Annotated in this window: 86 protein-coding genes, 3 tRNA genes, 3 rRNA genes and 7 pseudogenes (1 of these 99 running past the window's edge); 57 read left to right on the top strand and 42 right to left on the bottom strand. The window is 62.0% G+C overall.

The features are described from left to right. From DR039_RS09765 to topA, 5 genes are all read left to right on the top strand, one after another. On the top strand, positions 1-77 hold the 3' portion of the coding sequence (locus DR039_RS09765; RefSeq protein ID WP_111837247.1) for an MDR family MFS transporter. 1,516 nt of this gene lie to the left of the window's left edge; the window shows 77 of its 1,593 coding nt (coding positions 1,517-1,593); its start codon lies beyond the left edge, outside the window; the stop codon is at positions 75-77. A gap of 97 nt (positions 78-174) precedes the next feature. After that, the gene (locus DR039_RS09760; RefSeq protein WP_111837169.1) at positions 175-1,425 is read left to right on the top strand and encodes an ATP-binding protein; all 1,251 of its coding nucleotides are present in this window, start codon (positions 175-177) and stop codon (positions 1,423-1,425) included. A 49-nt stretch (positions 1,426-1,474) separates the two neighbouring features. After that, complete coding sequence (locus DR039_RS09755) at positions 1,475-3,121, top strand: DUF7059 domain-containing protein (protein ID WP_111837168.1); 1,647 nt, start codon at positions 1,475-1,477, stop codon at positions 3,119-3,121. A gap of 132 nt (positions 3,122-3,253) precedes the next feature. Further along, the gene (locus DR039_RS09750; protein WP_229116931.1) at positions 3,254-4,342 is read left to right on the top strand and encodes a phosphatase PAP2 family protein; all 1,089 of its coding nucleotides are present in this window, start codon (positions 3,254-3,256) and stop codon (positions 4,340-4,342) included. Between the two features lie 141 nt (positions 4,343-4,483). Next, complete coding sequence (topA, locus tag DR039_RS09745; protein ID WP_111837167.1) at positions 4,484-7,375, top strand: type I DNA topoisomerase; 2,892 nt, start codon at positions 4,484-4,486, stop codon at positions 7,373-7,375. A 112-nt stretch (positions 7,376-7,487) separates the two neighbouring features. Here topA and DR039_RS09740 read toward each other — a convergent pair whose 3' ends face one another. The 11 genes from DR039_RS09740 to DR039_RS09690 all read right to left on the bottom strand — a co-directional run bounded on the left by DR039_RS09740 (position 7,488) and on the right by DR039_RS09690 (position 20,270). Continuing rightward, positions 7,488-8,171, bottom strand: coding sequence for a TetR/AcrR family transcriptional regulator (locus tag DR039_RS09740; protein WP_174887830.1), 684 nt, complete (start codon positions 8,169-8,171; stop codon positions 7,488-7,490). 67 nt (positions 8,172-8,238) lie between these two features. After that, positions 8,239-9,609 carry an MFS transporter gene (locus DR039_RS09735; RefSeq protein WP_111837166.1) on the bottom strand — a complete coding sequence of 457 codons (1,371 nt, stop codon included), beginning with the start codon at positions 9,607-9,609 and terminating at the stop codon, positions 8,239-8,241. 131 nt (positions 9,610-9,740) lie between these two features. Continuing rightward, complete coding sequence (locus DR039_RS09730) at positions 9,741-10,784, bottom strand: DMT family transporter (protein ID WP_111837165.1); 1,044 nt, start codon at positions 10,782-10,784, stop codon at positions 9,741-9,743. Positions 10,785-10,914: 130 nt separating this feature from the next. Next, complete coding sequence (locus DR039_RS09725) at positions 10,915-12,042, bottom strand: serine/threonine protein kinase (RefSeq protein WP_111837164.1); 1,128 nt, start codon at positions 12,040-12,042, stop codon at positions 10,915-10,917. 60 nt (positions 12,043-12,102) lie between these two features. Further along, complete coding sequence (locus tag DR039_RS09720) at positions 12,103-13,767, bottom strand: BCCT family transporter (RefSeq protein ID WP_267489836.1); 1,665 nt, start codon at positions 13,765-13,767, stop codon at positions 12,103-12,105. Between the two features lie 122 nt (positions 13,768-13,889). Further along, positions 13,890-14,675, bottom strand: coding sequence for a creatininase (locus DR039_RS09715; RefSeq protein ID WP_111837162.1), 786 nt, complete (start codon positions 14,673-14,675; stop codon positions 13,890-13,892). Between the two features lie 30 nt (positions 14,676-14,705). Further along, on the bottom strand, positions 14,706-15,665 hold the full coding sequence (locus DR039_RS09710) for a DMT family transporter (RefSeq protein ID WP_229116929.1): 960 nt from the start codon (positions 15,663-15,665) through the stop codon (positions 14,706-14,708). 82 nt (positions 15,666-15,747) lie between these two features. Beyond that, on the bottom strand, positions 15,748-16,875 hold the full coding sequence (locus DR039_RS09705; RefSeq protein ID WP_111837161.1) for a serine/threonine protein kinase: 1,128 nt from the start codon (positions 16,873-16,875) through the stop codon (positions 15,748-15,750). A gap of 139 nt (positions 16,876-17,014) precedes the next feature. Then, on the bottom strand, positions 17,015-17,995 hold the full coding sequence (arcC, locus tag DR039_RS09700; protein WP_111837160.1) for a carbamate kinase: 981 nt from the start codon (positions 17,993-17,995) through the stop codon (positions 17,015-17,017). Positions 17,996-17,997: 2 nt separating this feature from the next. After that, positions 17,998-19,005 carry an ornithine carbamoyltransferase gene (gene argF, locus DR039_RS09695; protein WP_111837159.1) on the bottom strand — a complete coding sequence of 336 codons (1,008 nt, stop codon included), beginning with the start codon at positions 19,003-19,005 and terminating at the stop codon, positions 17,998-18,000. 44 nt (positions 19,006-19,049) lie between these two features. Next, positions 19,050-20,270, bottom strand: a complete 1,221-nt coding sequence (locus DR039_RS09690) for an arginine deiminase (protein ID WP_111837243.1) — start codon at positions 20,268-20,270, stop codon at positions 19,050-19,052. Positions 20,271-20,633: 363 nt separating this feature from the next. On the opposite strand from DR039_RS09690, the gene tmk reads away from it, so the two are divergent. The 3 genes from tmk (at position 20,634) to DR039_RS09675 (ending at position 24,471) form a co-directional block, all read left to right on the top strand. Next, positions 20,634-21,422 (top strand): dTMP kinase, encoded by a 789-nt coding sequence (tmk, locus tag DR039_RS09685; protein WP_111837158.1) that lies wholly within the window; start codon positions 20,634-20,636, stop codon positions 21,420-21,422. Continuing rightward, positions 21,419-22,702 (top strand): DNA polymerase III subunit delta', encoded by a 1,284-nt coding sequence (locus DR039_RS09680; protein WP_111837157.1) that lies wholly within the window; start codon positions 21,419-21,421, stop codon positions 22,700-22,702. The genes tmk and DR039_RS09680 overlap by 4 nt, the downstream gene beginning before the upstream one ends. 83 nt (positions 22,703-22,785) lie before the next feature. After that, a complete protein-coding gene (locus DR039_RS09675; protein ID WP_229116928.1) occupies positions 22,786-24,471 on the top strand; it encodes an alpha/beta hydrolase in 1,686 nt (561 codons plus the stop codon). A gap of 131 nt (positions 24,472-24,602) precedes the next feature. On the opposite strand, the gene DR039_RS09670 is transcribed toward DR039_RS09675, so the two are convergent. Together DR039_RS09670 and DR039_RS09665 are read right to left on the bottom strand one after the other, a co-directional pair. Beyond that, on the bottom strand, positions 24,603-25,661 hold the full coding sequence (locus DR039_RS09670) for an asparaginase (RefSeq protein WP_111837156.1): 1,059 nt from the start codon (positions 25,659-25,661) through the stop codon (positions 24,603-24,605). Between the two features lie 25 nt (positions 25,662-25,686). Further along, on the bottom strand, positions 25,687-27,135 hold the full coding sequence (locus tag DR039_RS09665; protein ID WP_111837155.1) for an amino acid permease: 1,449 nt from the start codon (positions 27,133-27,135) through the stop codon (positions 25,687-25,689). A 220-nt stretch (positions 27,136-27,355) separates the two neighbouring features. On the opposite strand from DR039_RS09665, the gene DR039_RS09660 reads away from it, so the two are divergent. From DR039_RS09660 to groL, 9 genes are all read left to right on the top strand, one after another. Continuing rightward, a tRNA-Thr gene (locus tag DR039_RS09660) sits at positions 27,356-27,428 on the top strand. A 557-nt stretch (positions 27,429-27,985) separates the two neighbouring features. Further along, the gene (locus tag DR039_RS09655) at positions 27,986-28,321 is read left to right on the top strand and encodes a histone-like nucleoid-structuring protein Lsr2 (RefSeq protein ID WP_111837154.1); all 336 of its coding nucleotides are present in this window, start codon (positions 27,986-27,988) and stop codon (positions 28,319-28,321) included. Positions 28,322-28,413: 92 nt separating this feature from the next. Continuing rightward, entirely contained in the window at positions 28,414-29,151 is a 738-nt protein-coding gene (locus tag DR039_RS09650) for a phosphoglyceromutase (RefSeq protein WP_111837153.1), read from the top strand. A gap of 213 nt (positions 29,152-29,364) precedes the next feature. Beyond that, complete coding sequence (locus DR039_RS09645; protein ID WP_111837241.1) at positions 29,365-30,585, top strand: sensor histidine kinase; 1,221 nt, start codon at positions 29,365-29,367, stop codon at positions 30,583-30,585. Continuing rightward, entirely contained in the window at positions 30,563-31,261 is a 699-nt protein-coding gene (locus DR039_RS09640; protein ID WP_111837152.1) for a response regulator transcription factor, read from the top strand. The genes DR039_RS09645 and DR039_RS09640 overlap by 23 nt, the downstream gene beginning before the upstream one ends. A 94-nt stretch (positions 31,262-31,355) precedes the next feature. After that, positions 31,356-31,850 (top strand): CarD family transcriptional regulator, encoded by a 495-nt coding sequence (locus DR039_RS09635; RefSeq protein WP_111837151.1) that lies wholly within the window; start codon positions 31,356-31,358, stop codon positions 31,848-31,850. A gap of 37 nt (positions 31,851-31,887) precedes the next feature. Beyond that, positions 31,888-32,730: a 2-C-methyl-D-erythritol 4-phosphate cytidylyltransferase gene (ispD, locus tag DR039_RS09630; RefSeq protein WP_229116927.1), complete on the top strand. Its 843-nt coding sequence runs from the start codon at positions 31,888-31,890 to the stop codon at positions 32,728-32,730. Positions 32,731-32,792: 62 nt separating this feature from the next. Continuing rightward, positions 32,793-34,283, top strand: a complete 1,491-nt coding sequence (locus DR039_RS09625; RefSeq protein ID WP_111837150.1) for an MFS transporter — start codon at positions 32,793-32,795, stop codon at positions 34,281-34,283. 411 nt (positions 34,284-34,694) lie between these two features. Further along, entirely contained in the window at positions 34,695-36,317 is a 1,623-nt protein-coding gene (gene groL, locus DR039_RS09620) for a chaperonin GroEL (protein WP_111837149.1), read from the top strand. Between the two features lie 135 nt (positions 36,318-36,452). Here groL and DR039_RS09615 read toward each other — a convergent pair whose 3' ends face one another. The 8 genes from DR039_RS09615 to DR039_RS09580 form a co-directional block, all read right to left on the bottom strand. After that, positions 36,453-36,746 (bottom strand): WXG100 family type VII secretion target, encoded by a 294-nt coding sequence (locus DR039_RS09615; RefSeq protein ID WP_111837148.1) that lies wholly within the window; start codon positions 36,744-36,746, stop codon positions 36,453-36,455. A gap of 297 nt (positions 36,747-37,043) precedes the next feature. Beyond that, positions 37,044-38,498 carry a hypothetical protein gene (locus tag DR039_RS09610; RefSeq protein WP_111837147.1) on the bottom strand — a complete coding sequence of 485 codons (1,455 nt, stop codon included), beginning with the start codon at positions 38,496-38,498 and terminating at the stop codon, positions 37,044-37,046. A gap of 172 nt (positions 38,499-38,670) precedes the next feature. Next, the gene (locus DR039_RS09605) at positions 38,671-40,245 is read right to left on the bottom strand and encodes a sensor histidine kinase (protein ID WP_407641293.1); all 1,575 of its coding nucleotides are present in this window, start codon (positions 40,243-40,245) and stop codon (positions 38,671-38,673) included. A 65-nt stretch (positions 40,246-40,310) separates the two neighbouring features. After that, complete coding sequence (locus DR039_RS09600; RefSeq protein ID WP_111837146.1) at positions 40,311-41,039, bottom strand: response regulator transcription factor; 729 nt, start codon at positions 41,037-41,039, stop codon at positions 40,311-40,313. An 88-nt stretch (positions 41,040-41,127) separates the two neighbouring features. Next, positions 41,128-41,706 (bottom strand): NYN domain-containing protein, encoded by a 579-nt coding sequence (locus DR039_RS09595; protein ID WP_111837238.1) that lies wholly within the window; start codon positions 41,704-41,706, stop codon positions 41,128-41,130. A gap of 182 nt (positions 41,707-41,888) precedes the next feature. Further along, positions 41,889-42,665, bottom strand: coding sequence for a PspA/IM30 family protein (locus DR039_RS09590; protein ID WP_111837145.1), 777 nt, complete (start codon positions 42,663-42,665; stop codon positions 41,889-41,891). Between the two features lie 193 nt (positions 42,666-42,858). Then, entirely contained in the window at positions 42,859-44,973 is a 2,115-nt protein-coding gene (locus DR039_RS09585; protein ID WP_229116926.1) for a TPM domain-containing protein, read from the bottom strand. Between the two features lie 88 nt (positions 44,974-45,061). Continuing rightward, on the bottom strand, positions 45,062-46,759 hold the full coding sequence (locus tag DR039_RS09580; protein ID WP_111837143.1) for a DNA repair helicase XPB: 1,698 nt from the start codon (positions 46,757-46,759) through the stop codon (positions 45,062-45,064). 244 nt (positions 46,760-47,003) lie between these two features. On the opposite strand from DR039_RS09580, the gene DR039_RS09575 reads away from it, so the two are divergent. The 11 genes from DR039_RS09575 (at position 47,004) to DR039_RS09525 (ending at position 62,540) form a co-directional block, all read left to right on the top strand. Continuing rightward, positions 47,004-47,855, top strand: coding sequence for an NYN domain-containing protein (locus DR039_RS09575; RefSeq protein WP_197719044.1), 852 nt, complete (start codon positions 47,004-47,006; stop codon positions 47,853-47,855). 88 nt (positions 47,856-47,943) lie between these two features. Next, positions 47,944-50,127, top strand: a complete 2,184-nt coding sequence (locus tag DR039_RS09570; RefSeq protein ID WP_111837236.1) for a helicase-associated domain-containing protein — start codon at positions 47,944-47,946, stop codon at positions 50,125-50,127. Between the two features lie 43 nt (positions 50,128-50,170). Then, a complete protein-coding gene (locus DR039_RS09565) occupies positions 50,171-51,505 on the top strand; it encodes a DUF3027 domain-containing protein (protein WP_229116925.1) in 1,335 nt (444 codons plus the stop codon). Positions 51,506-51,555: 50 nt separating this feature from the next. After that, positions 51,556-53,031: an NCS2 family permease gene (locus DR039_RS09560; RefSeq protein ID WP_111837142.1), complete on the top strand. Its 1,476-nt coding sequence runs from the start codon at positions 51,556-51,558 to the stop codon at positions 53,029-53,031. A 150-nt stretch (positions 53,032-53,181) separates the two neighbouring features. Next, on the top strand, positions 53,182-54,423 hold the full coding sequence (locus tag DR039_RS09555; protein WP_111837141.1) for an MFS transporter: 1,242 nt from the start codon (positions 53,182-53,184) through the stop codon (positions 54,421-54,423). A 144-nt stretch (positions 54,424-54,567) separates the two neighbouring features. Further along, complete coding sequence (locus DR039_RS09550) at positions 54,568-55,239, top strand: metal-dependent transcriptional regulator (protein WP_111837140.1); 672 nt, start codon at positions 54,568-54,570, stop codon at positions 55,237-55,239. 319 nt (positions 55,240-55,558) lie between these two features. Next, positions 55,559-56,392 (top strand): C40 family peptidase, encoded by an 834-nt coding sequence (locus DR039_RS09545; protein WP_111837139.1) that lies wholly within the window; start codon positions 55,559-55,561, stop codon positions 56,390-56,392. A gap of 178 nt (positions 56,393-56,570) precedes the next feature. Then, on the top strand, positions 56,571-57,506 hold the full coding sequence (locus DR039_RS09540; RefSeq protein ID WP_111837138.1) for a universal stress protein: 936 nt from the start codon (positions 56,571-56,573) through the stop codon (positions 57,504-57,506). A gap of 73 nt (positions 57,507-57,579) precedes the next feature. Further along, positions 57,580-57,655, top strand: a tRNA-Arg gene (locus DR039_RS09535). 176 nt (positions 57,656-57,831) lie between these two features. Continuing rightward, positions 57,832-62,250: a DNA helicase gene (locus DR039_RS09530; RefSeq protein ID WP_111837137.1), complete on the top strand. Its 4,419-nt coding sequence runs from the start codon at positions 57,832-57,834 to the stop codon at positions 62,248-62,250. Positions 62,251-62,255: 5 nt separating this feature from the next. Next, on the top strand, positions 62,256-62,540 hold the full coding sequence (locus tag DR039_RS09525) for a transcriptional regulator (protein ID WP_229116924.1): 285 nt from the start codon (positions 62,256-62,258) through the stop codon (positions 62,538-62,540). Positions 62,541-62,682: 142 nt separating this feature from the next. On the opposite strand, the gene mscL is transcribed toward DR039_RS09525, so the two are convergent. The 3 genes from mscL to DR039_RS09510 form a co-directional block, all read right to left on the bottom strand. Further along, positions 62,683-63,063, bottom strand: a complete 381-nt coding sequence (gene mscL, locus DR039_RS09520; protein WP_111837136.1) for a large conductance mechanosensitive channel protein MscL — start codon at positions 63,061-63,063, stop codon at positions 62,683-62,685. Between the two features lie 90 nt (positions 63,064-63,153). Continuing rightward, entirely contained in the window at positions 63,154-63,846 is a 693-nt protein-coding gene (locus tag DR039_RS09515) for an SAF domain-containing protein (protein WP_111837135.1), read from the bottom strand. Between the two features lie 112 nt (positions 63,847-63,958). Next, positions 63,959-64,618 carry a 5-formyltetrahydrofolate cyclo-ligase gene (locus DR039_RS09510; protein WP_111837134.1) on the bottom strand — a complete coding sequence of 220 codons (660 nt, stop codon included), beginning with the start codon at positions 64,616-64,618 and terminating at the stop codon, positions 63,959-63,961. Positions 64,619-64,793: 175 nt separating this feature from the next. On the opposite strand from DR039_RS09510, the gene DR039_RS09505 reads away from it, so the two are divergent. From DR039_RS09505 to DR039_RS09490, 4 genes are all read left to right on the top strand, one after another. After that, entirely contained in the window at positions 64,794-65,990 is a 1,197-nt protein-coding gene (locus DR039_RS09505) for a molybdopterin molybdotransferase MoeA (RefSeq protein WP_111837133.1), read from the top strand. Between the two features lie 4 nt (positions 65,991-65,994). Continuing rightward, entirely contained in the window at positions 65,995-66,693 is a 699-nt protein-coding gene (locus tag DR039_RS09500) for a GNAT family N-acetyltransferase (RefSeq protein ID WP_111837132.1), read from the top strand. A gap of 137 nt (positions 66,694-66,830) precedes the next feature. Further along, on the top strand, positions 66,831-68,000 hold the full coding sequence (locus DR039_RS09495; protein ID WP_229116923.1) for a hypothetical protein: 1,170 nt from the start codon (positions 66,831-66,833) through the stop codon (positions 67,998-68,000). Positions 68,001-68,084: 84 nt separating this feature from the next. Next, positions 68,085-68,160, top strand: a tRNA-Ala gene (locus DR039_RS09490). A 252-nt stretch (positions 68,161-68,412) separates the two neighbouring features. Here the strand turns inward: DR039_RS09490 and DR039_RS09485 are convergent. Continuing rightward, positions 68,413-69,759 (bottom strand): annotated as a pseudogene (locus DR039_RS09485) (ISL3 family transposase). A 548-nt stretch (positions 69,760-70,307) separates the two neighbouring features. Here DR039_RS09485 and lanM point away from each other — a divergent pair. From lanM to DR039_RS09465, 4 genes and pseudogenes are all read left to right on the top strand, one after another. Then, positions 70,308-73,241: pseudogene (gene lanM / locus DR039_RS09480) on the top strand (type 2 lanthipeptide synthetase LanM). Beyond that, a complete protein-coding gene (locus tag DR039_RS09475) occupies positions 73,229-75,361 on the top strand; it encodes a peptidase domain-containing ABC transporter (protein WP_111837233.1) in 2,133 nt (710 codons plus the stop codon). The pseudogene lanM and the gene DR039_RS09475 overlap by 13 nt, the downstream one beginning before the upstream one ends. Continuing rightward, positions 75,361-76,239, top strand: coding sequence for an ABC transporter ATP-binding protein (locus tag DR039_RS09470; RefSeq protein ID WP_111837232.1), 879 nt, complete (start codon positions 75,361-75,363; stop codon positions 76,237-76,239). Before DR039_RS09475 ends, DR039_RS09470 begins: the two co-directional genes overlap by 1 nt. After that, positions 76,239-77,036 carry a lantibiotic ABC transporter permease gene (locus DR039_RS09465; RefSeq protein WP_111837130.1) on the top strand — a complete coding sequence of 266 codons (798 nt, stop codon included), beginning with the start codon at positions 76,239-76,241 and terminating at the stop codon, positions 77,034-77,036. The genes DR039_RS09470 and DR039_RS09465 overlap by 1 nt, the downstream gene beginning before the upstream one ends. A gap of 74 nt (positions 77,037-77,110) precedes the next feature. On the opposite strand, the gene DR039_RS09460 is transcribed toward DR039_RS09465, so the two are convergent. Both DR039_RS09460 and DR039_RS11830 read right to left on the bottom strand, forming a co-directional pair. Beyond that, positions 77,111-77,581: an integrase core domain-containing protein gene (locus tag DR039_RS09460; protein WP_111837129.1), complete on the bottom strand. Its 471-nt coding sequence runs from the start codon at positions 77,579-77,581 to the stop codon at positions 77,111-77,113. Between the two features lie 101 nt (positions 77,582-77,682). Beyond that, positions 77,683-78,105, bottom strand: coding sequence for an IS3 family transposase (locus DR039_RS11830; protein WP_407641292.1), 423 nt, complete (start codon positions 78,103-78,105; stop codon positions 77,683-77,685). A 134-nt stretch (positions 78,106-78,239) separates the two neighbouring features. On the opposite strand from DR039_RS11830, the gene DR039_RS09450 reads away from it, so the two are divergent. Next, positions 78,240-79,484 carry an IS256 family transposase gene (locus DR039_RS09450; RefSeq protein ID WP_111837127.1) on the top strand — a complete coding sequence of 415 codons (1,245 nt, stop codon included), beginning with the start codon at positions 78,240-78,242 and terminating at the stop codon, positions 79,482-79,484. A gap of 25 nt (positions 79,485-79,509) precedes the next feature. Here DR039_RS09450 and DR039_RS11825 read toward each other — a convergent pair whose 3' ends face one another. Then, complete coding sequence (locus DR039_RS11825; protein WP_111837126.1) at positions 79,510-79,755, bottom strand: transposase; 246 nt, start codon at positions 79,753-79,755, stop codon at positions 79,510-79,512. Between the two features lie 624 nt (positions 79,756-80,379). Continuing rightward, positions 80,380-80,955: a hypothetical protein gene (locus tag DR039_RS09440; protein WP_111837125.1), complete on the bottom strand. Its 576-nt coding sequence runs from the start codon at positions 80,953-80,955 to the stop codon at positions 80,380-80,382. On the opposite strand from DR039_RS09440, the gene DR039_RS09435 reads away from it, so the two are divergent. From DR039_RS09435 to DR039_RS11575, 8 genes and pseudogenes are all read left to right on the top strand, one after another. Then, positions 80,929-81,393 (top strand): phage holin family protein, encoded by a 465-nt coding sequence (locus DR039_RS09435; protein WP_111837124.1) that lies wholly within the window; start codon positions 80,929-80,931, stop codon positions 81,391-81,393. The two genes, DR039_RS09440 and DR039_RS09435, sit on opposite strands and share 27 nt — an antisense overlap. After that, positions 81,390-82,073: pseudogene (locus tag DR039_RS09430) on the top strand (N-acetylmuramoyl-L-alanine amidase); the annotation flags it as partial. The gene DR039_RS09435 and the pseudogene DR039_RS09430, both read left to right, overlap by 4 nt. 169 nt (positions 82,074-82,242) lie before the next feature. Continuing rightward, positions 82,243-82,650 carry a helix-turn-helix domain-containing protein gene (locus DR039_RS09425; protein WP_111837123.1) on the top strand — a complete coding sequence of 136 codons (408 nt, stop codon included), beginning with the start codon at positions 82,243-82,245 and terminating at the stop codon, positions 82,648-82,650. Continuing rightward, positions 82,647-82,835 (top strand): AsnC family transcriptional regulator, encoded by a 189-nt coding sequence (locus tag DR039_RS09420; RefSeq protein ID WP_197719049.1) that lies wholly within the window; start codon positions 82,647-82,649, stop codon positions 82,833-82,835. The genes DR039_RS09425 and DR039_RS09420 overlap by 4 nt, the downstream gene beginning before the upstream one ends. Positions 82,836-82,903: 68 nt before the next feature. Then, the gene (locus tag DR039_RS09415; RefSeq protein ID WP_111837122.1) at positions 82,904-84,430 is read left to right on the top strand and encodes a recombinase family protein; all 1,527 of its coding nucleotides are present in this window, start codon (positions 82,904-82,906) and stop codon (positions 84,428-84,430) included. A gap of 879 nt (positions 84,431-85,309) precedes the next feature. Beyond that, a complete protein-coding gene (locus DR039_RS11820) occupies positions 85,310-85,687 on the top strand; it encodes a transposase (protein WP_407641291.1) in 378 nt (125 codons plus the stop codon). A 348-nt stretch (positions 85,688-86,035) separates the two neighbouring features. Next, complete coding sequence (locus tag DR039_RS09405; RefSeq protein ID WP_111837120.1) at positions 86,036-86,914, top strand: ABC transporter ATP-binding protein; 879 nt, start codon at positions 86,036-86,038, stop codon at positions 86,912-86,914. Beyond that, positions 86,911-87,711 carry a hypothetical protein gene (locus tag DR039_RS11575; protein WP_229116920.1) on the top strand — a complete coding sequence of 267 codons (801 nt, stop codon included), beginning with the start codon at positions 86,911-86,913 and terminating at the stop codon, positions 87,709-87,711. The genes DR039_RS09405 and DR039_RS11575 overlap by 4 nt, the downstream gene beginning before the upstream one ends. Positions 87,712-87,996: 285 nt before the next feature. Here DR039_RS11575 and DR039_RS09390 read toward each other — a convergent pair. Together DR039_RS09390 and DR039_RS11815 are read right to left on the bottom strand one after the other, a co-directional pair. Continuing rightward, positions 87,997-89,310, bottom strand: a pseudogene (locus DR039_RS09390) (ISL3 family transposase). Positions 89,311-89,788: 478 nt separating this feature from the next. Continuing rightward, positions 89,789-91,375, bottom strand: a pseudogene (locus DR039_RS11815) (ABC transporter ATP-binding protein). A 996-nt stretch (positions 91,376-92,371) separates the two neighbouring features. On the opposite strand from DR039_RS11815, the gene DR039_RS11325 reads away from it, so the two are divergent. After that, the gene (locus DR039_RS11325) at positions 92,372-92,548 is read left to right on the top strand and encodes a hypothetical protein (protein ID WP_170166945.1); all 177 of its coding nucleotides are present in this window, start codon (positions 92,372-92,374) and stop codon (positions 92,546-92,548) included. 366 nt (positions 92,549-92,914) lie between these two features. Here DR039_RS11325 and DR039_RS11810 read toward each other — a convergent pair whose 3' ends face one another. Then, positions 92,915-93,070, bottom strand: coding sequence for a helix-turn-helix domain-containing protein (locus tag DR039_RS11810; protein WP_111837118.1), 156 nt, complete (start codon positions 93,068-93,070; stop codon positions 92,915-92,917). Between the two features lie 68 nt (positions 93,071-93,138). Between DR039_RS11810 and DR039_RS09370 the strand changes: the two are divergent. The 3 genes and pseudogenes from DR039_RS09370 to DR039_RS09360 all read left to right on the top strand — a co-directional run bounded on the left by DR039_RS09370 (position 93,139) and on the right by DR039_RS09360 (position 96,239). Continuing rightward, positions 93,139-94,437, top strand: a pseudogene (locus tag DR039_RS09370) (ISL3 family transposase). A 95-nt stretch (positions 94,438-94,532) separates the two neighbouring features. Beyond that, a complete protein-coding gene (locus DR039_RS09365; RefSeq protein WP_111837117.1) occupies positions 94,533-94,907 on the top strand; it encodes an ATP-binding cassette domain-containing protein in 375 nt (124 codons plus the stop codon). Between the two features lie 78 nt (positions 94,908-94,985). Beyond that, positions 94,986-96,239: an ATP-binding protein gene (locus DR039_RS09360; protein WP_111837116.1), complete on the top strand. Its 1,254-nt coding sequence runs from the start codon at positions 94,986-94,988 to the stop codon at positions 96,237-96,239. A 317-nt stretch (positions 96,240-96,556) separates the two neighbouring features. Here the strand turns inward: DR039_RS09360 and DR039_RS09355 are convergent, their stop codons facing one another. After that, a complete protein-coding gene (locus tag DR039_RS09355) occupies positions 96,557-97,744 on the bottom strand; it encodes an Mbeg1-like protein (protein ID WP_170166946.1) in 1,188 nt (395 codons plus the stop codon). 210 nt (positions 97,745-97,954) lie between these two features. Between DR039_RS09355 and DR039_RS09350 the strand changes: the two genes are divergently transcribed. Then, the gene (locus DR039_RS09350; RefSeq protein WP_111837114.1) at positions 97,955-98,212 is read left to right on the top strand and encodes a GlsB/YeaQ/YmgE family stress response membrane protein; all 258 of its coding nucleotides are present in this window, start codon (positions 97,955-97,957) and stop codon (positions 98,210-98,212) included. A gap of 85 nt (positions 98,213-98,297) precedes the next feature. Here DR039_RS09350 and DR039_RS11805 read toward each other — a convergent pair whose 3' ends face one another. From DR039_RS11805 to DR039_RS09325, 5 genes and pseudogenes are all read right to left on the bottom strand, one after another. Then, positions 98,298-98,630 carry a YchJ family metal-binding protein gene (locus DR039_RS11805; protein ID WP_407641290.1) on the bottom strand — a complete coding sequence of 111 codons (333 nt, stop codon included), beginning with the start codon at positions 98,628-98,630 and terminating at the stop codon, positions 98,298-98,300. A gap of 211 nt (positions 98,631-98,841) precedes the next feature. Then, entirely contained in the window at positions 98,842-101,916 is a 3,075-nt protein-coding gene (locus DR039_RS09340) for a DEAD/DEAH box helicase family protein (RefSeq protein WP_111837112.1), read from the bottom strand. A gap of 90 nt (positions 101,917-102,006) precedes the next feature. Then, on the bottom strand, positions 102,007-102,954 hold the full coding sequence (locus tag DR039_RS09335) for a YeiH family protein (RefSeq protein ID WP_111837111.1): 948 nt from the start codon (positions 102,952-102,954) through the stop codon (positions 102,007-102,009). A gap of 361 nt (positions 102,955-103,315) precedes the next feature. Then, positions 103,316-103,816, bottom strand: a pseudogene (locus DR039_RS11800) (DUF6049 family protein); the annotation flags it as partial. Continuing rightward, positions 103,813-104,304 (bottom strand): DUF6049 family protein, encoded by a 492-nt coding sequence (locus DR039_RS09325; RefSeq protein ID WP_172458380.1) that lies wholly within the window; start codon positions 104,302-104,304, stop codon positions 103,813-103,815. The gene DR039_RS09325 and the pseudogene DR039_RS11800, both read right to left, overlap by 4 nt. Before the next feature lie 723 nt (positions 104,305-105,027). Here DR039_RS09325 and DR039_RS09315 point away from each other — a divergent pair. Beyond that, positions 105,028-105,291 carry a type II toxin-antitoxin system RelB/DinJ family antitoxin gene (locus DR039_RS09315; RefSeq protein ID WP_111837108.1) on the top strand — a complete coding sequence of 88 codons (264 nt, stop codon included), beginning with the start codon at positions 105,028-105,030 and terminating at the stop codon, positions 105,289-105,291. Between the two features lie 47 nt (positions 105,292-105,338). Further along, the gene (locus DR039_RS11795) at positions 105,339-105,500 is read left to right on the top strand and encodes a type II toxin-antitoxin system YafQ family toxin (RefSeq protein ID WP_407641289.1); all 162 of its coding nucleotides are present in this window, start codon (positions 105,339-105,341) and stop codon (positions 105,498-105,500) included. Here DR039_RS11795 and DR039_RS11790 read toward each other — a convergent pair. The 4 genes from DR039_RS11790 to DR039_RS09285 form a co-directional block, all read right to left on the bottom strand. Continuing rightward, entirely contained in the window at positions 105,432-105,746 is a 315-nt protein-coding gene (locus DR039_RS11790; protein WP_407641288.1) for an ATP-binding cassette domain-containing protein, read from the bottom strand. The genes DR039_RS11795 and DR039_RS11790 overlap by 69 nt on opposite strands. Before the next feature lie 71 nt (positions 105,747-105,817). Next, entirely contained in the window at positions 105,818-106,015 is a 198-nt protein-coding gene (locus DR039_RS09300) for a hypothetical protein (protein ID WP_111837107.1), read from the bottom strand. A 691-nt stretch (positions 106,016-106,706) separates the two neighbouring features. Continuing rightward, positions 106,707-107,108 (bottom strand): HsmA family protein, encoded by a 402-nt coding sequence (locus DR039_RS09290; protein WP_111837105.1) that lies wholly within the window; start codon positions 107,106-107,108, stop codon positions 106,707-106,709. 2 nt (positions 107,109-107,110) lie between these two features. Further along, positions 107,111-107,527, bottom strand: coding sequence for a DUF2871 domain-containing protein (locus DR039_RS09285; protein ID WP_111837104.1), 417 nt, complete (start codon positions 107,525-107,527; stop codon positions 107,111-107,113). 191 nt (positions 107,528-107,718) lie between these two features. On the opposite strand from DR039_RS09285, the gene DR039_RS09280 reads away from it, so the two are divergent. The 5 genes from DR039_RS09280 to rrf form a co-directional block, all read left to right on the top strand. Continuing rightward, positions 107,719-108,918: a sensor histidine kinase gene (locus tag DR039_RS09280; protein ID WP_111837103.1), complete on the top strand. Its 1,200-nt coding sequence runs from the start codon at positions 107,719-107,721 to the stop codon at positions 108,916-108,918. Then, entirely contained in the window at positions 108,915-109,538 is a 624-nt protein-coding gene (locus DR039_RS09275) for a LuxR C-terminal-related transcriptional regulator (RefSeq protein ID WP_111837102.1), read from the top strand. Before DR039_RS09280 ends, DR039_RS09275 begins: the two co-directional genes overlap by 4 nt. 426 nt (positions 109,539-109,964) lie before the next feature. After that, positions 109,965-111,500: ribosomal RNA gene (locus DR039_RS09270) — 16S ribosomal RNA — on the top strand. A gap of 418 nt (positions 111,501-111,918) precedes the next feature. Further along, positions 111,919-115,089: ribosomal RNA gene (locus tag DR039_RS09265) — 23S ribosomal RNA — on the top strand. Positions 115,090-115,230: 141 nt separating this feature from the next. Then, positions 115,231-115,343: ribosomal RNA gene (gene rrf, locus DR039_RS09260) — 5S ribosomal RNA — on the top strand; the annotation flags it as partial.

The following is a 115,343-nucleotide window of genomic DNA, read 5'->3' as shown; positions in this document are numbered from 1 at the left end:
CTGAGAAGTCTGACCCGGCTGCCAAGGCTGAGCCGGCTGGGGCTGCTGAGCTGCAGAATGCTGCGGCAGTGGGCTGATTCGTGCCCATTAGGGTAGTGGAGAAATCCACTACTGCCTAACGGATTTTTCCACCATTGCCTAACGGATTTCTCCACTACCCTGTATCCTGAGGTTATGGCCGAATACCTGCCGCGGGTCATCGACGGCAAACTAAACACCGCCCTGCAGACCTCAGGGGCGGTGGTGGTTAAAGGTGCCCGCGCCACCGGCAAGACCCGCTCAGCCCGCCAACAAGCCACCTCTGAACTGGATCTAGACCGCGCTAGTTCACGCGCCACCTTGGCTCGCCAGCAACCCAGCACCGCCTTGGAAGGTGAGACTCCCCGACTCCTGGATGAGTGGCAGCTCGTTCCCGCCCTCTGGAATGAGGTCCGCCGCGCCGTGGACGACCGCCGCAGCCCCGGTCAGTTCATTCTCACCGGCTCCGCCGCCCCCAATGATGACGCCGCTCGCCACCCCGGCGCAGGCCGCTTCACCACCGTCACCATGCGCACCATGACTCTGGCGGAGACCGGCCACTCCAATGGCGCCATTTCCCTGGGCTCTCTGCTAAACGGTCACCTAGACGCCATCGTTGAGGCTGAGGTCAGCTTCTCCGACGTCGTCGAGCGGGTGGTCAATGGCGGCTGGCCTGGCTGGTTCGACCAAAGTGCCGCCACCTGCCGGGCGCGAGCGCACGCCTACCTGGAGGAGATCGCGGAGCATGACCTGCCAACGGTGGGTGGCTCCCGCCGCGATCCACGCCGCTTCCGCGCCTACCTGCGTGCCCTGGCAGCCCTGGAGTCCCAACCCGCCTCCTTCGCGGCCTTAACGCGGCGCATGCAGGACGAGTTCAGCGCCGCTGTGGGGCCTACCTCCGCCCAAACCATGCACGATGTGGCGGAGCGGATGTTCCTGGTGGAGGACCAGCCTGCCTGGTCCCCCCGCCTGCGTTCACGTCAGGCAGCCGCACAGGCCCCCACCCGCCACCTGGCCGATCCCTCCTTAGCTGCGAGCCTGCTAGATGCTGGGGTGGACCGTCTGCTGGCTGAGCCTGAAACGCTGGGATTCCTCTTTGAAAGCCAGGTGGTGCATGACCTGCGCGTCTATGCCCAGAGCCTGGGCACCCGTGGAGTCTTCCACTACCGGGACACGAAGGGCCGCGATGAGATCGACGTCGTTATTGAGGCGCAAGGCGGCAACTGGATTGGTCTGGAAGTAAAGCTAGGCGCTGCCCAGGTGGATGCTGCCGCCGCCAATCTGCTGCGGGTTGCTGCCAAGATTGAGCGCCCAGCAGCGGCGCTCGCCGTCGTCACCCCCACCGGTATTGCCCACCGCCGTGAGGATGGGGTCATGGTGGTGCCCCTGAGCGTACTGGGCGTGTGAAGGCCCCAGCGCCTCCACCTTGGGTCTGGCCGCCGGGTACCTTCGGCCCATGACCGCTGCTAATTCCAGCCCCGCACCCACCGCCACTTCCAGCCAGGCCCGGGCCCTTAGAACTGACCTGGAGGCCAGTGGTTGGGGTGTCGACGCCGTCGCCGCGCTGCTGGGACCGGTGGCCGACGCCGCTCTGCGCCGGGAGCAGCGCCTCCCCGCCCTGCGGGCCCTGGAGGCCCACAACACCAGCCGTCAGCAGGCCGGGCTAGGTCCCGACCCGGTAGCTACCCTCACCGCCCTGTTCATGCTCGGCCAGCCGGTTGCTGCCGCCCACCTGGACGCCGCCTGGCCCCGCACCGGCACCAGTGGCGCCTTGGCCATGGGCCTAGTGCACACCGCCGAGGCGGGGGCGGCCAAGGCAGCCAAGTCCGAGGAACGCACGGCGCCCACCACAGGCACCAGCGTGCGCGCCGCCGTCGATCTGCGCCCCCACGAGGCCACCGACGCCACCGGCGAGGTCCGCTGGTGGGTGGCCTCTGACCTAGGCGAGCTGGAGACTGGCCGTGAACTGGCCCCCGATCATGTGCTCGGCATCGGTGGCGCGGGCCTAACCTTGGCCTCCCTCACCCCGCGCCGCCCCGCCACCACCGCCCTGGACCTGGGCTGTGGCTGCGGCATCCAGACCCTCTACCTGCTGCGCCACTGCCAGCAGGTAACCACCACCGACATTTCCGCCCGGGCACTGAGCTTCACCGCTTTCAACACGGCCCTGGCCGGAGTGAAGCCAGGCCGCCTGGAACTCCTACAAGGCTCCTTCCTGGAGCCGGTGGCAGGCCGCAACTTTGACCTGGTGGTCACCAATCCGCCCTTCGTCATCACCCCACCAGCCGTCCGCGAGGCGGGTCTGGCGCTTATGGAATACCGCGACGCTGGAGGGCCAGTGTTGCCCACACTGGTTCCAGGACTCGGTGCGCATCTAGCCCCCGGCGGCACCGCCGTCATGCTCGGCAACTGGGAACACCACAGTGGCCAGGACTGGCGCGAGCGCGTATCCGCCTGGCTGCCAGAAGACACCGACGCCTGGGTGATCCAGCGCGAGCAGCAGGACCCCGTGGAGTACGCCACCATGTGGCTGCGCGACGGCGGTTCCACCCCCGAGCGGGACCGCACCGGATTCGAGGCGCGCCTGGGCGCCTGGATCGACGACTTCGCGGCGCGCAGCGTAGAGGCCGTGGGCTTTGGCTACCTGTTGTTGCACCGCCCTGAGCCGGGGGCACCCCGGGCGCCTTGGCGGGTGCTGGAGGAGGTCACCACCACCGGCACGGGCGCCTTGGGAGAGCATCTGGCTCAGGTCATGGAGGCGCGGAGCTGCCTGGCAGCCATGGATGACGACGCCGTAGCTGCCCTGCACCCCGTCGTCGCTGCCGACGTCACGCAGGAGCGCCACTTTAGGCCCGGAGACACGGACCCAGCAGTGATCCTCATCCGCCAAGGTGGCGGGCTGGGGCGCGTCATGCGGGCAGATACGGCGCTCGCGGCCCTCGTAGATGTGGCTGACGGGGAGCTGAGCGTGGCTCAGGTGGCCACTGCCCTGGCGGCGCTGAGCGGAGTGGAGGAGGAGCTGGCGGCCTTGCGGAATGAGTTGGTGGCGGCCACCCGTGAACTGTTGGGGGTGGGCATCCTGACTCTGGGTGAGGCTGGGTGAGGCCGGTCTTAGGGGCCTGCTTGTTTTTGCCGGCAGCTGGATGCGCAGTAGCTGGATTGTGGCTTAAGCGTGACGGCTCGCTCATAGGTCACAAGTACCAAGAACCTAGGAAGGACTCATAGCATCCTGCCCGTGACACCTCCCACCCAAGTGCCTGCGGTTCAGACAAGCTTGCGGAGCCAGCCAGGCCTGGTCTGTGCCCAGGCTGACCCCCTGGGCATCCCCAGGGAGTTGCCTGACCCTGCGGACACCCCCGCCGCTTCCAACTGGCACGGTGAATCGGGGATGCCGGAGCATGCTGGTGCAACTGAGCCGGTGGCGCCGTCCGTACTCCCCGCGCTGCCCGCCGCTGCGCCTGTGCGTCGGGTTTGGGCCGGGCTGCTGGCGCTGACTAGCTGGGCTGGCATGCTGGGGATTTGGGGTCTGCTGGTGCTCACTCGCACCGGCCAGCAAATGGAGCAGGCGGCCCTCACCGGTTCACTGATCGGGGCGCGCTTTGTGTCCGGGCACGCCCGCAAACTGCTGCAGATGATTACTCTGCCCGGCCTGGTGGTGATGATCCTGCTGGTGCTGGCTCTCGCCCTATGGCAAGGCAGACGACGGCGGGCGCTGTGGGCCGCTGGCGTCGTCATCGCGATTAACTTCTCCACCCAGTTCCTCAAGCACTGGGTGTTGTGGCGGCCCGAGTACGGGCTCTCACAGCGCTGGGACGGCGCCAACACCCTGCCTTCGGGGCACACTGCGGTGGCGGCCTCTGCCGCCGTTGCGCTGGTGCTGGTGGTCTCTGCCCGTTGGCGCCCCGCCGCCGCCTGGGCGGGGGCGCTGGTTGCTGCCGCCATCGGTTACTCAACGCTGGTGTGCCAGTGGCACCGCCCCGCCGACGTCATAGCAGCACTGCTGCTGGCTTTTGGGTGGGGTGCGCTGGCAGTGGCTGGGGGCTGCTGGAACGACGACCTCCCCACCTCCGCGAGCCGGAGACCGGCGCAGGTGCTGCTGGTGGCCGGGCTGCTGATGGGGCTGGTGGCGGCTCCGCTGGAACTGTGGACCTGGCAGGGCACGGCGGAAACTGCCTCCCGTGTGGATACTTTTGTGGCCTATACCGCTGGTTCGGCTGCCACCGCGGCCTTGTCCTGTGTGAGCATGGCGCTGCTGGTGCTCCTTTCTCGCGCCTCAGCGGCGCGTCTGCAGTCGGTGGACGAGCGCGGGCTGGAGCAGCTCTGAGCTCGCCTGGATGAGTGGTCTTGCTCAAGGTCCCGAGCCAGATCAGGAGCCGGTGGGTTACAGTCGGCCTGCCCCGTCCAGCGCGGTCGCTGCGCCTGGACCCATCCCCACGCCTTTGTCGTGCCCGCTAGGAAGGCCGTTGTGTCAACCAAGCTCGTGATCGTCGAGTCCCCCAACAAGGTGCGTTCTATCGCCGGATACCTCGGCCCAGAGTTCGACGTCGAGGCCTCCGTCGGGCATATCCGCGACCTCCCACAGCCTTCCGAGCTGCCTGCCACCATGAAGAAGGGCCCCTACGGGCGCTTTGCGGTGGATGTGGAGGATGGCTTCACCCCCTACTACGTCGTCAACCCGGATAAGAAGAAGACCGTCACGGCGCTTAAGAAGGCCCTCAAGGAAGCCGACGAGCTCTACCTGGCCACCGATGATGACCGCGAGGGGGAGGCCATCGCCTGGCACCTCAAAGAGGTCCTCAAGCCCAAAGTGCCGGTTAAGCGCATGACCTTCACGGAGATCACCAAGGAAGCTGTCACCCGCGCCCTTTCGTCCACCCGGGACATCGACATGGACCTGGTGGATGCCCAGGAAACCCGCCGCATCTTGGACCGGCTGGTGGGTTATGAAGTCTCCCCGGTGCTGTGGCGCAAGGTCCGTGCCGGCCTGTCTGCTGGGCGCGTGCAGTCGGTGGCTACCCGGCTGGTGGTGGAGCGGGAGCGCGAGCGCATGGCCTTCGTCTCTGCGGCCTACTGGGGGGTGGAGGCGGATTTCACCACTGTGCTCTCTAAGGTCGACGCCGTCGCCCGCCAGGACGCCACTTTCACCGCCCGCCTGGCCAGCCTGGATGGGCGCCGCGTGGCCACCGGTCGGGACTTCACTGACGCCGGTGAGCTCAGCGCCGCCGCCCGCAAAGCTCAGCTGATTCACCTGCACGAGGGTGGGGCTAAGGCGGTGGCTACGGCCATTGCTCGCGCCACGGCCAAGGTGGCCAAAGTGGAGGAGAAGCCGTACCGGCGTCGCCCCGCCGCCCCCTTCACCACTTCCACGCTGCAGCAGGAGGCCTCCCGCAAGCTGCGCATGAACCCGCGTGAGACTATGCGCGTGGCCCAGGGCCTGTACGAGAACGGTTACATCACCTATATGCGTACGGACTCCACGGTGCTGTCGGCGCAGGCGGTGGCTGCCGCCCGCGCCCAGGTGGCTGAGCTTTACGGCGCTCAGTACGTGCCGGCTAAGCCCCGGGTTTACGCCACCAAGTCCAAGGGCGCCCAGGAGGCGCACGAGGCGATCCGCCCAGCTGGAGACCATTTCCGCACTCCCGCCCAGGTGGCTAGTTCCCTGACTGGCTCACAATTCAAGCTCTATGAGTTGATTTGGAAGCGCACGGTGGCCTCCCAGATGGCTGACGCCACCGGTTCCACCGCCACCGTGCACGTAGAGGTGCCGATTGACGGCGTGCTGGGGGAGGCGCGCGACGCCGGGGCCACTTTCAAGACGGCCCAGCTGACCGCCTCTGGTACGGTTATCACCTTCCGTGGTTTCCTGGCTGCCTATGAGGAGGGCCGCGACGCTGAGCGCTACGAGGGCGCCGAGGGCGGCTCACGTGGCGGGGAACGGGAGGTGCGCCTGCCCGCGATGGTTGCGGGTCAGGAACTAGCTACTGAGCGGGCTGAGGCTGGTGGGCATGAGACCACGCCGCCGCCGCGCTACACCGAGGCTTCCCTGGTCAAGGCCCTGGAGGAGCGGGAGATTGGTCGCCCCTCCACTTATGCCGCCACTATGTCCACCATCTCGGACCGTGGCTACGTGGACCACCGGGGGCAGGCCTTGGTGCCTACTTGGCTGGCCTTTGCGGTGACCCGCCTGCTGGAGGAGAACTTCTCCGAGCTGGTGGATTACGACTTCACGGCGTCGATGGAACGCGACCTAGACCGGATTGCCGCCGGTGAGCTAGAGCGGGTGGCATGGCTGACGCGCTTCTACAAGGGGGCCGACGGCGTCGCCGGGCCTGCTGCTGGCGTTGGCGCTGACGGCGGTCACCTGGGGCTGGAGCAGATGCTCGCGGGCCTGGGGGAGATTGATGCTCGCACCGTGAACTCGGTGGAGATCGGCGAGGGTATCACCTTGCGTGTGGGCCGCTATGGCCCCTACCTGGAGGACACAGAGGGCAAACGCGCCAATGTGCCCAGTGACTTGGCTCCCGACGAGCTGACGGTGGCGCGGGCGCGGGAACTATTCGCGCGCGCTGCTGACGACGGCCGTGAACTGGGCGTGGACCCGGCCACGGGGCACACCATCATTGCTAAGGATGGCCGCTACGGGCCTTACGTCACCGAGGTGCTGCCCGAGCCGGAGACCTCGGCAGAGCCTGCGGCTGGGACCGCTGGAGACGCTGGGGCTGCCGCCGAGAAACCCAAGAAGCGCAGCACTAAGAAGGTCGCTGGGCCGAAGCCGCGCACGGCGTCTTTGTTCAAGAGCATGGAGCTGTCCTCCGTGACCCTGGAGCAGGCCCTGGACCTGTTGAGCCTGCCGCGTGTGGTGGGTCAGGACGCGGAGGGCGTGGATATCACCGCGCAAAATGGCCGGTACGGGCCCTATCTGAAGAAGGGTACGGATTCGCGTTCGCTGACCAGCGAGGAACAGTTGCTGACGGTCACCCTGGAGGAGGCGCTGGAGATTTTTGCCCAGCCCAAGACTCGGCGGGGGCAGGCGGCGGCGCGTGGGCCGCTGCGTGAACTGGGAACGGACCCGGTTTCTGGGCGTCCGGTGGTTATCAAGGATGGGCGTTTTGGTCCGTATTTCACGGACGGGGAGACGAATGTGACCCTGCGCCGCGACGACGATCCGGCCACGGTTACCCCGGAGCGGGCCTATGAGCTGCTTGCGGAGAAGCGCGCCAAAGGCCCAGTTAAGAAGCGCACCACCCGCAAGACCACGGCGGGAAAGAAGACGACTGCGAAGCAGACCGCCGCGAAGAAGGCGACGTCGGCTTCTAAGCAGGCTGCCGGAGCTAAGAAAGCTACGGGGACTAAGTAGCCTCTGGGGCATAAGACCAGCAGATACCCAGGCAAACAGCAGCGGCAGACAAGGGAACTTGCCTGCCGCTGCTGACCCTTAGTCGATCCTGGCTGCTAACTCCGCCTGATTGTCAGGTATGCGCCAGGGACGGTGGCAGGGGGACCTGGCGGCGTAACTCAACGCGCACGAGTTCAGGGTCAGTCTGCTCTTGCGGCCTCTGGGGCAGGATGGCCGATTGCAGGGCTAGGCGCCGCAGCAGGGAGGCGGCAGTCTGTCTGACGTCTCGCTGCTCACTGAGGGCGGTGACGGCAGCGCCGTCCACCACCCCGATAATCACTTCCGCTGTGGCGGGGATTCCCAGAGTAGCGATGAGCCGGTCAACCGCTGCGTTGAGCTGCTGACGGCCCTCCCGGTAGGCGCGGCCCACCGGAGCAGTACCCCCAGCAGAAATCAGCTGAATGTAATGCCCGAGATAGGGCCCTTCGGAAGGCAGGGTCGCTGCCAGGATTAACTCGATGCAGCCGTCAAGGTCTGGGCGGCTTTGCAGGGCCTCGGCTTGCTCTGCCACCCGCTCGGCCCGGCGCGCCCATTTGCGGATATTGACCAAGCCTGCGTGATAAAGAAGGTCATCCAGGCCATTGAAGTAGTAGGTGGTGGCGGACAGAGAACAGCCAGCACGTTTAGCGACAGCCCGGTGGGTCACTGACGCCGGGCCGGACTCGTGGATAATCGCGGCGGCGGCATCAATGATGGTCTGTCGACGGGCCACACCCTTTGAGGTGGGGGCGCTGACTGCAGTCTCATCGTCAATCACGGCCTGGAACCTTACCGGACCGTTGTGAGTTAGGTGTTCCTCGCGCTCAAAGGTTGAGCGGGGAGACCTACGCCTGAATCTCCAGATCGCGGCGTGGTGCGACGTGTGAAACCAGAAGGGTTAGCAATGCCAAGGCAGAGATCGCGGTCAGATAGAAGGCGGGAGCAAGCCTGGAACCTGAACTTGCGGTCAGCCAGGTGGCAATGAAGGGGCAGGTACCTCCAAGCAGAGTGTTAGCCAGGTTGAAGGACAAGGCGAATCCCGAATAGCGGACCTCGGTGGGAAAACTCTCTGCCAGGAAAGACGCCAGCGTGCCGTCATTGGCGGTCAAGATGATGGCAAAGGCCACCTCACACAAGATGACTACCACTAGTGAGGTGTGGCTCATCAGTTGGAACAGTGGCACGGACAGCAGGATGAAAGCCACACAGGCAATGGTGAGCACTCGGCGCCTACCGATCAGGTCTGAGATATGACCCATGAAGAAGATCGAGAGGATGTAGATAGTCAGTGTCACAGAGGTGGCGAGGGTAGCGCGGGTCTCGGAGAAGCCAAGTTCATGCTGCACGTAGGTGGGCATATAGCTCAGCAACATGTAGAAGGCCACCGCATTGAGACAGCTCACCCCGAAGCAGGACAGCATGGCGCGGCGGTGGTCACGCAGCAGGATGCGCAGGGGCTCGTCCCAGTGCTGACGGCGTTTCCGGTCGGGCAAACGCCCCTCAGCCTTAGCCTTGGCGGCAGATTCGGCGACTAGGGCCTGATAAACGGGGGAATCCTCTAGGTGCACCCGGATGTAACGACCCACCAGGCCTAGCGGACCAGCCAAGAGGAAGGGCAGGCGCCAGCCCCAGCTGGTCATGGCGGCGTCGTCCAGGGCCCAGAACAGGCCGGAGGCAAATAAGGAGCCGACGAGCAGACCGCCAGCGGTTGAAGCGGGTACCAGGGATACGTAGACGCCGCGTCTGCCAGGCGGGGCGTACTCCGCCAGGAAGGTGCCAGCGCCCGCGTACTCACCAGAGGCGGAGAAGCCCTGGCACATGCGTAGAAGCACTAGCAGAGCTGGTGCCCAAATGCCCAAAGCTGAGTAGCCGGGCAACAGTCCCACCAGGAAAGTCGCGCCAGACATGATGAGAATGGACCAAGAAAGCGCCCAACGGCGTCCGCGCTTGTCCCCCAGGATGCCCCAGATAATGGCGCCTACCGGTCGTAACACGAAACTGGTGGCGAATACTGCGAAGGAGGACAAGAGTCTGCCGGTGGGCGAGAACTCGGGGAAGAAGACGTTTCCGATTACGGCGGCCAGGTAGCCATAGGAGGCGTAGTCGAACCACTCGATGAAGTTGCCGATAAAAGATGCCTCAGCGGCCCGACGCACGGCAACGGCGTGTTCGTGGTCGGTCTGAGGGGGATGGACAGGTTTGGTCGTGTCGGTCATTTGAGCCTGCTTCCGTCTGGGACGCACGTGCCAGTATCAGGGAGGCAGCGTGCCGAATGATTATTAAGTTGCCTGTGGGGTGGTCCTGCCTACACCGGTTAGGCGCAGGCAGGACCACCCCATGGCGTATTTCAGGAGGCCGGGGAGGCGGTGGCCTCTGAAACCGTGGTCACCCCCCGGCGTCGGTTGACGGCGTCGACGATGATCGGGGCGAACCCGCCCCCGATGATCAGCAGGCCGCCTAGTGCACCGATAGGAGTGAGGTTCTCGTGGAAGATCAGGAAGCCACAGATAATGGCTACCGGACACTCCCAGTAGGAGATAGTGGACATCTCGACCGCTGGCAGGTTGCGTCCGGCGACGACTAGCCAGCCAATGGCAAATAGTCCACAGAAGAAGAACAGGGAGAAAGCCCAGGCCCAGTTGCCGGCGGTGAAGGTGGCCACGCCGTGCCAGGGCTTGAGCAGCAGCGACATGCAAATTGTGGCAATGGCGGCCCAGAGGAAGTTCCAGGTGCCGCGCACCACTGAGTCCACGTCCTTGCGGTAGCCATTGAAGAACAGGGCGAGGCCGTAGAGCACGCCGGAGAGAAGCCCCAGGAAGTCGCCCAGAGGCTTCTTCGGGAACTCGGCAGAGGTGACCTCCAGGTTGAGGCCGAAGACCAGCGAGCCATCCTTGTAGTCAATGACGCCAATGGTAAAGAGCATGCCCAGGAACACCAGGAAGAGGAAGAACCCGTTGAGGGGACTGATCTTTTCCTTGCGGAAGATGCGCGCCAGGATCGTGCAGAACAGCGGGCCCGTGTAGATGAGGAAGACAGCGTTGGCGATCGAGGTGAGCAGAGTGGAGGAGATGTAGCAGCCCAGGGATAGGCCGATGGATACGCCTCCCATAATGATCGGGAAGCTGAGCTTAGTCGTCTTGAACAACGCTACCTTCCTGGTCAGTAGGAGGAGGATGACGAAGCCGACTAGGCCCATGCCCATGCGGCCGAAAGCAAGGAAGGAGCCAATGACGGACTTGTCATTGGGAATAAGACCTTTAGTTGCGCCCCGGGACAAAGTTCCGACCAGGCCCATGCCGGTGGCTGAGAGCACCATGGCCAGGGCACCCAGCGACTTGTTCATGACGTAGTTGCCGGACGTCGTTGTCTCGGCAGCGGAGGTAGTGCTCATGGTCATCCTTAATTGTGAGTTTATGGCTGGCAGGAGCCGCTGTGGCGGCGGAGCATGGTCCACCGCCACAGCGGCTACCCATGTCTGGGGCAGGTCTTTGGAGGCCTGCCCCTAGAAGCGCCCGGCCAACTCAGACGAGGGTGGGGTCCTCAACCTGGTTGGGGAAGTAGTCCTCGCAGCCGCCCTCGCGGTACACGTCCGCAGTGGCGCAGTGCAGTGCACCACCGAAGGGGTAGGCGTCGCGGAACGGAACTGGGATGACGTTCATGCCCAGCTTGTCCATCTGCTCCATCTGGTGGACCTCGGAGGCCTCGCAGATGACGGTCTTGTGGTCTAGGACCAGGCAGTTCATGGACAGCCACACGGAGGAGTAGCACAGCGGCGGCGGGGTGGTGTGAGCCGGCTCGGCGGCGTCCACGATCTGCCAGTCGTTGGCCTCGAAGATCTTGCGCTGCTCTTCGGGCAGACGGCGGTGCGGGTTGTTGATAATCAAGCCCGGCCGCAGCGGCACGAAGGTGGCGTCGATGTGGATCGGGTAGGGGTCACCCGGGAAGTTGACTGCGTGCACCCGCAGGTCGGGGTAGTAGCGCTTGAACCACTCCATGGCTGTGCGGTTGGTGGTCAGGCCGTGCTGGATGAACAGGTCCTTGCCTAGGCGCAGCACGTCGGCGGCGTCCCACATGGGCTCTACTTCGGTGGTGACAAAGTCCTTGGCGGCGGTGCGCTCGAGGCGCTCCTCCAGGGAGATCTTCTCGTCGTAGTAGTTGTGCTTGTAGGAGGCGTCGGTCAAGCGCGGGCGGGGAGCCTGGGTCCACTTGAACTCGGGGTCCTCGTCGAAGTACTGCTTCATGAGCGGCCAGTAGGCCAGGTACTCGAAGTAGCGGCAGCGGAAGGAGTTGGCGGATGCCATGATCTCGTTGCCGATGGTGAGCAGGATGTCACGCGGCGGCATACAGGTCATCATGGAGTCGTTGCGGAAGTCCGGCGTCTGGATGTGCTGGTTCCACTGCAACGGGGTGGGGCGGTCGACCTTAACGCCGTGGTCCTCCAGGGTCTTGGCCAGGAAGTCGAGTTGGGCGGCGGCCTTCTCCACAGTCTCCAGCGGGCGCGGGCCCCACATGCCGCGCATCTCGGAGTCGATCGGCACCTTCTCGGAGGTGGCGGGCTCTTCGGGTGGGATGACTGAGTTCTCTGCACGTCCGACGATGACGTGCTTGAGCGGGTCGAAGTCGTTCCACGAGTTGACGATCTTCGTCATGAGAAATCACTCCTTTGTGAATGCGGCATTATGCCGCAAGATTCGATACATCGATGGAGGCTAGATATCCGTTGCTAAAAAGAAAACCTCCCTCCTAGACTTTATGAGGCTGGATGCCGGAAAAGATCCACCGAGTTGTGGGACAAGATCCCGGTTTGTGTAGCGGACTGTATTCAGCATCATCAGCAGTACGACAAGAGTGTAGGGCAGTGCTCCGATGATCGTGCCAGTTTGGACTGTGCCAACCACGCTTTCGCCACCAATGCTGAGGAGGAGGAAGGCGATGATGGCAATGCCTGCGACGAGCGCAACGCTAAATAGTCGCGATGGCCTAGACGCCGAGGAAACAAAGCCGCTCAGTGCGTGAACCCCTGAGTCCAGTGATGTCAGATAGTAGGTACCGACCAAAATGGTGGCGGCGAGTAAGAGGGCGAAGGCTACTGGTTGGTAAGGCAATTCCCCTAGCATCACGAACAACCCGAGCGACGTGTCCTGCTCAACTGCCTTGGTAACGATACCGTTCTTTGTCTCGTCGTAGAAAAGGGCAGACCCGCCAACGACACCAATCCAGATGACGCAGATCATTGATGGGATTCCAAGGACTCCCACGACAAATTCGCGAACCGATCGTCCGCGGGAAATCCGGGCGATAAATGACCCAACGAATGGAGAGAAAGCCCAGCACCAGCACCAGATGAAGACGGTCCAGATACCGTTCCAGCTATCGCTCCAAGACTGCAACGGAGTCACCACCGAGCTGGCATCAGTCCAAGTTCCCATCCACCACATCGACCAGAGGTACCCACCGGCAGTCTGTGGCAGGATTGATAATAGGTACAGCGTCGGACCGGCAAGAAGCAGGCCAACGAGCAAGGCGATGGACAAAATGGAGTTGACCTCGCTGATTCGCTTCATGCCTTTTTCAATGCCCAGATAGACGCTAGCTGCAGCGAAAACGCCGATCCCTACGATGATGATGGTTCGGGTCATGTCGTAATTCTCAAGGCCGAAGGTTTGTCCTAGACCAGACGACAACTGCATGGCTGCAAAAGCGAATGAGGTTGACAGCCCAAAAACTGTTGCTAGGATCGCAACGATTTCAACTATCACCCCTATTGGCCGTCGAAGCTTCTCTGGGAATATCCCGACTAATGCGTCCCGAAAGGTCATCGCTTTGTTCCGGTTATGGAAAGAAAGCGCTAGGCATAAGGCGACCACACAATAGATTGCCCAGGCGTGCACCGCCCAGTGGAAGTAGCTCCAGATCAGAGCCCCGTCAACTTTGTCAACTCCAATGTGCCCCTGAATCGGATTGGTATCCTTGACCAGGATAGGCTCGGCCACAGACCAGAAGATCAACCCAATCCCCTGGCCGCATGCAAAGAGCATAGAATACCACGCGAAGCGACCATACTCGGGTTTTGCATCCTTCCCCCCTAACACAACCTTTCCGCGTTGACCACTCGCCATGTAGACACAGAAAGCCAAAGCCACCGTAGCCAACGTCACGAAATACCATGTAAAGTTACCAGTGACGAAGGTTCTGAACGACCCAATGGCGTTTGCTGCAACCGAGCTGCTGAGTACTGCGAACGTGACGACAGCACCCACAAGGACAAGGCTGATAGTTTTGATGATCAGGTCATCCCACCGCCGTGGTGTCACAGCCGAAACGGACGTGCAACACTCTGAGTCGGGATTGTCTGGATGTGTTTGGGTATCCATGATCTCCGGATCCCTTCGGGAACTCTTTCGGGGAATAGTAGCCATACCAGTGACGAAATATCAACGGGGCAATAGATTTCTTCCTATGTCTAATCGTGGAGAGCTTTACTAGTAGAGCCGCTTTAGGTGAGGGCCTTCGTGGGGAATTCTTTGCCGAGGACCTCGGTCATCCCAGCGATGATCGACGTGGTAAGAACCTGTCCCTTCTTAGCGGTCGATACTGCCGCTGAGGAAAGACAACCGGAGGGCGGGGTACGTTCGGGGATCGCGGGGAGGACATCATAAGGTGGGATATCTGCTGCGGGGAGATCCATGACCTTGTCCATATGGACGAGATCGGGGAAATGGAGCAACATCAGTGAAGTCTCCATGACACCGCCATGCTCAATATCCCAACCAGGGAATCCGTCTGGGTAGAGTTCTTCGATCGCCGCCTCGGATACGAAGTCCCAGTATGACAAAATGACGACCTTTGGCACCTGGGCACCAGAGTTCCTGATGTCCCTGAGAGCAAGGTCAACGCCTTCGTAAACGAACTGGTAATTCTCATAATGACCGTTGATGAAGGCGATCCGGGTCAGCCCGTGGCGATACAGTTCATTAAGCAGAGTCCGGGTGGTTTCGATGACATGACTGGCATCGAAGCCGAAAGTACCCACGATGTGGTTACCGCCACCTGACCGTTGCTGTGACTTATAGCCGAAGGTGATCGTGGGAGCGACGATCCCGTTGACTTCGGCCGCGGTAAGTTCGGCCATCAGAGTAGACAGCATAGTATCAACGCCGAGAGGCATATGGGGGCCATGCTGTTCCACCGAGCCAACTGGAACCAAAGCAATCACGTCGGGGTCTGCGACTTTCTCCCGATAGGTGAAGGCATCCATTCGCATAATGTTGAGTTCGGTCATTGTTTGGCCTTTCGATGAGGTGTGGGGCACTTAGTGAGGCGCGGCGATGCTGTCAGCTGGCTTTTGTCGTGCAGGGACGGTTTTCTTGGTGGAGAAAAGGATTTGCGAAATTCCGCCGAGGATGATGAGAGCGCCACCGATCATCTGGGGGACACTGATTGGTTCGCTGAAGAGAATGATTCCTAGGAAGGTGGCCATAATGGTTTCTTGGTAGGAAATTGTTGCAAGTTCTCCGGCGAGCAGGATTTTCGCGGCCACAGTGAGGAAGAAGAACGCTCCGAAGCCAGTGATGAAGGCAGCAATGACAAGGACGATCCAGCCGCGGGTGGTCATCTGGGACAGGTCAGGACGCATGAAGATGAGAATGATGCCGATGGTGCAAATCGCGAAAAGGAAGTTGAAAAAGGAGCGCACATTGGACTCGACGTCAGTGCGGTAGCGACTGAAGAAAAGAAAAAGGCCGTAGGCCACGCCGGAAGCGAGCGCAATGAGGTTTCCCGTCATATATTGGGGATCGAGGCTGAGGCTAACGGTGACACCGTCGGTGGCGGTGTAGTTGATGATGCCGATGATAAGCAAACACCCAACGAATACAGAGATCAAGGATGCCGCGGTGACTTTGGTGAAAGGTTCTTTAAGGAAGATGGTGGCCAACAGTGTCGAGTAGATAGGTCCTGTGTAGATGAGGAAGGCTGCGTTAGACAGCGTGGTCATCTGGGTCGACATGACATAGAGGCCTGAGAGAAGACCGAGGAAGATACCGGTCAAAAAGATGCTCGGGGTAAATTTGAGGGATTTGAGTTTCCCAAATTTCCCCGTAGCAAGGAAGATGATGGTCGTCGCAATGAAACCGGCAAAGCTGCGGTTGAAGGAGATGAACATGCCAGGTGCCTCGATAAACCTGGCAAAGGCCCCAATCCCACCCATAAGGCTGGACGAGAGAAACATGAAGCCGAAGCCCGCAAGCTTTTGACGGCTTTGCGCATCCATTTCGAGTTTACTCCTCTTTGAGTAATCGTAGGGTCCTGGGCGGACCGGAAGGTCCGCCCAGGGATTGATTGAAGTGTGGTGGTTAGACCCGGGTTGGGTCCTCAACCTGGTTGGGGAAGTAGTCCTCGCAGCCGCCCTCGCGGTACACGTCCGCAGTGGCGCAGTGCAGTGCACCACCGAAGGGGTAGGCGTCGCGGAACGGAACTGGGATGACGTTCATGCCCAGCTTGTCCATCTGCTCCATCTGGTGGACCTCGGAGGCCTCGCAGATGACGGTCTTGTGGTCTAGGACCAGGCAGTTCATGGACAGCCACACGGAGGAGTAGCACAGCGGCGGCGGGGTGGTGTGAGCCGGCTCGGCGGCGTCCACGATCTGCCAGTCGTTGGCCTCGAAGATCTTGCGCTGCTCTTCGGGCAGACGGCGGTGCGGGTTGTTGATAATCAAGCCCGGCCGCAGCGGCACGAAGGTGGCGTCGATGTGGATCGGGTAGGGGTCACCCGGGAAGTTGACTGCGTGCACCCGCAGGTCGGGGTAGTAGCGCTTGAACCACTCCATGGCTGTGCGGTTGGTGGTCAGGCCGTGCTGGATGAACAGGTCCTTGCCTAGGCGCAGCACGTCGGCGGCGTCCCACATGGGCTCTACTTCGGTGGTGACAAAGTCCTTGGCGGCGGTGCGCTCGAGGCGCTCCTCCAGGGAGATCTTCTCGTCGTAGTAGTTGTGCTTGTAGGAGGCGTCGGTCAAGCGCGGGCGGGGAGCCTGGGTCCACTTGAACTCGGGGTCCTCGTCGAAGTACTGCTTCATGAGCGGCCAGTAGGCCAGGTACTCGAAGTAGCGGCAGCGGAAGGAGTTGGCGGATGCCATGATCTCGTTGCCAATGGTGAGCAGGATGTCACGAGGAGGCATGCACGTCATCATTGAATCGGTGCGGAAGTCCGGGGTGATGACAGGTTGGTTCCACTGTAATGGCGTGGGGCGGTCGACCTTAACGCCGTGGTCCTCCAGGGTCTTGGCCAGGAAGTCGAGTTGGGCGTTGGCCTTCTCAACAGTCTCCGTGGGTCGAGGGCCCCACATGCCGCGCATCTCGGAGTCGATCGGCACCTTCTCGGAGGTGGCGGGCTCTTCGGGTGGGATGACTGAGTTCTCTGCACGCCCAACAATGACATGCTTGAGGGGGTCGAAGTCATTCCACGAGTTGACGATCTTTGTCATTGTGTTCACTCCCTTGTGATGATGATCGTGTGAGGTTGTAGGTTTGTGGTGGGGCGGTTTTGTGGCCCTAAGGTTGGGGGCGGCCTCCTTTCTTGAGCGGCTCCGCGCCGTTGCGGTTTCCTGCTGGCCGGATCCGGCGTCAGTTCAGACGCAGGCGTCTGGGGCCTGGCTCTGGTAGCGGGAACCTGATGTCGTCAGGGCCGCCGTAGTTGCCCCCGGCGGTGACGACCGTGCCTGCCGTGCCCTCAATGAGAGCTTCGGCGTCCTCTAGGCGGCCGATGGCGGCCATGTCTCCTGTGAGCTCGACGAAGCGGCAGACCGCCTCGACTTTGGGTCCCATGGACCCGGCAGGCAGGTCCATGGCTCGCAGGGAGGCGGGGGTGGCCCGGTTCACCAGTTTCTGGGCCGGGGTGCCAAAGTCAGTGCAGACGCCGTCGACGTCGGTGAGGACGAGTAGGACGTCAGCCTCCAGGTGCTCGGCGAGGACAGCGGCAGTGAGGTCCTTGTCTACCACCGCTTCCACGCCTTGGAGCTTGCCCTTGGTGTTGCGGATGACCGGCACGCCGCCACCGCCCGAGCAGATAACGACCGCCCCGGCCTGGATCAAAATGCGTGCCATCCTGGTCTCAATGACTCGTTGTGGGCGGGGGGAACCGACCACGCGGCGCCAGTACTTGCCGTCTGGTTTGACGGTCCACCCTTTCTCCGCAGCCAGGGCCTTGGCCTCCTGCTCGTCGTAGACCTCTCCGACGAATTTGGTGGGGTTGGCGAAGGCCGGGTCCCCGGCCAAGACGAGGGTCTGGCTGACCAGGGAGGCCACGTGGCGTCCAGGCAGGGCGTTTTGCATGGCCTGCAGCAGCCAGTAGCCGATCATGCCTTGGGTCTCTGCCCCCAGGGTGTCCAGGGGGTAGGGCTCAGAGAGGCGCTCGTCATTGGCGGATTCCAGGGCCAGGGTGCCAACCTGGGGACCATTGCCGTGGGTGATGATGAGCTCGTGCTTCTCAGCGATGGCGGCCAGCTGCTTGGCGGCTACCTCCACGTTGGCGATCTGGGTGCGGGCGTCGGGTTTCTCTCCCCGGCGCATCAGGGCATTGCCTCCTAGAGCGGCGACGACGCGCATGGTCATTCCTCCCAGTTGCCTAGGGTGGCCACCATGACTGCCTTGATGGTGTGCATGCGGTTCTCTGCCTGGTCGAAGGCGATGTTGACCTCGGTCTCGAAGACGTCGTCGGTTACCTCTAGGCCGTCCATGCCGGTCTTGGCGTAGATGTCCTCGCCCACGGTGGTGAGGCGGTCGTGGAAGGCCGGCAGGCAGTGCAGGAACTTGACGTCCGGGTTGCCCGTGCGCTCCACCAGGGCAGCGTTGACCTGGTAGGGCTTGAGCAGGGCAATGCGCTCATCCCACACCTCCTTGGGCTCACCCATGGAGACCCACACATCCGTGTACAGGAAGTCGACTCCCTTGACGGCGTCGACGTCGTCGGTAATGGTGATGCGCGCTCCGGACTCCTTGGCCAGACGCTCGGCCTCAGCTACTACCTCAGCGGCGGGGGCAAGCTCTTTGGGACCGATGAGACGGACATCCATGCCCATGAGGGCGCCAGACAAGAGCAGTGAGTTAGCGACGTTATTGCGCGAGTCACCGAGATAGGCAAAGGAGATCTCCTTGATGTCCTTATTGCTGTGCTCGATCATTGTCAGTTGGTCGGCCAGAGCCTGCGTGGGGTGCCACTCGTCAGTCAGGCCATTCCACACGGGCACGCCGGAGAGCTCCGCGAGCTGTTCAACGTGCTCCTGCTTCTTACCGCGGAACTCAATGCCGTCAAACATGCGCCCCAGCACGCGGGCGGTGTCTGCCACGGATTCCTTGTGACCCATCTGGCTGCCTGAGGGGTCAAGATAGGTGACCGTGGCTCCTTGGTCATGCGCCCCGACCTCGAAGGCGCAGCGGGTGCGGGTGGAGGTCTTCTCGAACAGCAGGGCGATGTTCTTTCCCGTTAGGCGCTTGACCTCACGGCCTGCTTTCTTGTCGGCCTTGAGCTGGGCGGCCAGATTCAGCAGGATGCTCCATTCCTTGGCGCTGAAGTCAAGCTCCTTGAGGAAACTCCGGCCGGAAAGGGGGTGTGACATTTGGGGGCTCCTAGTGTGTCGGTGCTTTAGGTGGAAAGGTCAGATCAGGGCAGGGGCTTGCGTGAGACGGGGCAGCTCATGCAGTGGGGGCCGCCGCGTCCGCGGCCCAGCTCAGAGCCCGGAATGGTGTGCACCGTGATGCCCTGGCTGGCCAGGTACTCGTTGGTGTTGACATTGGACTCGTAGGTCACCACTACTCCGGGGGCGATGGCCAGGGTGTTGGCGCCGTCGTTCCACTGCTCGCGCGCAGCAGCGCGCAGGTCCTGGGGGGTGGTGAGGATATTGAGCTCGTCAATCCCCAGGGCAGCGGCAATCACCTCATGCATTGCCTCCGGCGGGTTCTCGGTGATGGTGAGCGAGCCGTCATCGGCGGGGCGCAGGGTGGAGGTGGGCAGCATTCCGGCGCCCACGTATTTGGTGAAGGTGCCGTAGTCAACCATGGTCATGATGGTGTCCAGGTGCATTTGGGCGCGGTTCTTGGCCATGTGCACGGCGACTACCTCGCGGATGCCGCCAGCGAATAGCCGGGAACTTAAGTATTCGACGCCTTGGGGGGAGGTGCGTTCGGAGACGCCGATCATGACGGCGTCGTTGCCGATGATCTGGATGTCTCCGCCTTCCATGGTGATTCCGGCGCCGGCGTCGCCTTCGCACCAGAGGGGGAAGTCGGCTTGGGCGAACAGCGGGTGCCACCGGTAGATGGCGCGGTAGTTCAAGGATTCCCGACGGCGGGCGGGATGCTGCATGGAGTTCACACTGACCCCCTGGTACACCCAGCTTGAGGAGTCGCGGGTGAACAGGTGGTTGGGCAGGGGGGTGAGCAGCAGGTCGTCGTCCTCCATTGAGGACAGGGTCATAGAGGAAACTGTGGGCAGTTGCTCCAGAAGCTCCTCTTTGGTGATGCCAGCAATAAGAATGTTGGCGAGTTCGGCAGCTGGAAGGTGTGCTGCCCAGTCCTGGATGCTGCTGCCCTGCCCACAGCTGCTCTTGCAGGAGCCGAGCACCTCCTCGATTAGGTAGGCGCGGGCTTCAGGCACCTCCAGGGTCTCGGATAGCAGGTCTTGCAGGTAGAGGACCTCAGCGCCATGGTCGGTCAGTACCTTGGCGAATTGGTCGTGCTCCTCTTGTGAACGTTCTAGCCACAGAACGTCGTCGAACAAGAGCTCGTCCTTGTTCTCGGGGGTGAGTCGCAGCATTTCTTTGCCGGGGCGGTGGAGGATGACACTCTCCAGTTCCCCGATTTCTGAGCCTATGTACGGTCGCATGATCACGTCTCTGTGCTTGGCGGTACGGGCGGGTGAAGTTGTGGCGGGACGGTGGCGGTGAGCCGCCGAACCTGAGTGGTACAAGTGTACCAATATTGTGACAAACCACTAGGGGGTGTAGGCAAATAGTGGTACATCTGTCCGAAAGTGAGGAAGGTCATTTCTGGCGCGGTGTCACCTACACGCAGAGGTGCTGCGATTGCAGCGTTTTCCTCAAGTAAGGCTAATTCTAGTGCGGTGCATTACACAAGAAGCGCTTGTATAAATCCACAGGAGAGCTTGAGTCTGAGGCCGTCCGGAAGCCTCCGCTGCCAGAGCTGGTAGCCCTGCCAGATGCGGGCCGAGGGTGGGTAGGGTGGCGGCGTGACCCCTCAGCCCGTTACCGGCACCCCCCTTGCAGACCCGCGCGGTGAAAATGCCCGCCCCGGCCTGTTCATCACCTTTGAGGGTGGCGACGGCGTCGGCAAAACCACCCAGATCGGCCTGCTCGCTGAACGCCTGCGCCAGGAGGGATGCGCGGTGGTTACCACCCGTGAACCCGGAGGCACCCCACTCGGCCAGGAGATTCGCCAACTGCTGCTGCACGGAGGAGAGGTCTCCCCGCACGCCGAAGCCCTCCTCTACGCCGCCGACCGCGCCCACCACGTGGACACAGTCATCCGCCCGGCCTTGGGCCGCGGCGCCGTCGTCGTCTGCGACCGCTATCTGGATTCATCAGTGGCCTACCAGGGGGCGGCGCGGGCGCTCGGCCCCAAGGAGGTGCGTGACCTGTCCCTGTGGGCCACCGGTGGCCTGCTGCCAGACTTGACGATCTTGCTCGACGTCGATCCGGGCCTGGCCGGGCGCCGCACCAAGCAGCGCGGCGCCAAAGATCGGCTAGAGCGCGAGCCGGATTCCTTCCATATCGCCTTGCGTGAGCAATTCCTGGCCTTGGCCGCCGCCGAGCCGCAGCGCGTTTTCCTCGTCGATGCCGGCCAGAGCATCGCGGAGGTGGCGGCGGAAGTGAACCGACTGGTGGCGGCACTCTTGAAAGCAAAAGGCGGGGGAGTGTGCCGAGAGGCGGGCACCACGGCTGGAGTTCTGCAGGCCTTCGCTTACGCCGCCGCGCGCATATCCCCCGGTGAGGTCTCGACTTCTGCAGGCCGCCCATGAGCGTGTGGGCGGACGTGGTTGGGCAGGAACCGGTAATCGCCCAACTGGAGGCCGCAGCTCAGGCCGCCCGGGCCATCGCTGAGGCGCGGGAGAAGAGCGCCGGGGTGCCAAGGCCCACCTTTAAGCAGGCCGCAGATCCCAGTCATAGCCCCGCCCCTGGGCACGCCTCAGGCGCCAGCCTGCCACCTAATGGCAGTACCCCGGATACCTCCGCCATGAGCCACGCCTGGCTGCTCACCGGCCCGCCTGGCTCCGGCCGCTCCACCGCCGCCCGGGCCTTTGCTGCCGCTCTGCAGTGCACCGGCCCGGTGCCCGGCTGCGGTGAATGCAAACCGTGCCGCGACGTCATGCACGGCGCCCACCCAGACGTGATTCGCCTGGCCACGGAAAAGCTCATCATCACCATGGAGGAAGCCAAAGAGCTCATCGGGCAGGCCCAGCGTCGCCCTTGGACTGGCCGCTGGCGAGTGATCTTGGTGGAGGACGCAGACCGCATGGCCGAGCGCACCACCAACGTCTTGCTCAAGTCCATCGAGGAGCCCCCGCCACAGACCGTCTGGATTTTGTGCACTCCCAGTGCCGACGACGTCCTGCCCACTATCCGCTCCCGCTGTCGCCTGGTCACCCTGCGCATTCCGGCGCCCGAGGCGGTGGCCGAACTGCTGGTGCGTCGCGACGGCGCCGACCCAGAGCTCGCCACTCGCGCTGCCCGCGCCAGCCAGTCACATATCGGCCTGGCCCGCCACCTAGCCCTGGATGAAGGCGCCTGGGAGCGACGCCGTCGCCTGCTGATGTCCCCCGTGTCCCTGCGCTCCGTGGGCGATGCGGTGCTCGCGGCGGCAGAGCTAGTGGACAATGCGGAGGAAGAGGCCAAGGCCACCACCGCGGAGCGCGATGCCCGAGAACGCGCAGAATTGCTGCGCGCCCTAGGCATTGAAACTGACTCCAAGGTCCCGCCGGCGATCCGCGCTCAGGTGCGGCAGTTGGAAGAAGACCAAAAGCGTCGCGCCAAGCGGGCCCGCACCGATGTGCTAGACCGCGCCATGATCGACCTGCTCTCCTTCTACCGGGATGTGCTGGCCACCCAGATGGGCAGCGAGGTGGAGCGAGTCAACGTGGACCTGTTAGACACGGTTGAGCAGGTGGCCTCAAGCACCGCCCCGGCGCAGTCGCTTGCGCGCATCGCCGCCATTGAGGAATGCCGTGAACGCCTGCGCACCTCCGCCGCGCCTCTGCTGGCGGTGGAGGCCCTCATGGTTCAGCTGCGCCCTCAGGCCTAAGGTCCGCCCGGCGCTGCTCTGCGGAAAGTAATTCGGCCTCTAGGAGGATGGGCGCTCGCCCCGGCGCCGCGTAATCTGTACCTGTGCTTGATACCGCTATTTCCCGCTCTGACCGCCCTGAGCGCAGCTCCCGGCAGCGCGCCCGCCACCTGTTCACCGGGATGCTGGTGCTCACCACAGCGGCGTCGCTGGCTTCTTGTGGGGGCTTGCCAGGTCTAAGCAAGAAGTCCAGCATCACCCCCACGCCGGCGGCTGCCCCAAGCACCGCCAGTGTGCCCACCGGCTTGGAGTCCTTCTACTCCCAGCAGCTTGACTGGCAGGATTGTGTGCCCGGTCCGAATGAGAACGCGGATAAGCTCCAAGGTGTCAAATGCGCCAAAGCCAAAGTGCCCTTGGACTACCAGGACCCCTCCGGCCCTAGCATTGAACTGTCTCTGAAAAAGCGGGCCGCCACTGAGAAAGCCATCGGCACCCTGTTTGTGAACCCAGGGGGTCCCGGCGGTTCCGGCACCGGGCTGGCAGTCAATTCCAAGACTCTCTTCTCCGAGGCGCTCTTAGCTTCCTACGACGTGGTTGGTTTTGACCCGCGCGGGGTTATGGACTCCACCGCCGTTGACTGCCTAACTGACGCTGAGCAGGACGTGGTCCGCTCCGGGCAGGTGGTGGACGAACTCAAGGGCACGGAGGCAGATCAACCACAGACCCTGGATCCCGCTAGTCCCACCGCCCTGGCAGCCCTGCAGAAGCAGAAGACCTGGCTGGCGCAGCGCTGCGCCCAAAAGACCACCCCGGGGCTGCTGGACCACATTGACACCATCTCCGTCGCCCGCGACCTTGACATTCTGCGCGCCGTGGTGGGAGCACCGTCCCTGACCTACCTGGGCTACTCCTACGGCACCTACCTAGGGGCCACCTACGCGGAACTATTCCCTGGCAATGTGGGCCGCATGGTGCTTGACGGCGCCATTGACCCCAGTCTTTCCGCCGCTGATGTCACCCGTGGCCAGGCGGCAGGCTTTGAGGCGGCGTTGCGAGCTTTTGTGAAGGACTGCCAGGAAGGCAAGTCTTGCCCGCTGAAAGGCGACGTCGACTCCGGTGTCGCGCAGATCCGGCAGCTGCTGGAGTCCATCCGCACGGCTCCGCTCAAGACCGCTGATCCGCAGCGCCCGCTCACTGAGGCTCTGGCCTCCACCGCGATTATCTCGGCGCTCTACCAGTCGGAGGTTTGGAGCGTTCTCAGCCAGGGCTTGGACCAGGCGATGAACCAGCAGGACGGAACCATCTTGGAGTACGTGTCGGACACGGTGGCATCTCGCAACCGTGATGGTTCGTACACGGGCAACGGGGATGAGGCGATCTCGCCCATCAACTGCCTGGACTACCCGGTGCAGGGTGACGAAGCCACCTGGTTGCAGCAGGCGCAGGAACTACAGACGATCTCCCCGACCTTTGGCCGCTACCTGTTGTTCTCAGATGCTTCCTGCCAGGCCTGGGGCCACACCTCAACCCGCGAGCGCAAGCCCATCAGCGCGCAGGGTGCCGCCCCGGTGCTGGTGGTTGGTACTACCGGGGACCCGTCCACGCCCTACAAGTGGTCGGAGGCCATGAGCAGTCAGTTGGCCTCCGCGCGACTGCTGACCTGGGAGGGCAATGGTCACACCGCTTATGGGCGTAAGGACGCGGGCCCCTGCGTGGTCAACACCGTGGATGCCTACCTGCTGGCGGGCACGCTCCCGGAGGCGGGCAAGACCTGCAAGGGCCAGGAGTGAGGCCAGCGCCTAGGCGCAGCTGCTGCTGGGCCCAGGCGCTGCAGCCCGGGTGCTGCCGGGTGACTCGCGCCTGAACTGGCGGAGTTAAAGCGGCCCGCCAGTGGGCTCTCCCAGCAGGCTGACTGCCGCCGCTAGCTGGCGGGGCTGAGTTCTCCGGCAAGCGGCACGGCTACGGCTGCCGCCAACTCGGCGCCGCGTAGACCTTGGGCCAGCAGGAATTGCAGCTTGGCGTATAGCGCCTCCAAGGTCATATCCCCGCTGCCCACAGCACCGGCCTGCGCCACGGCGTCTCCGGCTTCATAGTGACCCAGCAGCACTTCCGCTTGCTGGCACTGTGAGGCGACGACGACGGCCACGCCGTCGCTAACTGCTTGCTCCACCACCTGGGCCAGGCCGGGCTCAGCCGCAGGCACATTTCCGACGCCGTAGGCGCGCAGCACCACTGCCTCAGGGGTGGGGGTGAGCAGGGCCTCCAAGCGCTTGGCACTAATGCCTGGGACCAGATCCACCACCACGACGTCGTGGCGGGCGTAGGGCTGGGGCGCAGACCTGCCGGAAGGCGCCTCCTCCCGTGACTTAGCAGCCTCCCACGGGCCGGTGGCGCCAGCCGCAGCGGGGTCAGCCGAGACGGCCTCGGGAGACCAACGCCAGGGTGCGCCAACCACTGCCAGTGGCGGGACGGCGGGGGAGATGAAGCCGGCGTAGGCCCAGGAACTGGTCTTGGTGGCGCGGTTACCCACCAGCAGTTCCTGCCCGAAGAACAGGCTCACCCCCTTGACCCGTCCACTGGTGGCGGCTTGCAGCGCCCCCATCACATTGCTGCTTGCGTCCGAACCCATAACACCTTGCGGCAGCTGGGAGCCGGTTATGACTACCGGCTGGGGTAGGTCCGTCAAGGCGTAGGACAGCGCCGCGGCTGTGTAGGCCATGGTGTCTGTGCCGTGCAGCACCACGAAGGCGTCGGCGGTGTCAGCCCGCTGGCGTAGGTCAGTGATGATGGCCTGCCAGGAGTCGGGGGTGGCATTGGCGGAGTCGATCAAGGGCTCCAGGGAGGTGATGGTGGCTCCCTCCAGGCCGGTGCCTTGCAGTTGCTCGGCTAGCCAGCCGGGCAGGTCCGTGCCGGGTACCAGTCCGTGGGGGGAGTCCACCATGCCGATGGTGCCGCCGGTGTAGGTGATGTGCACGCGCATGTCTGCAACCTAGCGGGTGGCCTGCTCAGCCCTGAGGGCTGGGCTCTTCGCTGAGCAGGTCATCGAGCAGGTCGCTGCGGATGCGGCCACGTACCGCATACCAGCCCGCCACCATCATGACTACCACCAAGGCGAATAGTGCCAGGGTCCAGCGGCCTGAGGTGCTGGTGAGGTTGGACAGCACCACCACGCCAAAGAACAGCAGTGCGGCGTAGTTGGTGTAGGGGGCGCCGGGCATGCGGTAGGCGGGGCGGGTCTCGCGGCCCTCCTTGACGCGCTTGAGGAAGACCAGGTGCGTCACCAGAATCGCGGCCCAGGTTCCGGCAATGCCGATGCCGGCCAGGTTCATGACGATTTCAAAGGCGTCCTCTGCCAGGAAGGCGTTGAGCACCACGCCCAGCAGCCCCAGGATGGAGGTGATGGCGATGGCACCTGCGGGAACGTGGTGTTTGTTGAGGCCTGCGGCTAGGCGGGGTGCCTCGCCGGCAATGGCCATGGAGCGCAGGGTGCGTCCGGTGGCGTAGAGGCCGGCGTTTAGGGAGGAAAGGGCTGCGGTGAGCACCACTACCTGGATGATGTCTCCGGCGTGCGGAATGCCAATGCCGCTGAAGAAGGTGACGAATGGGGACTCGTTCTTTGAATAGGCGGTGTAGGGCAGCACCAGGGTCATAAGGGCCACAGAGCCGACGTAGAAGATGAAGATGCGCAAGATCATGGAGTTGATGGCCTTTGGCAGGACAGCGACGGCGTCCTTAGCCTCCCCGGCGGCTACCCCCACCATCTCAGTGCCACCAAAAGCGAAGATCACACCCAGGGTAAGGGCGAACACCGGGGCTAGGCCTTTGGGGAACAGGCCGCCGTTGTCACTGATGTTATGCAGTCCAGTGGTTGATTCTCCAACTGTGGCGCCGGTGACAATTGCCCAGATAGCGATCAGCATGAAGGCGACGATGGCGGTGACCTTGATCGCGGCGAACCAGAACTCGGCCTCACCGAACATCTTCACATTCATCATGTTCAGAACGAAGACCAGTGCCAGGGCTAGTAGTGCGAACACCCATTGAGGGACGCCCTGCAGGCCTTTCCAGTAGTGCAAGTAGACGGCGACCGCGGTGATGTCCGCCATTACTGTCACGGACCAGTCCAGGAAGAACATCCAGCCGGTTACATAAGCACCCTTCTCGCCCAGGAACTCACGGGCGTAGGAGACGAAGGCGCCAGAGGAAGGACGACGAATCGCGAGCTCACCCAAGGCCCGCACCATGAGGAAGGCAAATACGCCACAGACGGCGTAGGCCAGGGCTAGGCCGGGGCCGCCATCTGCCAATCGCCCACCAGCCCCCAGGAACAGGCCGGTGCCGATTGAGCCACCAATGGCGATCATTTGGAGGTGACGACGTTTCAAGGCCTTGTCATAGCCGGAGTCGGCACGGTCCACGTGCCCGGAAGGGGTAGGTGGGGTTTGCTGGGACATGGCTGTTCCTTTCAGGGGCCTAGGTGGGGCGCGCCAGCGTGGTCACCTCATTGTGACCGCAGTTACTAATTGTAGGCACAAAGCAGGGCTGACTGCGTAGCCTTTCGGCTCCGTGGCATGGCGGACTGCCCGGCTCGGGAGCCGGGTGCTGGTTGGTGGGCAGGCGAGTTGCGTCCTGCCTTGGTGCCCGGTAGCGTGTGGCCCGCTGCTTTCGCGGCGCGCCACCTTAGCTCAGTCGGCAGAGCGATTCACTCGTAATGAATAGGTCGTGGGTTCGATTCCCACAGGTGGCTCGGACGGGGTTCCGGCACACAAGTGCTGGAGCCCTTCGCTTTGGGTGAATCCTGGGGGCGGACTTGACTGAGCGCTCGGAGGTAATAGCTGGCCCGTCTTTGTCTGCTGCAGTGGTGACGGGTGTGCGTGGGAATAAACTCAGTTAGCTCGAAGATGAGTTGCGAGTCGTGAAGACGATGCCCCCTAATCTGCTGAGCTGACAAACACGCGAAATGCTAGCGCTGGAGAGTTGGGTGGCTTGCGGTGGGGTGCAGGGCTGGGCCTCGGCGTCTTGTGGGGTGCCAAGTTCTGCGTCTCAGCATGAATCAGCGAAGGCTAAACCAGCTATAAGCTCTGCGGCTGAGTGTCGAATGGGATGTGCCTGTGCCTGAAATGTGAACTCCTAGAAACCTGGTTGATAGGTTTGGTGACACTTTGGAATCACATCGTGCTGAATGGGGTCCCCTTTCCCGTTGCGTAAATGTAGGGCAGTCATCTATTGTGTGTTCATCGAATTCCGGAGTGCACGGTTCCGGAGTACATAGACGATTTGACTCAGACTGAGAGGAATGCTGGCATGGCACGTAAGACCATCGAGATGCTGGTGGATGACATTGACGGTTCCGAGGCCACCCAGACGGTTACCTTCGGCCTTGATGGCGCCACCTACGAGATTGACCTGAATGACGAGCACGCTGCCGCGCTGCGCGAGTCCCTGGAGGAATGGGTCGCAAAGGCTCACCGCATTGCTGGCCGCGCCAACCGTCGTCGTGGCGCCGGAGCTGCCCGCACCAACAACTCCTCCCAGAACCAGAAGATCCGCGACTGGGCCCGGGAGCACGGCCACGAGGTCTCTGACCGCGGCCGCATCTCTGCGGAGATCCGTGAGGCCTACGCCCTAGCCCACAACTGAGGCAAGCGGCTCCAAGCCACAAAGCGCTGCAGACCCCGGCCCACACGGGCCGGGGTCTCGCACGTTCCGGCGGCTCCTGGCAGGATAGGGGCATGGCTTACACCCTTGTACTGCTCCGCCACGGCGAGAGCGAATGGAATGCAAAGAACCTATTCACCGGCTGGGTTGACGTCCCCCTGTCAGAGAAGGGCCGCGCCGAGGCCGCTCACGGAGGTGAGCTGCTGAAGGAAGCTGGCGTGCTGCCCGAGAAGCTCTTCACCTCGATGCTGCGCCGCGCCATCATGACCGCGAACCTGGCCCTGGACGCCGCTGACCGCCACTGGATTCCGGTGGAGCGCAACTGGCGCCTCAACGAGCGCCACTACGGCGCCCTGCAGGGCAAGAACAAGAAGGAGATCCGCGACGAGTACGGCGAGGAACAGTTCATGCTCTGGCGTCGCTCCTACGACGTACCCCCGCCCGCCATCGAGGCTGGCACTGAGTTTTCCCAGGACACCGACCCCCGCTACGCCGGTGAGCCCATCCCCATGACCGAGTGCCTCAAAGACGTGCTTGAGCGCCTGCTTCCCTACTGGGAGGGCACCATCGTCCCCGAGATCAAGACCGGCAAGACCGTCATGATTGCTGCGCACGGCAACTCCCTGCGCGCCATCGTCAAGCACCTTGACGAGATCTCCGACGACGACATCGCGGGCGTGAACATCCCCACCGGCATCCCGCTGGTCTACGAACTGGACGAGGAGACCCTCAAGCCCATCAAGAAGGGCGGCCGCTACCTGGACCCCGAGGCTGAGGCCAAGATCGCTGCTGTGGCCAACCAGGGCAAATGAGCCCAAACGCCAGCCAACCGGCTTAGCTGCCCCACGGGCATAGCTAGAGACGGCGGCCCGGTCCCCTCCCTGCGAGGGTGACCGGGCCGCCGTCCTTCCCTAAGTAGGGTGCGTAAAGCGCTAGCTGTGCGCCTAAAGGAATGCCATAGGCGCAAGCCGTGGGATTGCTCGCTCGCCTCCGCCGTGGGCGCCTACTCTGGAGCCGTGAACCCCATGACGCTAATAGCTGCGGCTCTAGGAGCCCTGCTGGGCGCAGCCCTGACAGTGGTGCTCGCCCGCGTGCTTAAGCATCGCCGCGACCGCGCTAGCGCCGAGCGCGCCGCAGCGGTCTCCGCCGTCGACTCCTCCCTCCTGCCGCTGCTGGCGGCCCTGCCCAATATCGTGGTGATATTGGACGAGGACGATGAGGTGCTGCGCGCCTCCCAGGCTGCCTACACCTTTGACATCGTCAAAGACGACGCCGTGGTGGAGCCGCGCGTGGCCGCCATGGTCAATGTGGTCCGCTCCACCGGGCAGGTGGAGGACAAAGAACTCAGCGTCAAACGTGGCCCGGCCCGCGACGCTGGCTGGTTCTACCTAAATGTGCGCGTGGCAAATATTGGCGCGGGCCGCGTCCTCATTCTGGTAACTGACCGCACCGCTGAGCGCCGCCTGGAGGCCATGCGCGCCGACTTCGTGGCTAATGTGTCCCACGAACTAAAGACCCCCGTAGGGGCGATTTCCCTGCTGGCCGAGACCATCTCTAACCACAGCGATGACCCCACTCTGGTATCTGACTACGCCGGGCGCATGCTCAAAGAGTCCCGCCGCCTAGGCGTGCTGGTGCAGGAGATCATCGAGCTTTCCCGGCTGCAGGAAGGCGACGCCCTGGAAGACCCAGTGGAGGTAGACCTAAATGCCGTGGTGACTGAGGCCGCCGACCAGGTGCGGGTGGAGGCCGCCGCCCGCGAAGTCGAGCTGGTAATCGGTGACAGTCAGCGCCTGACTGTGCGCGGAGACGCCAGCCTGCTGGCCACCGCCGTGCGAAACCTCTTAGATAACGCCATTCGCTACTCCGACCCCCATACTCGCGTCAGCGTGGGCCTTGGCGTGGACCCACAGGACCCATCCCTGGCTCGCGTGACAGTGGTAGATCAGGGCATCGGCATCTCAGAGATCGACCGTCAGCGGGTCTTCGAACGCTTCTACCGCGTGGACCAGGCCCGTTCCCGCGCCACCGGGGGCACCGGCCTGGGCTTGAGCATCGTCAAGCACGTGGCCGCCGATCACGGCGGCGCCGTCGAACTGACATCTGCCCCCGGCCAGGGCTCCACCTTCAATCTGGTGCTGCCACTGGCTGAAAAAGCTGACGCCGCCCCCAATGCCGAATCCCAGCGCCCCCAGGGCGCGCAAACCCTAAGGAGTGAAGGACTTGATTCGCATCCTGCTGGTTGAGGACGAGGAAAACTACCGCGAGCCGTTGGCCTACAGCCTGCGGCGCGACGGCTATGAGGTGCTGGAAGCAGAAGATGGCGCCTACGCCGTCGAAGCCTTTGAAACCGCTACTAGCTCTGGCGCCCCCATCGATTTGGTGTTGCTGGACCTCATGCTGCCGCGCCTAAGCGGTACCGAGGTATGCCGTCGCATCCGCACCACCTCCAAAGTGCCGGTCATTATGCTCACCGCCAAGGGCTCGGAGGCAGACAAGATCGTGGGCCTGGAGATCGGCGCCGACGACTACGTCACCAAGCCCTACTCCTACCGCGAATTGCTGGCCCGCGTGCACGCCGTCCTGCGCCGCACCCGCGAGGAGCCCGCGCCGGACGCCCTCCTACGTGCAGGCCGCCTCACCATGGATGTGGAGCGGCATGAGGTCAGCGTCGACGGTGAGCCGGTGGCCATGCCCCTGCGCGAGTTCGAACTGCTGGAACTGCTGCTGCGCAACGCAGACCATGTGCTCACCCGAGCCCAGATCATCGACCGCGTCTGGGGAGCCGACTACCTGGGGGACACCAAAACCCTCGACGTACATGTCAAACGCATCCGCGCCAAGATTGAGAAGGTGCCCAGCGAGCCGCGCCTGCTCACCACCGTGCGTGGCCTGGGTTACAAGCTGGTCTCTCAAGATTGAGGCAGACGGCGGCGCTGTGACCTTCCTCCCCGGCTAGGCCTGTCATTCCAGTGATATCCTGGGGGCTCTGCTGTTATTGGAAGAGATGCCGAATATGACCTTCACAATCGGTGAGACCGTTGTCTACCCCCACCACGGGGCTGCCCGGATTATTGACATTCGTGAGCGCAAAGTCCGCGGTGAGGTCAAGACCTACCTCCAACTGGAGGCAGCCCAAGGGGACCTTTCCATCCTCGTCCCGGCAGATAGCGTTGACCTGATTGGTGTGCGCGACGTTGTTGACGCCTCAGGCCTGGAGAAGGTCTTTGAGGTGCTGCGCGCCACCCTCACTGAGGAGCCCACCAACTGGTCCCGCCGCTACAAGGCCAACCAGGAGAAGATCGCCTCCGGTGACGTCATCAAGGTCGCTGAAGTGGTCCGAGACCTCTCCCGCCGCGACACGGACCGCGGCCTATCCGCTGGAGAAAAGCGCATGCTCTCCAAGGCCCGGCAGATCCTCGTCTCCGAGCTGGCTCTGGCACAGAAGACCACGGAGGAGGAGGCCGAGTCCCGCCTGGACGAGGTCCTCGACTCCGACACCGCCGCCTGAGCCGCCGCCCGGTTCCACCTCCCCGGCCTCAACCGCTGTGCCTGAGATCGGCAGCCCGCGCCCGCGCCAAGACACTGGTGCGGGCGCCGTCGTAGCGGTGCTGACCGCCGCCGGTTCAGGCACCCGCCTGGGCGCCGGTGGCCCCAAGGCCCTAGTGCAGGTGGGCGGTAAAACGCTTCTGCTGCGCGCCGCCGAAGGCCTTGCCGCCAGCGGTGTGGTGGACCACCTGGTAGTTACTGCGCCGCCTGACGCCGTCGCCCGCTTTGCAGCTGAGGTACCAGAGCACCTGCCTGCCCTAGCTAAGGCCGGGGATATGGGAGGAGTGGCGGCTCAGACCGTGCCAGTGCAGGTGGTGGCTGGCTCGCCCGCTTCCCGGCAAGCCAGCGTGGCCTTAGGCCTGCAAGCCGCCCTGGCCGCCTGCCCAGACGCGCAGGTGGTGCTGGTGCATGACGCCGCCCGCGCGCTGACTCCCCCCCAGGTGGTGCGCCGCGTAGTGGCAGCAGTACAGGCTGGCTGCGACGCCGTCGTCCCAGCGCTGCCGGTGACCGACACCGTTAAAGAGGTGAGGCTTGCGCAACCGGGGGACGGGGTAGTGCCCACCGAGCGCGTCGTCGCCACCCCGGATCGTTCCCGCCTGCGCGCCGTCCAGACCCCGCAGGGCTTTCGCCTGGAAGTACTGCGGCGTGCCCACGAGTTGGGTGCCCAACGGGCCGCAGACGAGCAACAGGCCGCCAGTGACGATGCAGCCCTGGTGGAGGCCGCTGGCGGTGTTGTGGACGTCGTCGCCGGGGATCCCTTGGCGCTCAAGGTAACCACGCCCCTGGACCTGGCCCTTGCGGAGCTGCTCGTGAAGCCCACACTCGGGCTTGCTGCCAAATGATGTGCGCTTTTCCTGGCGGTTTTAGTTGCGGGATACGGTTCTAGACGCCGTAGGCTCACAGCATGACCCGCGCTCCCCGCACCCCTGGTGCCTCTGTGGCTGACTCGGCAGTGGTTGAGAACCCGCCTACCCCCAACCCCGTTCGCCGGGGCGAGCTTATATCTGGGCCGGTGATCGCCTGGGGGCTGTGGGACTGGGGCTCCTCGGCCTTCAACGCCGTCATCACCACTTTCGTCTTCACGGTCTACCTGACCAGTTCGGCCTTTGGCGAGCACGCGGCCAATGAGACCGCTTTGTCTATTGGCCTGACTGTCTCCGGCTTCCTGATCGCCGCCCTGGCGCCCGTAACCGGTCAGCGCGCCGACCGTGCAGGCCGCAATGTGTTCTGGCTGGGGGCCTACACCGCGATTGTCGTGGCTATCAGCGCGGCCCTGTTCTTTGTGCGCCCTGACCCGGGCTACCTCTGGCTGGGCATCGCGCTGCTCGGCCTGGGCAATATTTTCTTCGAGTTGGCCTCCGTCAACTACAACGGCATCCTGGCGCACCTGACCACCAAAGACCGGATCGGTGCAGTATCCGGCCTGGGTTGGGGCATGGGCTACCTGGGCGGCATTGTGCTGCTGCTGATCCTGTTCGTGGGCTTCATTAAGCCGGAGGTTGGCTGGTTTGGGGTCACTTCCAAGGACGGCATGAATGTGCGTGCGGCCATGCTGGTGGCAGCCGCCTGGTTTGGGCTCTTTGCGATTCCGGTGCTGGTCACACAGTCAGGTGTGCGGGGCCGACGTCGTCGCCAAGCCGTGGAGCAGGACGAGGAACGTGGCGGGGAGCGGAGCCTGGCGGGCTTGGAGTCCGAGCCGGTTGAGCCCAGTTCCAGCCTGGCCTCTGTAATGCGCCGCGAATCCATCTGGACTTCTTACCGGCGCTTGTGGCGCACTCTGGTGGCCCTGTTCCGTTTTCACCCGGAGGTGCTTTGGTTCCTGCTGGCGGCCGCAGTCTTCCGCGATGGGTTGGCGGGCGTTTTCACCTACGGTGGCGTGATTGCGCAGAACACTTTTGGTTTCTCTAGCGGGGACGTGATTATCTTTGCGATCGCCGCCAATGTGGTGGCTGGGGTGGCCACCATTGCCTCTGGGCGCTTGGACGATCTGTTGGGGCCGCGCCGCGTGATTCTGGGCTCACTGACGCTGCTGGTGGTTGCGGGCATCGGGATCTTTTTCCTGCACGCTCATGGCAAGACTGTGTTTTGGACCTTGGGGCTGGTGCTGTCCGGCTGTGTGGGGCCGGCCCAGTCTGCGGCCCGCTCTTTTCTGGCGCGCGTGATCCCTGAGGGGCGCGAGGGTGAAATCTTTGGCCTGTACGCCACCACGGGCCGCGCAGTGTCCTTTGTAGCGCCGCTTATGTATGGCGTGTCCGTGTGGCTGGGCACGCGCGTGGTGGGTGAGGGAGCTCAGTACTGGGGCATACTCGGGATTGTGCTGGTGCTGGTTATCGGTTTGCTGCTGATGCTTGGGGTTAAGGACCCGCGGGGTCACATCAAAGACCTCGGCGACTGAGCCCAGCTCTCCTCTGCTCGCTTTCCCTCTTTCTGCCCTCTGCCCCTCTGTTTTGGACAACCTTCTGCCGTTCGGACAACCATTCACGCGGTCAAAGGTTGTCCGAACGGCAGAAGGTTGTCCGAACTCGGAGGAGAGAAGCGGGGAAGGCACAGAGGCTAGGTGGGGAGGCGGAGGCTGGGCTGGCTTGCACGCCGTGGGCGTACACCTGGGGTGGCGCGCAGAACTTGCCTTGCACTCGAGGGGTGAGAGTGCCAGCATTGGCGTTAGCACTCAGGGGTGTCGAGTGACAGCCCGGGTGAGTCAACCAGGCCGGAAGGTGAGGGATGGCGCCAGTCGTGACGTGAACGGCTGGAGGCATCTCGTCCGTCGCGGGCACCGCCCGGCCCCACCACGCAGTGGAGGAAACCAATGCCCAAGATCATTGCTTTTGACGAGGAGGCCCGCCGCGGTATGGAGCGGGGCCTGAACACCCTCGCCGACACCGTCAAGGTCACCCTTGGCCCCAAGGGCCGCAACGTTGTCCTAGACAAGAAGTGGGGCGCTCCCACGATCACCAACGACGGCGTGACCATCGCCAAGGAGATCGAGCTGGAGGACCCCTACGAGAAGATCGGCGCTGAGCTGGTCAAGGAGGTCGCCAAGAAGACCGACGACGTCGCCGGCGACGGCACCACCACCGCCACCGTACTGGCCCAGGCGCTCGTCCGCGAGGGCCTGCGCAACGTGGCTGCTGGCGCCAACCCGATCGCCCTGCGCCGGGGTATCGACAAGGCCGTCGCGGCCGTGGTCGAGCGCCTGCTGTCTGACGCCAAGGAGGTCGAGACCCCTGAGGAGATCGCCGCCACCGCCTCCATCTCCGCCGCTGACGAGCAGATCGGCAAGCTGATTGCTGAGGCCCTGAAGAAGGTCGGCCACGAGGGCGTCGTCACCGTGGAGGAGTCCAACACCTTCGGCCTTGAGCTTGAGGTCACCGAGGGTATGCGCTTCGACAAGGGCTTTATCTCCCCCTACTTCGTCACCGACGCTGACCGTCAGGAGTCGGTCCTGGAGGACGCCTATGTCCTGCTGGTCGAGTCCAAGATCTCCAATGTCAAGGACTTGCTGCCCCTCCTGGAGAAGGTCATGCAGACCGGCAAGCCCCTGGCGATCATCGCTGAGGACGTCGAGGCTGAGGCCCTGGCCACCCTGGTTGTGAACCGCCTGCGCGGCACCTTTAAGTCCGTGGCCGTCAAGGCCCCCGGTTTCGGTGACCGCCGCAAGGCCATGCTGCAGGACATGGCGATCCTGACCGGCGGCACCGTCATCTCCGAGACTGTCGGCCTCAAGCTGGAGACCGCCACCCTGGAGGACCTGGGCACCGCTCGCAAGATCGTCGTCACCAAGGACGAGACCACCATCGTCGAGGGTGCTGGGGACAAGGAGGCCATTGAGGCCCGCGTCTCCCAGATCCGCGCCGAGATCGAGAAGTCTGACTCCGAGTACGACAAGGAGAAGCTCTCCGAGCGTCTGGCCAAGCTGGCTGGCGGCGTGGCCGTCCTCAAGTCTGGCGCCGCCACCGAGGTGGAGCTCAAGGAGCGCAAGCACCGCATTGAGGACGCCGTCCGCAACGCCAAGGCCGCTATCGAGGAGGGCATCGTCGCCGGTGGTGGCGTGGCGCTCATCCAGGCTGCCGAGGCTCTGGCCGCCCTCACCCTTGAGGGTGACGAGGCCACCGGCGCCAACATTGTGAAGGTCGCCGTTGAGGCTCCGCTCAAGCAGATCGCCGTCAACGCTGGCCTGGAGGGTGGCGTTGTGGTGGACCGCGTGCGCAACCTGGCCACCGGTGAGGGCCTGAACGCCGCCACCGGTGAGTACGTGAACCTGCTGGCCAGCGGCATCGCCGACCCGGTCAAGGTCACCCGTTCTGCCCTGCAGAACGCCGCCTCCATCGCGGGTCTGTTCCTCACCACCGAGGCCGTCGTCGCCGACAAGCCGGAGCCCCCGGCCCCGGCCGCCGGTGGCCACGGTGACGAGATGGGTGGCATGTACTGAGCCCAGCGCTCAGCACTCCGCTCCTAGCGGTCTGCGGTGTCAAGGCGCTGAACCGCAATTAGCGACGACGGCGGGTCGTCCCCTGTATCAGCAGGTGGGCGACCCGCCGTCTGCTACCAGGGCGTCAATGGTGGCTTAGGCGGGGATGAAGCGGTTGCGGTTGTTGGACTCGGCGTCGTCGTAGGACAGGGCCGCCTGATCCAAGGCCGAGCCGATGTAATCCAGGCTCGACTGCACCTGCAGCTGAGTGGTGTGCCACTGGGCCCCACAATCACCCATGGAGTTGGAGGCCGAGCCAGTCCAAGAGGACTGGAGCGTGGCCAGGTCACCGTTCATGGCGTCCACCTCGGTCTGGATCGTGGAGATGCGGGCGCGGGTGCGGGCGGCAGTGGCGGCGACTTCACTGGTGTCAACGGTATAGCTGCTCATGGTGGGCCTTTCTGATGGTCACCCCGATGGTGTCCTCGCAAATCACCCTAGAACCACCAAAAAAGCGCCCAACCACCATTAACAGATCGGCTGTTTGCTCCTGCATGAGGCGCCCCTGTGGAGCGCGGGACAGGCACATTGGTTATTTCAGAGGCACCAAAGGCGCTGAGGCGCCCCTGTGGAGCGTTAGGCAGCAGAGATTGCAGAACAACTGAAGAGACGCAGCGCTACGCAGAGGCCTCAGGGCAACTCAAGCACCCCGAGCAACAGCGCCCCAGGGCACCCACCCCGAGCGCTTCAAAGCTGCCCGGCGCCGTCCTCCACGATCTCGTCTTTAATCGCCGGGAAGGAAGCCATGCGGGTCTCCCGCAGCGCCTTCGCCGCCTCACTCTTGGCCCGGGCCAACTCACAGAGTTTGGCTCGGTGCGCCTCCGCCTGCTCCTGGCGCGTCAAAGGCGCCCCAGAGCCAGTTGGCTTAGCCAGCAGGGCCTCAATATCCTCCGCACAAGACTCCATGGAAGTGGTGTGCTTGGGAGCTGGCGGAACCGAGGCCTTCTCTGTGCGGAAGGACTCTTTGTCCGCTGACAGCGGCTCTTCTGGGGTGGTTGCCGCCGGGCTGCTGAGCTGCTCGGAAAGCGGGGGTGGGGTCGCCATGGAGGAGGCCTCGGCCGGGCTGGTGGACTGCTCGGGGCTGAGGGCCTGCCAGGGACTGGACGCCCGATTGGGGCTGGCCGGGGCGGGCGGCGGTGCAGCAGCAACTCCAGAGCCCGCAGTTCCGGGAGACACCTGCCGAACCGGAGGCGCGGGTGGAACTGCCACAGTCGGTGCGGCGTCAACCGGCTGCCGCAGGGCCGACGCCGTCGCAGCCACCCCCACATTTGGCACAGCCGCCGCATCTGCCGCAGCGGTCGGTGCAACTGCGGTGGCAACAGTTGGCTCAGGTGTTGGCTGAGCCGGGGAGGGGAAGGCCTCGGTGTTGGCGGCCTCGGAGCTAAGCGGGACGCCATCACCAGGGGTAGGGGTGGGCGCCAAGCCTGCCGGTGCCGCAGCCTCAGGCGCAGCGCTCTCCAACTCGGCCAGCTTGTTGGAGATGCGCCGCAACTCAGACTGCAGGTTCTCCCGGGCAGGCAGCTCCCAGCGGGCGCCCAGCGGGGAGGCGAAGAGCTTCTCGCGGCTCAGCAGCTTGGTGACGATCTCCTGGCGCGCCCGGTAGTAATCCAGGTCCGGGATGTGCTCGTACTCCGCACGCACCAACTCACGGTAAGACTTGTAGAGCTGCGGATTTACAGCCAAAGTCCCCAGATCTGCGTCATTCAACGCCATGGCGTCAATGTCATTCGCAAGATTGTGGCGTTTGAGAGACAGGATCAGCTGACAAATGCGGTCAACCCTGGCGTCTGGGATTCCCAGGGCTTGCAGGTCTCGGGCTGCCTCAGCGGCGGAAGCCACCTCATCTTCGCCGCCATTGCGCCGGTAGGTATCACGCAGAGTCAGAGAGAAGACGCAACCGTGGTACCAGGTGGCGATGCGGATCATGTCTGGGTTGTGCGACTCATCCGCCAACTCATCCACCCGCGCCAACATGTCAATCACATGGCGCACATTGTGGAAACGGCGGTCTGGCGTGGACCAGCGTTCAAGCAAGGACTCGCAGGAAGCCTGAATCCGCTCGGGCTCAGCGGTGGCGCCCAGGGCGCGCACAGAGCGAGAGAAGGCTGGGAGAAGCCACTGCGGCGCGTCAATCACGCCCATAGAAAAGCCTCCGGAACTGACATAGGGACCAACACATCGTATGCCCCCTGGGCGCCCCCGGAACTCCTCCTGTGGGCGGAGGGGGCCAATTGACCGGCCCAGAGTCTAAGTGCGACTGCCATAAGCGCCTCAATCTACCGTTACACAGCCTTGCCACACTGCGGGAAAGTGCCTATGGCAAGGGAAAAGTCATGCGGACAGTGGCGCCGCCACCAGGCGTAGTGAGCATGCGCACAGTGCCGCCATGCGCCCCCACAATCGTGGCCACGATGGCTAGGCCCAGGCCGGAACCACCGGTTTCTCGGTTGCGAGAGGTGTCCGCCCGGTAGAACCGCTCAAAGACCCGCTTGGCATCCGCAGCATCGACGCCGGGGCCGTGGTCGCGTACTTCCACTACGGCGCGCGGCTGCGGATTGGCTAATAGCGCGGCCGTCTCCACGTTCTGGTCGGCGGCGGCATCGACGTCGTCGGGTTGTAGGGGGCGGGCCCCCAGGGCAATCTCCACCGGAGTGTTCTCCGGCGTATAGCGCACGATATTGCCCAGCAGATTGGTAAGCACCTGGGAGAGGCGGTCGCGGTCACCGTTGACCACCAGGGGTGCGGCGTCCTGCCCATCCAGCCCGATCAGCTCGCACTCGCGGTCCGGGGCCAGCACGCTCATATCCGTTAGGGCGGCGGTGGCGACGTCGTGCAGGTCCACCGCGGCCATCTCCATGGGGCGACCCTGGTCCATCCGGGCTAGCTGCAGCAGATCCTCAACTAGCCGACCCATGCGCCCAGACTCGGACTCAATGCGCCCCATCACTTCTTCCACCCGCTCAGCAGGTACCCCGCCCATGCGGTAGAGCTCGCCGTAACCGCGGATGGCTGCCAGGGGCGTGCGCAGTTCGTGGGAAGCGTCCGAGACAAAGCGCGTCATCCGCTCCTGGGCGATAGTTTGCACATCAAAGGCGCGCTCATTGCGCGCCAGCATTTTGTTTAGGGAAACCTGTAGAGAACCAACTTCAGTCTGGGGATGTTCAGTGGTTGGCACGCGGGCGGATAGGTCGCCGTCGGCAATGCGCCCAGCCACGGATTCAATCTGCCGCAGGGGTTTGAGTGAACGGCTTACCAGGAACATGGCGGCCAGCCCACCGAGCAGGATTACACATACAGATGTCAGAGTGACCACCAGGCGTGTGCGCGCCACCGTCTCCGCGATATCTGAAAGCGGCAGGCCGATTGCCACGACGCCGCTGTAGGCGGTGGCGGCGGAGTTCTGCTTGTTGCCACCGGTGACGCCCAGGACAATCACTCGCCACTGGTGTCCAGGAATATCTGAGTCCACGGTGCGCAGGATCAGCCCATTCTGCTGGGCTTTGACGTCCTCAAGATTCAGGGCTCCGACCTTCGGGGTGCCGTAATTGGCGGCGGTGCCGGGGGAGACGATCTCGGCGGAGGTGTTATCCAGATACTGCACCTGCATGTAGTAGGTGGAGGGCATATAGGGGACGGCACCGTCTTCTAAGCGCGCCAGGGCTTGTGAACCGACGGTCTGGCCGGTGGACTCGAGTTGGTCATCCACCTGGCCCAGCAGATGAGTCTGCAACAGGTAGGTGGAGGCGGTGGAGACTGCTACTAGGCCGATCGTAATCAGCAGCGTGGTGATGGTGACTAGGCGGGACTCCAGTGGCAGAGACAGCCATTTGCATCTGAGTGCCTTGAAAGGGTTGCGGCGAGGCTTGGGGGCTTGCCCGAGCGGTGCCACCTGCGCTTCCTGTTTGTGCCTGCCGCGCCTGTCTGGCCTGGAGCGGCGCGCTTGGGGCGGCACTTTCAGTCCGCCTTGGGCTCGCGCAGCATATAACCCACCCCGCGGCGGGTTTGGATGAGCGGGGCCACGGCCTTCCCGTCGGCGTCGTCAATTTGGTCGACCTTGCGGCGCAAGTAGGAGATATAGGACTCCACGATGGCAGCGTCGCCGTTCCAGTCGTACTCCCAGACGTGGTCAAGGATCTGGGACTTGGAGACCACTCGTCCAGCGTTGAGCATCAGGTAGCGCAGCAGCTTGAACTCGGTGGGGGATAGGTCCACTTCCACGCCAGCGCGGTGCACTTCGTGGGCGTACTCATCCAGGACTAGGTCCGCTACGCGCAAGGTGCCGTCATCCTCGGACTCAGTGGCGTGGGTGCGGCGCAAGATGGCGCGGATACGGGCCACTACCTCTTCTAGGCCGAAGGGCTTGGTGACGTAGTCATCCCCGCCGACGGTCAGGCCCCGGATCTTGTCCGACGTGTCGTCGCGGGCGGTTAGGAAGAGGATTGGGGTGGTCACGTCCCGCTCGCGCAGGCGGCGGGCCACGGTGAAGCCGTCCATATCTGGGAGCATGACGTCCAGGACCACCAGGTCTGGCTGGTCTTTCTCCACGCCGTGCAGGGCTGCATTTCCGTCGCCAGCGGTGCTGACCTCAAAGCCTGCGAAGCGCAGAGAGGAGGCCAGCAGGTCGCGGATATTGGGCTCATCGTCGACGACGAGCAGGTGTGCCTCGGTACGGGTCTGGTCCATATGTGCCACCCTGCCGCCGGTCCCTGAGTGTTTGCTGTGAGCCTCTTGAAAGCTGGTTGCGTGGGTTCGGCGGGTGAGGAGCGGCGGATCAGATGAACTTGGTGGGGTCGAACTCTGCCAGCGGAATAATGCGGACCCGCGGCAGCGCAATCGTGAAGGCATCCACATCAGCCTCCAGATCATGGATGCGCAGGCCCCGCTCCTCCAGGGAAGCCAGCTGGCTAGAGAGGAACTCACGGAAGCACAGCACGCCCACGGAGCAACCAGACTCCAGCAGCCGCTCCACCTGAGGCACATAGTCGCCATCATGCGACCCCAGCAGCACATTGGCGGTATTACCCCGCTCGGCAATGGCCTCCAAAGTGCGCTGGATACCGATGTCTACGACCTTCTCCTCCGGGTTACCGGTGCCCTGCAGCGGCACAGGCCGGTAATCCATGGCCATCAGGGCCTGGACGAAACCCATCGGCATATGACCGGAGGTCGCGTTGAGGAAGAACAGGGCGTTGGTGTCCTCGACCTCCTCAGTCCAGGCGCTGTCGCAGAAGTCCAGAACGCGGTCCCAGCGGGGACGCTCGTCAGGCTCGGGGCGTCTGCCAAGGACACTCATGCCGAGAGTGGCGTCAATATTCTCGCCGTCGACGAGCAGGTAGCTGGGTTTACTCATGAAGCAATCGTATCGGTTGGTGCGCCCATGCCGGTTTTCGGAGCCGAAGCGTCCCGTCAGACGAAACAGGGCTGCCCCGCGGATTGCTCCACGGGGCAGCCCCAAAGCGTCAGCTAGCACTCGGCGGACAACCCGCTCCCGGCCTATTCAAGCCACAGCGGGCGTCAGCTGGCGCCCGCATCTCAGTACGAGGAAGCGCCCTCGTCCACGTGCTCGGCGCCGCCGTCGGTGATCTGTACGGGAGCCTTGCCAGCCTTCAGTGCGGCCAAGCGAGCCTCGGCTTCCAGGGAGTCACCGGAGGACTCCAACTCGGCGAACTGCTGCTCCAGGGAAGCGCCAGCGATCTCCATCTGACCAGCGGCCTGAGCCTCAACCCGACGCACCTGGTCCTCGTAGCGAGCGATCTCGCTGGTGGGGTCAAGCACGTTGATGGAGCGGATGGCGCCCTGCACCTTGACCTGCGCCTGTGCACTCTTCTGGCGCGCCACCAGCTGGTCGCGCTTGCTCTTGAGGTCGGTCAGGCGGGCCTCCATCTGGGTCAGGCCAGTCTTGAGCTGCTCCACCACCTGACGCTGCGAGGCAATCATCGGCTCGGCAGCCTTGGCCTCGTTCTCAGCGGAGATCTGCTTGGTGATGGCGACCTTGGCCAAGGCATCCCACTTGTCGGCGCCAGCGGTGTCACCGGCGGCGCGCAACTGGTCGGCCTTCTGAGAGGCCGCCAGGGCCTTGTTGCCCCAGTCCTTGGCCTCGGTGACATCGGCGTCGTGGTCCTTCTCTGCCAGGCGCAGGTTGCCGATCGTCTGGGCGACGGCGTCCTGGGCCTCAGCGATGGAAGAGGTGTAGTCACGCACCAACTGGTCCAGCATCTTCTCCGGGTCCTCCGCCCGGTCAATGAGGGCGTTGATATTGGCGCGGGTGAGCTGGGCGATGCGTCCCAGGATCGACTGCTTCTCGGCCATTGGATGGTTCCTTCCTGTGGTTCTCCTGGTCAGCTGGGGGCGCGGGTGCGTCCAGTCCGCCAAGTACTTGTTGCGAAATAGCTTGTGAGTGATGTTGTCAGAATTAGGGGCAGAGCATGGGCAATACGGGAAGCCAATTACCGTCATGGCAATACCCAGGGGGCATCAACGAGGAGCCTTAGCGGATGCCGGGCTAGAAACGCCCCCCGAAGCCCTCGTCGCCGCCGCCGAAGCCGTCACCGCCACTGGAGCCACCGCCCCAACTGCCACCGTCGCTACCCCAGCCGCCATAGCTGCCGTGACTGCTGCGATCTCCGCCGCCTCCCAGCAGAATGCCGCCCAAAATCAGCGAGCCCCAGTCGATGCCGTCACTGTCACGGCGACCGTATCTGTCGCCGTACCCGGCGCCGTAGCTACCTTGGTCCCAGGGGCCAGCACTATATGAACTGTTGCGCACATCTGCCTCAGCCAGGCTTCGCGCCTGCGCTACCAGGCGTTCGCCAGCAGCTACTTCAGCCAGAGCCGTTGTTGGCTGGCTGGTTTGGTAGGAGGTAGCACTAGCAGCGTGTCGCGATGCCGCAGAGAGGGTAGTGCGCGCTTCTGAGCCGACGGCGCCCCGGTTCGTGGTGATGTAAGTGGTCACCGCATCCACCTGACTGTTGAGCCGTTCCAGGCGGCCAGTGAGCTGGACGGTAGCGCGCTTGTCGTTCTCCTCCTGCTCGCGGGCGGGGGCCAAAGCATTGTCCAAAGCCGACTCGGCCTGGGTCAGTTGGTCTAGCGCTGCCAGCGGGTCGCCGGACTGGTTGTCACCGGTGGCGGCCCGCCCAGCGGCCACCGCCGCCTCTGCGTCCTTAACTAGGGGCTCCAGCACAGCGGCGGACAGCTTGCCCTCCAAACGCTTGACGTCCTGCAAATCGGAGGAGATCGAGCCAATCGCCTGCTGCAGCGCCTGCGTTGCCCCATCTAGGCGCTCGCGGGCGGAGGTCACCTGGGCAGCTAGCGTGCCTGCCTGACCAATCGAAGCCTGGGCGATGCGCACCTGTTCCACCGCCGCACCCTGCTGGCCGGCGTCGACGGACTCCTGTGCTTGCTTAAGCGCCGTGCGGGCTGCGTTCAGGAGCCGCTCGGCCTGCTCCGGGGCGGCCGCCACCGAGGTCAAGGCTGAGGCCGGATAAGCGGCCTGCAGGGTGGCCAGGATGCTGCGGGCCTCGGTGATAGCGCTGGCGGTCTCATCAGCGCGCTGCGTAGTCTCGGCCAGCGCCGTCGGCAGATTGGCCTGCAGACCGCGGCGCTTAGAGAACTCACTCTCCTGCGCTGCAAGCTGTTCGTGAGCGGTCTGGCAGCGGCGGATGATCTCCGAGAGCATGGCGCGCTGCTGCGGCTCGGTCTCAGGAATATCGTCATCTAGGCGCTTGCGCAGCTCAAAGGCGGCCGTGATCTCCTCTTGGGCGCGTTGGAGTGCCTGCGTGAAAGCGTCGGTGGCAGACAGACCAAACTGGGCCTGCGCGTAGGACAACTCCTCAGCCGCAGAGCGCACGGCGTTATCCGTCTCCACCAGAGCGGTGCCAGCCTGCGTCTGCAACTGCTCAATGCTCGGCTGCGCCGGGCCCGTGCCAGCACCCTGGCCTGCCTGCTGCTTGCGCCGCCTGGAACGGTAGGCCATCACCCCGCCGACGGCGGCCACACCACCACCAACCAGGGCGACCGTTCCCACCGTTGAGCTGGAGGAACCGCTGGCAGAACCCACAGCGGCGACGGCGCCGTCGAAGTCACGCTTTTTCAGGTGCTTCTGGATCTCGGTGGCCACCTCCTTGCGCTTGGAAGTGGACCACACGGAGTTCTTAGCGGCACCATCGAGGTAGAAAGTGTTGATGCCGCTGTCCGGCACATTGATGACTAGCAGCAGGTCGGTGCTGCCAAAGTTTGATTCCTTCCAAGCCGTTTTGGCCCACTTCTCCGCTGAGGTAGAGCTGTCCTTCAATGTCACGACCCACAGGTTGGCGCCGCTGTTGCTCACCTCATCGACCACCTTGGCGGCAGCGTCGTCATTGAGGATGCCAGCGTCGTCAGTGACGTGGTCTTTCACCAGGGTGGAAGTCGTCTTATCCGCAGGCAAAACGGTGGCCGACAGGCTGGCCGGCAATCCGGCTGACAGCCCAGCCGACAACTCAGAGGCGGGCTGGTCCGCAGTGGCCTGCGCAGCCAAAGCCGTGGGAGTGGCCAGGAGCGGGGAGGCGATGAGCAAGGCACAAACCGCAGCCCGGGGCGCTGAGCGTCGGAGGGCGCGGGGGAACTGGTTCGTAGTCATCATGACCATCGTCTCTTGGCGCAGGCGTGGTGGGCAAGCATTTCAGCTCTGATTTCGCCGCCAGCCGTGCGCTGTTGCGGTTGGCCTCTCACAGATCTTCGGCGTCAACGATCTCGTAGGCGTAGCCCTGCTCCGCCAGAAAGCGCTGCCGGTGCGCCGCAAAGTCCTGGTCCACAGTGTCCCGCGCCACCACCGTGTAGAAGTGCGCCTGCCGCCCATCCTCCTTGGGTCGCACAATCCGCCCCAGGCGCTGCGCCTCCTCCTGCCGTGACCCGAAGCTCCCGGAAACCTGCACCGCCACGGTGGCCCCGGGCAGATCAATAGAAAAGTTCGCCACCTTAGAAACCACCAGGGTTGGCACCTCCCCAGCCCGGAAAGCCTCATAGAGCCGCTGCCGCTCACGCACCGTCGTCGACCCAGTAAGCACCGGCGCCCCCAACTCCTGGCCGAGCTCCTCTAGCTGGTCCACGTACTGCCCAATCACCAGTGTTGGTTCACCCGCGTGCCGCGCCAGCAGCTGGCGCACCACCGCATTCTTGGCGGGGCTGGCAGCGGCCAGGCGGTAGCGGTCTTCCGCCTCAGCGGTCGCGTAAGTCATGCGCTCGCCCGCGCTCAGGGTCAGGCGCACCTCCGTACATAGTGCAGGGGCAATCCAGCCCTGGTGCTCCAGGTCCTTCCAGGGGGCGTCATAGCGCTTAGGTCCGATCAAGCTGAAGACCTCGTCCTCCCGCCCATCCTCACGCACCAGTGTGGCGGTCAGCCCCAGGCGACGGCGGGCCTGCAGGTCTGCGGTCATGCGGAAGATTGGGGCGGGCAGCAGGTGCACCTCGTCGTAAACGATCAGGCCCCAGTCATATGCGTCAAACAGATCCAGGTGCGGGTAGCTGCCCTTCCGTTTGGTGGTCAGCACCTGGTAGGTGGCGATGGTGACCGGCCGGACTTCCTTGCGTGACCCCGAATACTCGCCGATCTCCTCTGCTGTCAGACTGGTGAAGCGCATGAGCTCTTCCTTCCACTGGCGTGCAGAGACGGCGTTGGTCACCAGGATCAGGGTGGTGGTGGAGGAGCGGGCCATGGTTGCCGCTCCCACCAGGGTCTTGCCTGCCCCACAGGGCAATACGACGACGCCGCTGCCGCCTGCCCAGAAGGCATCTACTGCCTCCTGCTGGTAGGGGCGCAGGGCGAAGGCTCCCGGCTCTCCGGCAGCTGCAGCCTTGGACGCAGCGCGTAGGGCGATGGGGTGGGCTTCACCGTCGACGTAGCCGGCTAGATCTTCCGCCGGCCAACCCAGCTTGATGAGCACTTGTTTGAGGTGCCCGCGTTCAGAGGGGTGGACGACGACGTCGGCCTCTCCCAGGCGCTCACCGAGCAGGCCAGCGGTGCGTTTGGAACGGGTGACCTCTGTCAGTACGGCCTGGTCGGTGGCGTGCAAGACCAGGCCGTGGGCGGGGTCAGAGAGCAGTTGGAGGCGCCCGTAGCGGCTCATGGTCTCGGCGATTTCCGTGAGCAGGGAGTGGGGCACGGGGAAGCGCGAGTAGGTGATGAGGGTGTGCACCACCGTTTCCGCATCCAGCCCGGCGGCCCGCGCATTCCACAAGGCCAGCGGCGTAATGCGGTAAGTGTGCATATGTTCAGGGGCCCGCTCCAGTTCTGCGAAGGGAGCGATGGCCCGGCGGGCGTCAGCGGCAGCCGGGTGGGCGGCCTCCAGGAGAACCGTGCGGTCAGATTGGACGATCAGCGGGCCGTTAGGGGCGGATGGCGTAGAGGAGCCTGGCGTGGTGGGCATGGGGCGAGTATCGCAGTCAGCGTTCTAGAACAGACGCCCCACCTTGGGGTGGTGAGTGGGCCGGGGGCGAGGCAGTGGGCTCGTCTGGTATGGCTGCTAGCTAAGACCCGAACGGCCTCGGATTGCTTGACCCGCCAGGGGCTGATGGCTACTCTATGGTATGTCGGACGTTATAAACTATGCGTCCGGCCTATGACCCCCACCTATTATGTGGGGGTCGCTATATTTTGTGGGAGATATGGCTGTGGAACGGTTTGCCCTGCTTGTCGATGCTGGTTATTTCTGGGCCGCAGGTGGAATGGCGCTCGCTGGGCAGAGTCTCCAACGTCACCGGCTACGTATGCGTAACCCCGCCAAGGCTGTTTCTGACCTCGTGGAAGAGGCAAGAGAATGTGGCGATGCGGTGTCCTTGCTGCGCACATATTGGTATGACGCTATTAGGGGGAATGAGGTCTCTGGGGGCCTGGCTGAGCTGGCTGCTCTCCCCTCGCTCAAACTGCGCCTCGGTGCTCTTAACGGCGCTGGTCAGCAGAAAGGTGTGGATTCCCTTATCGTCACCGACCTCATTGAGCTGGCGAGGAATCGGGCAGTTTCCGATATCGTGCTGATGTCGGGGGATGAGGATATTCGTGTCGGCGTGCAACTCGCGCAGACCTACGGTTTGCGAATCCACCTGCTGGGGATAGGGGATCTCCGCACGAACTCTAGCCGTACCTTGCAGCAGGAAGCCGACACTGTTGTCACACTCAGTCCGGAGTGGTTAGAAACACATCTCGAGGTCGTCCAGACCGAGCCAGGTCAAGACCCCCATATTCTTTCCTCGGGTCGTACGAGTGCGCACAGGGTTGAACTGGAGGCTGTTGACGGCGAGTCTCTCGGGGAGACGGCCTTGCGGGTTACTGAGTGCGTTATTAGTTCTATGGATGAGCGTGACCGGGAGCAACTTCTGTCCCAGATAGATTTTGGCGGCAGTATTCCGAGAACTATTGACGGACTGTTGATTGGTTCTGTTAGTCGCTTACAAGGGAATTCACGCCTTACGCCGGACCAGTTGCGTGCTGTAAGAAGCACCTTCAAGTCTGCGCTCCGGGGATGAAACAGGGTAGGTAATCAGGTTCATCTATCGCGTGCAGCTCTTCTGGGGCGGTGTGGGCGGGGCTGGACAGCCGCAGTACGTTGGGAGGATGCGCGATCCGAAGCCTGAGCTAGCCGCCACCCCAGCTGGCACCAGCCAAACGCTCGCTAACAACCCCTGCTCCGCGGCGACGACGGCGGACCTGGCCGCACAGCTGACCGCCCTCGCAGACGCGGAAATGCTTGGCTTCCTCCGGCAGCGCCCGGACCTGGTGACCCCGCCCGCCTCCTCCATCACCGCACTGGCAGCTCGGGCCGCCGGGCACACCAGCGTGGAACTGGCCCTAGCGCGCCTGGACGGTCCCACCCTCGCCGTCGCCCAACAGGTGGTGGCCACGGCGCCACAAACGGCGCCAGCCACCAAAACTCCCCCCGCTCAGCCCCAGGCCCCACTGCGTGCCGCCCAACTTGCCACCCATATCTCCCAGCACCTGGGGCTAGAGGTCTCCGCCGTCGCAGCTTGCCTAGCCCGCTTGGAGCATCTTGCCTTGCTGGTGGGCGGCGCCCCCGTGACCGGTCTGGTCGAGCTCCTCGCACCTCGCGCGGGCGCGCCCGCCCCCTACCCCGTGGCGCCACCCTCACCCAAGGAGCTAGAGCAACTCCCAACAGACGTCGTCGCCGCCGAATCCACCCGCCACGCTGAAGAAGCCGTCCGCCTAGTCGCAGCCCTGCTGACCGAGTGGGGATGGGAAGGTGGCGCGATCCTGCGCAATGGAGGAGTGGGCGTGCGCACCTTGACCCGCACCGCCCAAGCTCTAGGCATCGACCAAGCCACCACCGCCACCATAAGCGAGCTGGCCGCCGCAGCGGGACTGCTCGGCCTAGATGAAGAGGGCACCAGCTGGGTGCCCTCAAGCACCGCCTACACCTGGGCGCGCGCCACCCTGCCCGAACGCTGGGCCCAGCTCGCTGCCGCCTGGGCATCCAGCCTGCGCACCCCCTGGCTAGTCGGCTCGCGCGGCGACGACGGCACCCTGCGCGCCGCCCTGCATGACGACCTCGAAGCCACCTGGGCTAGAGCCCTGCGCCGCCGCCTCTTGCAGCTATTCACCACCCTGCCTGAGGGGGCTTCCGCCACTCCCACATGGGTGCGCGCGGCCCTGACCTTCGCCCGGCCCCGCCGCCCCGCACCCAAGGGGGCGGTCACTGCTGTGCTCGCGGAGGCGGAGTTGCTGGGGCTCACTGGCGCCGGTGCTCCGTCCCGCGCTGGCTTGGCGCTCGCGGCTGTGACACTGCAGGTGGCGGGCGGCGGTCCGGCCAGCGCGACTGACCCCAGCCCGCTGGGTGCCACCCCGCCTGATGAATTATCTGACCTGATGCTCGCCCCGCTGGAGACGGCCCTAGAAGCGGATTTGCCGACGCCGGTGTCCCTGCTGCTGCTCCAGTCCGATCTGACAGCTGTGGTCCCCGGCCGCCCGACTCCCGTCTTAGCTGAACTGTTGGAGCAGGCCAGTGCAGTGGAGTCGCGCGGCTTTGCCTTGACGGTGCGTTTCACCCCGGAATCGGTGCGCGCCGCCCTAGATGCTGGGCACAGCGCAGAGTCTTTGCTGTCCGCCTTGGCTGCTTTCAGCCCCACCCCCTTGCCCAGCGCCCTGGAGGTGCTGGTGCGTGACGTGCAGCGCCACCACGGCGGGGTGCGAGTGCGCCAGGTTGCCGCCGTGCTGCAGGTCCCGGATCTGGCGGTTGCGGCGGGGCTGGTGGCAGATAGTCGCCTGGCGGCACTCGGCTTGGCTGAGCTGGCGCCAGGGGTATTGGCTGCCACGGCCTCGCCTGGCCAAGTGCTGCGCGAATTGCGGGCAGCAGGTCTGGCGCCGGTGCTGGAGGACGCCCAGGGGCAGGTGCTGCTGGGGGAGCCCGGCCAGCAAGGACGACGTCGTAGCGCCCCGGCACCGCAGCGTCCCGGTGGGGCGCCCTTCACTCGACGCCGGGCAGCTTCCGACCGGGAGCTGGCGGTGCTGGTACGACGTCTGCGTGCGGGGGAGGAGGAGCGGGCCCGCAGTGGGGCCCCAGCCGGGGAGGCTACGGATCCGGTGCATGCGCTCGCACTGTTGCGCCAAGCGCAGGCCGCACGCACACCGGTGCGGCTAGTGGTGGCGGACCCAGTTGGGGGCACGCAGGAGCGCCGCGTGCGGGTGCTGGCGGTGGACGCAGGGCGGGTGCGCCTGGCGGACTTGACCCGGGAAACGGAGTTGACGGTGGCGGTGCACCGGATCGTATCCGTCCGTCCGCAGTGAGCTGCGCGATGGCGGCTTTGGCGTCGCCCCCTACACTGAGCGGGTGACTGACACCGCCACGCAGACTCCACCCCCCACTGCCGCTGACCTAGTCAACGCGCGTCCCGCGAGCGAGCGTATTGCGCGCCCAGGCTCCCTGCCCACCCCCGTGGAGCGCGCGGCTGCCGCCAAGGACAAGACCCTGACCTCGGCCGCCGCCATAGAGCTGGCCCGCCAGGCCCTGGGGGAGATCACCGAGCCCTTGTCTGTGGGGCTCTTTGCCGCCTCCAAGGCGCAGGCGGAGCGCCTGATCACTCACCTATTCGAATGCAACCTTGCTGGCTACCGCGGCTGGCGTTGGGCCGTCACCATGAGCCGCCCGCCGCGCAGCCGCACCGCCACCATCTGTGAGATGGAGCTACTGCCTGGCGAGGATGCCCTGCTGGCCCCCGCCTGGGTGCCGTGGGCCGACCGCCTGCAGCCGGGCGACGTCAGCCGCTCCGACCGTTTGCCTAAGCGGGAAACTGATGAACGGCTAGAGCCTGGTTGGGAGGCCACCGGGGAGGACGCCGACGCCCTGGCCCTAGATGTGCTGGACCTCGGTCGCCCCCGCGTGCTCAGCCCTGAGGGCATTCAGCGGGCCGCCCAACGCTGGTACGACGGTGAGCACGGCCCCGACGCTGACGGAGTCCGCAGAGCTCATGCCACCTGCTCCACCTGCGGCTTCTTCATGCCACTGAGCGGGCCGATGCGCAATGTCTTTGGGGTCTGCGCCAACGAATGGGCGGCCGACGACGGCACAGTGGTCTCCCTAGATCACGGCTGCGGCGCCCATTCGGAGACTGACCTGCCGGACCAGGGCCCAGAGTGGCCGGTGACGCCGTCGCGCCTGGACGAGACGGAAATGGTGCCGGTGGCTACTGATGGCCTGGCTCTGCGTGAGGGCGTGCCTCTGGCGGAATTGCAGGCAGCCGAGGCGGCGGAGGCTGCCAAAGCCGCTGCGGAGAGCGAGGCCGAGCAGCTGGAGGAGACCGCGTCTGTCGCTGCTGAGGCCGCTGAGCTCCCCTCCCCGGAGCAGCTTGCGGTCCCCACCAAGTCCGCCAAGGTTGACGTGCCTACCGCCGTGACTCCTGACGAGGCCTCGACTGTGGTTATTACGGCTACCACCACCCCCACCGACCCGGCGGCCGCTGCCTGCGCTGCGCCCGCTGAGCCCACTGAGCCCACGACGTCCGCCGCGCCCCCAGCTGAACCTGCTGCCCCGCCACGCCTGGAACTGGATCTCCCAGAGCCAGTCGCCGCGGCCCCGCGCAAACGACGCCGTCGTGCTGCCAAACTGGATGACCAGGACACCGCTAAGGCCCTCGCCGACCTAGAGTCCTCCCTGCCCTCCCGCTGAGCCCCTCGCGTTTCAGGTGCGTCACAGGCGATCTGCCAAGATCAGGTGACGTGAGTACCACCTCCCCATCCAGCACAGCCAGGGCCGAGGCCCCCACCTCCGCCCTGGACCGGTTCTTCCACATCTCGGAGCGCGGCTCCACCATTGCCCGTGAAGTTCGCGGTGGCCTAGTCACCTTCTTCACGATGGCGTACATCCTGGTTCTCAACCCGCTGATCCTCTCCACCCCGCACGACGGCGTCACCCCGCTGGGCACCACGGCCCAGATCGCCGCAGGCACCGCCTTCATTGCCGCCGTCATGACGATCCTCATGGGGGTCGTCGCCAATTACCCGATGGCTTTGGCCGCCGGCCTGGGCATCAACGCGATGGTTGCCTACACGATCGCCGGCACCAAGGGCATGACCTACGCCGATGCCATGGGTCTGATCGTCATCGAGGGCGTCATCATCCTCCTGCTGGTCCTCACCGGCTTCCGTGAGGCGGTTTTCCGGGCGGTCCCGGCCTACCTCAAGACGGCGATCTCCGTGGGTATCGGCCTGTTCATCGCCCTGATCGGCCTAGTGGACGCCAAGGTGGTGCGCCCCGGCGGCACACCCTTGGAACTGGGCCTGGGAGGCAGCCTGCAGGGCTGGCCGGTGCTCGTATTCCTCCTGGGCCTATTCCTGATCCTGGTGCTGCATGTGCGCAAGGTGAAGGGCGCGATCCTAATCGGCATCGTCTCCTCGACTATTTTGGCGGCCATCATTGAGGCAGTGGCTCACCTAGGGGCTTTCAACGACAACCCGGAGCGTGGCGCCCTCAACCTGACTGGCTGGTCCCTGTCGGTGCCTGCGCTTAAGGGTTCCCCGGTGGAGTTGCCAAGCCTGGCCACCCTGGGCCACTTCAACCTGCTGGGCTCCATTGAGAAGGTCGGGATCGTCTCCGTGGTCCTGCTGGTCTTCTCCCTGCTGTTGGCAGACTTCTTTGACACGATGGGCACGATGGTGGCGATCGGCTCTGAGGGTGACCTGCTGGACGAGGGCGGCAACCCGCCTAAGACCCGTGAAATCCTGGTGGTTGACTCCCTGGCGGCAATTGCCGGTGGTGCTGGCGGCGTCTCCTCCAACACCTCCTATATCGAGTCCGCTGCGGGCGTCGGTGAGGGGGCGCGCACGGGCCTGGCCTCGGTGGTTACGGGCCTGCTGTTCCTGGCGAGCATGTTCATTGCTCCGGTGGTCTCGATGGTCCCCTACGAGGCAGCTACCCCCGCCCTGGTAGTGGTGGGTTTCCTGATGATGACGCAGGTGACAGAGATCGACTGGAAGGCCCCAGAGGTGGCCCTGCCCGCCTTCATCACCATCATCATGATGCCCTTCTCCTACTCGATCACTAACGGCATCGGTGCGGGCTTCGTGTCTTACCTGGTGATTCAGGTGGCGCGCGGCAAGATCAAAGCCATTCACCCGCTTATGTGGGTGGCCTCGCTGATGTTCGTCGTCTACTTCACGCTGACGCCGATTAAGGCGATCTTGGGTATCGGCTGACGCTCAACTAACGGCGGTCTGCCGCCTCATTCCTGTTGCCGACGGCGTCGGCGCCGCGGTCCAGTGGTCTGCTCCCAGAGCTCTCGATCCCTGAGTACTGCGACGCCGACGCCGTCACTAGGTATATGGTCCTAGGAGGGGCGGTGGCTCATGAGGAGGCAGGGAGTGGTCAAAGCGCTGCGGAGCACTTTCGAGTCACTGGCGATCCGTAACTACCGCATTTGGTTCCTGGCGGCGCTCGTGACCAACACCGGGACTTGGATGCAGCGCGTGGCTCAGGACTGGCTGGTCTTGAGAATCCTGACCAATGACTCCGCTTCCGCCACGGGCCTGACCACGGCCATACAGTTCCTCCCGACGGTTTTTCTATCCGCGCACGCAGGCCTGGTGGCGGACCGGATGGACGCCCGCAAGTTCCTGATGTTTACGCAGACCTCCATGGGACTGGTCTCTGCGGTCCTGGCTTTGGACGTACTGCTCGGTCACGCCCAGCTCTGGCATGTCTATCTGGCAGCGGCGCTTACGGGGGCCGCAGCCGCCTACGACTCCCCAGCTCGCCAGATCTTCGTTGCGCGCATGGTGCCGCCGGAAAACCTCAGCAACGCCGTCGGCTTGAACTCTGCTTCCTTCAACGCTGCTCGTCTCCTCGGCCCAGCAGCGGCGGGCATAGCAATTGCCTGGGTGGGGCCAGGCTGGGTGTTCCTGGTCAACGCCCTGACTTTTCTGTTCCCCACTATGGCTCTGGTGGCCATGCGTGTGGCGGAGCTGCAGAACATCCCGCGAGCGCCGCGCGCCAAAGGCCAGATTCGTGCGGGCTTCGCATATGTCTGCCACCGCCGGGATCTGCTGATGATTATTGGAATCGCCTTTGTGGTCTCCATGCTGACCCTGAACTATCAGTTGACTATGGCAGCTATGGTCCGCAGCGTCTTTGACTTGCAATCGGAGGCTTACGGCACGGTCTCCTCGATTTTTGCGGTCGGTTCACTGGCGGGCGCGCTGGTGGCGGCACGACGCAAGCACCCGCGCCTGCACACGGTAATCATTGCGGCGGGTGTCTTGGGGGTGACCAGCTTGCTGCTGTCCCTGATGCCCACCTACTGGACTTTCGCCCTGATGACGATTCCCACCGGGCTGGCTGTCCTCACCCTTTTGACCACGGCTAACCAGACGGTTCAGTTGAGCACGGAGCCGGAGATGCGTGGCCGCGTGATGAGCCTGTACATGCTGGCTTTCCTAGGGGCGACTCCGCTAGGCGCCCCGTTGATCGGCTGGGTTAGTGATGTCTGGGGGCCACGCTTTGGCATTGCCGTAGGTGGCTGGGCGGCGTTGTTGGTAGCGCTGGCGGCAGGCTTGTGGACGCGTAAACACTGGCGCGCTGATGCGGCCTAAGCAGCTTTTCGTCCGTGAGTCGGCGCGGTTTGGGCCTCAGTTTTGCCGCCTCACCGTTATCCTGGGCGCGTCCTGGCAGGATTGCCGGGACCGGGCTGGCACAGGCGTCCGTTGCAGGCGGCGTAGGAGTAAGGGGAATCCCGGATGAGCGAGCTGATTGACACCACTGAGATGTATCTCAAAACCGTCTATGAGCTTGAGGAGGATGGTGTTCCTCCTTTGCGCGCCAGGATTGTTGAGCGCCTGGATCACTCGGGCCCCACCGTCTCCCAGACGGTTTCCCGCATGGAGCGTGACGGTCTGATCCGGGTGGGTGAAGGCCGGGCCCTGGAACTCACCGAGGAGGGGCGCCGCAAAGCCGTTGAGGTGATCCGCAAGCATCGCCTTGCTGAAAGGCTCTTGCTGGATGTCATTGGCCTGGACCGCAGCCTGATTCACGAAGAGGCTTGCCGCTGGGAGCATGTGATGAGTGAACAGGTGGAGGACCGCCTGACCGAGCTCCTGGGCACGGTGCAAACCGATCCCTTTGGCAACACCATCCCCGAGCGCGACCAAATCCGCCCGCGTCCGGCTGCTTCTGAAATCTCTGCAGATCGGGCGGCGCGTGAGGGTGAGGTCACGGCCAAGGTGAAGCGGGTCGGCGAGCCAATTCAGGCCGACGCTGAGCTGATTAAGCAGGTGGAGCGTGCCGGGGTGATTCGGGGCGCTGAGGTCACGGTGCGGCCTACTGGCCAGGGCGTGCAGATCACCGCTGCCGACGGCGCCCAGGTGGTGCTGCCTGCTGACGTGGCGCGCCACGTGTTCTTGGCTCGCTGAGCCTGCTGAAACCAGCCTTCCCGCCCTGGCTTGTCCTGTTGTTGAGACAGGCTGCACGGATTTGCGGTGCAGTTGGGTGACTGTTCGTCGTCTGCTCGCGGAGTCGGCAGTGCTATCGCGCTTGTGCTGGTATTCCAAGGGGAACTGGCTGCGGGGTGGCAAGAAATCGGATCGGTATCCAGGTGCATCCCAGTAGTTATGTGGTGTGCGCCACTGCGATGTGGGTGACTACGCGATGACAAAGCCCCTGCATCCCAGGTAGGTTGCAGTTATTCGTTTGTCGGACCTCGAGTCGGCAGAATCTGCTAAGGAGTGAGAGATGACCGCTACGACAAAGGCACGCCACCGCAAGGCGACACGGGCTCTGACGCCCCTGTCGGAGGTCGCACCCTCCACTCGCCTGGGCCTCGCCGTCGCAGCCACCTCCGGACTGGCCATTGCGATGGTTGGCTCTGGTGCCGCCGTCGCCGCATCGACGGCTACTGAGGTAGGTGAGTCCGCCGGGTCTCTGGAGGCTGGAATTGGCGCACTTGCTGCCCCGGCTCGTGAGGCCGTAGCCACCAACGAGGCCATTACCGTTGCTGCTGACGCCCAGTGGCAGGGTCCTGCTGCTGCCGAGGTTGCCGCCGAGGCTCCGCCCGCACCGCAGCCCAAGGCTGAAGAGCCCAAGGAAGAGACCAAGACCGAGTCCACCACCGAGCGTGCGACCGCCGCTTCCGAGAGCTCGTCCAACCGTCGTCAGGCTTCGCGCCAGTCCAACTCCTCCCAGTCGGAGTCCACCCCGGCGCCCTCCAAGTCCAGCCAGGAGATTCCAGCCTCCGCCGCTGGAAGCAATATCGTGGCGATTGCCTCCCAGTACCTCGGCGTTCCCTATGTCTACGGTGGCACCTCTCCCTCCGGCTTCGACTGCTCCGGTCTGGTGCAGTACGTCTACCGTCAGGCGGGCATCTCCCTGCCGCGTACCTCTTATGCGCAGGGCGCCGCTGGTACCCGCGTCTCCGCCGCCCAGGCCCAGCCGGGTGACATCGTCTACTACGGCTACCACGTCGGCATTTACATCGGCAACGGCAAGATGATTCACGCCCCCCGCCCGGGTGACGTCGTCAAGGTTGCTGCTGTATACGACTCCCCGAGCTACATCCGCATCGGCTGAGCCAACTGAGTCTTCTCACGGGGGCGGTCACCACCACGGTGACCGCCCCCGCGTTTTGCTGTGGGCCGCCGACCGGGCAAATTAGCTGCTAAGTATGTGGCCCGGAAGCCTACACGCTAGAGTGAGACCTGCGGCACAATGTGCATATAGGTTCTCTAGGACCAGGAGGTTTGCTGCTATGGCTGAAGACAAGGTTGTGCTCGTTGGGGTTGACGGCTCACCAGAGTCCCTCGAGGCGGTTGACTGGGCGGTAGCCCGGGCCGCTAAGGCAGGCTGGCGGGTGCACCTCTTGTGTGCCTACTCGCTGCCCTCCTTCACCACGGCCTCACTCGACGGCGGATACGCCGCACTGGATGACACCGCCATTCGCAACGGCGCCCAGAGCGTCATTGATGAAGCAGTCAAACACACCGCTGGGTCCGGGGTGAAGGTCACTTCCTCCTTGGAGACCGGTGACCCCGCCGGGGTGCTGGTGGACCTATCGGATGAGGCGGCACTTGCCGTGGTGGGTACCCGCGGCGGCGGCGGTTTTGCCGACCGCCTGCTGGGGGCGGTTTCTGCGGCCCTGCCCGCCCACTCGCACTGTCCGACAGTGGTGGTGCCCCGCCATGTGGAGGGGGCCGAGTTCACGCCGGTGAGGCGGATCGTCGTCGGTGTGGATGGCTCTGATTCTGCGCGCAAGGCCTTGGCCTGGGCGGTTGCGGAGGCTGAGGCCTGGGATGCCGAGCTGACGGTGGTAGCCGCGGTGCCACTGGCCTCCGGCACTGGTGCACTGGCCTGGCTGCCCGCCGCTATCGACCGCGAGCAAGTGCTTGCTGATGTGCGTGATGGCCTAGACCACGCCGTGCAGAAGGCCTTGGAAGGGCATCCGAAGGTGAAGGTGCGCAAGCATGCGCTGGACGGCAACCCGGCTGAGTTGATGGCGGAGTTCTCGACGGCGGTGGACCTGGTGGTGGTGGGTTCGCGTGGCCGCGGTGGCTTTGCTGGACTGCTGCTGGGCTCCACCAGCCAGGCGGTGCTCTCGCACGCGGTTTGCCCAGTGATGGTGGTGCCGAGCCGTGGCAAGGACGGCGCTGCTGCGGGTCGGGTCCAGATGCCCTGGGGGCGGGCCTGATTCCTAGAGCTCGCACCGAGGCATCTGAAGGTGGGTCTCAGCGGCGGCGTGGCGCTGGTACGCTGCTGCCCAGGCCCTCGTAGCTCAGGGGATAGAGCACCGCTCTCCTAAAGCGGGTGTCGGACGTTCGAATCGTCTCGGGGGCACCAACCGGCTGGGGCTGGCGTACGCGCTGGCCCCAGCGGTCTCTCCGGGACCTATCCAGGGCGTTCAGCAGGGCGCTTTTGCCCACGAGTACCGCTGAGCGGGAGTGCCGTGCCAGCAACTGCGCCTCCTTCCGCCGAGCCTGCGGACAATAAGGCCCCAATCCCGATATGTTGTTGGTATGACGCCTCCTCCCTCCGCCTTTGACCGGCTGCGACGCGCGCTGTCTACCCGGACAGGTGACCCAGAGGCACCCAACCAGGCCACCGAATCCGATACCTCCGCCGAGAGTCAGCCGGAGTCCACCGCTGCGGCCTCTGTAGCGTCGGCGGCCAATGGGCGGGCCACTGGGGCCGACGGCGTCGCCTCCGCTGACTCAGCCAGTTCAGCTAGCGGCGCCAGTGGCTCCAGTGCCTCCAGCCCAGCGAGCGTCAGCAGCGCCGCCAGCCCCAGCAGTGCCGCTAGCTCCGCCCGCAGCAGCTTGGCGTCGGCATACGAGCCGGAGACCAGCAGCACCCGCCTGGAACGGATTGACACCGCCCTGGAACGCTGGCGCGACGAACTGCTGGACCTCGGCGGCGTCGCTGCCGCCTCAGATATCACCATGCTGGACGAGGGGGTAGTGGACCTAACCGCCGCCCACCCCTCCGGCCTGGCCCAGCTCTACGCCGGCCGTGCCACTCACCTGTCCTCCCTGGTGCGCGAGCGTTCCGCTCTCCTGGCCGCTCGCCAGTCCTTGCGCGAAGTGGCGGCCCGCACCCAGGACCTGGCCCGGCAGTTCGGCGTCGCCCCCGTTTACCTGGCCGTGGGCGTGGCCACCTGGACCCAGACCGGCCCCACCGAGGGTGCTGCGCAGTCCAGTTCTGCTCGCCCTTCTTTTGCCCGGTCAGGCAGCGACGCGCGAGTGGAGACCATCAACGCCCCCGTGCTGCTGCGCCCCGTGCGCCTGACTGGCGCCACTGGCGACGCCATGCTGGCCCTAGACCCGTCCGTAGAGGTCAACCCGCTGCTGGTAAAAGCCCTGCGCGCCCACGGCTGTGACGTTGATGTGGCCGCCATCGCCCACGCTGCCGTTTCTGAGGTGGGTTTCACGCCTAGGGCCGCTTTGACCCGGCTGGCTTCCCTGGGCCGCGAATACCTCCCCGCCTTCGATCAGCATGAGCGGCTGGTGGTGGGGGCATTCGTCCACCCCGGCCAGGCCCTGATTGAGGATTTCGACGCCGTGCGCGAGCGCTGCCGCGCCTCCGCCCTGGTGGCTGCCCTGGCAGGCGACGGCGCCGCTTGCCAGGCCCTGGATGTCAAACTCCCCGACCCGGAACCACGCGACCGCTTCCCCGAAGACGAGCGTGGAGCCGGGGACCTGGAGACCCAGGAGCTTGACGCCGTCGAGGCCGTGGGCTCGGGTGCCTCCCTGCTGCTGGATGCCCCACCGGGATCAGACGTGCCCACCGCCCTAGCCGCGGTGATCGCCGACGCCGCTGGCTCGGGCCGCACCGTGTTGCACGTGCCCGCCAGCTGCGCGGACGGCCACGCCGTCGCCGACCGCCTGCGGGAGCTGGGCTTGGGGGAGCTGGTTGTGGACCTCACGGAGGACCCGGCCTGGCGCCGTCACGCCGCTGAGGCCATCAAAGAGGGCCTGGGAGTGCGCCCCCCTCAGGTGGACACAGAGGAGATCGTGGAGCTGCGCGAGCGGTTGGTTACCGTCCGCTCCCGCCTGCAGCGCTACGTCGGTGCGTTGCACGCCAGCCGTGCCCCCTGGGGTGTTTCCGCTTTTGAGGCCCTGCAAAAGCTCGCGGAGATGACCTCCTCACGCACCCGTGCCCGCACCACCGCGCGCATTGTCCCCGGCCGTCTGGAACAGCTCGACGCCGCTGGCCTGGCTCGTGCCCGCAAGGTCTTGGAACGCGCGCACTCCCTGGGCATGCTGGTGCCCCGCACGCAGCCTTCCGCTTGGACATCCCTGGCAGTCACGGACCTGGACGAGGTCACGGATACCCTGGCAGTACTGCGGCGCCTCAGTGAGGAGCTGCTGCCCACCGTCAGTGAGCATGTGGAGAAGTGCTCCCGCTCCACCGGCATGACCCGTGCGCAGTCCTTGCGTCAGTGGCGCGAACAGCTTGAGGTGCTAGACGGCGTCCGCGAGTCCCTGGATATCTTCCGGCCGCAAATATTTGAACGCTCCGCCGCCGATATGGTGATTGCTACCGCCACCCGCCAGTGGCGCGAGGAGCACGACGTGGAGATGAACGCCAACACCCGGCGTCGTTTCCAACGGCAGGCCCGCGAGTGGGTGCGCCCCGGGCGCGTGGTGGGGGACCTGCACGCCGAGTTAGTGCAGGTACAGCGCCGCCGGGAGATTTGGCGCCGTTACACCCCGGAGGGCGGCTGGCCTAGCCTGCCTTCCAGCCTGGACGAGATGGCGGCCACGGCCAAAGAGACTCTTAGCCAGTTGGACCAGGTGCAGGTCCTGCTGGATCGCACCCCCGGCACTCCCAAGCTCATTGACCTGACGCTGGATGACCTGCGCGAACAGGTCGGCACCCTGGCGGCCCAGGACAATGAGGCCGTGCGCGTGCCTGAGCTCAACAAGGTCATGGCGGATATTGCGGAACTTGGCCTGGGCCCCCTGGTAGATGACCTGGCCGCACGCTCCGCGCAGGCCGACCAGCTGGAACTGGAGCTCACCTACTGCTGGTGGTCTTCAGTGCTGGCTCAGGCTCTACGCGACGACCCAGATATGGGGGGCCTGGACGCGGCTGCTTTGGCTGCTCTGGCCAAGTCCTTGCGCGAGTTGGACGCGGCTCAATCGGAGTCCTTGTCTGTGCCAGTAGCTCAGGCGCACGCCCGCCGAGTCCGCAGCCAGGTGGATGAGCATCTGGAGCAGGCCCGGGCCCTGTTCACCAACCTGGCCCGGGAGGAGGGCGCCGACCTGAGTGAGGTGATCGAGCGCTACCCGCTGGCGCTAGTTGCCAAGCCGGTCTGGATTGTTCCGCCGATGCTGGTGCCGCAGGTTTTCTCCGCCAATGCTCTGCTGGACTTGGCGGTGCTGGATGCCTCCGTGTCCATCCCCGTGGCGCAGGTGTTGCCGGCCTTTGTGCGGGCTGAGCAGGTGCTGGTGGTTGGCGATCCGCGCCGGGCGGAGTCTGGTCTGGCGGCCGAGCTGGGCCCACTGTTGCCCAAGGTCACCCTGCCCACCACTCGCCATGCTTTTGACCCGATGATTGCTGCCTTCTTGGCGGCCAATGACTATCAGGGCACCATTGAGGCCGTGCCCACGCCTCCGGGGGCTCAGTCCCTGAGCTTGGAGTTGGTGGATGGGCGCGGCGCCGCTGCCCCCGGTGAGGTGGCGGTGGAGACGGTGGCCGCTGAGGTCAACCGGGTGGTGGACCTAGTCATTGAGCACGTGTTGAGCACGCCGGAGTTGTCTTTGGCGGTTATTGCGCTCAACACTCGGCACGCGGATGCGATCCGCCAGGCGATTATGCAGGAGCTCAGTGGTTCCCCGGCTCTGGAGCGTTTCTTCAGCGACCATGGCGCGGAGCCATTTGTGGTGGTGGATCTCAACGAGTGCCGTTCTTTGCGTCGTGACCGGATCATTTTGAGTGTTGGCTATGCCAAGACCGTGCACGGCCGCACGATTCACCGCTTTGGGCGAGTAGCGCAGAAGGGCGGCATGGTGGCCCTGGTGGAGGCGCTGTGTGCCGCGCGCGAGCGCACCTTGGTGGTCTCTTGCCTGCGCGCCGTCGACCTGGACCCGAGCCGTCTTACCGCAGCTGGTTCGCGCCTCCTGCGTGAGCTGCTGGAACAGGCCGAGGGCGGTGTGGATGATGACACTGCCGACGGCGTCGCCCCCGATCCGCTCCTGGTTGATCTGGCTGAGCACCTGTGGCGTCGGGGTCTGACCGTGCGTCCCCGCTATGGCCTTGAGGGTGGGGCGCGGATTCCGCTGGCGATCGGTCACCCAGATTTCCCAGGCGAGTTGTTTGTGGCGGTGTTGACCGACAACGCGGCCTATGTGGCGGAGCCGAGTCTGCGGCGTCGTGACCGGCACTGGGTGGAGCGCCTAGAGCGGCGCGGTTGGCTGGTGCATATGGCCTTCTCCGCCGGGGTGTTTGTGGACCCGGAGGCTGAGGCGCGTCGCGTGGAGCAGCTGGTGGAGTCGGTTATCCGTGCCCGCCGCGCGCCCGCTCCGCCGCCGCAGGCCGCTATCCCGCAGGAAGTGGCGGATATGGTGCCGGTGGAGCCAGTTGAGGACGTAGCGGAGGCGGTGGAGACGGAGCCCGTTCACTCGGAGGCTTCTGCAAGCACCGCCGACGCACCCGAGACTGCCTCCAGCACCGCCAGCGCACCGAGTGACACGACGGCGGAGGCGGCGCCAGCGGAGCCCCAGCGCGTGAAGCGGCCCCCAATTGCGGCTGGTTTGCCATTGCAGGCCTACTCCGATGATCAGCTTGATGACTTGGTGGCTTGGATTCGTTCCGACGGCGTCGCTCGCGATGAGTCGGAGGAGATTGAGGAATTGCGCGCCACCTTGGCGTTGCGCCGCCGTGGGGCGAGCGTTGACGCAGTGCTGTCTAACGCCGTGCGGCGCGGACGCTGAACGCCGTGGTGGCCAGAGGCCCGGGTGAGGGCGCCGGGGGCGGCTCGGTGCGGCGCCGACGCCGCGTGGTGGCGCTGTCACCACAGGATGCCGAGCTGGTTTCTCGCGGTGAGCCGACGCAGGAACAGGCTGAGGAGCGGCGACGCCGGGGCCTGGATGCGCTGGCGGAGGCGCAGGAGCGCGGCGGTGGCGTACTAGGCGAAGATGGCAGTGGTGCTAATGGCTGGGCGCACGGGCAGCAGGCCAATGACGCGCGTTTATTGGCTGAGGTGCCGCCACATTGGCAGTGAGCGCTGACGCGCGAGCAGCGGGCGCTGAAATATGACTGGAATACGAAGGGCCCCGCCGACCAGTTGGTCGGCGGGGCCCTTACTTGGCTAGGCAGCTGTCAGAAGGGGATCACTGAAAAACAGTGGCGCCTTCCGATTTGATTCAGCGGGCCAGGGAGTCGCGGATCTCGGTGAGGAGCTTGACCTCGTCGGAGGGCTCGGCGGGAGCGTCCTCCTTGCCCTGCTTCTGAGCGGCCTTCAGCTTGTTCATGGGAACAACCAGGAAGAAGTAGAGGGCGAAAGCAACGAGCAGGAAGTTGACCAGGGCGGTGATAATCGCGCCGGGCAGAACCTCGGCGCCATTCACGCTGAACTTGCCGACCGAGTCGAAGTTAGGCTGCCCGAAGATGCCACCGATAAGCGGGTTGATGACCTTCTCTACCAGAGCGTCAACGATGGTCTTGAAGGCGGCACCGATGATGACACCGACGGCAAGGTCGATGGCATTGCCCTGAGAGATGAATTCCTTGAAACCCTTGATCATGAGTTGCCTTTCGGTCTGGCGACCTGTTGCGGACGCATCAGGGTGCGCCGGAGAGGATGAGGAAAGCCGGAGTCTTCCCGGCCCACGGCTTCAATGACTCAGCATGATGCTGAGCGCCTTGTCTGAGGCCGCGCCTACTACAAGGCTAGCGTCCTGTTTCGGTACGGCAAGACTGATTAGTGTGATACTCGTCCCCTCTTTCCATATTCCTTCCTCAGTTTTGCGGCGTGTGCTAACCACTCGCAGGTCATGTCCGACCACCTTTGGAGTTACCTCTCCCATTTGCCCATTTCTGCATGGCGCTACCACGTCTACCCGCGCTCCAGGGGTGGCTAGTTCCGCGCCAATTGCAACCGGAACTTCAATTAGACGTTCATCTTCGCTGAGGTCTGTGGCCGCGCTTCCGCTAGTCATTGAAGTGGTGAGCACGGTGCCTTCTTCTAGGCTGATTGCGGCACGCTGACCAATTACTGCCTCATCCGCCAGACCTGCAGCAGGCAGCGCTGATTCAGGAATATTGCTGCGTTTTAGCGCGGACGAGTCAATGCTTTGGCCCGCTTCTAGGCGGTGCGCCACCACCAGCACGCTGCTGCCACCGCTGTTCGCTGCAGTAAACCGCGGCACTAGCAAAATCACGGCGGTGGCCAGACAGGCGGCCAGAATCAGGTGGCGGTGCCGGCCCCAAAATAGGCGACGTCGTAGGCCGCCGCGCGTCCGCTCAGTGCTGTGGCGCTCGGGGGCTTGTCGGTGGCGGGAGCGGGTGTCGCTGGATTTAGGAGCCATGAATCAAGGCTGCTGCGCCGCAGGGCGTCGATGCGCGTAGCCAAAGAGGTCGGCCAACTAGGAAGCGCGGCTGCCAGCTGTGGAGCGCGGCTTTAGGCGGGAAATACCCCGCTCAGGCCCCGTTGGTTCCGTGCAGCTTGAAGCTAGAGCCCTGCAGCAGGAACCAAGACTCAGCGGTGATAACCGCATCCACGCGGTTGTCGTGCGCTTCTACCGGCACGGGTGTACGCACCAGTTCTTCAGGGTGCACCACGCCAAAGACGGTGGCCTCTGGGGCTACCAGCGGAAGCATCCGGTCATACCAGCCCCCGCCTTGGCCTAAGCGGTTGCCGTTTGGATCAATCGCCAGGGCGGGCACCAGCACCGCCTCAGCCAGGGCGATGGTCTCTGCCTCCAGAGGCTCGCCGCTGGGCTCCGGGGGGCGGCGGGGGGCCCGCTCTGCTAGATCATCTACGCCTTTGAACCAGCCCCAAGCGCGCGACAACCGGGGCCCAAGTACCGGCAGTAGCACCTGAACCCCTTGCTCGTGCAGCCGCTCCAGTAGGAGCCGAGTGCAGGGTTCGCTTCCGGTGGAGACGTAGCAGGCCACTGTCTGCTTGGTTCCGATGGCCTCCAGCGCGTGCTCGGTTAGGGCCTCGCAGGCGAGGTTGTGGCCTCGGCTGGGGTGGGGGTGGTGGCTCCGGCGGTGTTCGCGCAGCACCTGGCGGAGGCGTTCTTTAGCATCCACTTTCTCCAGCCAGGAAGTGTCGGGTAGTGCAGGAGCGACGGTCATGTTCTGATTGTGGCAGGTGCGTGGGCACTTGGCTGGTCGCTGGGACCGGTAGCGCTACCCAGGCAGTGTTACCGGCGCCGAGCCGGACGCTGGGGGGGGGTGCTTCCATCGGTCTCAAGATGCTTGTTTCTTAGCGTGCGGGTAGCCTGGGCGCAGTTCGATGCAGAGGAGCGCAATGAGAAGTGTCGCCGAGCACCTGACGGCCTGCCTGGAGATTGCTCAGGCTGCAGACCCGCTGGACGTGCCGCTTCCCGACGCCGTCGGTTGTGTGCTGGCGGAGGACGTCGTCGCCGCCGCGGATATGCCGGAGTTGGACTTGGCGGGGCAGGACGGTTACGCCGTTTGTGCGGCCGACGTGGCGCAGCTGGGGGCAGGCCGCTATTTGGAGGTGCAGGACGCGGTGCGGGCAGGTGACGTCCGGCCTGTGACTCTGGTCAAGAATGCCGCCGTGCTGATTGACTCCGGCGCCCCTTTGCCGCGCGGTGCCGACGCCGTCGTGCCGTGGCAGGATACGGATCGCGGCACTTCCCAGGTGCGTATCGACCAGGTGCCGACGGCGGGACAGAACCTTCGTCCGCGTGCCGGTGAACTGGCCTCAGGGCAGACCGTTCTCAAATGTGGGGCGCGGCTGAGCGCTCGGCAGGTGGGTTTGCTGGCAGCCATGGGTCTGGCGCGGGTGCGGGTGCACCCGGCGCCGCGCGTGGTGGTGATCTCCATTGGCGATGAGCTAGTGGAGCCTGGCACGCGCAGGCCGCTCGGGGACGTGTATGACGCCAACGGTCATGCCCTGGCCTCGGCAGTGCGTGATGCTGGTGGCCGCGCCTTCCGCGTAGCTCCGGTGCCCGATGACGTGCGGGCCCTAACCGAATGCATTGAGGACCAGTTGGTGCGCGCCGATGTCATCATCACCAGCGGCGGCCTCTCGGTGGGGCAGAGTGACACTGTTAAGTCCGTGCTGGCGCCACTGGGAACCGTCAGGTTTGACCAGGTGCAGATGTCCCCGGGACGCCAACTTGGTTTGGGCACGGTGGGGGATGGCACCCCGATTTTCTGTCTTCCGGGTGAGCCAGCTGCTGCTTTGATCGCCTACGAGGCTTTTGTACGTCCGGTGCTGCGGCAGATGGCCGGTTGGGCGGGGCTGCACCGCTCCTCGGTGCCAGCTGTGGTCAGCCAGGGCTGGGAGTCCCCCCGGGGCTTGCGGCAGTTTTTGCCGGTGCGGGTGGCTGGTTCTCCGACGGCGGGCTACCAGGCTGAGCCTATGGGTACGGGGTTGCTGGCCTTGGCGCGCGCTAATGCGCTGGCGGTGGTGCCAGAAGAGGGGGCGGTGGTAACTGCCGGGACCACCTTGGCCTGTTTGCTGTTGGATTCCTGACGCCATGACGGGATGGCTGGCGCGGATGCTGGCGGAGCCACGCTTTGAGTGGCCGGTGGTGTTGACGGAGCTTAGCCTGGAGGAGCGCGGTCTGTGCCGGGGGATCGCGGTGGTCCGCCTGCGTCCGCTGCGCCTGGGGGACGCTGCGGCCTGGCGGTCCCTGCGGGTGGCGGAGGAAGCTCGCTTAGCCCAGTGGGATGCGACTTTGCCGCCGGGCAGTGGCGAGGGCAACTTGTCCTTTAGCGCTTATGTGCGTGATCTACGCCGTCAGGCCCGCGATGGCACGGCTATGCCTTTTGTGATCGAGGTGGATGGGGACTTTGCGGGGCAGGTTTCGGTGGAGCCGATCGTGTGGAGTTCCATGCGGTCAGCGACCCTGGGCTACTGGTTGGGCTCGCGCTGGGAGGGGCGCGGCGTCATGACTTTGTGTGTGGCCATGCTGCTGGACCACCTGTTGGGGCCGGAGGTTGGCTTGCACCGGGTGGAGGTGAATATCCGGCCGGAGAATGGGCCCAGCCTGGCGGTGGTGCGCAAGCTGAGGTTGCGCGAGGAAGGTACCCGGCTGCGGTACATGCATGTGGCTGGCCGCTGGGCGGATCATCGTTCTTTTGCGGCGACGGCGGAGGAGGTCGGCGCTGGGTATGTGCAGCGCTTGGAGCGGGCGGTGGTACCGCTGGAGGGTGGCGAGCCACAACCCAACTGATGCGCATGTGACTGGTGTGACGTGAGTGCGCTTTTGGGTCGCATGTGAGTTTACGGTTGTGATTCCAAAGCAAATCGCGCGCGTGCGTTCGGCGTGCCGACCTGGTTGCATGGGCGCTGGGCCATACGGTTTTCCATGTGGGGATCGAGATTTGGGTGCTGGTTGTGCTCGCCGCGGTCCTCTCCCTGTACATGCTGCCCACCCTGGTTGGACGCCGCGAGATGATGGGGAGTTCCCGCTCGGAGGACAGGTACTCAGCGCAGCTGAGGATCTTGGCCACGGGGACCCCAGAGTCGGATGAGGTCTGCTCAGCTGGAGGCGGGCACGCGCAGATCTTTGAGAGCCGACCGGAGGTGAGGGTGTTGGACAGGCCTGCTGTTAGGAGCGTCCGCTCGCTTCGTATGGAACGAGAGCTGGAACAGGCTCGCGCCACCCACCTTGCCAACCGGGTTCGGCGACGCCGGGCCGCCGAGCGCCGCGCCCTGGTGGTGCTGGCGCTGCTGGGAGCTTCCTTGGTGATGCTCCTAGTGGTGGCTTTTACCAAACTGCCTTGGTGGGATGGCTTATTCGCCCCCGCGGTGACGGTGGTGGCTTTTGCCTATGGTCGGTGGGCTACCCAGTTGGATAAGGCTGGTAATCAGCGGGAGTTGCGCAAGATCGCAGCTATGCGCCGCCAGCTTCGTTCAGTTTCGGGTGCTGAGGGGGCTCGCCGCCTGGCTGCCGACTCTGAGCGCGCTCGGCGCGCAGCTGCACCGAGCCGCTCTGCCCACTCTGCGCGCTCGGCTGGGTCGGCGCGCTCTAGCGCGTCTGCACTCTCTGCTCGTTCTGCCGTGTCGACGCCGTCGGCAGCCTCTCCTGCGACGCCGGCGGCTATGCGCGAGGCGGCGGAACTTGTGACGAGCGCGGCTGCGGTCCAGCAGGAAGCTGCCCCAGTGACGCAGTTGCCGACTGCTTCACGAGTGGCTGAGGTGGCTGAGTTTGTGCCCGCGAAGCCGGTGGCGCGCGAGGTGTCTGTTGCGAAGCGGCGGGTTGCGCCGCCTGAGGTGGAACTCGCTCCCACCACGCCCCCGCAGGGGTGGAGCCCGGTGAATGTGCCTGCGCCTACCTACACCTTGGCTGGGCGTGCTCCCCGCCGGAAGGTGGTCGACGCTGGGGTTGAGGCGGTGGCTGACCTGTCGGTGCGTACGCCGCTGCGCCCTAAGGCGGTGCGCTCCTTCAGTCTTGATGGGATTGAGGCGGAAGAGCACACCTTCCACCCCATCGACCTCGACGCTGTGCTGGCACGCCGTCGGGCTGTGGGGGAGTAAGGCAGGCGCCGGGGTGGTGTCGTGCTTCACCGGGGCTTGACTTGCGGGCATGGTTGGCCGGAGTGCTAACATCGGTGCGCACAAGGGGCTATGGCGCAGTTGGTAGCGCGTCTCGTTCGCAATGAGAAGGTCAGGGGTTCGAATCCCCTTAGCTCCACCACTAGGACGCTCATTTTGATACAAAGTGAGCGTCCTTTTTGTTTTGCCCGAACGGATGGCGTTTTAGCTTGTCAGGGGCGGTTTCTGGGGGTAGGTGGTTGCCTGGTGGGTGTAGGGGACGGCAGCTCGGGGTGCTCCCGGTGGCGAATCCGGAGCGAGGAGGTGGATCGAGGTACCTCGACCCCGAGGGCGTCTAAATGTATGGGGCTCCGTCAAATTGTTTGGGGCATGATGTCAAAAGGGCTCTTCGTAATTAAGGGTGCAGCTTGCGTTTGAGGCCCCCAGCCTCTAAGAGACATCGCGCGATGTAGTTCGTGAGATTCCGGAACCCTAGGGCTGAGCCGCGTAGGTGCTCCAGTCGTCCGTTGATAGCCTCGGTGGGGCCGTTGCTGGTGTGCGGGCGATCAAAGTACGCCAGGATATCGCCCAAGCGGCGCTTGAGGAATCGCCCTAGACGTGCGACCTCGACGAGCGGTGTCGGCACGTTGTTCGTGATCGTCTCCACGAGGTTGACCATGGCATATTTGCCCAGGTCACGGTTGTCACAGTGGTATGCCTGCCGCACACGTTGATACACACTCCATGTGGCATGCACTTCAACGTGCTTGTCATCGGCGAACAGTAGGTTGAGCCGCTCGCGTTGCCGATCGGTGAGCAAGTCCGCCCCGGTTAAGAGCGTACGGCGTGCCCCATACAACGGATCGCCCGATTTGCCGCGGTGACCACATGTTTCCTGCTGTACCCGCTGCCGACACGTAGTCAGTGCCTGGATTGCGGTGTGCACGACGTGGTACGGGTCCATCACCGTGGCCGCGTGGGGTAGTTCTTGGTTGGCAGCACTCTTAAAGCCTGTGAAGCCATCCATGGCAACGACCTCTATGTTGTCCCGCCACTGTGGTGGACGGGCAGCCAGCCACCCCGAGAAAGCATGTTTGGATCTACCAGGCACCACATCAAGCAAACGTGCAGTCCCCTCGCCTGTACGCACGGGTGTCAGGTCGATGATGACCGTCACATATCGGTTTCCGGTGGGGTGTGTCGCCACACGTGCTCGTCAACGCCGATAACGCGTACACCATCGAACCTGTTGGGGGTCGTCAAACAGTACGCGACGGCCTTCATCGAGCACGGCTGTGTTCACGGTGTGCCATGCGACCTGTAGTTTCGCTGCGCACCGCGAGATTGTCATGTGATCTGAGCCGATCGTCACCAGCGCCCACCGGATAGCGGCGTAGGTGAGCTTGCTGCGTGGTGGCGCGGCCCTGTTGAGATCATCGCGCCAGGTTGTTTCGCATGCGGGGCAGCGGTAACGGCGGATGACGACGTGCAGGATGGTAGGGCGGTGTCCCCAGGGAATGTGGGAGAGCTGCCTGGTGGTCGTACCCCCAGGATAGCCGCGAGTCCCGCACGCGGGGCAGCTCAACTGGATCACGACAGGCCGACACAACAAGCGGGCGGGCTGCTGGTTGTCTTCCACCTGTTGGCCGATGATGGCCAGACCGCACTGGTCGAGGTTGGTGAAGGTGGAAAGATCCGGGGTACGGAAGCTAGAGTAAGTCACGTCAGGGTCCTTACGTGATGGCTGTGTCGTTACTTCCATCGTGCCGGAGGGCCCTGACTTTTTCACATCACCCCGCAGCCCCTAGCACCCCTTGGTACACAGGCTCGGTCCCCGGCTTCACCGCGTGAGCGCGTCGCCCCGGAGGCACTCACTCCCCAAAAGATTGCGAAGAGCCAGCAAACTTGCACTCGAACCTAAACCTAGCTAAGCTCTGCGAGTGCCTCAAAATGAGACCTCGAGGCAAGCCAACGCGTAAGTGTTCAAAATCCACTTGCGCGCTTTGGCGTACCTGGTACCCTGACCTACCACAGCACAAGCTGTGGGTACCTACTAGAACTCGGAGGTCTCATATGTCCGGCATTAATTTCTTTGAAGAACTGAGTGAACAGGAGCTCAGTGAAAACCAAAACTCCTTCACGGGCGGTGCCTGGACCGTACCGGGTACTCGCACGATTGGTCGCGTTTGCACCATGTCGTGGGAGTGCTGGGGTTTCCTCTGCGGCTAAGTTACACAGCGTGAGGGTGGAGATACTGCGTTAGTCCCTCCACTTGAAGTGTACTTCGATCGCTAGAGAGAGGTTTACGCCGTGCTTGTGGGTAGCATTAGGAAATTTTTCCCAGAGATCACAGATGATCTGTTCCAAGAACTATTGACTAGTGCTGCCTACGAGCACGGTGTGGCCTCGCTCCAAGGAGAGATCGACAAATTCACACAAAAGAACAGTGAGACTGACGAAGAGGTGCTCGCTGACAATCTTGCAGAACTCTACCGATTCTTCGAACGCGAACCTATCCCCTTCCTTGATTCAACATGGGCACTATCCGACTTGCAAATATCATCCATCAGGGACGTGATTGATGCTTTTCCTCACAGAATCGACTGCGACGCTGTAATTAAATCATTCGTATCTGCAAATTGTTCAGCACTTCAACGCCTTCTTCTGAGATGTCAACTCGAGTTCGTTGAAAAGGAAATAAGTAGCAACGGACCAGAACTGACTTATGAAGAGTCCTCTCAAGCACTTTTCCGAAGCTTGGCACAATTTAAGGAACGCTATCCAATTGCGTGGTACCTGGCAAACCGTAAGTGTGAACGCAGTTTAAGGTACCTGTCAGAGATACTAGACCATTTGAAGGAAGACTGGTCTAGACTGTCAAGGTTCGGACTGACAGAGGACTCACAAGTATCAAACATCACCTTTGAACTGGGTGATACGCATGATGGCAAAAGCGTTGCAGTTGTGACCTTGGATGATGGACAACAGATTTTTCACAAACCGCGACCTCTAGATGTAGAGGAGTCTTGCTCGAGGTTTGCCGAGCAGTTGGGCCGAATGTTTGGATTTACCTGCACGTTCGTCGGAAAGGTAATCACTCGGGGCTCATACGGCTGGGCAGAGCATGTCCCACACGTCGAAGAAAGCCGCTTTGATAATCCAAGGGCAGCAGCCGAGTTTGCCCTACTCCTGAAGCTTCTAAGTTTTACCGATGTTCATTACGAGAACGTGCGCTTTAGCGCCGATGGTATCCCAATCCTGGTAGACGCTGAGACCGCCCTTACCTCGGGTCTCTGTCGTCGTGACAGTGAGGGTATACCAATACACGCTGCACTATCCGAGACTGTCACCTCAACAGGCTTTTTCCCGTCACCGCTAGTTATCCCCAAAAAGCGCGGAGAAACTTTTGTAGATGTTGGCGTACTTGGTAGACGCGATAAGAACCTTATTACTGAGCGCCAGCTAGTATTAAAGAATTCTTTTACAAATAAGATGCACTTGGTGTATGAGGATGTAGCCAAGCATATGTCTGATAACGCGTCTAGTTTCCGTTTTTCATCCGACTACGTCAGAAGTTTAACAGAACGCTACAGAGAACTTACTAAAGCTGTCGTTGACAAAAAGGCATCGATCTCTAACTTGTTACGAGAGTGCTTTTCTAAGTCGTGTTTTCGTGTAGTGGTGCAGGACACCATAAAATACGTTAATGCTATTCAACTGGCAACAAATCAGCAGTGTCTAAGTAGTCCTAGTCTTTATGTTGGAGCCCTGCTACGCTTTGCTATTGGGCGTTTCGACAGCGACCGGCTACTATTGCGTAACGAGCTTGCAAGCCTCATTTCTGGAGATATTCCTCGATATGTGGTCTCAGCAACATCGAGTGACCTCGAAGGGTCTGTTCAAACAGTCAAAAAGAACTACTTTATCGAGTCGCCCATCGAAAATGCAATAGGTCGTGTGCAAAAGATGGATTCCAAAACCATTGAGCTGGACTGCTGGCTAATCGAGATATCATTCGCGAGTTATTATGATGAATCATCCAATGCCACACAGTTTAAATATTCCGACAGCCTTTCTAACGTTTCACATAATATCGAAGTGTCACTAAATGAGGCACTTACATCTTTGTTGAATGGGTATGTTTACGGTTCAGGAAGTGCCCCGGCTACTTGGATTGGCGCTAGACTTAGCAACCAGGCTCATCAGTACTGGTACGTCGACGAAGTCTCCATGGATCTATATGCCGGATCCTCCGGCTTGGCTTTACCGCTTGTGTTGTCGGGGCCTGCGGGTCTTTCCTGTCGAGGAAGAAAAGAGGCACATGACTACTTTGATGGACTAGTCACCAAGCTTGAATCTCTAAATACCACACAGTTGGCTACGCTAAATACGGGAGCCTTGTCTGGTGCGCACTCTGTGTTGTGGTCATTGCATTGTTATTATTCCGCCGCGGGGGATAACGGTGGACTCGAGTGACTAAAGTCACTAGCCAATAAAATGATTTCGTGTGCCTCGCACGACGGATTCGATTTCACTGGAGGCACTATCGGTTTATCGGTTTTGGCAAAGGCCTTAGGTGTATTCGAATCAACCAAAATTGAAGATGACTATTTAAATGCTCTAGACAGTTTGGCTGAATCGACCTCGCGTGGTTGTAGTTGGTTATCCGGCTATGCACATGGTCATGCCGGTGCTTTAGCCTCCGCTGCTATGCTCTGCGACCACATTTCGAATAGGGATCGGCTTGAGAGCTCAGTAAGTAGATTGTTTAGCCAGTTCTTGAGTTTCCGTGAGAGTGAATCGAGATTATGGCCAATCGGCTTTGAACAAACTGGCATCGGTAGAGGTTGGTGTTCTGGTACTCCAGGTGTCCTTTTGGCCTTAGCTCAATTCCACGAGAGCGAGTTGGGAAAATGTTATGAGCTTGCTCCCATGATTGAATTTCTCACCGATGTAGTTAAGAAGGAAACCTTCGGCGGTAATCCCACATTGTGCCATGGGGACGTGGGCAATCTCTGGATTCTACAGAAAGTTGGTGAGTTGATAGGGGACCATGCCTTGGTTACAAGAAGTCGCGAGGCCGGCCTCTTCTGGCTCCAAAACGTTCTCCCTAGTTTTCTACGGTCGCTATCAAGATCTTCGATTTCACACAGCCTCTTCGCTGGAATTGCTGGAACAGTGCTATATGGAGAGTACCTGTTGTCGTCTCAGGAAGTTGTGAGGTGTCCGCTATGGTTAGAGTGAGACCATCGTACCAAGTGGCGCAATCGGACTGCGGGCTTGCTTGTGTTCACATGCTAATTCAGTCATTTGGGATCTCCGCTTCGCTTCGAAAAATGCGTGTGACATATGCGCCAGGACGTGACGGATTGTCTCTTCGAGCTTTAACCCAGATACTTAGTGACTTTGGTTTGAACTCCAAAGTTGTAAAGTGCTCTTATTCAAATCTGTCCCGTGTCCCCTTGCCTGCGATCATTGCGTGGGAACCCGCGCATTATGTCGTACTTGAGAAGCGACTTGGCGATAGTTGGCGCATCGTCGATCCATCATCCGGCCGTCGTTGGTGTAGCAAAAAGGAAATTGAGGCTAACTTCAGAAGCTTTTGTGTAACAGCGGCAAGAGGGAATACTAAAGTTAGCGAAGGTCAAGTTAGCGATGATCCATCATGGAAGTCCCTCGCAGTACTCTTGGCAGGGAAAGCATTCTTACTTCTTCCTATACTCCTTGGCGTTATTCTCGTTACGGGTGTTACCGTAGCAGTCCCTCAAATCACCGGATGGCTGGTAAAGCAGCTTGGAGGTATGGATCAAGCATCAATAATAGCTGTAATCGTCAGCCTTGCGTTCGGTTTCATATTAGTTCACCTGTTGAATACTGCTATTAGTTCGGTAGCTTCAACGACAATTAGTAAACGCTTAACTGAGATCATATATTACACTTTACTTCGTGCGCCCTTAAGTTACTTCAATATTCGTCCTCGGGGTGAGCTGCTATACCGTGTTTCTCTAATCAAGAAGTTAGAGTCCTTTGTGTCTGGAGTTCTGCCCAAGCTATTTGTCGGTAGCGTTGCAGGAATAGGGTGTCTCATATACATTTGCGTGCTGGACTTTAGGAGCTTTCTTCTCTTATTAGCGGCTACCATGATTTACCTAGGAGCTTTCAATTTCTCACAGCGGCAAATTAGGAAGCTGTCGGATGAGCAAAATAGGGAAGACTCTTTAGCAAACTCAGTTCTGGTTGACTCCATTAGCTCGATCCAAGAGGTCAAGGCAGGAGGTCACGAGGAGAAAATATTTGAATCATGGGCAGCACACAACGCAAAAGTTGTGTCACTAGAGCGCAAGAAGCTGTTTCTAAGGGGGTCTATAAGTTCACTGGTAAACGCAATACAAACCTTTTTGCCTGTTGTCGTTTTCCTTACAAACCTTTTTAGCTCCTTCGGGCCTGACGCCTTGGGGCAGGCCGTACAGTTGCAACTGCTTGCAACAGTTTTTTTGGCGCAAGTGACTATGATCGTTGAAATGGGCGCCGAAATCGGGGAAACATCGTCAGCCTTGCGTCGCGTTGACGATCTGGTGAATTATATGGATGCCCCAATGTTTTCCCCTGATGCATCATCGCAGTTTCAGTTACCCGTTCGTCTTGAAAGCGTCTCATTCAGATATGGAGCATTTGCGAAAGACTCGGTTTCAGACATCAGTATCGAGATTGGTGAGCAAAGAAGAATTGCGGTCGTTGGTAAAACTGGCTGCGGAAAGTCAACATTAGCCAAACTTATCGGTGGTCTATTGCTGCCTACATCTGGCTCGATTGAAGCCAATGGCGTTCGGCTCCGAAGTGTATCGCAGTCCAGCTTTTATGATTGCGTAGCCTATGTTCCTCAAGATTCTAGTCTGCGAAATGCTACGCTTCGTGACAACTTATCCTGGGGAAATGAGCATACAGATGCTGATCTGGTGAGGTGCCTCGAGCTCGCTCAGTTTCGACTCGACCCGAACCTATTCCCTCAAGGTCTGCAGACAATGTTGATAAACGGTGGTCAGAATATTTCAGGCGGACAGAGGCAACGCATTTGTATAGCGCGCGCTCTACTCAAAGAACCTCGGTTACTTATTCTTGACGAAGCTACCTCGGGGCTGGACCAGAGAACTGAAGCAAGTCTATACGAGTCGTTAAGTAGATTGGGTTGTGCCTTTGTGACAATTACGCACCGCCTCGAGACAATTCGAGACTTCGATGAAATCGTAGTATTGGATGAAGGAATAGTTGTGGAGAATGGATCTTTTGAATCGCTGTTAGAAGGCGGGGGACTATTCAGCAAAATGTATTTCGCATATCAAGAGTCAACGAAGGATGGGCTGTGATGATAAAGGTATCTTCCCTTCAAAAGAAGTACGGTGACATCCGTGCACTTGAAGATGTGTCTCTCACTGTTGAAACCGGACAGATTGTTGGGTTCGTTGGTCCCAATGGTTCTGGAAAGTCTACGACTTTGCGCATCATTGCAGGGCTCGAAAAGGCAGATAGTGGAGACTGCACGGTTGATGGTGTCGAGGCAGGCAAGCTAGCTGACCCATGGTCAAAGCTTGCAACACTTATTGACCGTCAGGGGGTCAATGGCGAACTAACGGCGATGCATGCCATGAGCGCATTGGGAGCCGCATATGGTGTGCCATCCGAAAGGATTATGTCGCTGATAGAGACTGTTGGACTAGACCACGCAAAGCATCGACGAGTTAAATCGTTTTCACTGGGTATGAAACAAAGGCTTAATATTGCTCTGGCGCTACTGGCGGAGCCTAGCTATCTAATCTTAGATGAGCCGATGAACGGGCTTGATCCAGATGGCATTCTTTGGCTTCGTGACTTTTTGTCCAATTATCGCAACCAGGGTGGGGGAGTGCTGTTATCATCGCATACTCTTTCGGAAGTTGAAATCATTTCAGACGTGTTTGTGATAATAAAGAATGGGCGAACAGTCTGGACAGGTACTAAGGAAAAGCTTGTCTCTGGTACACCTACGCACGTAACCGCGCAACAGCAATCGGTCTTGGTAGATGCTCTAAAGCGTCTTGACTATGCGTTCGAAATCGTTGCAAATGGCATTTTTGTTAAAGAGGTGTCACCTGTTGTCTTGGGACCGAAATTGGTAAACCTGGGTGTTCCAATAACTTGCCTTAAGGAAGTGGATAGATCACTCGAGGATGTCTATTGGTCCTTTTCTTCGGAAGGTGGAAAGTAATGGCTGATGTTAAGTATCGTAGTAGCACTCTCAGTGACTTTCGATTGCAGATGATCGTATTCAAGGGGTCACGTTCGGCACGATTGCTGATCTATACGGGCCTTGTTATCATGTTCGCGATCGCAATAGCGGTATCTTATAGCATAGCCCTCTCCTATAGTAAAGGAGAACCGCTTAAAGACGTCTCGTTTCTTTACGAGATTCCACTTTTTGGTTTTTCTTTTGCGCAAATCTTCTTTGGAGCTGCAATAATCGCCTACATTTGTGCCGAGTGGGGTTCTGGTTTTATCTATACCACTTTCGGGGCAAGTCGTCGACCTGCAAGGTTTATCGCATCTAAACTTTTTTGGCCACTAGCGTTTTCGCTATCAACATTCTTTGTAATTCTAATGGCGATTATTCCTCTCGAAGGCATCTTAGTATCACATGACACGCCATACACGATCACTCTAGCTGATGCTACAGTTTGGAGGCAGATCCTAGTCGCGTGTTTCAATTTGGCTACTAGTGTGTTGTTTGCGGGTGGATTGGCGTTTATCTTTCGCCATGCTGCTTCCGCGATCGGATCATATATTGCGATAAGCCTGATAGCTCCTATTGTATTTGGTCTTATACCGCTAGACATTTCAAAGACAATCAGTTCTTGGCTGCCCAACAATGTTTACGGATACTTGATTACACAAGATCCTGTGATAACAGGCACATTGAACTATCCACTCCTATTTTGTACTGCTATAGCGTATCCCGTGATTTCGGTTTTGGTTGGATTTGTTAGATTCAAAAGGAACGTAGTCTAAGCCGGTGGTAGCGATTAAGAGCTTGCGGCGTGTTCTCCGCATGAAAAGTTCTCACTTGGGTGGTTTTAATCCGGTTACAAATTGCCTGGAAAATCAGAACAACCTGCTACTATGTTCCGCGACCGCAGCATTGCCAACATGAACTTCCGTGTCGTGCACGGAAGTTCAATCAGTTTGCATACGAGAAGTGGGGCGGGCTGATTTTTATGACCGGGGGTTTGAGTGCCTTCCTGGGTTTGGTGCCATTGGTTGGCGTACTCAGTCGGCGGGATAAACCCTAGGCTCGAATGAGGATGATAGTTATTATAGCGCTTCGACCACGGCCGCAGGCAGTACGACGCATGGGCAGGGTCGTCGAACATCTCGTCTTCTAACAGCTCGTCACGTAGCCGGTTGTGGAAGGACTCCACAAACCCGTTATGCCAGGGCATTGCTGGTGGAATGAACGCTTCGAGGCTGTCTTGTTTGGCTGCCCATTGGGTCAGCTCATCGCTTATGAACTCCGGGCCGTTATCCATACGCAACACCGAAAGGTCTGCCGCCACGCACAGCGGCTAAATTCTCCAGCAGATCAATCACCACAGAAGCGGTTATTGACCGACCGACCTCGAAACCACCATGCTCACGGGTGAACTCGTCGATGACGTTACAGATTGTGAAGGCTTTGCCCTGGTGAGTTGCTATCAAACTGCAAAGTCCAGTGCCCACACATCCTTAAGGATGTGCCGCTGGCTGCGTGCGCGGTGTTCGGTGCGGGCAAACACCGGCTGCTTAGCAGCCTTTGTGAGGAAAAACCCACAAAACCCTCCTTACGCCACAGTCGGTGTACCACATCACGGCCACAGCTAACACCGGCCTTATGGGCTTTCACCCACACGCGGCGATAACCCCAGCGTCGGTGCTGGCTAGCGAAGGTGACCAGCCAAGTACGCAAAGCGGCGTAGGTATCCACGCTGGGTTCCTGTTGGCGTTTACGGGCGTTGTAGTACGCCGCTCTGGATACCCCAAATAACCCGTCAGGCACAGCGCACCGAATAGCCCATGGATAGGGCGTAATCGATGGCTTCATATCCCACGTGCCGGGGTCAGAATTAGTTGAGTCCCTCATAGTGGTGTAGCGGGGTGGTCGTGCTGGACAGCAGGGCGGTCACCGCGTGATCCTCGAGTTTCGTCTCCTACAACTCACTCGCGAAAGGCCACACGATGACCGCTACCCATATTATCGACCCTGCCGGGCTGCTTGGCGAACTGCTTGCCGAGGCGTCACCGGACCTGATGCGTCACCTGTTGCAGACCGTGATCAACGAGTTGCTGTCTGCGGATGCTGATGCGGTTGCAGGTGCCGAGTACGGCCGCCCAGATCCTGACCGACGGGCCCAGCGCAACGGCTACCGGCATCGACTGCTCGATACCCGTGTTGGGACCTTGGACATCGCGGTCCCGAAACTACGCCAGGGCACCTATTTCCCTGAGTGGCTGCTGGAGCGTCGCAAGCGCGCCGAGTCCGCATTGATCACTGTTGTTGCCGACTGCTATCTCGCTGGAGTCAGTACTCGCCGGATGGACAAGTTGGTCAAGACGTTGGGAATCGACCGGCTGTCGAAGTCCCAGGTCTCTCGCATGGCCGCCGAGTTGGACGAGCACGTCGCCGAGTTTCGACACCGCCCACTAGGCGATGCTGGGCCGTTCACGTTCGTGACCGCCGACGCGTTGACGATGAAAGTTCGCGAGGGAGGTCGTGTGGTCAACGCGGTCGTCATGCTCACCACCGGGGGCAACGCCGACGGGCATCGCGAAGTCTTAGGGATGCGGGTCGCCACGAGCGAGACCGGCCCGGCCTGGAACGAGTTTTTCGCCGATCTGGTCGCCCGAGGACTGTCCGGGGTTCGGCTGGTCACCTCCGATGCGCACCAAGGCCTCGTGGAAGCGATCGCGGCGAACCTGCCCGGTGCCGTCTGGCAGCGTTGCCGCACTCACTACGCCGCGAACCATATGTCCATCACTCCCAAGAGCTTGTGGCCGGCGGTCAAGGCCATGCTCCACTGCGTCTATGACCAGCCCGACGCCGATGCTGTTCACGCCCAGTTCGACCGGCTACTGGACTACACCGCCGAGAAACTCCCCGACGTCGCCGACCACCTCGATACCGCCCGCGCTGACATTCTCGCGTTCACCAGCTTCCCGACCGAGGTCTGGCAGCAGATCTGGTCGAACAACCCCACCGAACGGCTGAACCGCGAGATCCGACGCCGCACCGATGCGGTTGGGATCTTCCCAAACCGGGAAGCGATCGTTCGTCTCGTCGGCGCCGTCCTGGCCGAGCAAACCAATGAATGGGCACAAGGCCGCCGCTACCTCGGCCTGGAAGTCCTCGCCAAGAGCCGCCTCAACCCGATCACCACACCCACAACCACGACCGATACCGACATGCCCGCACTCGCAGGCTAAAACCCCAAACGAGAGGAAAACACCGTTACACCACTACAAGGGACTTGACCTCAGAATTTTGCTTCCGCCAACTCCTTTGGGAAGCGTTTTTTCCAACTCTGCTTCCCCCAGTCAGGCGCTTGAGCTTGGCGTTTTCTTCCTGCAGCTGGTTAAAACGGCGGGCTTCGCTGCGAGACATTGAGCCATACTGCTTGACCCAGCGATGGTAGGTTGCCTCGCTGGCACCCAGATCACGGCAGACTTCGGCCACGGTACTACCCGAGGCTTTCATTGATCGGGCTTTGTCGAGCTTGACCACAATCTGCTTAAGGGGTGTGCTTCGAAAACTTCTTCATGATTACTCGTCTTCCTGCCCAACACGGGCTGTCACGGAAGACACTATCAAATCGCATGGTCTATTTAATCCAGCCCAGACCAACCTTTCTATGCGTGGCTTTATTAAACAATACTCAAGTCACTTGGAGCTGAAAAAATTGGGAAACTATAGACTTAACTAATTATTGAGTCTAACCCCATAGTCGTGGCTTCTCCACTTCGCTTTTTGTCGTACCTGGCTGTTTTTCCATGAGGTCGAAGAGTAGCGCGGAGCGGTCTGCTGCTTCATGCTCGCCGAAGATGAGTTCTGTGGTGTCTTCACCATCGAAGTGTGTAGTGGGGGTGGCGTCAGTGTTGTTAAGGATGATGAGTTGGCCGTGTTGGCCGGTGCCGTCCTTGTGGTCGTAGAGATTTCTTAGGAGTCCAGTTATGGGGCGACCGTGTTCGTTGGGGTGTTTACGGTTTGTGTAGTTCTAATGCCGACTTTGTCCCTTTGAAAGGATGACAACGACGATGACCTGCAGCGGGCAGAGGTGAATTTAGTGCAAGGCGGTAAAAGTTAGCCTTGCGAATGGAGATGCTAGCTGTGCCATTGTGGAGCAACACGATGCTCTCCGGCCATCATTTTGTAGTGCTGTTCTTGTCCCATGAGGGTGAAGAGGAGTCGGAAGATGTGGCGTAGTTGGTTGGGGTCGTGGTCTTCGGCGATGAGGTAGGTGTCGTCTTCGAGTCCGCTCTTGTGGTGGCTGATGTAGGTGAGCATGGATGTGACGAGGTGGTAGTCGGCGAGGTCTTCTTGGCCATTGGCATCGGTGTGGATGAATTTGTCCCGGTGGTTTTTGAGCAGGGTTGTGGTGAGGTCGGCGCTGTCGTATCCGCAGAGTTGGAGGAAGTAGTGCTCCAAGATTCGGCAGGTGACGTTGAGCAGTGTGATGGAAGTCGTAGCTTCTTTGTATTCGTGCCATAGCGCTGCGTAGGAGTTGAGGACGGGAGTGTAGTTCTCTATCTGTGATGGGGCGTCTTGCCGGTTACGTACGCACAAATTAACCCCTGAGATGTTGTCGGTTTTCTTGATGAGGTAGTAGGAGGCGTAGCGGTAGTCGTTGAGGTTGGGGTAGGAGACCTCTCTGTGAAAGCCATCTGGGTCGCGATCCAAACCGGTATCGCCGGAATCGGTGCCGCGATCGCCGCCTTCCTTGGAGGCCTCGACGGCCTCATCTACGTCCTCATCGCCTTCGTCATCGCCGACTACATCACCGGCGTGCTCGCCGCAATCAGTGAACGGCGCGTATCCTCCGCGATCGGATTCAAAGGGATCAGCCGAAAAGTCGTACTCTTCGCCCTCATCGGCCTCGCCCACCTGCTTGACACCCATATCATCGGCACCCCCGGCGTGCTGCGAACCGCCACGATCCTGTTCTACCTGTCCAACGAAGGCATCTCCCTGATCGAAAACGCCACTCGGCTCGGGCTGCCCGTGCCTGATCACATTCGCCGCGCCCTGGATCTGATCACCCGTGACGTGACAGGCAAACCCGACCTCGAACACCACCCCAGCCAAACCACCCCAGCTAAAAAGGAGAACCTCTCATGAAGAACTGGGCCACCTTCGAAGCCGACGAAAACCGGCTGATGAACAAGCACTACACCAAAGGCCGCAACGGGCGGAAAATCAATAAGGTCATCATCCACCACAACGCAGGCAACCTCACCATCAAATCCATCTGGGATGTGTGGCAGACCCGCCAAGCATCCGCCCACTACCAGGTCGACTCCAACGGTCGCATCGGCCAGCTCGTCTGGGATCGCGACACCGCCTGGCATGCAGGCAACTGGGAGGCTAACACCACCTCCATCGGTATCGAACACGCCGACATTTCCTCCAAGCCCTGGCGTATCTCCGAGGCCTGCCTCGACAACGGTGCCCACCTCGTCGCGGCCATCTGCCACTACTACAAGCTCGGACGACCAGCGTGGGGTAAGAACGTGTTCGGCCACAAGCATTTCTCTGCCACCGAATGCCCGGCCTCGCTGGCAGGCTCCCAGCATGCGGCCTACATGGCACGCGCCCAGTACTGGTACGACCGCATGAGCGGCACCAAGCCCGCCCCGACACCACCGGCAAAGCCCACACCGCCCGCGCCCAAGCCCTCCGTCAACATCGACGCGCTGGCTGATGCGGTGATCCGAGGCGAGTACGGCAACGGCGAGGAACGCCGCCGAAGGCTCGGTGCGAACTATGCCGCCGTCCAGAAACGTGTGAATCAGAAACTCGGCTACTAAACACTCCATCCCAACCGATGAGTCAATGGCCCCGCTGCTGCCTCGCTTCGAGGTGGTGGCGGGGCCTTTTTTCGTTTTCCTGGCCAAGGGGGAGTGGGTGGTTATAAATCGGGGTGGCTCGAAGCCCTGTCAGTAGAGACCTACTGATGAGGAGAGCGCCGTGGCGAGTGAGATTACCCGTGAGCAAGTGATGGAGCTACGCCGCCGAGGTGCGTCGTATGGGCAGATCGCTACCAGTTTGGGCATGTCACGTAACACGGTGAAGTCGATCTGCCGCAGAGCCGACATCACCACCGCCCAGGCGGCAGATGTTGTGCCTGCCACGGCCTGCGAACACTGCAACGGCCATATCGAGCCAACGGTAGCAGGGCAAAGGTTCTGCTCCGACGCGTGCCGCCTGGCGTGGTGGCATGCCCACCCGGAGCGGCTCAACCGGCAAGCGATCTACACCTTCACCTGCGCCGCCTGCGGTGAGAGTTTCGATGCCTACGGAAACAAGCACCGCAAGTACTGCTCGCACCCGTGCTATATCCGCCACCGCTTCAACACCCGAGGCGGCAGACCATGACCAGCGAGATCTTCGATGCCGAAGTCGACCTCACCCGCCAGGTGGACTTCATCGATCAACTTGCTCAGGCCGGGGCGCTCACCGAACAGGAAGCGAACACCGTTCTCGCCCGAATCGCAGACGAGTCGGGAGCTGTGGTGGGGGCGCTGATTGTGCGGGTTCGACTGGATAAAACCCGGGTTTAGAGCGTACATGGATGCAACCACCACAACCCCCTAGCCAACAAAGGAAAGCGGGCGGCGAAAGGAGAGTGATGCACGTGGGTGAGATGAGGGTGATCCCAGCAAAACCAGCCCGGCCACAGCGGTTGAAGGTTGCGGCCTATGCGCGGGTGTCCACCGAGGCCGAAGAGCAAGCCTCCTCCTACGAGGCGCAAATCGACTACTATACCCGCCACATCCAATCGCGCAGCGAGTGGGAATTCGCAGGCATGTACGCTGACGAAGGTATCACCGGCACCACCACCAAACACCGCGAAGGCTTCAAAACCATGATCACCGACGCCCTCGCCGGAAAAATCGATTTGGTCCTCACCAAAAGCGTGTCCCGGTTCGCCCGCAACACCGTCGATACCCTCACCTACGTCCGCCAGCTCAAAGACGCAGGCGTGGAGGTGTACTTCGAAAAAGAGAACATCTGGACCCTTGATTCCAAAGGCGAACTGCTCATTACCATCATGAGCAGCCTTGCCCAAGAAGAATCCCGCTCCATCTCCGAGAACGTCACGTGGGGGCACCGGAAACGCTTCGCCGACGGGAAAATCATGGTGCCCTACGCCTCACTGCTCGGATACAAGAAAGGCGAAGACGGAAACCTTGCCATCGACGAAACCCAAGCTCCGATCGTGCGGCGTATCTACGCCCGCTTCCTTCAAGGAGCAACACCGCAAACCATCGCCAAAGAACTCACAGCCGATCAGATCCCCACCCCGCGCGGCAAAACTGTGTGGTCGCCCTCCACTGTGCGGTCAATCCTGGCCAACGAGAAATACAAAGGCGACGCGCTCCTACAGAAGAGCTTCACTACCGACTTCTTGACCAAAACCATGAAAGTCAACGAAGGTGAAGTGCCCCAGTACTACGTCACCGGCAACCACGAACCCATCATCAACCACGGCACCTGGGACGCTGTCCAAGCAGAACTCGCCCGCCGGGCAGGCAAAGGCACCTCCAACACGCACCCCTTCGCCAACACGATCACCTGCTCTGACTGCGGCGGCAGTTTTGGGCGGAAAGTCTGGCACTCCACGAGCAAATACCGCCGCTACATCTGGCGCTGCAACAACAAATACAAAAAGGATCATAATTGCGCCACGCCCCACGTCTCTGAAGACCAGATCAAAGACGCGTTCGTCGCAGCCCTCATCGAGCGCGTCACCGACCATGCTGTTCTTGACGAGACGATGCGTCTGCTTGATGAAACCGTTTACGACACCACCGTGCTTGAAACCCAGCAGGCCACACTGGGTGAACGGATCGAAGAAACCATCACGCTGATGAATCAACTCATCACTACCGCAGCCGCCACAGCTCATGACCCTGACGACTACGACCGCCGCTACCACGAGCTCGAAAACCGGCACCAGCAACTCGAGGCCGAGCATCAACACATCAGCGAGCAGATCGATGATCTGCGATACCGCCGAGCCCAGGCCACCAAAGTCCGCGACTACCTCGCCAGCCAGCCACCCCTCGAATACTCTGACCAAGCCTGGAACAACCTCGTCGACCACGCCACCGTCACCTCTAACGGCGCTATCGAGATTCACTTCAAAGCCTGAAACTCAGTGATCAACGTTGGGGATCCACAGCACTCAGTCTTGGTGAAGCCATAGCCGCTTCCGCCTGGGTAAGGAGGTAAGCACACCTAGGCGTCCGGGGGAATCAGCATACACTCAAGCGAAGTGTCCCCATGCACCCACCCCGCGACTTTTGCACCCACCCACTCGGGTTTTGCACCTACCTAGCCGCTCCATGCACCCACCTAGAGCCTTGTATCAAAATGAACGTCTAAGTAACCACTAGGACGCTCATTTTGATACAAAGTGAGCGTCCTTTTGTTTCGCCCGGACGGGCGGCGTTTTGGCTTGTCAGAGGCGGTTTCTGGGAGAGTGGATGTCCGCTGGGTGGGTGCACTGGACGGTGGTTTGGGGTCTGCTGAGCGGTGAGTCTGGGGTACAGGAGGCTTTTCAGGGGCACCGACCCCTAGGGCATCAAAAAGTGCAGGCCATCGTCAAAAGGTTTATGGGGGCGTCAAATGGTGTCCGAAGGGTGTCGAAATGTGTATCTGTTACAGTGATTTGATACTAGAATTAGTTGATTCTATGATAAGTACTAAAGGCGGGAACATATTTTCCCTAACGGCTTAGTTTTAAGGCATTACGGCTAACGGGTTTTTGGGTTTGAGTTGAAACGATGTGCTTGGATTCATGATTGTGGGGTCACTGGGGGTGACTGAAGGGTGCTCATTCGGCGGCTGCACTCAATTTGGACGCCCGGGTAGTGGGGTTGCAAGACGGATGATCCGCTACCTGATCTGCAACGTTCTGCGAACTGGGGAAGATAATCTCACCGACCGGCAGCAAGCTAGCCTCTAGGCGGCGTTCACCGCCAACGAGCAACGCATCGAGGTCGAGATTGCTTGGCGTTGCGCGCAACAATTGCGTGGGGCATACTGGCAGGCCAACCGTGCTGAGGGACTGCGTATCGCGAAGATAGTTCTTGACGTGTTCTTGACCTGCCCGAGCCTCCAGATTGCACGCCTGAGAGGCACCATCAACCCGTGGCGTGACGTGTTCTGGGGTTACTTCGCGAGCAACGGAACTAGCAATGGCAACACCGAAGCCATCAACGGGTTCATCGAACTCACCCGACGCATCGCCAGAGGCTTCACTAATGGTATGAGGGCTGCCGTGGTTGAGAAGCGAATCAGGCCGCATCTTCCTTCCGGGGGAGGAGGAACACTGGAAGAAGTTTTGGATAACTCGTTGTTGGAGGCATACCGCCATACGTGTTCATCTGGGTCTAGAGACTGGTGATCTCGGTGCGAGCCTCAAGGTTGAGGCCGGCGTGAGTGCGATGTTTATCGCAGAGGTGTCGGCGGTGTCTCACCAGCACCGACTTTACTTGACATCCGGCAACTTAAGGTGTAAGTATACCGCTATCGTCAACGTGGAGGTGCATAATGGCAAATTATGGTAATGGTAACTCGAAACTTCGAGATGCTTTAAAAGCTCGACCAGTTGAGTTGGTTATAATGATTGTTTCAGTACTACTCGGCTTAGTCTTTATGGTCGTAGGTCTGCCGCCCGTAGGTGGAGTGTGTTTTCTTATTGCGTTCATCTGTGCATTAACTATCGTGGTAAAAACCGTGAGCGAGAAGCGCGATGAAGGCTCCATCCTTTGAATGTCGCCGGTTGACTAAAGTCTTTGACGGCTTCATTCTCGGACCAGTTGATGCTGACTTCCCTAAAGGCCAAGTAACGGGTATTTTTGGGCCCAACGGCGCAGGAAAGAGTACACTAGTCTCGCTTTTGACGGGCACCCTGAAGAAAGATAGTGGCGAAGTAGCTAATATCGGCCAATTCACGTGTGGTGGGGTGTTCGAGCAGTTATTTCTACTTCCTCACACCAGGGTCATAGACCAACTAGAGGGGCTTCGCCGTGCGTTGAAACGTAGTCCAGGCTTGCTCGATAATGTAATCGATGAATGCAATCTGACGCCATATCTGAATCATAGAGTTGTAAAGTTATCAACTGGAAATAAGCAACGCCTTGCTCTTGCGCTCTCGCTAATTCAAGATCCAGATGTTTTCATATTTGATGAGCCATTAAATGGATTGGATCCAGACGGGATTGAATGGCTCAACAGCAGAGTTAAAGCGCTTGCTTTGAATCAGAAAGCAATCATATTTGCCACACACCTCCTTGCCGAAGCAGAGGCAATCGTTGATCGCTGTCTTTTTCTGATGGAAGGGCAAGTCATATATCAGGGCAATCTGGACAGTATTATAGAGTCAATGGAAGACCTAGACAGATACATTTGTCTTGAAAGCTCCGAGCTAACCGAGGGATCCAGTGGTCAAGACGTGGTATATCGTGGTAAAAGGTGGGTTTATGTCTACGAACCCAGCGGTGTCTCCGGAAGACCGGAGGGGCTGTCGTTAGCTGAAATCATGGAAAATAATCTCCACCGGGTTTCTCTGACCGAATTATACCACTTAAAAACGCACAATTTCCGTGTCTCCGGAGGCTCGTCGGAATGATCGCTAAGCTTTCTGTATATGCTCGTTCGGTGCAATATCGTGATCGCCTGCTTTGGCTACTTGCGGGTGTGTTAATGGTTTTTATGTTGGTACTCAACTTGCTGATGACCTACGTAGTTGCATCGAGTTACAGTGGCGAGACAATCGAACGAGTGTCCTATAGCTATTTGTATTCGTTTTCTGGAAGAATCGGATATGTTATCCCGTTGGCGATCTCTGCGTATCTTACAACTGCTGTATTGCGGAGTTCCCAGTCAGTACGTGTACATCTGCTTGCATTGGACAAGAGAAGTACTTTTGGCGCACTAATATGGTCGAGTGTTCTTTTTGGCGGCATATTCGGAAGCTTAGTCGCAGTACTGAATCACTTGCTCTCCGCCTTAGTTCTGGCGTTATGCCACCAGCCTATTGAGCTTTTCACTCTAGCGCAAATCGTCCCGTCGTTTCGCATGCTTGCCTTGCAATGGGTATGGGCTTTAATTGGTGCTGGTCTGGGTTTTGTTTTCAATAATATTGCAGTGGTCATGAGTCTACTCTTGGTTTTTTCGCTGTTCGTGGAGCCGACCATCTCTGCAGCGTCAAACCGCTCTCAATCCCTAATGTCTTTTACTAAATGGTTGTTCGGTCCTCTTAACTGGGCAAGTAGCTGGGATGCTGGTGCAGGCACTGCCGGTGTTCGAGCCGCGATCGGTCTACCCGGAAATCTAGCTCTGATAGTGATGATTTTCTACGGTCTAATTATCGGTGCGGTAGGGTACTGCTTCTTCATGCGGCGTCCGCTTAGGTATAGAAACTAGTTTGAAAGGAGGTGAAATGCAGGCATGGTGAACGAACCAGATTTTGAATTCGCTGTGGAACTGGATGAAGACAGTCTTGATACTTCAGGTGGTACATCCATTCCATGTGGAACCCTCATCCTTGCTACCTTTACACAGTGCTTCAGTGACACTGCGATTTGGGGTAGCTGTCGCTTGGGTACGCGTGCGTGCTGCTAGCAAGTCAAGATAGCAAGTCAAGAACATCGACGACCGATAGGAGAAAAAGATGGCTGACTTTGAAGAAGTGAACCGGCTCTTCACGATTTAGAGTGCGTTGATCCGGGTGTGCAGCTGCCCGGAGTGAATCAGGCACCGCAAGATGTAGTGGTCGAGGTTGCGCAACCCCAGGGCGGTTTCCCGTAGATGCTCTAGCCGGCCATTGATGGCCTCGACCGGCCCGTTGGACGCCCCGATGTCGAAGTAAGCCAGCACATCCTCGCGCCGACGCCACAACGTCCGACCCAGCTGGGCCAGCTCCTCCAACCCTTTCGGCACGCCCATACGCAGGGTGTTGATGATCCGTTCCATCAACTTCTTGCCCTCCGATTTCTTCGGGTGCCCGTAGGCCTGGATCATGTCCTGGTAGAACATCCACGTGACCTCGAGTGCCACGTATTCGTCATCGGTGGCCCACAACAGGTCCAACCGCCTGTTCTGCCGCTCGGTGAGGTAGTTCCTCCTGGTCAGCAAGGTCCGCCGGTGCTTGTACAGCAGATCATCCTTGCGTCCACGACGCCCCGTGGTCTCACGTTGGAGCCTCTGGCGGCAGCCAGTGAGCTTGTCCGCTGCCAGATGCACGACGTGGAACGGATCCATCACCTTCCTCGCCTGGGGCAGTACCTGGTCGACGGCGGTGGCCTAGCCGGTGAAGCCGTCCATGGTCACCACCTGCACCTGGCTGCAAAAACCAGGGTCGCGTTCCTGCAGCCACGTGCGCAGCACGTCCGCGCTGCGGCCTGGGCGGATATCCAGTACTCGGGCCGGCCCACGGCCATCGGCCAGCGGGGTGAGGTCGACCAGGATCGTCACCAGGTTGGACGGCTGGCCTGGCTTTCGGGTGTGCTTCCACACGTGCTCATCCACCCCGAGGATGCGCACCCCGTCCAGATGGGAGGGGTTGTCGTAGACGAGCTGTCGGCAGGCGTCCACAGCGACCTGATTGACCAGTTCCCAACCCGCCTAGAGGGCCTTGGCGGTGGCGGCCACGCTCATCCGGTCGATGGCCAGTCGCTGGAGGATCCAGCCGGTCACCCGGTGGGTGAGCTTGGCCCCGTCATTGGCGCAGTTGAGGGAGGCTTGGAAGATTTTCCTGGGACATTGTTGATTGGTGCAGGTGAATCGGGGGACACGAAGGTGCAGGCGGGTGAAAAACCCCACGACCGGCAGGTCAACCAGTCGGCAGACAGTGTGATCACGCAGTTTCCCGCCTTGGGTGCAGTCGGGGCAGTGCCCCTCGACAGCGACCGGGGCGGCGTCGATGATGGTGAAGGTTGCGGCGTCGGCGGCTCCGGTGATCGTCAAGCCGATTTCTGCCGTGCGGCAGATGGTGTCTGCGACGAGGTTGCCACTAGGCTGCACAGTAGGGTCCTGGTTCGGTCAGATGCAAGCGTAGTAACTCTCATCTTGTACCGGCCAGGACCCCCAACATGTTGTCCCACCCCGAACCGGGCTCCGCGGTCAGCTACGCACCCCAAAACACGAAGAGCCGATAAATTCCGTAAAGCTTGGAATCCTCCCTCGCGAAGAACATGACTAAGTCCAGCCACTTAACAAACGGCAAACTACAAGCCGGAAATCCTGTCTCGGTCCCGCTTGGCACCACGGTCGGTCACGCTCATGTTTTTGTGATTCCAAACCCCATCACGCTCCCACAACAATGCCACAACTGCCGTCGACAGCCACAGTTCTAATCGAGACAAGCCCCGAGAGGCGTCCCTTGCGTGACTACCACTTGAACACACGGTCAACACAGGACCAACAAGATACGCTTGAGAAAATTCCCGATACGCCCTTTAGCCTCCTCGTAACCTGGCGATGTTCGTGTCCTATGAAATCTCTATCGATAGTCGCGTTGCGCTCTAAACATGTCGGCGTAGAACTTACAGCTCGATAGAAGAGAATCGTGTGTTCCAGATCCGACGACACGACCGCCGTCTAGAACAACAATATGATCGGCATGGCTGATCGTTGTAAAGCGATGAGCGACTAGCAAGATAGTTAGCCCATAATTGATCTTGTCGAGGGCCTCGAACATGGCACGCTCTGAAACGGCATCAACTGAAGCAGTTGGCTCATCTAGTACAAGCAACTTTGGTTTCTTATACAGGGCACGAGCAGTCGCTAAACGCTGCCATTGCCCGATCGAAAGTTGTTGACCTTCTTCAAAACGTCGACCGAGAATTGTTGCCAAGCCGTTTGGGAGCTAGTCTGCCAAAAAATCCAATCCTACCATCTCAAGACTCTTGATAACATCAGCGTCGTCTGGCGGAGAGGTGAAATCTTTGCCAGCCCCATATGTAACATTCGATCCCACGCTACGCTCGAATTTTGCAAAATCCTGAAATAAAGCGGAAAAACAGTCATACAAAGACTCGCGATTAAAGCATTTGATATCTTTACCGTTCACGTAGATAGTGCCGCTAGTTGGTTCATAGAACCGAAGCAATAACTTGCATACCGTAGTTTTACCAGAGCCATTCAGTCCCACTAATGCGGACGTTCTCCCAGGTTGAATGGTGAATGAAACATCGTCGAGTACCGTACGTTCAGTTCCCGGATATGTGAAAGACACATGACGAAACTCGATTGAAACGCCTCCATGTTCGCTGATACTCGCCTTATCCTTGCTGAGTTCACTCTTACCTTCAGTAATCACAGCGGGATGTGTTTCCATCACTGCGACCCAGTTTGATACATAGAGCAGATGCTGGTATATTCCGGTCACTCCAAGAAATGATGCCATAACCAGTGGATTCATCTGAGCTGTTGCGGAGATAAAGCCCGCGAGTTCTCCGACCCTACCGCTCTCGCCAGCTAATAGAGCAGCGTATACTATTGCGCCAACATTAGCGAAGACAGAGATAAGTCCTAGAGTGCCTGCTTTTGTCAGCCCAAACCGCGCAAGCAATAAATCTTGACGAAGAAAGATCTTGCGTAATTGGAGGTATCTGTCCTCGAAGAGTCGCGCAAGCCGGAAAATTTTGATTTCTTTTCTGGTGGCGTCCGAGGTCAATAATGCTCTGAAATAGTTTGCCAGTCGCGTTTGTGGCGCTCGCCCGAATTCTATGTCGTAAGTCTTCGACTGCAGTTGAAAGGTTGCAACTGCAGCAGGAATAGGAGCGACCAACAGCGCAAGCGCGATCCAACCATTCCATGAAGCGATAACCGCCGCTATCCCTGTGATTGATATAAAGGCTTGAACAGCAGAACGGGCCGAGTCAAAGAGACCAAATATGTGACTTCCTGCACTAGAGTCAACTCGCTGAATTTTGTCATATGTGTGAGCTGATTCAAAATCTTGGACTTCTAAAGAGCGTAGTTGTCTGACTACTTGAAGATCCGTAGTATAGGATAATTTAAGCGTTAGGCGATCACTTGTATATTTTACGAGATTGTCGAGAACATAAGAACCAACAAGCGACATTGCCACTAAAAGCAATGCATACATTCCTCCAGACGTTAATTTTCCGGGATAGGAAGAAACGCTTGCGACAATACCGGCCACACCTGCGACTTGTAGCCCGGGAAAAAGTCCCCTTAGTACAGTCATAAAGACAATCGCAAGCAAGGAATAACGACCGGTTCGATACAAGGTGCCCAGAGCCTGCTTAAAAGAAGTTCCGAGCGGCGCGGCACGCCTGCTAGATTCAGCGAAAATCTGTTCGTCCATTTATATGACTCACTTCTGTATCAGTCGCCCAAGAATCGATGTTTGTGAATAACTTGCCGAAGAAGCCAATAGGTATCATCTTCAAACGAATCACCTGATGAGCGGAGTCGATTAGAGTGCATATGTATTAAATCCAAAATCAGATTGTGCAGCTTCAAAGTCAACATCGCGACGAGACTCACTGATGCTCCCCGCACAGCCGGGCCCGCGCCTCACATATTTTCCCTGCGACCGGGGTGGGCAGCGGAGACGATAGGACGTGAGTGGTGGAGGACTAACGTTGAGCGATCGTGTCGAGGTGCCCACGAGGTATGCCCAAGTTTACGCGGCTGACTCCATGAAGGCAAGGGATTGATCCTTGACCAGGTGGTAGAGGTCACCGGCTGGAAGCTTGACCAGCCCGCCAACAACTGGTCGCCCGCCTGAACCAACCGCCCGGCAGGGTGGTGACGACCGTGGCTGTGGTTGACCGCGTAAGACAAGGCCGTGCAAGTACTCCTACGATGCCCGCAAAGTCCTGTAGAAGGTGTGGGCGACCTCTGGGGTTTGTGCGGGAAATACCTAGCCGTCTCGATGAGCAGCTGGCTGGGTGCGATGGAGGCCGAGGGATCCCCGACTGATGCCAGCACCGCTAGGACCCGCAGGTCCGTTCTGCCACCGGACCGGGCAGCATGTTACGAAACTTCATCATTATCTGCCGCCCCGGAGATGCGGTCGAGGATTGGCCAGAGTTCTTCAAGGTCGCTATCGTTGCCCACTGCGGAACCCAGCTTGCAGGGCGAGTTCGTCAGGACGGTGAACTTCACCGACGTGTTGACCGGTTGGGTGTTCACCCGCTCAATCCGCAACAACGCCCAAATCCCCATGCTGGGCTGTTTCGAGGAGTTCATCCAGGCAATCCCCTACACAGTCAGCGGCATCGACTGAGGCAACGGAAGCGAGTTCATCAACCACGAACTCATCACCTGGGCCGGTGCCAGACAGGTCTATTTCATCCGACGCTCACGACCACACAAGAAGAACGATCAGGCCACCATCGAGTCCAAGAAAAACCATCTGGTACGCCGCTACGGCTTCTACCACTCTAGAAGTTGACGAATGTCTGCCTCAGACAAGATTGACTTCCTACCCAGCTTACGTCTAATAAAGCTATGAGCCATACCCACCACAGGTGCGACTAGCTCAATGGGGAAGTTCAGATCAGTAGTGTTGCAGTCGGGTGAAGTGACCTCTGTTTAAGGCTTGATGGTATACGCCTGCTTCATCTCACTCATTCCGCTCCTCGTCCGGTCCTTACTCATTACAGTCCTCAAATGTCAGAATGTCGTTGGGTGAACAACCCAACGCTTTGCATATCCGCCCAAGGGTCGCAGTCGTGACCGTTTGGTGGCTCTTCGTGTTTTGGGGTGCGTAGCTGACCGCGGAGCCCGGTTCGGGGTGGGACAACATGTTGGGGGTCCTGGCCGGTACAAGATGAGAGTTACTACGCTTGCATCTGACCGAACCAGGACCCTACTGTGCAGCCTAGTGGCAACCTCGTCGCAGACACCATCTGCCGCACGGCAGAAATCGGCTTGACGATCACCGGAGCCTTCACCATCATCGACGCCGCCCCGGTCGCTGTCGAGGGGCACTGCCCCGACTGCACCCAAGGCGGGAAACTGCGTGATCACACTGTCTGCCGACTGGTTGACCTGCCGGTCGTGGGGTTTTTCACCCGCCTGCACCTTCGTGTCCCCCGATTCACCTGCACCAATCAACAATGTCCCAGGAAAATCTTCCAAGCCTCCCTCAACTGCGCCAATGACGGGGCCAAGCTCACCCACCGGGTGACCGGCTGGATCCTCCAGCGACTGGCCATCGACCGGATGAGCGTGGCCGCCACCGCCAAGGCCCTCTAGGTGGGTTGGGAACTGGTCAATCAGGTCGCTGTGGACGCCTGCCGACAGCTCGTCTACGACAACCCCTCCCATCTGGACGGGGTGCGCATCCTCGGGGTGGATGAGCACGTGTGGAAGCACACCCGAAAGCCAGGCCAGCCGTCCAACCTGGTGACGATCCTGGTCGACCTCACCCCGCTGGCCGATGGCCGTGGGCCGGCCCGAGTACTGGATATCCGCCCAGGCCGCAGCGCGGACGTGCTGCGCACGTGGCTGCAGGAACGCGACCCTGGTTTTTGCAGCCAGGTGCAGGTGGTGACCATGGACGGCTTCACCGGCTAGGCCACCGCCGTCGACCAGGTACTGCCCCAGGCGAGGAAGGTGATGGATCCGTTCCACGTCGTGCATCTGGCAGCGGACAAGCTCACTGGCTGCCGCCAGAGGCTCCAACGTGAGACCACGGGGCGTCGTGGACGCAAGGATGATCTGCTGTACAAGCACCGGCGGACCTTGCTGACCAGGAGGAACTACCTCACCGAGCGGCAGAACAGGCGGTTGGACCTGTTGTGGGCCACCGATGACGAATACGTGGCACTCGAGGTCACGTGGATGTTCTACCAGGACATGATCCAGGCCTACGGGCACCCGAAGAAATCGGAGGGCAAGAAGTTGATGGAACGGATCATCAACACCCTGCGTATGGGCGTGCCGAAAGGGTTGGAGGAGCTGGCCCAGCTGGGTCGGACGTTGTGGCGTCGGCGCGAGGATGTGCTGGCTTACTTCGACATCGGGGCGTCCAACGGGCCGGTCGAGGCCATCAATGGCCGGCTAGAGCATCTACGGGAAACCGCCCTGGGGTTGCGCAACCTCGACCACTACATCTTGCGGTGCCTGATTCACTCCGGGCAGCTGCACACCCGGATCAACGCACTCTAAATCGTGAAGAGCCCATAACCCGCATGATCGCCTGACGCCCTCGGCCCCGTCCGACACGCTCACCCCCGTCCGCATCGACGCGCCCAGGAGCCCTTGTGCCCGCGATCACCCTCACCGACCTGAGTTTCTCCTACACCGCCGAGCCCCTGCTCGACTCCGTCTCCTTCACCGTCGTCAACGGGGAGCGCGCCTGCCTGATCGGCCCGAACGGCGCGGACAAGACCACGCTCCTGGAGAGGATCGTCACGGGATCGGCGCCGACGGCCGAGTCGTCGAACTCGATCGAAGCCCTGGAGAAGGCTCTCGCCGAATGGGACGGGACGCTCCTCGTCGCCAGCCACGACCGCTGGCTCCTCGACCACTGGGCGGGGGAGAGGATCGAGCTGGAGCCCGTGGTGCGCGGTAGCTCAGAGCGTCCCGCGCCCGCTACTCGATGGCGGATCATCGATTTCAAGGATGGCGAACTGTAGAGTTCAGGCATGGCGGATTGTAGAGTTCAGGCATGGCGGATTGTAGAGTTCAGGCATGGCGGATTGTAGAGTTCAGGCATGGCGGATTATCGATCTCGTGTGGCGGACAGCGAGTTGCGGCAGCGAATGGCGTCTATCGGTGCTGTGCTGATCGACGGTCCGAAAGCTGTCGGCAAGACCAGAACGGCCGAACGCATCGCGAAGACGCTCTTCCGAATGGATGTCGACAGGGCGGCCCGAGCGACCGCGCAGATCCAGCCCGAGCAACTGTTCATGGAGACTCCGCCGATCGTCTTCGACGAATGGCAGGAGGTTCCGGAGCTGTGGAACCTCGTGCGTCGCGCAGTTGACGATCATTACGGAAAAGGGCTGTACATTCTGACGGGCTCCGCGCGCCTACGGGACGACGTGCGCACGCATTCAGGGGCCGGTAGGATCGGACGCCTTCGCATGCGGCCGATGAGCCTCTTCGAGACGGGGCATTCGAGCGGCCAGGTCAGTGTGAAGAACCTGCTCAACGGTGGGGATCCGAGTGGTCGCGCGGAAAGCCTGACGATTCGCGACCTGCTCGAACGAATCATCATCGGCGGTTGGCCGGACCTTCTGGATGCCGCTGAAGGAGAAGCCCGAATCTGGTTGCGCGACTACCTTCGCAACATCGCCGAGATCGATGTGCCCGGCATGGGGCTGCGCCGAAATCCTGCCAACGTCCACAGGCTTCTGGCTGCTTTGGGACGGGCCGCAGCGACTCCGCGCAACCTCTCGGCCCTCGCGCACGACGTCGGAGGGCCTGCTGGACGAGTCGCATCGGAAACGCTGTCCAACTACCTCGACGCATTGGACAGGTTAATGCTCGTTGAAACGATTCCAGCGTGGCAGCCGCATATGAGATCGCGAACCAGGCTCCGCACAACGCCGGTCAATCACTTCGTCGATCCATCGCTCGGAACCGCAGCGCTCGGTGTCGGAGTCGACGAGTTGTCGAAAGACCTCGAAGCTGCGGGATTGCACTTCGAGTCACTCGTCGTTCGAGACCTGCGAGTCTATTCGCAGCCGCTTGGGGCGACCCTGTCCTCCTGGCGCGACTCGCGCACGGGTGCAGAAGTCGATGTCGTCCTCGAACTGCCTGATGGCAGATGGGCGGGCATTGAGGTCAAACTGGGAGAGAATGCTGCAGATGATGCAGCCGAGTCGCTGCTGCGCATGGCCTCGAAGATCGACCCGGACCGGCATGGGGAGCCCGCAGCGCTCATCGTGATCACGGGCGGCCGATACACCTACAAGCGACCCGACGGCGTCTGCGTCGTGCCCATCACCGCCCTAGGTCCCTGACAGGGGAGGGGAAGAGGGGCGGTATTCGCGCTCGAAGAGAGGATCGAATTCGGAACCCGGCGCAGCCCTCGCGCAATCCCGGAAGATCGCCGCTCGCACAGCCCGTTTCGCTGATGCCGACGAGATGTTCGATGCGCTCGGCATGTGGCGCGTCGGCGCATAGACAGTGCCCGGATATGGTTCGTGCCCGCGAACTTCGACTGCGTCCACTGACCCCGCCGCGAGGTCTGTCTTCGTGGTTCCGCTGGAGTGAATCCGTAGATTCGCTGCACTGTTTTCGTGGTTCCGCTGCATCATTTGCGCTGGTCAGCACTGATTCAGTGCTTTTCTGCCCCTGGACTTCGCCTGGCTCTGAGCACCCCGCCCTTCCCCGGAGTCCTCCCGGCCCCGCCCTTCGACTTCTCCTCCGCCGTCGACGCGTCCTTCCCCTTGCCCCTCAGGCCCACGACCGCCAGGCTCTTGAGCATCTCGAGGATCGCCGCCCTCACTTCCGGGTCGAGCGCCCCGATCCTCTCGCGCACGGCCGGGATCGCCCGCTGCCAGGAATCAACGAGGTCGGTGACGGTCTCGACCTCGGGAAGCGTGATGAGCGAATAGATCGCGTCGACGAGGAGCTCGCGCTGCTCGGGCGTGTGCTCGACCAGCCAGGCCGACACGATCGCGTCGATCCTGCGTGCATCGAAGCTCAGCCCCTTCGCCCTCGCGAAATTCTCCCCCTCGACGACCCAGGAGAAGGGGTCGTGCTGGAGAGGCCCCAGGTTCGTCGACTTCACGACCGTGTAATCGGAGGAGTGGTCGAGGAGCATCCCGACGATCGAGGATTGGGGGACGCTCCTCTCGATCCTGTCCTCGATGGCGCGGAACCCCGGTTCGGCGAGGAACTCGGGGAGGAAGCCCGGCCCGTCGTGCGAGTAGACGCGCACGAGCCGATCCCCGAGCATCTCCGCATTGCGCGCAGCCGCGTAGATCGCGAGGTTCCCGCCTTTCGAATGCCCCCCGAGGAGGAGCTTCGCACTCGTCCTCGAGGCGAGGGCCGCGAGATAGTCGGCGGCCGCCTCCTGGGCGGGGACGGGCGCCGCGAAGGCCATGTTGAAGTCCTCCTTCCAGCCGACGAGCGTGCGGTCCGTCCCGCGGAAGGCGACGTACATGAGTTCGGGGCCCAGGACGTAGGCGCAGGCCGCGAACTGCTTCTGCTGCGCATCATCGACGTCGTCGACGCTGAAGCACTGGCGGATCGAGCGGAAGCGCGGGCTCGCCGCCATCGCGAAGAGGAGCCGCTTGCACTTGTCCGGATCCAACACGGTCCAGAAGAAGCGGGGGAAGCATTCGGCGCGCAGCAGTTCGCGGATCTCGACCCCCTCCTCGCCCGCGGCGGCGGGCAGGTCCGGCAGGACACGGAAGTAGGAGGCCCAGGACAGGACCAGGGAATCCACGGGGGTGAAGCCCTCGGCGTCGATGGGCGCGAGCATCCGCTCCACATAGGCCACGATGTCCTCCGCCGCCACTTCGCCTCCGATCCCCGCCCCGGGCCCCATTCGCGCGCCGGGGTACTGCGATCCTCGCGCCCGCGCCCGGTCCCCGGTTGATCCTCCAGGGTATCGCCGAGGGCGGGGCCGGGGTGTGAGAAGCCCCCGGAATACGCGCCCCGATGATGCGCCGGATCCGGATCCGTGCGACACTGAGACTGTTCCGCCCCCGAATTCTGGGAGTTTCTCATGGGATTCTTCGCTTACATCATCCTCGGCCTGGTCGTCGGCGCGATCGCCAAGAAGATCATGCCGGGCATCGTCGGCGAGGGCTGGGGCTCCTCCCTCGTCATCGGCGTTCTCGGCGCCATGGTCGGCGGCTGGCTCGGCAACCTCGTCTTCCACGTGGGCCTCGGCTCCTTCTGGAACCTCAAGACCTGGGTCCTCTCGATCGTCGGCGCGCTCATCGTCATGTACGTGTGGAACAAGATCCGCTCGAAGAACTGAGGACGGCCGCATCGGCGACGCGCATTCGCCTGAAGGCCTGAGGAGGGGCCCCGACCGAACGGTCGGGGCCCCTTCGTTCATCCCCTCACAGGTCCCGGAACAGCAGCTCCGCCGTGATGAGGGAGGTCGCTGTGCCGACCATGCCCCCCGCGATGACGTCGGAGAACCAGTGCGCCCCCAGGTACAGGCGGGTGAATCCGATGAGGAGGATCAACATGATCGCCCCCGCGATGATGACCCCCTTGAGGGTGCGGCCCGGGACGGCGGGGAGGACCCCGCCCTCGACCTCGAGGATCTGAAGGCCGCACCAGTCGATGCCCGGATCGGCGTAGGGCGGGGCGGGCCTCGTCCTCGGATGCCAGGAGCGGAACAGGTGATCCTCGTCGGCGAGGACGAAAGCCGTGTACCGCGACCTCATGAGCGCAAGCGCGCTCGACGGGGCCTCTCCCGCGAGGATCGGCGCGCAGCAGGCGCCGAAGGGCGCGCCCGAGTAGCAGGGGCACTCGTCCTGCGGAGAAGGAGGAGTCATCATGCGAGCCAGGGCAGCGCGCCGGAGGCGCCCGCCCACCGGACCTCCCCGGAGGCGCACCGCCCGGACCCGCATCGCGAGCCCCGCGCCGGCCCTCCGCTCACGACCAGTAGTCGCTCACCCTCGCGCTCGTGCGGATCCCGCCCCGGTTCTGCGCGCGCGCCGCGACGAGAGCATCGGCGCCCTCGCTCGTGCGCACATCCACCACCCGCGCCGGGCCGACCAGGCGGTTCCACGCCTCCTCCACGCGCCCGGCCGACTCCCTCGTCGCCCCGAGCTGCACCGGAACAGCCAGATAATGCGGATTCTTCGAGGTCGCGAGATTCACGATCCGCGCGCCGACAGCGAGGATCCTCGCCCGCCCCGACAGGGACGAGGAGCCGATCTCCGGCATCGGGCCCAGAGCGAGGACGTGCCGGGGCTTCGACACCCCGATCGGCGTGAACATCTCCGCCAGCGCCCGAGTCGCCGCCTCCCGATCCGCATGCGTGCCCGCCGAGAACTCGACCCGCACCTGCTCCCCCTCCTCGACGATCACCGACGCCGGGTCGATCCCCCGGGAGATCGTCCCCGTCTGAGCGAGGACGTCCAGGAGGACGATCGCCGCCCGACGGTACAGATCCGTCGGATGGGCCCGCGTGCGCCACAAGAAGCGCGCATTCGCGAAGGCCGGCCATCCGATGCTCCACACCGCGACGCCCACGAGCCCCGCCGTGATGAGGAGGAGCACCGGCCAGGGCAGGAGAGGGAGCGCATCCCGGAGCCGCCACAGGCCCGAGGCGACGACGAAGAGCACGGCGAAGACGAGGGACACGATGCTCGCGAGGGCCGCCAGAGGAGTCGTCGAGGTCGTGAACTCGAATACCGGATCCTTCGTCAAGGACACGCTCCGGTGCACCCGGCCCGACGCGGTCGAACCGGTGCGCCACAGCTCGAAGCTCGACTCCCGGGGGACGAGGGCCCTCCTCGTCGCCGCATTCGTCTTGCCCGCCAGGCGCTTGGGCGAATCCTGGGAGAAGGCGTCGAGCTGATGCTCGTCGAGCAGGGTGCGGATGCCCCTCGTGATCGTCCCCGGCTCGTCCGCGCCGATCCTGCTCAAACCCCACAGGTGAGCGGCCTTGCGCTCCATCCGCTCCAACTCGCGGGTGTTCGCGTACTCCGCGGACTTCGGCGGCAAGCAGGCCAGGACCCAGTTGTGCGCCGCCTTGCGCGGCCACGCCGGATCCAGCCGCAGGGTCCTCCCGTGGAGCTGCTGGGTCGCCGTCGAGGTCGTCACCGTCGTCAGGTCGATGAGCGTGTTGAGCGCCGGGCAGTCCCAGCCCTCACCGAGAAGGCCGCGGGTCCCGACGACGAGGCGGACCAGGCCCTCGGTCATCACAGCGGCCACCGCATCGACGAGGACCGAGGGCGCGGCCCCCTCGACGGACAGCTCGGCGACTCCGCCGCTCGTGCGCAGGACCGGGAGCGGGGCGCCGGTCTTCGCGCGCAGTGCGCGTGCGAGCTCCTCATCGCCTGCGAGGATGCGCAGGTGCTTGCCGGTGATGAGCACCGGATGCAGGTGGGCCGAGAAAGGATCGGCGGCGATGATCGAGAAGCAGCGCAGCGCCCCGCCGGGGCCCGCCTCCCCGTCCTCGTCGAGGATCGCGGAGCGGTCATTGTGCTGGGCGAGATCCGTGACCACGGCCGCCCGCATCCGCGGATCGTCTTCGAGGCGGAGGATGTCGAGGACCGCCCGCTCCTTCGACTCCGAACGCGCCAGGGTCGTGTCGATCGGGTTCGGCCCGCGCCGGATCCCCCGATCCGTCAGGTGGTATCCGAAGGCCTGGAGGAGCCTCTTCGTCGCCCTCCACTCCTCGGCCCGCGCATCATCGGGCAGCAGCCGCGTCAGCGCATGCCGGGCGACGAGGAGCAGGCGATCATCGAGGGCGGGGCGCTCCACATCCGGCAGGCGGGACACGATGGCGCTCTCCAGCGGGCTCAGCGTCGACGCCTCCATGCGGGAGAGCATCCGGCCCGCCGAGAGCGCCAGATACGGGTCGGCCTCCACGGCCCTGCGCATCCGCAGGGCGAGGTCGCCGGGGACGGCCCCGCCCTCGTCCGCATCGGGGCCGATGAGCGCCTCCAGGAGGAAGGAGCGCCCATCCGGTGAGGCGAGCAGGGCGGAGAGCCTGCTGTCGAGCATCCCCGCGTGCTCGTCGATGAAGCTGCGCTCGGCGGGGGTGGGGTCCGTGAACCACGCCCAGGTGCGGAAGGGCGCCAGATCCCCGGCGCGGATCACCGCCGGGGTGGGGACCTCGTAGTCGACCTCGCCGAGGAGCCCCGAATAGTTCTCCTCCTCCTTCGGGGTCTGCGGGTCCGGGGGAGTGGCCGTCAAGCCGATGAGCAGCGGGTCCAGGCCCGCCTCCCGCAGTTTCGCGCGCAGCAGGTGGACGACGAGCGCCCAATGGTCGAGCAGGTGATGGCACTCGTCGAGGACGATCGTGCCCACACCGGCCCGCACGATCGCCCCGATGAGGCGCAGGGCGTTCGGATGCAGGGTCTTCTCCAGGACCGCCGGGTCGAGGGTGCGCAGGTCCTTCCTGATCGCCGCCGCCCTCTTGCGCAGGCCCGCCGAATAGGCGCTCCTGTTCGTCGTGCGCAGCTCCTCGAGCCAGGCCTCGGCGCGCTCGCGGTCCGACCAGGCGAGCTCCATCTCCTCGATCCACTGCTCGCGCGCCACGTCCGTGAAGGGGTTGGAGCGGTCGACCGCCGCGATCTTCTGGTAGGTCATGATCGACAGGTCGCCGATCTCATCGGAGTCGAGGGTGATGCGCACTCGGGTCCGCCCCGATCCCGACTCTTCGGGGGCGCGCCTCTCCCCGGCGGCCCCGGCGACGGGGTTCTCCTCGACTGCGAAGCGGGTGCGGGCCTCTTCGGCCCACTGGTCGCGGATCACCGTCGTCGGCGCGAGGACGAGGGCGCGGCGCCCCTCGCGGACGGCGAGAGTGAGGCCGAGGATCGTCTTGCCCGAGCCCGGAGGGGCGACCAGGTGGAGGGCGCGCCCGCCCGCATCCTCCCCCGGCCCGTCGGCGAGCCAGGACTCCCGCTCCAGGCCCTCCATCACGGCGCTCTGATAACTGCGCAGCTCACCGGTGAAGCGCAGGGCGCTCAAAGGACGGTCGGGGGCATCGATCACCCGACCATCCTGACACAGGGGACGGGCTTCGCCGCGCAGGGGCCCCGCCGCCGGGCACCGGCTCGGGGAACTCAGCGGGGCTCAGCGGATTCAGCGCGCGAGCGTCACGCCCGCGAGCCCGACGGAGGCGACGAGGAGGGTGATGAGGGCGGCGAGGACGAAGGGTCGCGGCCCGACCTTGATGAAGTCCTTCAGGCGCACCCCCGCGCCGAGGGCGAACATCGCCGAGGCGAGGAGGGCGGACTGCACGACCTTGAGGACCGACAGGGCCTGGTCGGGGACGACCCCCGTCCACCTCAGCGCCACCATGCAGATGAAGCCGAAGACGAAGAGCGGCATGATCGGGGGCAGCGCCCCGCCCTCGTCCCTCGTGCCCGGGATCCCCCTCCCGCTCGCGATCCGCCCTCGGCGCCACAGGCTGATCGCCGCCATCACGGGGGCGAGCATGAGGACGCGCGCGAGCTTGACGACGACGGCGCCGGCCAGGGCCTCCTCGGAGATCGCGCCGCCGATGGCGACGACCTGGGCGACCTCGTGGGTGGAGGCGCCCGCCCACAGGCCCGTCGTCAGGGGGTCCAGGCCGATGAGGGCCCCGAGGATCGGGACGAGCGGGATCATCAGGGTCCCGAAGATGACGACGAGGCCGACGGCGGTGACGACCTCCTCCCGGTCCTCCGTTTCGATGACGCCGTCGACGGCGGCGACGGCTGCCGCCCCGCAGATGGAGAAGCCGCCGGCGATCAGCAGGGTCTGCGTGATCGACACGAGCGTCACGACGAAGAGGAGGGTCCCGGCGAGGGTGAGGAGGCGATTCACATAGGTCTCGCCGTCATGCCTGCGCTTGAGCGCCCCCACGATCTGCGGCACGAGGACCGCGTCGAAAACTCCGGAGGCGAGCAGGTTGAACACCGTGTTCGGCAGGGTGTTCGCCGTCTGGAACGCGGCCGACACGCCGCCGCCGGCCGCGCCGATCGCGGCCAGGAGCATGATCGAGCGGACGAAGCCGAGGATGCGCGAGACCATCGTCCCCGAGGCCATGATCGCGCTGGCCCGCAGGATCGAGGAGCGCTTCGGAGCCCCGGCCCCTCCGGAGGATGGGGCTCGCCCCCCCCGGGGGCCTGATTCCGCTCCGGGTCGGGGGTCCGCTCGGCAGCCGTATCAGCGCTAATCTGCTTCCCATCTGCTCGTCGACACTCGAAGAATCGTCATCGGGGCGCGGGCCCGGCGCCCCTTCGGCGGGGGCCCCGGCCTCCCCGGGGCTTCGCCCGTCCTCGTCCCGGGCGCCGTCGCCGCGTCCACGGCTCCCCGAGCCCGCGGCCCTCCCCGCGCCCGCGTTGAACCTCCTGCGGATCGAACGGACCAGGCCGCCGATGAAGAGCAGGCCGAAGACCCCGGCGGCGGTGATCGTGATCGCATCCTCCCAGCCGGCGCGCAAACGGACGAGGACGGTCCGCGTGGACTCCAGAACCGAGCCGTCGGGCGTTGAGATCCGGTAGGCGACCTCGACGTCGCCGGAGCCGATCGCCTCCACAGGGACGGCGACCGTCGTCACCGAGCCCGCCAGAAGAGTCGCCTCACTCGGCCCGGAGACCTTCAGCCTCGCATCGGAGGGGACCAGGGCGACTTTCACCGTCATGTCCCAGGGCAGGTCGTTGCGGACCCTCACGGGGAAGTCCGCGGACTTGTTGATGAGGTTCACCGCTCCCGCGAACTCCGTCGCGACCCGCGAGCGCAGATCGGAAACCTTCGCGGAGAACTGCGAAGCGCGGGTGAGCTGCTCATCCGGGGCGATCCCCGCCGAAAGAACCGGGAGGATCGAGTCCTCCAGACCCGCCATGGCCTCCTCGGGGTCGCTCGCCGCATCCGTGAAGGAGCGGGCGGAGGCGAGGGCCTCTGTCAGGGTCGAGGCGGCGGAGCCCCCCTCCGGGGACAGGGCCCCCTCCCCGGGGGGGGGGGGGGAACGCGCTCCACATCCGTCGGCTCGGAGGACGCCATCTCGGAGAAGGAGACCCCCCTAACCCAGGGGGAGTCGAGGAGCGAACGGACCCTGGCCGCGAGCTCCGCAGTCGGCGCGTTCGAACGCTCGGAGGCGACGAAAACGGTCCGGGAGGAGTTCGGGCGCTCGCGGGTGATGATCGCAGTGATCGCCCGCAGGGCCTGCTCGGCGTCGAGTTCATCCGCGAGGCTCGTCGTCCGCCAGTCGAGGATCTGCGAGAGGGGGGCGTTGGGCGCGAGGACGGTGGCGCTCGTCCCGGTCGCGCCGCTCGTCGAGGTCGCCCCCGTCGACGCGTCGACCTCCACGACGGCGAGTGAGGTGAAGTCCAGCTCCTCAGCGGGTTCGAGGGCGCCGGCGGGTACAGAGCTGATATACACGGCGAAGGGCTGCATACTTTGAACCAGCTCCTGTTGGGAACATCGGCGCTGGTCAAGGTGTCTTGAGCTCTTGGTCGAAACACCGTGGGGCTCCGTTCGGACACGACCGTGCGTATTGCGCATCACTACGCCGGCGATGATCAAGTGTTTGCGGGCTGTCCCCGCCGTGTAAACGAACTTGTCGCCTACACGCTCCAGTGAAGCCCTTTGCTCATACATGGCGTGCATCAGTCGAATCTCGCTGATCGACGGGGAGTGATTACGGAGGACGACACCGCGTTCCCGGAGGAGACGAGAGAGTCGCTCGTGTCCAAGACCAACCTGTCGGGCCACGGCTTTCAGCGACCCTCCGGCAGCGTAGGCGGCTTCCGCTCGTTGGAGGAGGTTTTCGGATGCACGTGGCGCCCGGCTGTGGGTGGCGCCTTCAGTGGTGCATACTGCGCCGTCCAGCGCGGATCGACTGGTGTGCTCGCACCATCTGAGTCACCGGTGGGGCAAGTTTCGAGAAGCCTCCCGCTAGGTCCACCAAAATGCATAAGGCTCGAACCTGGTCGTCGACGATGGCCGTGCTTCGAGCCTTCTTGCTGTCTGGGGCCCAAGAGTGGGGGCGGGTAGGGGGCGTGCCCGTGCCTCATTAGCGCGCCTTCCGGTAGCTAGGCGCAGGGAGTGTGTGGGTGTCTTCAAACAAAGCCTGTGATGTAAGGCGTTAGTAGTACTATGTCCTACGAGGAGGTTGTTATGGCGTCTGTGACTGTACGTGTGGATGACGAGACCAAGGAGCGCGCGGCCAAGATTGCTGAGGATTTTGGCTTTGATTTGTCGTCAGTGACCCGTGCTTTCTATCGCCAGATGGTGCGCGAGAATCGGATCCCACTTTCTTTGAGTTATGGGGCGCCGAATCAGGAATCTTGCGAGGCGCTAGCGGAAGCAGAACAGATCGCTGTTCGCGGCACTGCCCGCTTCGCTGACGCCGATCAGGTCTTCGACTCCCTCGGAATCTGAGGCCGGCGTTGTTGCGGGCGGAGTACACGTCTCAATTTGAGCGTGACGTGAAGCGGCTGAAGAAGAAACATGTCAACCTCGACCTCCTCAAAGGGGTCCTGCGCCTTGTACTCGCCGCCGATGATGGGTCCTTGGCTGAGTTACGCCGTCGTCATCATATGCACGAGCTCAAGGGGGAGTGGCATGGCGCTCGGGAGTGCCACGTGTAGCAAACCTGGGAGACTGGCTGTGTGTCTGGCAGGTGTTCGACGGTGTGGCGGTATTCCTGCGCACTGGTTCGCACGATCAGATCTTTCGCTGACTCCGCTTATGGCTGCGGGGTTTTCGCCGCAGATGCGCACGCTGCCCTTCGTCGGGCGGCGCAAACCCACTAGACAACTCAGCACGGCTGTCTTTTCGGCGCCATTGGGGTCCAAGAGGCCCAGGCACTCACCGGTGCCTACCGAGAAGCTCACGTCTGACGCGGCCTCTGGCCGGCCATAAACCTTCTAAAGCCCGACCACGTCGACGAGCAGAGTGGGGGAGGTTATGGCCTGGGTCTCCTGCTCATCGTGATCCCGATGATGACGCCGATCATGATGACGAGTAACGCGCCCATCCCAATCAGGGCGCCAGTGAAGAAGGGACTTCCCTGAAGCGTCACGAGAATTGCGCAGATACCCCCGACAACGGCGACCAAACCTCCGCCGATCGCGATCAGGGCAGTGTTGGAATGTTCAGCCATGTGAGAGACCAGCCTTTCAATTTTGCTGTCAGAAAGGATTGCAGAGGCCCGGCCGTGACTCTGCAGGTTCCACGACCGGGAGTAGTAGTTAGGTGATAGCGATACCAATACCTACGCCACCAGCAAAGACGCAGGCGCTACCGATGCTACCAGCATGCCTGCTGGCATGGGGACGCGACCCTGGTGCTCCACGACGCGACCACGCTGTATTTCGAGGCCGAGCGCTCGGCCCGCGGAATTGAGATCTTGCATGCCTCGGCAGGACGACGGCGTCCGCCTTGTCGGATTGCGCAGTTCTGTCGCATAAGGGCCGCTCGAACTGTTTGCTCGGAAGGAGTTCTGGAGATCCTATGGTCGAATCTCGGTGTCCTACTCGCTTACGCCACTCGAATCTCAAACCACCCGGCTGCGAGCTAACGCGTGCGTCCAGCACCGCCATGGGGGCATCGGCATGCGTCGCTTCCTGCTGGCGGTCGGAGACAAGATTATGGCGGACCGCCAGCTTCGGGTTCTTAAGAAGCGCGCCGAAGCAGGGTACAGGAGTGCGACTGACAACTAACTGCCCAGCACATCATCTGCTCGGCTTTATCGAGGGCTTACAAGCCGCAGATAAATCGGACCGGCAAAGCGCGAGCCCCAGACGTCGTCGCTTGTCTGGGGCTCGCGCCAGGTGTGGTCTTTAGGCCAACCTTTAGGCCATGGCTGCGGCCATGCCGGTGAAGTAGGGGACCAGCCACAGGGGCCAAACGCCCAGGCTGAACTTGTGAAAGGTCGCCTTTTCCTTCTCACGGTTGCGGAACAGCACCACTACCGCCCAAACGAAATGCAGCGCCATTAGCAGCAGCGCCGCCGCGCCAGTGATCACCATAAGGTTGCTTAGCAGGGACGCAGTTGGGGTGGTGGCGAAGTTCGCTGAGGCGGAGGAATCGGAGATCATTGACATGATCTGCGTGCCGGTGGCGTCGAAAACCAGGCCGGTACCGAAGGCGACCGCGTGCCAGACCTTCAGGGTGCCACTACGGCGTTCCGCCAGCACGCCCGTGGTGTAGCTGACCAGTGCCAGCGAGATGAGAACAACCGCAAGGGCAAGCATGCTCAGGCCTTCTCGGCCAGGTGCTTGGCGATGGGGGCGCGCAGGCTAACCAGCAGCGCCACAACCCCGGCAGTAATCAGGATGTGCCCCAGCCCGGCCACCCCGGCGATCGCCGGCCCTCCGGCCTTTCCATCCAACTGCAGCAGACCGTGCCAGATCATCGTGCCAACAGTCACCAACAGGCCAGCGTTATAGGTCACGAAGAAGACCTTGAAGGAGCGGGAGCCACTGACCCCCAGCGCCGCGTCCAGTGCCAACATAATCAGCATGACCAACATGCCGAGGGCCAAGAAGTGGGTGTGGGTGGTGGACAGCTGCGTCTTGCCAGTGAAGCCATCGTGGGTGAGCGTGCGGTAGACCAGGCCGGAGGTCAGTCCCAGCGCGGCATATCCACATGCCGCCAACCAAAGATTGCGCATTTTCTTCCCTCTACTTTCAAGTTCGTCTTAGGGCTACCTCGATACTCCCAGCCTGAGCGGGCCCGGACATCGGCCAGGATCGTGGTCTTGGAAAGCTTGAGGGCTGAGGGCGCTGTCATCCTTTTGGCTGATGCGGGCTTTTGGCTTTGCGCAAGCGATTCGGCTAGTCGGCGGGCTCGTAGACTGGCCGCATGACAGCAGGAGCCCTAGACAGCGCAACTAAAGGCCTGCTGCTCGGACTGGACCTGTTGTTCTTGGGGCTGACCGCCCTATCGGTTGCCTCCGCCGCGCACTCGGGCGCCAACCCCTGGGTGGCTGCCCTGCTGGGCTCCGGCTTCGTAGGCACTTACGTCGCAGGCCGTGCAGCCCAGCAAGTTGAGCTCCGACCGCTGGGCGAACGCCGGGCCCGCTGGTGGCCGGACGGCGCCTGGAATCTGCTCCTAGGGCTGGGATGGCTGGCCATGCTGTGGCTGACCGACAACGCCTTGTGGCTCGCCTTTCCGCTGATGCTCATTCAACTGCACACCCTCGGGCCCCGCTTCGGGCTGGGGGCCGTGGCGGTCACCACCGCCGTCGCGGCGGCTTTCGGGCTGCGTCACGGCCTAGCGGGTCTCAAGCTTGGCTCGGTGCTCGGCCCCGTAGTGGGTTCCACCGTGGCCGTTGGAGTGGTCTTTGGCCTGGAGAGCCTAGCCAGTCAGAACGAGCGCCGTCAGCAATTGTTAGATGAACTCAACCAGACCCGCAGCTACCTCGCCGAGGCCGAACGCGAGAACGCCGTGCTCGGAGAACGAGAACGCCTGGCTCGCGAAATCCACGACACCCTGGCTCAAGGATTCAGCGCCATTAACCTGCTGCTGCGTGCTGCCGAACCACAACTGGAAGGTTCACCCGCCCGGACCCTGGTAGTCCAGGCCGCCAGCACCGCGCGGGACAACCTGGCCGAAGCACGCCGCCTGATTCGGGCGCTGGCCCCCGCCGCCTTGCAGCGGGACACCTTGGCCTCCGCGCTACAACACGCCTGCACCTTGAGTCAGGAACTGCAGCCCAGCTTGCGCAGCACTATGGAGGTCACCGGCATACCCGTCGGCCTGCCGATGGCGATCGAGGCGACGCTGCTGCGCGTAGCCCAATCCGGCCTGGCCAATGTGGTTCAGCACGCGCAAGCCTCACAAGCCCACCTTCGGTTGGACTACGGCGAGGCCGAGGTCAGCTTGACACTCACCGACGACGGGGCGGGTTTCCAACCGGCGCAGATGGAAGGCTTCGGGTTGCGCGGCATGCGCTCGCGCGCCACTGAACTCGGCGGCAGCTGCGAAGTGACGTCGTCGCCAGGGCAGGGTGCGAAACTGCGCCTAGTGCTGCCGGTCCCGGAAGAGGAGGCACAGCGATGATCGAGGTCATCATCACCGATGACCATCCCGTGGTGAGGGCAGGACTGCGCGCCCTGATTGAGATGCAGCCCGATATGCAAGTGGTAGCGGACTTTGGCTCCGCTGAGGAACTGCTACGCCATCTACGGGATGGTGGATCCTGCTCAGTGCTGCTGCTAGACCTGCGCTTCGGAGCCAACCGGCTTGGTGGTGCGGAAGCCACTCGGCAAATAGTGGCCGACGGCGGCCCACCGGTGCTGATCCTGACCACCTACGACACCGACACCGACATCCTGGCAGCAATCGACGCAGGTGCCACCGGCTACCTGTTGAAGGACTCGCCCACCGAAGAGCTGACCAGTGCGATCCGCTCGGCCGCAGTTGGGGAGGTAGCACTCGGGCCGGCGGTGCAGCGTCGCCTGATGAGCCGAATGCGCCAGCCGGTGACCGCATTAACGGCCCGCGAACTAGAGGTACTGGTGCTGGTGGCCGACGGCGCATCCAACGAGTCCATCGCCCGGCAACTGTTCTTGAGCGTAGCCACCGTCAAGACGCACCTAGCGCATGTATACGAGAAGCTCGGCGTCTCTAGCCGCACCGAGGCGGTTGCGGTGGCCCGGCGGCGTGGGATGGTCGAGTGACCTGGGCCCAGTACTGCCGACGGCGCAGCGCCCGCAGGTGGTGGACAAAGCGGTGTGCTGTAGGTAGCTTCGGTGGGCCTGAGAGTAAGAGAGACGGGGGTCACTAGCTTCCAACTTGACCGCCTAGGGCTCGCCTGCCTAATCTATTCCGGTCGCCTTGAGGTGGGTTGGCCGGTTGGTCGATCTTAATCTTGTGGGTGTGTTGTTTGAGAACTCGATAGTGTGTCATGTTTTTTATGTCATTTGTTGGGATGGGGTGGCTGGTTGGCTCTGTTTTTGGGGTTGGTTGGTTGTCTTGTTCTTGTTTTTTGGTTTTGCCTGCTCTGGTTTTGGGGTGGGTTGAGCTTGGGTTTTGTTTTCTGTTTCTGATTGGCTTCTTGCTGGCTGAGGGCTTTTGTTTTTGGTTGGTGGGTTGTTTTTTGGTTTCTTTTGGAGAGTTTGATCCTGGCTCAGGACGAACGCTGGCGGCGTGCTTAACACATGCAAGTCGAACGGTGAAGCCCAGCTTGCTGGGTGGATGAGTGGCGAACGGGTGAGTAACACGTGAGTAACCTGCCCCTGACTTCTGGATAACCGCTTGAAAGGGTGGCTAATACGGGATATTTTGGCCTGCTCGCATGGGTGGGTTTGGAAAGGTTCTTTTTCTGGTTGGGGATGGGCTCGCGGCCTATCAGCTTGTTGGTGGGGTGATGGCCTACCAAGGCTTTGACGGGTAGCCGGCCTGAGAGGGTGGACGGCCACACTGGGACTGAGACACGGCCCAGACTCCTACGGGAGGCAGCAGTGGGGAATATTGCACAATGGGCGCAAGCCTGATGCAGCGACGCCGCGTGAGGGATGTAGGCCTTCGGGTTGTGAACCTCTTTCGCCAGTGAAGCAGGCCGCCTTCTTTGTGGGGTGGTTGACGGTAGCTGGATAAGAAGCGCCGGCTAACTACGTGCCAGCAGCCGCGGTAATACGTAGGGCGCGAGCGTTGTCCGGAATTATTGGGCGTAAAGAGCTCGTAGGCGGCTGGTCGCGTCTGTCGTGAAATCCTCTGGCTTAACTGGAGGCTTGCGGTGGGTACGGGCCGGCTTGAGTGCGGTAGGGGAGACTGGAATTCCTGGTGTAGCGGTGGAATGCGCAGATATCAGGAGGAACACCGGTGGCGAAGGCGGGTCTCTGGGCCGTTACTGACGCTGAGGAGCGAAAGCGTGGGGAGCGAACAGGATTAGATACCCTGGTAGTCCACGCCGTAAACGTTGGGCACTAGGTGTGGGGGCTCTTTCCGGGGTTTCCGCGCCGTAGCTAACGCATTAAGTGCCCCGCCTGGGGAGTACGGCCGCAAGGCTAAAACTCAAAGGAATTGACGGGGGCCCGCACAAGCGGCGGAGCATGCGGATTAATTCGATGCAACGCGAAGAACCTTACCAAGGCTTGACATGTGGGTGTTGATCACGGAGACGTGGTTTCTCTTCGGAGCGCCTTCACAGGTGGTGCATGGTTGTCGTCAGCTCGTGTCGTGAGATGTTGGGTTAAGTCCCGCAACGAGCGCAACCCTTGTCCCGTGTTGCCAGCACGTTGTGGTGGGGACTCGCGGGAGACTGCCGGGGTTAACTCGGAGGAAGGTGGGGATGACGTCAAATCATCATGCCCCTTATGTCTTGGGCTTCACGCATGCTACAATGGCTGGTACAGAGGGTTGCGATGTCGTGAGGCGGAGCGAATCCCTTAAAGCCAGTCTCAGTTCGGATCGGTGTCTGCAACTCGACACCGTGAAGTTGGAGTCGCTAGTAATCGCAGATCAGCAACGCTGCGGTGAATACGTTCTCGGGCCTTGTACACACCGCCCGTCACGTCATGAAAGCTGGCAACACCCGAAGCCCGTGGCCTTATGGGGAGCGGTCGAAGGTGGGGCTGGTGATTGGGACGAAGTCGTAACAAGGTAGCCGTACCGGAAGGTGCGGCTGGATCACCTCCTTTCTAAGGAGCACTATTGTTTGCCTGACCTTGGCTGGGCCTGTCTTTTTGTTTTTACTGCCCGTTTTGGGTGGTGGGGGGTTTGGTGTTATGGGGTTGGGTGCTGTGTTTTTCGGAACTTTTGGTATAGAAAACCACCCGAATACCAGTTAGTTAAATACTGGTTGGTTTTGGGTGCCTTGACCTGATCCTTTTTGTCTTCATATTTTGTGTTGCTTGGGGGTTGGGTTGGGGGTGGCATGCTGTCGGGGCCTGGGGTAATACGCCCTGTTTGGTGCCTGGCTCCTTCTTGGTTGTCTGCCTCCCTTGTTTTGGGGGTGGGTGGTTTTGGGGGGTGTGGGTGGGTTGGTTGTGAACTGTATAGTGGACGCGAGCATCTTTGTTCTTTGCTGCCATCAACGTTTGTTGGTGGTGTTTTGTTTTGTTTGTTTTTATGAGCGTTCGGTGGATGCCTTGGCATCAGGGGCCGATGAAGGACGTGGTGGCCTGCGATAAGCCTCGGGGAGCTGGCTAGCGGGCTGTGATCCGAGGGTGTCCGAATGGGGGGACCCGGCACGAGTTATGTCGTGTCACCTGCACTTGAATTCATAGGGTGTGGGGGGTGACGCGGGGAAGTGAAACATCTCAGTACCCGCAGGAGAAGATATTCCGTTAGTAGTGGCGAGCGAAAGCGGATGATGGTTAAACCATGATCGTGTGATTACTCGGCAGGGGTTGCGGTTGTGGGGTTGTGGGGCATGCTTTTCTGCCATCTGCCGGTGGTAGGCGCGGTGATAAACCTGGTTGGTAGCCGAATCTCCTGGGAAGGGGAGCCGTAGTGGGTGAGAGCCCCGTAGGTTAAACTGTCTGGGCCGTGTGGGTGTGTTCCCGAGTAGCACGGGGCTCGTGGAATCCTGTGTGAATCTGCCAAGACCACTTGGTTGCCTGAATACTTCCTGATGACCGATAGCGGATTAGTACCGTGAGGGAATGGTGAAAAGTACCCCGGGAGGGGAGTGAAATAGTACCTGAAACCGGGCGCTTACAAGCCGTCAGGGCCCTTCGGGGTGATGGCGTGCCTTTTGAAGAATGAGCCTGCGAGTCAGTGCTGTGTCGCGAGGTTAACCCGTGTTGGGGGAGTCGTAGCGAAAGCGAGTCTGAAAGGGCGTTTTAGTGGCACGGTCTGGACCCGAAGCGGGGTGATCTACCCATGGCCAGGTTGAAGCACGTGTAAGAGCGTGTGGAGGACCGAACCCACTTCAGTTGAAAATGGAGGGGATGAGCTGTGGGTAGGGGTGAAAGGCCAATCAAACTCCGTGATAGCTGGTTCTCCCCGAAATGCATTTAGGTGCAGCGTCTCGTGTTGCCCGGCGGAGGTAGAGCTACTGGGTGGCTGATGGGCCCCACAGGGTTACTGACGTCAACCAAACTCCGAATGCCGTCGGGTTGTAGCGGGGCAGTGAGACCGCGGGGGATAAGCTCCGTGGTCGAGAGGGAAACAGCCCAGATCGCCGGCTAAGGCCCCTAAGCGTGTGCTAAGTGGGAAAGGATGTGCGGTCGCGCAGACAACCAGGAGGTTGGCTTAGAAGCAGCCATCCTTGAAAGAGTGCGTAATAGCTCACTGGTCAAGTGATCGTGCGCCGACAATGTAGCGGGGCTCAAGCACACCGCCGAAGCCGCGGACCCACCACAATTTTTTTCTTCCTTACCCCCTATTTTTGAGGGGTTTGGCAGGGGTGGTGGGTGGTAGGGGAGCGTCCTGCACCGGGTGAAGCCTCGGGGTGACCTAGGGGTGGATGGTGTGGGAGTGAGAATGCAGGCATGAGTAGCGATACTAGGGTGAGAAACCCTAGCGCCGAATGACCAAGGGTTCCAGGGCTAGGCTAGTCCGCCCTGGGTGAGTCGGGTCCTAAGGCGAGGCCGACAGGCGTAGTCGATGGGCAACGGGTTGATATTCCCGTACCGGCGAAGCACCGCCCATGCTGACGCGCGGGTGCTAACCCACGCCTGGGCTCACAGTCATGCCCTGGTGTCTCTTTCGGGGGACACTTGTGGTGTGGTGGGTTTGGGTCTGGGGATCCTCCGTGCAGGTAGGCAAGCGTATTAACAGGGGTGACGCACAGTGGTAGCCCGGCGGTCCTAATGGCTTGGACTGTTCAAGCGCGCGGCCCGTCCTCCAGGTAAATCCGGGGGGCTGTCTTCGATGACGGGGGTGAGGCGTGATGGTGGCCCTGCTTTTCAGTGGGGGATATCAGGGTGATCCTGTGGTGCCTAGAAAAGCCTCGACGCGATGGTGCCAGCCGCCCGTACCCTAAACCGACACAGGTGGTCGGGCAGAGTATGCCTAGGCGCACGAGATAATCATGGTGAAGGAACTCGGCAAAATGCCCCCGTAACTTCGGGAGAAGGGGGGCCCGAGCCTTGAAGCCCCACGCGGGCTAGGGGTGAGGGCCGCAGAGACCAGGGAGAAGCGACTGTTTACTAAAAACACAGGTCCGTGCGAAGCCGCAAGGCGATGTATACGGACTGACGCCTGCCCGGTGCTGGAAGGTTAAGAGGAGCTGTCAACCCCCATTGGGGGTGAAGCGGTGAATTTAAGCCCCAGTAAACGGCGGTGGTAACTATAACCATCCTAAGGTAGCGAAATTCCTTGTCGGGTAAGTTCCGACCTGCACGAATGGCGTAACGACTTCTCTACTGTCTCCACCATGAACTCGGCGAAAATTGCATTACGAGTAAAGATGCTCGTTACGCGCAGAAGGACGGAAAGACCCCGGGACCTTTACTATAGCTTGGTATTGGCGCCCGCTGTGGCTTGTGCAGGATAGGTGGGAGACCGTGAAGCAGTCACGCCAGTGATTGTGGAGTCATCGTTGAAATACCACTCTGGCCATAGCGTGCGCCTGAACCTCGGCCCGTGATCCGGGTTAGGGACAGTGCCTGGTGGGTAGTTTAACTGGGGCGGTTGCCTCCTAAAAAGTAACGGAGGCGCTCAAAGGTTCCCTCAGCCTGGTCGGCAACCAGGTGTTGAGTGCAAGTGCACAAGGGAGGCTTGGACTGCGAGACCGACAGGTCAAGCAGGTGCGAAAGCAGGAACTAGTGATCCGGCGATCCCGAGTGGGTGGGTCGTCGCTCAACGGATAAAAGGTACCCCGGGGATAACAGGCTGATCCTGCCCAAGAGTCCATATCGACGGCATGGTTTGGCACCTCGATGTCGGCTCGTCGCATCCTGGGGCTGGAGCAGGTCCCAAGGGTTGGGCTGTTCGCCCATTAAAGCGGTACGCGAGCTGGGTTTAGAACGTCGTGAGACAGTTCGGTCCCTATCCTCTGCGCGCGCAGGATACTTGAGAAGACCTGTCCCTAGTACGAGAGGACCGGGACGGACGAACCTCTGGTGTGCCAGTTGTCCCGCCCGGGGCACGGCTGGTTAGCTACGTTCGGCAAGGATAACCGCTGAAAGCATCTAAGCGGGAAACCAGCTTCAAGATAAGGTATCCACACCCCCTCGTGGGGTGGAAGGCCCCCAGCAGACCACTGGGTAGATAGGCCGGAAGTACAAAACCCGTAAGGGTTGAAGCTGACCGGTACTAATAGGCCAAACACAAACAACACCCCCACCACATAGGTGGGGAACAAGAACCAAACACGCAAGCGTCCACTATACGGTCCACCACCAACCCACACACCAAACACACAACACAAACACAACACACAATACGGCCCAACACACGCACTGGGCCCCACATAAACGTCTCGGTGGTCACAGCGGGAAGGCAACGCCCGGACCCATTCCGAACCCGGAAGCTAAGACTCCCAGCGCCAATGGTACTGCACCCGCCAGGGTGTGGGAGAGTAGGACACCGCC

The sequence above is a fragment of the Actinomyces bovis genome, assembly GCF_900444995.1.
GTDB classification, from domain to species: Bacteria; Actinomycetota; Actinomycetes; order Actinomycetales; family Actinomycetaceae; genus Actinomyces; species Actinomyces bovis.
Note: the sequence above shows the minus strand (reverse complement) of the source record. Positions and strands in the feature narration are given on the sequence as shown.

What these genes read in the sequence shown, in the direction of transcription:
- DR039_RS11830 (WP_407641292.1), bottom strand. Translation starts at nt 78,105, where the DNA reads ATGAAGCCATCGATTACGCCCTATCCATGGGCTATTCGGTGCGCTGTG.
- DR039_RS09500 (WP_111837132.1), top strand. Translation starts at nt 65,995, where the DNA reads ATGACGGGATGGCTGGCGCGGATGCTGGCGGAGCCACGCTTTGAGTGG.
- DR039_RS09635 (WP_111837151.1), top strand. Translation starts at nt 31,356, where the DNA reads ATGACCTTCACAATCGGTGAGACCGTTGTCTACCCCCACCACGGGGCT.
- DR039_RS09335 (WP_111837111.1), bottom strand. Translation starts at nt 102,954, where the DNA reads ATGGCCTCGGGGACGATGGTCTCGCGCATCCTCGGCTTCGTCCGCTCG.
- DR039_RS09720 (WP_267489836.1), bottom strand. Translation starts at nt 13,767, where the DNA reads ATGGATACCCAAACACATCCAGACAATCCCGACTCAGAGTGTTGCACG.
- arcC (WP_111837160.1), bottom strand. Translation starts at nt 17,995, where the DNA reads ATGCGCGTCGTCGCCGCTCTAGGAGGCAATGCCCTGATGCGCCGGGGA.
- DR039_RS09505 (WP_111837133.1), top strand. Translation starts at nt 64,794, where the DNA reads ATGAGAAGTGTCGCCGAGCACCTGACGGCCTGCCTGGAGATTGCTCAG.
- DR039_RS09555 (WP_111837141.1), top strand. Translation starts at nt 53,182, where the DNA reads ATGAGGAGGCAGGGAGTGGTCAAAGCGCTGCGGAGCACTTTCGAGTCA.
- DR039_RS09290 (WP_111837105.1), bottom strand. Translation starts at nt 107,108, where the DNA reads ATGCTTGCCCTTGCGGTTGTTCTCATCTCGCTGGCACTGGTCAGCTAC.
- DR039_RS09705 (WP_111837161.1), bottom strand. Translation starts at nt 16,875, where the DNA reads ATGACAAAGATCGTCAACTCGTGGAATGACTTCGACCCCCTCAAGCAT.
- DR039_RS09300 (WP_111837107.1), bottom strand. Translation starts at nt 106,015, where the DNA reads ATGGCTGAACATTCCAACACTGCCCTGATCGCGATCGGCGGAGGTTTG.
- DR039_RS09325 (WP_172458380.1), bottom strand. Translation starts at nt 104,304, where the DNA reads ATGCAGCCCTTCGCCGTGTATATCAGCTCTGTACCCGCCGGCGCCCTC.
- DR039_RS09450 (WP_111837127.1), top strand. Translation starts at nt 78,240, where the DNA reads ATGACCGCTACCCATATTATCGACCCTGCCGGGCTGCTTGGCGAACTG.
- DR039_RS09510 (WP_111837134.1), bottom strand. Translation starts at nt 64,618, where the DNA reads ATGACCGTCGCTCCTGCACTACCCGACACTTCCTGGCTGGAGAAAGTG.
- mscL (WP_111837136.1), bottom strand. Translation starts at nt 63,063, where the DNA reads ATGATCAAGGGTTTCAAGGAATTCATCTCTCAGGGCAATGCCATCGAC.
- DR039_RS09665 (WP_111837155.1), bottom strand. Translation starts at nt 27,135, where the DNA reads ATGTCCCAGCAAACCCCACCTACCCCTTCCGGGCACGTGGACCGTGCC.
- DR039_RS09405 (WP_111837120.1), top strand. Translation starts at nt 86,036, where the DNA reads ATGAAGGCTCCATCCTTTGAATGTCGCCGGTTGACTAAAGTCTTTGAC.
- DR039_RS09735 (WP_111837166.1), bottom strand. Translation starts at nt 9,609, where the DNA reads ATGACCGACACGACCAAACCTGTCCATCCCCCTCAGACCGACCACGAA.
- DR039_RS09715 (WP_111837162.1), bottom strand. Translation starts at nt 14,675, where the DNA reads ATGACCGAACTCAACATTATGCGAATGGATGCCTTCACCTATCGGGAG.
- DR039_RS09465 (WP_111837130.1), top strand. Translation starts at nt 76,239, where the DNA reads ATGGCTGATGTTAAGTATCGTAGTAGCACTCTCAGTGACTTTCGATTG.
- groL (WP_111837149.1), top strand. Translation starts at nt 34,695, where the DNA reads ATGCCCAAGATCATTGCTTTTGACGAGGAGGCCCGCCGCGGTATGGAG.
- DR039_RS09570 (WP_111837236.1), top strand. Translation starts at nt 47,944, where the DNA reads ATGCGCGATCCGAAGCCTGAGCTAGCCGCCACCCCAGCTGGCACCAGC.
- DR039_RS09275 (WP_111837102.1), top strand. Translation starts at nt 108,915, where the DNA reads ATGATCGAGGTCATCATCACCGATGACCATCCCGTGGTGAGGGCAGGA.
- DR039_RS11810 (WP_111837118.1), bottom strand. Translation starts at nt 93,070, where the DNA reads ATGTTGTCCCACCCCGAACCGGGCTCCGCGGTCAGCTACGCACCCCAA.
- DR039_RS11575 (WP_229116920.1), top strand. Translation starts at nt 86,911, where the DNA reads ATGATCGCTAAGCTTTCTGTATATGCTCGTTCGGTGCAATATCGTGAT.
- DR039_RS09690 (WP_111837243.1), bottom strand. Translation starts at nt 20,270, where the DNA reads ATGCGACCGTACATAGGCTCAGAAATCGGGGAACTGGAGAGTGTCATC.
- DR039_RS09585 (WP_229116926.1), bottom strand. Translation starts at nt 44,973, where the DNA reads ATGACTACGAACCAGTTCCCCCGCGCCCTCCGACGCTCAGCGCCCCGG.
- DR039_RS09280 (WP_111837103.1), top strand. Translation starts at nt 107,719, where the DNA reads ATGACAGCAGGAGCCCTAGACAGCGCAACTAAAGGCCTGCTGCTCGGA.
- DR039_RS09680 (WP_111837157.1), top strand. Translation starts at nt 21,419, where the DNA reads ATGAGCGTGTGGGCGGACGTGGTTGGGCAGGAACCGGTAATCGCCCAA.
- DR039_RS09655 (WP_111837154.1), top strand. Translation starts at nt 27,986, where the DNA reads ATGGCACGTAAGACCATCGAGATGCTGGTGGATGACATTGACGGTTCC.
- DR039_RS09760 (WP_111837169.1), top strand. Translation starts at nt 175, where the DNA reads ATGGCCGAATACCTGCCGCGGGTCATCGACGGCAAACTAAACACCGCC.
- DR039_RS09580 (WP_111837143.1), bottom strand. Translation starts at nt 46,759, where the DNA reads ATGCCCACCACGCCAGGCTCCTCTACGCCATCCGCCCCTAACGGCCCG.
- DR039_RS09595 (WP_111837238.1), bottom strand. Translation starts at nt 41,706, where the DNA reads ATGAGTAAACCCAGCTACCTGCTCGTCGACGGCGAGAATATTGACGCC.
- DR039_RS09590 (WP_111837145.1), bottom strand. Translation starts at nt 42,665, where the DNA reads ATGGCCGAGAAGCAGTCGATCCTGGGACGCATCGCCCAGCTCACCCGC.
- DR039_RS09315 (WP_111837108.1), top strand. Translation starts at nt 105,028, where the DNA reads ATGGCGTCTGTGACTGTACGTGTGGATGACGAGACCAAGGAGCGCGCG.
- DR039_RS09625 (WP_111837150.1), top strand. Translation starts at nt 32,793, where the DNA reads ATGACCCGCGCTCCCCGCACCCCTGGTGCCTCTGTGGCTGACTCGGCA.
- DR039_RS09550 (WP_111837140.1), top strand. Translation starts at nt 54,568, where the DNA reads ATGAGCGAGCTGATTGACACCACTGAGATGTATCTCAAAACCGTCTAT.
- DR039_RS09600 (WP_111837146.1), bottom strand. Translation starts at nt 41,039, where the DNA reads ATGGACCAGACCCGTACCGAGGCACACCTGCTCGTCGTCGACGATGAG.
- DR039_RS09515 (WP_111837135.1), bottom strand. Translation starts at nt 63,846, where the DNA reads ATGGCTCCTAAATCCAGCGACACCCGCTCCCGCCACCGACAAGCCCCC.
- DR039_RS09475 (WP_111837233.1), top strand. Translation starts at nt 73,229, where the DNA reads ATGGTTAGAGTGAGACCATCGTACCAAGTGGCGCAATCGGACTGCGGG.
- DR039_RS09725 (WP_111837164.1), bottom strand. Translation starts at nt 12,042, where the DNA reads ATGACGAAGATCGTCAACTCGTGGAACGACTTCGACCCGCTCAAGCAC.
- DR039_RS09670 (WP_111837156.1), bottom strand. Translation starts at nt 25,661, where the DNA reads ATGCGCGTGCACATCACCTACACCGGCGGCACCATCGGCATGGTGGAC.
- DR039_RS09645 (WP_111837241.1), top strand. Translation starts at nt 29,365, where the DNA reads ATGACGCTAATAGCTGCGGCTCTAGGAGCCCTGCTGGGCGCAGCCCTG.
- DR039_RS09285 (WP_111837104.1), bottom strand. Translation starts at nt 107,527, where the DNA reads ATGCGCAATCTTTGGTTGGCGGCATGTGGATATGCCGCGCTGGGACTG.
- DR039_RS09755 (WP_111837168.1), top strand. Translation starts at nt 1,475, where the DNA reads ATGACCGCTGCTAATTCCAGCCCCGCACCCACCGCCACTTCCAGCCAG.
- DR039_RS09415 (WP_111837122.1), top strand. Translation starts at nt 82,904, where the DNA reads ATGCACGTGGGTGAGATGAGGGTGATCCCAGCAAAACCAGCCCGGCCA.
- DR039_RS09360 (WP_111837116.1), top strand. Translation starts at nt 94,986, where the DNA reads ATGGCGGATTATCGATCTCGTGTGGCGGACAGCGAGTTGCGGCAGCGA.
- DR039_RS09470 (WP_111837232.1), top strand. Translation starts at nt 75,361, where the DNA reads ATGATAAAGGTATCTTCCCTTCAAAAGAAGTACGGTGACATCCGTGCA.
- DR039_RS11805 (WP_407641290.1), bottom strand. Translation starts at nt 98,630, where the DNA reads ATGAGGTCGCGGTACACGGCTTTCGTCCTCGCCGACGAGGATCACCTG.
- DR039_RS09420 (WP_197719049.1), top strand. Translation starts at nt 82,647, where the DNA reads ATGACCAGCGAGATCTTCGATGCCGAAGTCGACCTCACCCGCCAGGTG.
- DR039_RS09545 (WP_111837139.1), top strand. Translation starts at nt 55,559, where the DNA reads ATGACCGCTACGACAAAGGCACGCCACCGCAAGGCGACACGGGCTCTG.
- DR039_RS09350 (WP_111837114.1), top strand. Translation starts at nt 97,955, where the DNA reads ATGGGATTCTTCGCTTACATCATCCTCGGCCTGGTCGTCGGCGCGATC.
- DR039_RS11825 (WP_111837126.1), bottom strand. Translation starts at nt 79,755, where the DNA reads ATGAAAGCCTCGGGTAGTACCGTGGCCGAAGTCTGCCGTGATCTGGGT.
- DR039_RS09540 (WP_111837138.1), top strand. Translation starts at nt 56,571, where the DNA reads ATGGCTGAAGACAAGGTTGTGCTCGTTGGGGTTGACGGCTCACCAGAG.
- DR039_RS09730 (WP_111837165.1), bottom strand. Translation starts at nt 10,784, where the DNA reads ATGAGCACTACCTCCGCTGCCGAGACAACGACGTCCGGCAACTACGTC.
- DR039_RS09530 (WP_111837137.1), top strand. Translation starts at nt 57,832, where the DNA reads ATGACGCCTCCTCCCTCCGCCTTTGACCGGCTGCGACGCGCGCTGTCT.
- argF (WP_111837159.1), bottom strand. Translation starts at nt 19,005, where the DNA reads ATGTCACACCCCCTTTCCGGCCGGAGTTTCCTCAAGGAGCTTGACTTC.
- DR039_RS09615 (WP_111837148.1), bottom strand. Translation starts at nt 36,746, where the DNA reads ATGAGCAGCTATACCGTTGACACCAGTGAAGTCGCCGCCACTGCCGCC.
- DR039_RS09650 (WP_111837153.1), top strand. Translation starts at nt 28,414, where the DNA reads ATGGCTTACACCCTTGTACTGCTCCGCCACGGCGAGAGCGAATGGAAT.
- DR039_RS09710 (WP_229116929.1), bottom strand. Translation starts at nt 15,665, where the DNA reads ATGGATGCGCAAAGCCGTCAAAAGCTTGCGGGCTTCGGCTTCATGTTT.
- DR039_RS09610 (WP_111837147.1), bottom strand. Translation starts at nt 38,498, where the DNA reads ATGGGCGTGATTGACGCGCCGCAGTGGCTTCTCCCAGCCTTCTCTCGC.